This is a genomic window from Aquisalimonas lutea, assembly GCF_030409225.1.
GTDB classification, from domain to species: domain Bacteria; phylum Pseudomonadota; class Gammaproteobacteria; order Nitrococcales; family Aquisalimonadaceae; genus Aquisalimonas; species Aquisalimonas lutea.
The window spans coordinates 55,311-167,355 of record NZ_JAUFPK010000006.1 but is presented as its reverse complement, the minus strand read 5'-3'; the positions used below and the strand labels follow the sequence as shown (position 1 = coordinate 167,355).

Below are 112,045 nucleotides of genomic sequence, written 5' to 3'. Positions count from 1 at the left end.
GCCCCAGCAATGCCTGCAGGTTGCGGCGCACGCCCAGGTCGCCCTCCATGGAGCCGTCCAGCCAGCCGAAGCCGCGCATCAGGGCATAGTTCACGGTCCAGGGCCCGACGCCGCTAATGGCCTGCAGGCCGGCGCGAATGTCTTCGACGTCGGGGCTCCCGTTCCCGGGCTCCAGGGGCAGCTCGCCCGCCTCGATCCTTTCGCTGAGCACGCGCATGGTCCGCGCCTTGGTCCGCGACAGGCCGGCATCCCGCAGCGCCTGCTCGCCCATGGCGACCAGCCGCCGGGCATCGGGATAGCAGTACAGGCCGTCCGGATGGACGATCCCGGCGGCCCGGATCAGCCGGCGCCGAACGGACGTGGCCGCGCTGACGCTGATCTGCTGGCCGATGATCGCCCAGGTTACCGCCTCGAAGGGCGTGGCGGTCTGCGCCACGCGCAAGCCGGGATTGGCCGCGATCAGCGGGCCGAGCCACGGATCCGTTGCGTGGCTGCGCTCGAACGCCTCGACGGGCTGCGTCAGGCCGAGCATCCGCCGGGCCAGGCCTTGCAGGCGCTCCTCGTCGCCCGGCTCGAACGCACCCAGGATATCGACCTCGACGGCAGCGCGCCCCTCGGCGAACGAGACATGGAGACAGGCGGGCTGCCCGCGCCAGGCCAGGCCCTTGGCAAGGGTCGCGCCCTCGACACGCTCGGCCGCTTGTTCCGGGTCGCGGCGATGAAAGCTCATGACATCCGGGTAGCGGTAGCCGGCCGGCAACGCCAGGCCGAAGCGCACGGCGGCCCGGGCGCTCGACGTCATTCAGCCGCCTCCCGGTCCAGCAGGGCGCGCTTGCGCTCCACCCCCCAGCGGTAGCCCGACAAACCGCCGTCGTTGCGAACCACGCGGTGGCACGGTATCGCCACGGCGAGCGGGTTCGCCGCGCAGGCGCCGGCCACGGCACGGGCGCTGCCGGGCGAACCGATATGCTCGGCGATCTGGCGATAGCTGCGCGTCTCGCCGGGGGGAATCTCCTGGAGCGCGGCCCACACCCGGCGCTGGAACGCCGTCCCGCGGATGTCCAGGGGCAGTTCGAGGCCGACTCCCGGAGCCTCGACGAGGCCGACCACCTGCGCCACCTCCTGCTCGAACGCCGCATCGCCGCCGACGAGGGTCGCCGCCGGGAACCGGTCCTGGAGATCCCGCACCAGCCTGTCCGGATCGTCCCCGAGGCTGACGACGCAGATCCCGCGCTCGGTGCGGGCGACCAGGATCGCTCCCAGGGAACACGCACCCACCGCGAAGCGGATCTCCACGCCCCTGCCTCCGGCCCGGTACCGGCCCGGCGTCATGCCGAGGATGCCGTCCGACTCGGCGTAGAACCGCCCGCTGGAGCTGTAGCCCGCCTCGTACATCGCCTCGGTCACGGAACCGTTGCGTACCAGGGCCTGCTGCACCCGTCCGGCACGGTGAGCCGCACCGTAGGCGCGCGGCGTCAACCCGGTAACGGCCTTGAAGGTCCGATGCAGGTGGTGCGGGCTCCAGCCGGCGCGCTCGGCCAGCTCCGCCAGCGTCGGCTGCCGCTCGGCGGTCTCGATGATGCGGCACAGCGCCTCGACAGTGGCCGCGCGCTCCTCCGCCCTGCCGGTCCCGTCCGGACGGCAGCGTCGGCAGGGACGAAACCCGGCCGACGCTGCCTCCCGGGCGGTGTCGTAGAAGCGGATGTTCTCCGGGCGTGCCAGGCGGGAGGGGCACGTGGGGCGGCAGTAGACCCCGGTGGTCACCACGGCGTAGACGAACGCGCCGTCGGCCTCGGGACTGCGGGCGGCCAGCAGCGGCCACCGCGGGTCCGCCAGGGTCGCATGCTGCCGTTGTGTCGTGGACATGATCATCTGCGCTGTCTCCTGCATCCGGGTTCCATGCACCCCCGGATCGTAGCCCCCTGCCCGGCCGTCATCACTCCGCGTCTTGCTCCCGAATTCGCCGTGCCGGCGCGTCGACGCCGCCGGGTCGCGCCGATGTCCGCCATTGAACAGTAGCCTGCGCTCAGAGAACAGTAGCCCGCCTCGCCACTGGTAACAATCATCCGTGTGCAGCGCAGAGACAGGATTCGTTGCCGCCCCGGACGGCTTGTCTGCGCGAGCGCTCGATGACGTGAACCAAACCAGAGAATTGGCGCCGCTGGTGCCAATGGGAGAATCAGGCAATGGCGAAGTTTCCCAGTACCGCGAACGTCGTCGTGATCGGCCAGGGCGGAATCGTCGGTGCCTCCGTGGTCCATCACCTGATCGAGCGGGGGTGGGACGGCATCGTCGGTATCGACAAGTCCATGATCCCGACGGACGTCGGCTCCACGTCGCACGCCTCCGACTTCTGCTTCATGACCTCGCACGATCACATGACGTGCTACACCACCACCTACAGCGCCGAGTTCTACGACAAGCGCGGCCACTACCAGCGCATCGGCGGCATGGAGGTGGCCCGCGTCGGTGACGACGAGCGCATGGAAGAGCTCAAGCGCAAGGTCGGCTCCGGCAAGGCCTTCGGCACCAACGCGCAGCTCATCAGCGCGGGTGAGGCCAAGGAGCGCATGCCGCTGCTCAACGAGGAAATGATCCAGGGCGCCCTGTGGGACCCGGACGCGGGCCTGGTGATTCCCCGCTCCCAGCAGGTCGCCGGCGAGCTCGTCGAAGAGGCCAAGGCCACCGGCCGGCTGCAGGCGTTCGCCAATACCCCGGCCACCGCCATCGATATCCAGAATGGCCGCATCTGCGGCGTGGAGACGCCCCGCGGGTACATCGAGACCTCGCGCGTGGTCGTTTGCTGCGGCATCTGGGGGCGGCTCATCGCCGAGATGGCCCAGCAGGACCTGCCCATGATGCCGGTGGAGCACCCGCTGCTGTGGTTCGGCCCCTACGAGGAGTTCAACGGCACCGGTTACGAGATCGGCTACCCGCTGCTGCGGGATCAGGGCAATTCCGCGTACCTGCGCGACACGGGCGACCCGGTTACCAGCGAGGGCGGCTACATCGAGTGGGGCTACTACGAGGAGAAGGCCCCGCGCCTGATCCATCCGCGCGACATCCTGGAGAAGGAGCAGGCGCGGCTGTCCCCCTCCCAGCACGACCTGGACGTGGAGCAGATCATGGAGCCCCTGGAGCGGGCCATGGAGCTGACACCGATCCTCGGCGAGCTCGGGCTGGACGAGAAGCGCTCGTTCAACGGCCTGCTGTCGGTCACCGCCGACGGCGGCTCGGTCATCGGCGAGTCGCCCCAGACCGAAGGCCTGTGGTTCTGCGAGGCCATCTGGGTGAAGGACGGCCCCGGCGCCGGCAAGGTCCTGGCCGACTGGCTGACCGACGGCCGCACCGAGATCGACCACCACGGCATCGATGTCGCGCGCTTCTACCCGATCCAGAACACGCCTTGCTACGTCCATGATCGCTGCTACGAGACGGCGTTCAAGATCTACAATCCGCCGGTCCATCCGCGTGAGCCCTACGCCATGGCCCGCAACCTGCGCCGCAGCCCGTTCTGGCCGCGGGAGCAGGAGCTGGGCGGCTACTTCATGGAGGCCGCCGGCTGGGAGCGCGCCCACGGCTATGCCGCCAACGAGCACCTGCTGGAGCATTACGGCGACCGCGTCCCCGAGCGCGCCAACGAGTGGGACGGCCGGCACTTCTGGCGGGTGTCCAACGCCGAGCACCTGGCGCTGTCCGAGAACGTGGGCATGATCAACCTCTCCCACTTCGCCATCTTCGACGTCTCCGGGCCCCACGCCGAAGCCCTCATGGAGTACGTCTGCGTGGCCAAGGTCGGCGGCAACACGCCCATCGACAAGGGCGTCTACACCCACTTCCTGGACCACGAGGGCGGTGTCAAGGCGGATCTCACCGTCATCCGGCTGGCCGAGGACCGCTGGCGGGTGATGTGCGGCGGCGATACCGGCCATCGCGACTACGTCTGGATGAAGCGCATGGCCTCGCACCTGGGCCTGCACGCGTACATCGACGACCGCACGGACCACCTGGCCTGCCTGGGCCTGTGGGGCCCCAATGCCCGGACCACGCTGCAGTCGGTGGCGGATCACCCCGAGGGCCTGGACGATGACAAGTTCCCGTTCGCCACGGCCCGGCAGATCACCATCAAGGGCATGCCCGTCTATGCCTTCCGCATCTCCTACGTCGGCGAGCAGGGCTGGGAGCTGCACGTACCCTTCAGCTACGGCCTGTCCCTGTGGGACCTGCTCTTCGTGCAGGGGGTCACGCCGGTGGGCATCGAGACCTACGCCAACAGCCGGCGCCTGGAGAAGAGCCTGCGCCTGCAGAACGTCGACCTGCTCACGGAGTACAACCTCTGCGAGGCCGGCCTGGCGCGGCCCAAGGTGAAGGCGGCGGACTTCCACGGCAAGGAGGCCTACCTCGCCCAGCGGGAGCGCACGGTCCAGCCGGCGTACCTGTGCACCATGACCCTGGTGGACAACGTCGACAGCAGCGGAACCGCCCGCTACCCGGTGGGGCAATGGCCTCTGCTCGACCCGGAGACCGGCAACGTCCTCGTGGACGACCTGGGAAGGCGCTCCTACACCACCAGCGTCGCCTTCGGGCCGTCCGTGGGCAAGACCATCGCCCTGGGCTACCTGCCGCAGAGCTACGCCGAGGAGGGCCGGCAGCTGCTCATGGAGTACTTCCACGAGCACTACCCGGTGCGCATCGAGGCGGTGGGCTACCGAGCGCTGTACGACCCGGACAACGAGCGGCCGAAGACGTAGTCATCGGCGGACCGCGGGGCGCAAGCCGAGGGTTGCGCCCCGCGGAGTCCGGCTTACAGGACGCTAGGCGAAGCCGGGCGGATTCCACTCGTCCATCATCGTGCGCCGGGCGGATTCCAGGCGCTCGGTCATGAGCACGGTAAAGCGCTTGAGCAGCGCATAACCGAATGCCGGATCGTCTTCGCAGCGCGCGAGAATGGCCTCGCCGTCGAACTCCAGCACCGTTGCGTCGGCCTCGGCACGGGCCATGAACGTCCACCGGTACGGCGCGATCATCCACGACCACCCGAGGATCTGTCCCTGCTGCAGGCGCTGGAGCTCCAGGGACGGGCCGGCAATGGCCGGGATCTCCACCAGCACCTCGCCGCCCTGGACCAGGTAGAACGTGGATGCCCGCTCGCCTTCGCGGAAAAGCACTTCCCCCCGCGGATAGGCACGCTCCCGTGCGTGCTCACCGAGGAAACGGATGTACGCCGGATCCAGGCCGGCGAAAAACGACTCCTGCGACAACGCGTTGACCACCGTGGCGTCCGTCATCGGGTCCTCCCTCCGCACATGCAGGACTCCTGCAAGCATGGACCAAACCAGCGCTCATGCCACGGGGGTCGCGACGCCCTTGTCACTCCGCGTCCTGCTGGAGGCCGAACGGTGCCCCGTGCTCCTGCCACTCGGCGTCCGGCACGATGACGATCTTGCCCAGGTAGTTGTTGCCCCTCTCGACGAAGTACCGCTCGGCCTCGTGCAGGCGGGACAGCGGGAAGGCGGCGTGCAGGACCGGCCGCAACTGCCCGGAGCGGATCCAGGCGACGAGCTGCTCCGCCTCCTCCCGGGTACCGTGGGAGACGCCGAAGATCTGCACCTGGTACAGGTAGATGCGCGTCCACATGATCTCGCTGACATTGCCCGCGCTGGCCCCGGCGATGCTCAGCCGCGGGTAGGTGCTGCGGCGCTTCATGTCGAAGATCATGGTGTCGATGAAGCGGTCGGTCATGTCGCCGCCGGCCAGGTCCATCACGGCGTCGATGGGCTGGTCGTTGGTGACCGCCCGCACCTTGTCGGCGAAATCCTGCATGTCCGAGCGATCCAGCACCGCCTCGGCGCCCAGCTCCAGCAGCGCATCGGCCTTGTCGCGCTGGCTGAGCGCGTAGGGGATGGCGCCCATGACCCGGCAGAGCTGGATCATGGCGGTCCCCACGCCGCCGCTGGCCCCTGTCACCAGCACCCGCTCGCCGCTGGTCACGCCGGCGGCATTGAGCATGTGCAGGCCCGTCTGGTACGAGCACATGCCCATGGCGGCGAGCTCGGCATCCGCCAGGCCGGGATTGTCCACGGCGTGGAACTGATCCGACGGCACGGCGATGTACTCCGCGAAGCCGCCATCGGCACCGTGGCCGTAGTAGTCGGGCGTGAGATTGATGTCCCGGCGGTGGTCGGCATAGAGGTTGAAATCCAGCAGGCCGCGCTCGCCGATCCGGGCCGGATCGACGCCCTCGCCCACGGCCGCCACGCGACCGGCCACGTCCGCGCCCTGGATGCGCGGGAAGGTGAACGTCGCCGTCCCGCCGACCTGGAACGACACCGTGTCGCCCTTGTCCTTGACCGGGTAGAGGCCCTCCCGCGCCTTGCGGTCGGTGTTGTTCTTGGCGGTGGCCGTCACCTTCACGAGGACCTCCCCCGGCCCCGGCTGCGGCGTGGGCCAGTCCTCGCGGTACTCCAGCTTGTCGATGCCGCCGTGGCCGGTCAGCACCATCGCCGCCATGGTCTCCGGCACAGTATTGGACGCCATTCGCTGCCTCCTTCCATTACTCGCCTTGCCAGGATCCCGCGACGATAACGCAATTTCGTAGGCTCGGCAGTCGGAGCGCAACCGCCTGCGCAGCCGGCGGGTTTCGCGCGCCGACAAAACGAACGGATAAGGCGATCCGCCGATACCATCACACCGGAGCTTCTCCTGCGCCTGCTAACGTGCGGTTATCGACACGTACGGATTCACCCATGATATCGAAACCGGGGATTGCGGTAACGGCCGCGCTACTGCTTTACGCGGCGGCCGCATCGGCGCAGGGCGCGCCGGAGCTGTCGTTCAACGGCTTCGGCACCCTGGGGGTGGTCCATTCGGACGAGGACCAGGCCGATTTCGTCTCCGACCTGTTCGCCCCGGACGGAGCCGGCTACACCCGCAACTGGAGCCCCGAGGTCGACAGCCGGCTCGGCCTGCAGCTGACCGGCGAGATCACGCCGCAACTGACCGGGGTCGTGCAGGTCATCGCCGAGCAGCGCTACGACGAGACCTACCGGCCAACCGTGGAGTGGGCGAACCTCAGGTACGACGTCACGCCGGACCTGAGCCTGCGCGCCGGGCGCATGGTGCTGCCGAACTTCATGGTCTCCGAGCACCGCAAGGTGGGCTACGCCAACCCGTGGATCCGTCCGCCGCAGGAGCTCTACCGCACGGTGCCGGTGACCAACACCGACGGCATCGGGCTTAGCTATCGCTCCCGCATCGCGGGATTCACCAACACCGTGCAGGCCCGGTACGGCCAAAAGGACGCGGAACTACACGGGGATATCGAGACGGAGGCCCGCAACGGCCTCACGGTGGCGAACACCCTGGAGAGCGGCGCCACCAGCCTGTTTGCCAGCTACAACCGCTCCCGCCTGACCATCGACGCGTTCAACCCGCTGTTCGACGCGTACCGGCAGTTCGGCGCCGAGGGGGAGGCCATCGCCGACCGCTATGACGTCGACGACAAGCGCTTCGAGGTCGTCAGCGTCGGGGCCCGCTACGATCCGGGCGACTGGTTCGTCATGGGCGAGTGGTCCGCGACCGAGAGCCGCACCTTCATCGGCGACAGCCGCAGCTGGTATGTCTCCGCCGGATATCGGTTCGGCGCGATCACACCCTACGCCACCATCGCGCGTACCCGGGCCACCAGCGACACCTCGGACCCCGGCCTGGACAACCCGCAGGCGCAGGAGCTCAATGCCCGGCTGAACGTCTTCCTGGGCTCCGCGGCGGAACAGAAAAGCGTTTCCGTCGGCGCACGCTGGGACTTCGCGCGCAACTTTGCGCTGAAGGTCCAGTACGACCGGCTCGATCTCGACGAGGGCTCCCGCGGCGTGCTGATCAACGAGCAAGCCGGCTTCCGGCGCGGCGGAACCGTGAATCTGTTCAGCGCCGCCCTCGACTTCGTGTTCTGACCATGACAGGTTTGCCGAAACAGTTGCTGACCACCCTCTGCGGCCTCGTCTGCAGCCTGATGATCGGCACCGCCGCCGCCGAGATCGTCGTGGTGGTCTCCAGGGACAATCCCGTGGACAGCCTCAGCCGCACCGAGCTCGCAGACATCTACCTGGGGCGGATGGACCGGTTCCCCAATGGCGATCCGGCGATGCCCATCGACCAGGCGGAACGCTCGCCTGCACACGACGCGTTCTACAATGACTACCTGGGTCGATCCCCGGCCCAGATCAAGGCGCACTGGTCCAGGCTCATCTTCACCGGCCGCGGGCAACCGCCGCGGTCGCTGAAGGATGGCGACACCGTGGCCGAGTTCATCGCGGACAACCCCCGGGCCATCGGCTACGTCGACCGCAGCATGGTGGGCGAGCAGCTGCGGGTGGTGACCATTGAGTAGCGCTCCGGAGCAAGCGAGCCGGGCGACGGTCCAGGGACAGGAGCGTGCCGGCGCACGAGGCTGGCTTTACCGGCTCACCGACCCGCGGGTGCTGTTCACCGGGATCGCGGTCTTTCTCCTGGCCGTGATCTGGGGCACCGCCCTGAACTTCGCCGCCAAGGAACGCACCGCGGCCACGCGTACCGCCGGGACGCTCACGGAGGATGTCGCGAATACGTACGAGGCGCAGGTGGTACGCGCACTGCGCGAGATCGACCACACGCTGAAGCTGGTCCGCTACGAGCTGGAAGACCGGCCGCCGGGGGAGGTCCTGGAGGATCTGGGGGCGAACGGTCTTCTGCTGCCGGGACTGCTGTTCACCGTGAGCATCGTCGACGCCGACGGTGACGTCGTTGCCACCAATGGCGACGCCAGTGGGCGGAACGTGGCGGAGCTCGACTTCTTTCGCGAGGCGCGCCAGGCCGACGGCATGGCCGTCGGCCTGCCGCGGCGCGACGCTGACACCGGCGAGCAGCGACTGCATTTCGCCCGGTCATCCGGATCGGACGGCTCCGGTTTTCCAGGGGTGGTGATGGTATCCGTGCACGCCGGCTACTTCGTCAGCGGTTACGAGCCGAGCCTGCTCGGCGAGCAGGGCGTACTCGGCCTGGTGGGCACCGACGGGGTTTTTCGCGCGCGCCGCACCGGCGACGCCGTGTCCGCGGGAGAGGTCATCGACTACGAATCCCTGGTAGCGGACGATGGCGACGGCTCCGCCCGGGTGCGGGTCAACCCCTGGGACGGCGTACGGCGCTACACCGTGGCCCGGAAACTCTTCGAGTTCCCCGTCGCCATCGTGGTGGGGCTCTCCCGGGCAGAGCAGCTTGCCGCCGCCGACCAGCTGGCGCGCTCCTACATGTGGCGCGCGGGCGCTGCCAGTGTGCTGGCACTCGCCGTCGTGGCCCTGCTGGGCCGACTGACCTGGAAGCTCCAGTGGGCACACGCCCGCGTTACGGAGGAGCGGATCGCGCACGCCCGGCGGGTGGAGTATCTGGCCTACCACGACAATCTCACCGACCTGCCCAATCGCGCGTTCTTCAGCCGCCTGCTGACCGAGAAGATGCAGCATGCGCGCCGCTACAGGAAGAACCTAGCATTGCTGTTCCTGGACCTGGACCGGTTCAAGACCATCAACGACTCCCTCGGCCACGACGCCGGCGACGAGCTGCTCCAGGAGATGGCGCGGCGGCTGCGCAACGCCGTGCGGGACAGCGATACCGTCGCCCGCCTCGGCGGCGACGAGTTCGTCATCCTGCTGCCGGAGGTCACCTCCCCCGCCCAGGTGCCCCCCGTGGCGGAGAAGATCCTGGCCGCTGTCGGCAAGCCGTTCACGCTGGTCGGCCAGGAGTTCCGCGTCACGGTGAGCATCGGCGTCACCCTCTATCCGGACGACGGCGAAGACGAGCAGACGCTCATGAAGAACGCCGATGTGGCCATGTATCACGCCAAGGAGCAGGGCAAGAACAACTTCCAGTTCTATTCCGAGGAGCTCAACGCCGACTCGCTGGAGCGCCTCGCCCTGGAATCCAGCCTGCGCAACGCGCTGGAACGCTGGGAGTTCCGGCTGTTCTACCAGGCCAAGCAGAGCTCGTCGGACGGACGCATCACCGGCATGGAGGCGCTCCTGCGCTGGGAGCATCCGGAGCTCGGCCTGATCCCGCCGCTGCAGTTCATCCCGCTGGCCGAGGAAACGGGGCTCATCGTCCCCATCGGGCGCTGGGTGGTCCGCAGCGCATGTCGGCAGAACGTCGCCTGGCAGAACGAGGGTTTCCCGCCGCTGAGCATGGCCATCAACCTCTCGGCACGGCAGTTCCTCGACGAGAACCTGCTGGACGATATCAGGAGCGCCCTGCGCGAGACCGGCATGGACCCCCGGCTGCTCGAGCTGGAGATCACCGAGAGCATGATCATGCGGGACATGCAGCAGACCATCCATATCCTGAATGATCTCAAGGCGATGGGCGTGCGCGTTGCCATCGATGACTTCGGCACCGGCTATTCGTCGCTGTCGACGCTGAAGGAATTCCCCCTGGACACGATCAAGATCGACCGGTCGTTCACCCATGACATCGTACGCAGCGCCGAGGACAAGGGGCTCACCGACGCCGTCATCGCGGTGGGCAAGAGCCTGAGCCTGACCGTTGTCGCCGAAGGCGTCGAGACCGCGGAGCAGGCCGAGTACCTGCGCTCGCGCTCGTGCGACGAGTTCCAGGGGTTCTATATCAACGAACCCCTGCCGCCCGCGGAGTTCGCGCAGCTGGTCCGCGGCAAGATGCGCTGACGCGCCCGCGCACCGACGAGGGCAGCTTCCCGTTGCGGGCCGGAAGCCGCGTGACGGACTCGCGCCGGACAATTCTGCCGACTATCCTTGGTGGAAGGATTGGCTGGCCTTTTCGTACCGGGGGGCCTGATTGCGATGGATCACCAGTCCAGCCTCGCGGCGTACTTCGTCGAGGGCCCGCAGCGCCGGCATCTTCGCGAATGCCGTCAGGCGGACCACGGCGCGGTGACCATGCTCGATATCAGCCAGCCCGCCGGCGACATGTCAGCCTCCCCCCTGGCGGAGCTCGTCATCAGCCCGTCGCTGGGGCGACCGTTCCCCTTCTGCTGCGATTTCGGCGCGGGTGCGTTCCGCGGCAACGCCCTGCCCATGGATTTCGCGGTCATCCCGCCGGGGGCCGACATCGCAGCGACCATGGGGGCGCCCAGCACCCTCCGCTTCCTGGGGATTCCGCCGGCCACGGCGCGCCAGCACCTGGAGCTGGACGCCGGCGAGCCCATCGACCTCGGTGGCCTGCATGCACGCCTGCACCGGGACCCGCTGATCACCCACGGGCTGGAGCTTCTCTGGCAGGAGCTCGCACGCGGCGACCACACCTCGCGTTTGTTCATCGATACCATGGTCTGCACGCTGCTCACCCGCCTCGCCCGCCTGGCGTCCGACCATCGGGGCGGCGCGTCCCGGCCCCGCGGCGGGATGGCGCAGCACGCTTCCAGGCGGGTGATCGAGTACATGCAGGCTCACCTGGCCGGGCCCGTCAGCCTGCACGAGCTGGCGGAGGTGGCGGGCCTCTCGCCCTATCATTTCGCCCGGGCTTTCCGCGAGACGCACGGCATGCCGCCGCACCGCTACCTGGTGCATATGCGCCTGGAACAGGCCCGCGAGATGCTGTCCCGAACCGGGCTGTCGGTCACCGAAATCGCCGCGGCCTGCGGCTACTCGCCCCAGCACCTGGTCCGCTGCTTCCGCCGCTACACGGGCATGACGCCCAGCGCCTACCGGCACACCGTACGGCGCAGTCACTGACCCACCGCAATCCGTGTTCATCGGCAGCAAGAATGCTGAAGCGGCGAACGGGGCAACCGCCTACAATGCCTGGCGTCGGCCTGCGCCAGGAATCGCCCACCATGACGGACCCGAAGACGACTGACGGCAACGCCCCGTGGCAGCGACGACAATGGTTCGGCGATACCGTCATCCGGCTGCTGGACCGTCTCTACGGCACGGCCCGGCGGCTCACCGGGGACCGGACTCGGGCCGAAGACCTGGTCACCGAGGCCGTCGCCCGGGCCTGGGCCGGGCTGGAGGCCCCGCTGCAGGACACGTCTCGCCTCGAGGACCGGCTGCTCCACGTTCTCAGCAGCACTTTCATTCGCGACCTGCGCCAACGGCGCCGCCATGATGCCGCCGGGGCCGACGGCGAAGCCCGGCCGGGTGACGGTGACGCCCCCGAGCGTTGCCCGCCTCCGCGGCAGCGACACGGGTCCTTCCCAACCGGGTGGGGGGCGCAACGCGACCGGCTTGTCGATTCGTTACACTGGGACGATGTCGCCCGCGCCGTGGACGCACTCCCGGAGGACGAGCGCGTCGTCGTGGTCCTCGTGGAGATGCAGGGATACCGCCGTACAGAGGCGGCGGAGATGCTGCAGGCCCCCGCCGGTGCGGTGCAAGCGCAACTTGACCGCGGCCGGGCAAGACTCCGGGAGGCGCTCCGGCGGCTCGCCGACGATACCGCCGGCCCCGGGCCGGCATCCCCGTGACGACACGGCGTCGCGCGGCCGTGCCCGGTACCCATAATGCCCCGCCCCACTGCCAGCCGCCTCGCCGCGGCGCTCCATGCGCCCTTTGACGCCGGCGGGCCCGAAGCCCTGCAATAACCACCGTCCATCGCCGGGAACCATTTGCCATGGCGCTGCGTCCTTGCCGCAACCGCGGCGGTAATTCCACCGCTGCGGCCCGAGACGACACAACACGGAGAGCGCGCCATGAATCAGACCATCGAGACGACCACCGAGGTGACCCCATACGTCGAGTTCTGGAACGATACGCTGGCCGACAAGTTCGACCGCTTCCGGGAGATCCTCCAGAACGGCCTGAGCTACCACAGCCGCATCCCGCTGGAGAAGCTTGCCGTGACGCCGGGAAGCCGGATCCTGGACGTGGGTTGCGGCTGGGGGGATACGGCCATCGAGCTCGCCCGCAAGACCGGGCCGGACGGCTTCGTGCTCGGCCTCGACTGCGTCGAGCAGTTCCTGGAGCCCGCACGCCGGGATGCCGCCGAGCGCGGCGTCACGAACGTGCGCTTCGAGACGGCGGACGTCGAGCGCTACCCCTTCGAGCCCGTCTACGACCTGTGCTTCTCGCGCTTCGGAATGATGTTCTTCGAGAACCCGGTCACCGCCATGCGCAACATCCTCAGCGGCCTGCGTCCGGGAGGTGAGCTGATGTTCATCGTCTGGCGGACCATCGACGACAATCCGTGGCTCGGCCTGCCCAAACAGGTGGTGCTCGAGTACCTGGACCCGCCCGGCGAGGACGCCCGCACCTGCGGACCCGGCCCCTTCTCCATGGCGGACCCGGAGATGGTCTCGGCCCAGCTCGAGATCGCGGGCTTCGAGGCGATCGACTTCGAGCGCATCGACGGCCCCGTCACCGTGGGCTCCTCGCTGGAGGACGCCGTGCGCTTCCAGCTCGCCATCGGGCCCGCGGGCGAGGTGTTCCGCGAGGCCGGCGAGGAGGCCGAGCGCAAGCGGGAGACCATCGAGCGGGCCATGCGCGAGGCGCTGGCCCCCTACCACCAGGCCGAGGGTGTCGTCATGCCGTCAAGCTCGTGGACGGTAACGGCGAAGCGGCCGCAGACCTGAGTCGCACTGCAACAGGAGGAGATGCATCATGGCAGAATCGAACCGTCAGCTTGTCGTTGTCATCACCCACGGGCCGGACGAGGAGCTGTCCTCGGTCGGCTTCACCATCGCCAACGGCGGCCTTACGGCCGGGCTGGATGTCGCCATCTTCCTGACCAGCTCCGCCGTGGACATCGTGCGCAAGCGCGCCGCAGACCTGACGCACGTGCAGCCGCTGGAGCCGTTGAAGTCCCTGGTGGACGACTTCATGAGCCGCGGCGGCACGCTGTGGGCATGCACGCCGTGCGTGAAGGCACGCGGCTACGAGCAGGAGGACCTGCTGGACGGCGTGATCATCACCGGCGCCAGCCCGATGCACGAGCGCATCCTGGAAGGGGCCGCCACCCTGAGCTTCTGAAGCCTTCCGCCCGGCGGGGCGGCCCCCGCCGGGCATCCGTCATTCCAGGTAGGGCGCGAGAATCGCATAGAGCTCCGGGCGGTTGTCCCGGATCTCCGGCACGCTCAGGCCTTCCAGGGAATGCGGGTATTTCAGCCAGGCTTCGGTCTCGTGCAGGTAGTAGTCCGGCGGCCAGCCCACCTCGTTGCGGCTCGGCTTGTAGTAGGGCACGGCGACGCGAATGTCGTACGGGGTGTTCAGCCGCGCCCGCTGCCGCAGCTCCTCGATGATGGCCACCACCGAGCGCCCGGTATCGAAGACGTCATCGACGATCAGCAGCGCATCGTCGTGGGTGACGTGCTTGACCAGGTAGTTCAGGCCGTGGACGCGCACCGTCCGGCTTTGCTGGTCGATGCCGTGATAGGCCGAGGTGCGCACGGCGATGTGGTCCGTGTGGACGCCGTGGTAGTCCAGGAATTCCTGCACCGCCAGCCCCACGGGGGTACCGCCGCGCCACACAGCGATCATGAACGTGGGCCGGAAGCCCGAGTTCAGCACCTGGACCCCAAGCCGGAAAGAATCCTCGAGCAGGCTTTGCGCGCTGATGTAGAATTTGTCGACCATACCACCATGCCGGTTGAGTAAAGCCGGACATAGTAACCTCTAGCAGGCTGACGAGCCATTGACGACACAACGGACGAAACCGGAAGAGACCGCCCGCCCCCGCCGCTTCATCGAGGAGGCCGAGCTCATCGAGGACGCGTTCCGGCTCGGCGTGCAGATCTTCGACAGCGGGTTCCGCCCCAATTTCATCGTCGGCCTCTGGCGCGGGGGGAGCAGCGTGGGCATCTACGTGCAGGAGTGCCTGCAGACCCTGGGCGTGGCCACCGACCACATCGCCCTGCGCACGTCCTACCAGGGCATGCACGACTACGACGCCATGGTGGCCTCGCCGGATGCCAAGATCCGCGTCCACGGCACCCACTACCTGCTGGACAACCTGAATCACGATGACCGGCTGCTCATCGTGGACGACGTCTTCGGCACCGGCTACAGCGTCGCCGCCGTGCTGCGCCGGCTCAACGAGCAGCTCAAGCGCAACATGCCGCAGGACACCCGCATCGCCGCCCTGTACCAGCGCCCCAGCGCCAACCAGACCGGAACACAGCCCGATTTCTGCCTGCACGCGTCCGAGGAGTGGCTGGTGTTCCCCTACGAGATGAACGGCCTCAGCCGGGCGGACATCGACCGGCACAAGCCGTATCTCGCGCCCATCCTCGACAGCGTCAAGTGACGGTACCGGGCTACCGCTCCCGGTAGTACATCCGCATCGCCAGGGGCGCGAACACCGCCGTCACCAGTACCGACGCGACCAGTACCCAGGCGACGTCCCCGGCCGCCACGCCGCCGTGCATCAGCCCCCGCGAGGCGGTGGTCAGATGGGTCACCGGGTTCAGCGCCACCACCGTCTGCAGCCAGCCCGGCATGGTGGCCGGATCCACGAAGATGTTGCTGACGAAGGTGAGCGGGAACAGCAGCAGGAAGCTCGTGGTCATCACCGACTCCGGCGTGCGCACCAGGAACCCGACGATGATCCAGATCCACGACACCGCCGACGCGAACACCAGCATCAGTGCCACCGCCAGCAGCACGCCGGGCACCCCGGCCCCGGGCCGGAACCCCAGGACCAGGCCGACGACGACCACCACCAGCGCCGCCAGGGAGTAGCGCATCAGGTCCCCCATGAGTGCGCCGACGATGGGTGCCGGCTGCCAGATGGGCAGCGAGCGGAAGCGATCGAACAGGCCGCGCTGGATGTCCGTGTTGAGCCCCACCCCGGTGTAGACGGTCAGGAACATCACCGTCTGCACCACGATGCCCGGCAGCAGGAACTGCAGGTAGTCCGCCGACGAGCCGGCCAGCGCCCCGCCGAAGAGATACGTGAACAGCACGGTCATCATGATGGGGAACACCATGACGTCGAATAGCTGGAACGGCACGTGCTTGATCTTGAGGATCGCCCGCCAGCCCAGGGTCAGCACCGCCGACAGCGCGCTCGGCGGTGCGGGCTGATGGTCGCTGCTCAGGGCGCGATGCAGTCGGGTCGTGCTCATGCCACCTCCTCGCTGGTCTCGTCATCGGCCCCGTGGCCCGTGAGCGCGAAGAACACGTCGTCCAGGCTCGGCTGCGCCAGGGCGAACTCCCGCACCGCGATGCCGTTGGAGGTCAGCGCCGCCAGGGCATCGGGCACCCGCTCTTCCCGCGTCACCCGGGCGAACAGGGTATCCGGCTCGGTCCCGGGATGGAGCTCGTCGCCGAGCAGATGGGCAAGCAGCGCCCACGCCCGGTCCCGCTGCTCCGGGTCCGCCACGCGCACGTGCAGCGCACGCCCGCCCACCGAGGCCTTCAGCTGCCGGCTGGTGCCCTCGGCGATGACCCGGCCCTGGTCGATCACCGCCAGCCGGTCCGCCAGGCGGTCCGCTTCCTCCAGGTACTGCGTCGTCAGCAGCACCGTGGTGCCCTCCGCCGCGATGGCCCGCACGAAGTCCCAAACCTGGTTGCGGCTGCGCGGGTCCAGGCCGGTGGTGGGCTCGTCCAGGAACAGCAGCTGCGGCCGGCTGACCAGGCTCGCCGCGATGTCCAGCCGGCGGCGCATGCCGCCCGAGAAGGTGCGCACCTGCCGCCCGCCGGCCTCGCTGAGCTCGAACGCCTCCAGCAGCTCCCGCGCCCGCACGCGCGCCGCGCCCCAGCCGAAGCCCAGCAGGCGCGCCACCAGCACCAGGTTCTCGCGGCCGGTGAGATCCTCGTCCACGGAGGCGAACTGGCCGGTCAGGCTCACCTTGGCCCGCACCCGGGCCGCCTCCTTCACGACGTCGTGGCCCAGCACCCGGGCGGAACCGCCGGTGGGGCGCAGCAGGGTCGCGAGCATGCGAATGGTGGTGGTCTTGCCCGCCCCGTTCGGGCCCAGCAGCCCGAACACGGCGCCGCGCTCCACCCCCAGGTCGATGCCGCTCACCGCGGCGGTGTCGCCGAAGCGTTTTTCCAGTCCGCGGGTTTCAATCGCCAGTGTCATGTACGTCTCCCTGTAGCTGCGCTGAGCGCCGGAAAGAGTATAGCCGCCGGATGTTACGCCGCGAGGCAATGGACGACATTCTACTGACCTTCGGGATATCGCGCCCGCAGGTAGTTCCATTTGTCTGGGGGTTGCGGACCACGTAGATACCGCGGATAGCGCCGCCCGGTCCCACCTCGATCGCCATGGTCTGGATCGGATCACCGTCGGCGGCCTGAATCAGCCAGCCGCGCAGCCCATTGCAGTCGGCCCGTTACCCTTGCTTGTTGTACCGGACAACAGCCAGGACGATCCCCAGGGTGACCAGACCGGCAAGCAGAATCGTCGCCGGAGACGCGCCCAGATGCTCGAAGTACTGCGTGTAAAAATGGATGGCCGCGAATACCGCCAGCAGGTTCACCACCCAGCGCTTGTTGCCGCGAGCTGCCCAGACCCCGGTGACCACCAGGCCGACGGCCCAGCCGATCGCGAACGCCCAGTCAGGAATCGCTTGCTGTCCGAGCCACAGCGCATCCCCCCACAGGGATCCGACCCAGAACCCGAGATTCACCAGGAACAGGGACGTCCGCGCGGCCACGATGGCGAGACGCTGATAGTCCAGCGGCAGAGTGCCGGACAGCCGGTAGGTGCCCAGGCCCACGATGCTGAACAGCGCGATGGTGAGCGCGGGCTGGGGAACCGCGAGCATGTACATCGCATGCCAGTACGCCGCCACGGCCCCCGTGCTCCCGAACAGCGCCAGTACCGCCATGGCCGCCAGCAGAGCGCTCCCGGAAGCGACGGCAGCAGCCAGGCAAAGGACCGTGACCACGACAAAGCCGGCGACACCGCCCTGGGTGACGAGCAGGATGCCACCGGCGCACATCACGGAACCGACAACCAACAGCATCGAGCCGAGCAGGCCCCACCCCCTGGTATGCTTGCGGACCAGCATCAGCCCGCCTGCGGCCAGGAGCAGGCCCAGGATGATGGCCGTGGCACCATGGGGGAGCAGAGCCAGGGCCCCGCCCGCCGTGGCAACGACGCCGAACCCCGTCAGGATGTTGAATGCCAGCGAGCCGGTATCCTCCACCGCCCACGACTTCAGGCGCGCATGCTCCTCGGTGGTAATGCGCCCCTCGTCGAGGAGCCTGTCAACGTCGATCACGATTTTCATGGCGCACTTCCGTCGGCTCAGCACTGCGAATGCTCGGCGGCACGTTCCGTTTCCGATCGGAACCGCCGTTTTCGTTAATCTTCCTCTGCTCCCAGGACACGACCTGCCACCGCATCCAGTTTCCGCATCAGGTCTGCATCCCGGTGCGTCTGCGCGGTGACGATGGCGCCGTCCAACGCGTGGTCGGCTTCCGGGCAGGCCGGGTGTGTGCGCGGGAAGGTACGCCCCAGTCGCTCGATGAGCCGCCGCGCCTTTTCCGTGTTGTCCTGCATCACTGCCAGGACACCGGCAACATCGACGGCGTCGTGGGCGTCGTGCCAGCAATCGAAATCCGTGACCATGGCCACCGTTGCATAGGCCAGCTCGGCCTCCCGCGCCAGCTTGGCCTCCGGCATGTTCGTCATGCCGATCACGTCGCAGCCCCACGCCCGGTACAGTCGCGCCTCGGCGCGGGAGGAGAACTGCGGCCCGTCGATGACCAGGTACGTCCCGGTGGACGCAGCCTGAATCGCCTCGTCGGCCGCGGCGGTGCGCAGGATCTCCGCCAGTATGGGGCTCACCGGATCGGCCATGGATACGTGGGCGACGCACCCCGCCCCGAAGAAGCTGCTTTGCCGGCCCTGCGTGCGGTCGATGAACTGATCGACCAGGACGAAATGGCCGGGCGGATACTGCTCTGCCAGGGAGCCGCACGCCGAGAACGACACCAGATCCGTGGCGCCGGCGCGCTTCAGCGCATCAATGTTGGCGCGGTAGTTGATGTCACGGGGCCCAAGGCGGTGCCCGCGGCCGTGCCGCGGCAGAAAGCGGATCGGCAAGCCGTGGAGGTCGGCGAACAGGATCGCATCCGACGGCTCGCCCCACGGGCTTTCGACGTACTCCCATCGCGCGTTGTCGAGCCCGGCGAGATCGTAGAGCCCGCTTCCCCCGACGATTCCCAGTACCGAATCCATTACGATGAGACCTTCCCTTCCTTCCGGTTGCCGAACAACAAACGGATAAAGCGTTTCCGTCTAGATGTCCCCGCCATAGAGCAGGGACGCCCACACCCCGCCGGCGCCTCCGCCCACCGCCAGGCCGATTCCGATACCGGTCAGCAGGCTGTCCATCACTACGCCGAGGCCTGCACCAAGACAAAGGCCGGCGGCGATTCCGGCGACGAGCGCCGCCAAGGCGCTTGCCGGCTTGCTCTCCGATGCATTCTCGCCACCGGAGCCTTGGCCCCGCTTCCGTGCCATGCCGTCCTCATCATTCATTCGCGTCGCCCTACGACGCCTCATTCGGACACGAGAGGCTCAATGGATCAGAACGACCTTTCCGGTTACCGATCCCTCCGCGACGCGCCGGTATCCCTCCGCCGCTTCCGCGAGCGGGACACGCGCGCCGATGACCGGCTGCACTTCGCCGGCCTCCAGCATCCGCACTAGCCCGGACAGGGTCTCCCTGTACCATGCATTGTTCTTCCGGACCTCGTCCGGGGTTGCACACAGGGAAACGCGCTTGCCGTCAGGCCAGGCATTGAGCCAGGCCATCCGCAGCAGGCCCTTGATCATCTCCGCGCGGCCCCCGAAGCTGTCGCCGGCGAACCCGTAGCTCACCACCCGTCCGCCCCGCCCGACGACGTCGTACGACCTGCGGAGATTCTCCCCTCCGAACGGATCGAACGCGGCATCGATGCCGTGGGGGTGCTCCCTCCGGATGACTTCGACGAAGTCCTCGCTGCGATAGTCGATGGGAATACCGCCAAGCTCCCGCACCACGTCGTGCTTCGCCCGGCTCGCCGTCCCGTACATGGTCAGGTTCAGGCGGCGTCCCAGCTGGAGCAGTGCGGTGCCGACACCACCTGCCGCGGCGTGGACGAGCACCGTCTCGCCGCCCGTCAGATCCGCCTTCCTGTGCACAAGGCAGTGCGCGGTGAGGTAGTTCAGGACCAAAGCGACGGCCTGTGCCGGATCGGCATCTTCGTTGACCGGCACGACCAGCTCGGCCTTCATGCACACGGCATCCGCCTGGCAGCCGAACTGCGGGTTCAGCGCCACCACCAAGCGGCCTTCCTCCAGGTCCGCAACATCGGCTCCACACGCCTCGACCCGGCCGGCCAGGTCATAGCCCGGAGTGAAGGTTCCCCGGGGTGCGAGCGGATAGCCGCCGTGGGCGGCCATGACGTCGGCGAAACCAATGCCGGAAGCCAGGGTCCGGATCCGCACCTCGTCGGGCTCGGGCGCCCTGGTCTCGGCCTCCACGACCTTGATCGAGCTGATGCCGCCCCGTCCATCGATAAGAACCCGGCGCGCTCCCCCCATGATTTACCCTCCCTGTGCGGTGCTCCAACCGATGCGCCCATCCGACCCGGAAACCCTTACGGGGATCGCCGTACCCATCCCGCTTACGTCGACGGACCCTGGTACCGGGGGAATTCATCCCGGATCTCGTACCAGCGCGCCTTCGAGGCGACGAACGCGTGATACTTCCGTCCGGCCTCCACGGCTGTGTCGAGCGTCCCGACCCGGAGTCGCCTCACCCCCGGCAGGTCATCCCGTGCGCTGTACACGGGGCTGCCGCACTCCGCGCAGAAGGCCCTGACCTTCCCCGGGCTGGACCGGTACTCCTTGAGGAATTCCTGCCCGCGGACGAACGTGAGCTTCTCCGTCGCCACGGGCGCGGCGGCGACGAACGCCGTCCCCTGGCCCTTCTGACACTGCGTACAGTGGCACATGGAGATTTCATCAATGTCTCCGCGGTACTGGTACTGGATTCGCCCGCAAAGGCAGCTGCCGTGAAGCATCCTGTCGCCTCCCTGTCGCCATTGCAACGACCGCCGCATCCGGGCACTCCGGACGGCCGCTACCGGCATTCGCTCTCGATCCTCTCCTGCATTTCCCCGACGCTTCGCTCACCGGCAATGGCGTCAAACGATGCGATTCCCAACCACAGGATGACCACGGCGAGGACCGGGGAGAGAAGCGCCACCACGGACAGAGCCTTGGCCTGGCTTCCGTATCGGATCTTCTTGCGTTCAAGGCCCGGTATACCGGCGGGTGGGAAACGGCCGGCGCGCAACGCGAGAAGACCGACCCAGGCTCCGTATGCCGACGCGACGGCCACGATCGCCGGCAGGACAAAGCAGAACACCGCCAGGCCGAGCAGGGCGACGTTGACGCCGGCAACGCGGCTGCACGCCGGCTCTTCGAGGTACCAGGAATACCCCGCGAAGGTCGCTGCAACGGCGAGAAGAACAAACAGGGGCCAATAGAACGCTAGTATTCTTTTCATCTTCCCTGCATCCCGGCGAGATCGACATGCCCGGATTATGCCCTCCCCGCTCCCGGCGCCCAAGCAGGTATCGTCGAACGCTCGTCGTGTTCCGCACGAGCACCCGTCCATCCTCCATGCCTGCTGCCGCCCCTGTCCGGGCGGCAGCAGGCCGCCGTAAACGGACTCCTACACGTCCACAACCACCTCGAAGCCGCCGTAGATCAGCCGCTTGCCGTCGAAGGGCATGGGATTGACGTCCGGCTGGACGCGCGGATCCGCCATGATCTTCGGCATGGCCTGGTTGCGCACCTCCCGCGATGGCCACAGCACCCAGGAGAACACGGCGGTTTCCTCGGGCTTGCGCTGCACGGCCATGGAGAAGGAGGTGACCTCGCCTTCGGGCACGTCGTCCCCCCAGCATTCCACGACCTGCAGCGCTCCGTAGTCCTTGAAGACCTCGGCGGCCTCGCGGGCGTGCTTGATGAAGCGCTCCCTGTTGTCATTCGGTACGGCGGCAACGAATCCATCCACGTAGCTCATGATCGTTCTCTCCCGGTTCAGTCCTTCGGTGGCAGCTCGCGCGCGGGACGGACCTCGATGCTGCCGAAGCGCGCAGGCGGAATGCGGCCCGCGAGCTGCAGGGCCTCGTTGAGGTCGGTGGCTTCCAGCAGGTAGAAGCCGGCGAGCTGCTCCTTGGTCTCGGCGAACGGCCCGTCGGAGATGATTACCTCGCCGTCGCGCACGCGTACGGTGGTGGCAGTGTCCACGGGCTGCAGGGGCTGGCCGGTGACGAACTTGCCCTGCTCGGTGAGCCGCTCCACCCCGGCGATGCACTCCTGGTTGAGGTCGTGCCACTCCTGCTCGCTCATGGCCTCGATGATGCTTTCCTGGTAGTACACCAGCGCCACGTATTTCATGATGCCTCCTGTTCCATGCTGCGCCCGCACTCTTCGGGCCAGCAGGCGATCATCCAGTGCACGCCGTAGCGGTCGGCCGCCATGCCGAAGCGCCGGGCCCAGAACGTCTCGCCCATGGGCATGCTCACCGTGCCGCCATCGGCCAGCCGCGCGAACACGGCTTCGGCCTGTTCCGGCTCGTCGTAGCTGAGCTGCACGTGGGCTCCCTGGGGCGCCTGGTAGCAGTCGCCGTCCATGTCCGCACCCATCAGGCGGCGGCCGCGCAGATTGAGCGAGGCGTGGACGATGCGGTCGTGCCAGTGGGCCGGCACGTCCGCGGCGGCCGGCGTCTCGCCGTAGGTGAGCATGGCCTCCAGGTGGCCGCCGGTGACCTCGGCATAGAAGGTCATGGCCTCGCGGCAGGTACCGGGGAACGCCAGGTGCACGTTCATGTCGGTCGGCAGCCGCCCGTGCGCCCGGTGGTGCTCGATCGCCGCGCCGGGCGTGAAGTCCTCCAGCGCCATGTAGCGCCGCAGCTCCAGCGTGACGTTGCCGTCCTCCCGCGGCCACTGCTTCGCCCAGGCGACGGCCTCGTCCAGGGACGCCACCTCCAGCACGGTGTAGCCGGCAAGCAGCTCCGTGGTTTCCGCGAACGGGCCGTCGGTGACCACCGGCTCACCGTCCCGGAACGTGATGCGGCTCCCCTCCCGGCTCGGCCGCAGGCCGTCGCCGGTGACGAACACGCCGGCACGGATCAGGCGCTCGTTGTAATCCGCCATGGCCTGCAGCATGCCTTCGGACGGCATGACGCCCTCCTCGGTCTGTGCGTCGGCCTTGCGCATGAGCATGTATCGCACGACAGTCTCCTCCTTCAGTGTCGGGTTGCATCATCAAGTCGTGCGGCTCGGGCCGGGATCGACAGGGCACCGGCGGCTCATGCCGAGCTATCCAGCTCGGCCAGGCGGCGCTCCAGGAAACGCCGCTCCGGGCCCTGCACGGCAAGGGCCAGTGCCCGCTCGTAGGCGTGCCGGGCGGCGTCCCGGTCGCCGGCACGCCGGTGAAGATCGGCGCGGGCGGCGTGGAAGAGATGGTAGTGGACGATCTCCTTCTGCCCGGTCATGGCATCCAGCAGGCGCAGGCCGTCGGCGGGCGTATCGCGCATGGCCACGGCCACGGCCCGATTGAGCGCGATCACCGGCGACGGCTGCTGGCGGTAGAGCGCCTCGTAGAGGCGCACGATGCGGGCCCAGTCGGTATCCTCGTACCGGGCCGCCCGCGCGTGCTCGGCGGCGATGGAGGCCTGCAGGGTATACGGCCCCGCCGGTGTCGCCGCCAGGGCCAGCTCCAGCCACTGCACGCCGACGTCGATCTGCGCCCGATCCCAGCGGCTGCGATCCTGCCGGTCCAGCGTGACCAGATCGCCGCCGGCATCCGCGCGGGCAGCGCGCCGGGCGTCGTGGAGCAGCATCAGCGCCAGCAGGCCGTACACCTCCCCTTCCGGAAGCAGACGCGCAAGGGACTCCGCCATGCGGATGGCCTCCGCCACCAGATTCACGTCCACGACCGCATCGCCGTCGCTGCGGGAGTAGCCCTCGTTGAACACCAGATAGATCACCCGGAGCACGCCCGGCAGGCGCTCGGGCAGCTCATCGGCGCCGGGCACCTCGTACGGGATGCCCGCGTCGCGGATCTTGCGCTTGGCGCGGACAATGCGCTGGGCGACCGTGGTCGGTTTCTGCAGCAGAGCGCTGGCCACCTGCTCGGTGGTGAGCCCGCACATCTCCCGCAGCGTGAGCGCCACCCGCGCGGGCATGGCCAGCCCCGGATGACAGCAGGTGAACAGCAGCCGGAGCTGATCGTCCTCGATGGCCTCGCAGTCCAGCTCCACCGCTTCGGCCTCGTCCGGCACGACCAGGTGCGCATACTGGCGCGCCGTCTGCCGGCGGCGGATCTGGTCGATCCCCCGCCTGTGCCCGGCACGGATCAGCCAGGCAGCCGGGTTGTCCGGTACGCCCTCGCCGGGCCATTGCTGCACGGCCGCGGCAAAGGCCTCCTGCATGGCCTCCTCGGCCAGGGTGAAATCCCCCACCAGACGAATGAGGGTCGCCAGCACGCGGCGGGAGTGCTGGCGGTAGATGCTTTCGATTTGACGGTCAATCGCGGACATCGGGCAGGCATCCGGTTCCTCGGGCCCTCGGTCGCACGGCGCAGGCGCCGGTCGACAGGCGAGCTTATTCCCTTGCTGGATTCAGCATAGCTTGCGTCCGGGGCTGTCTCCACAGAAAGAAGGGCTGGTCATACTGCCGCCCCGCTCTCCAGCCGGGACAGGCTGAACCGGCGCCGGTGCTCGTGGGCGGTGATGCCCACCAGCCGCTTGAACAGCCGCCGAAAGAAGGCGGGATCCTCGTAGCCCACCAGCCAGGCGATCTCGTGGACGGGCTCCCGGGTCCGCTCCAGGAGCTTCTTGGCCTGGTCGATCCGGAGCTCCTGGACATAGCGCAAGGGCGTGAGACCGGTCGCCCGGGTGAAGCGACGCTTGAAGTTGCGCTCGGACAGCCTCGCCTGGATGCTCATGGAATCCACGGGGGCAGCGCAGGCGAGATTCTCGCCGATCCAGTGCTGAGCGCGCTGCACGGCGGCGTCGTCATGATCGAGGCGCGGCAGGAACGCGCGGTAGGGCGCCATTCCCTCGACATGGGCGTTGAGCGCATGGAACCGGGCGCAGGCCTGCGCCACGGCCGTACCCAGGTACCTGGCGATCAGGCACAGCGCCAGATCCTGCCAAGCGGAGGCTGCCCCGGACAACAGGAACTGCTGCCGCTCGCCCGCGACGATGAGCGTCTTGTCGAGATCCAGGGAAACCGCCGGAAAGGTGCGGCGGAACATCTCGGCAATCGCCCAGTGGGTCGTGGCCGTGCGGCCGTCCAGCAGCCCCGTTTCCGCCAGAAGCAGCAGGCCCGTGCACGCGGAGCACAGCTGCGCGCCCGCGTCGTGCATGCGGCGCAACCACGCGACCGTTTCCGGATAGCGCCCGGTCTGCCAGTCCCCGCCGGCAGGCACCATGAGGGGCGGCACGATGACGATGTCCGTGCGTGTCACCTCGTCCACGCGCGACGTGCCGGCGAGGGTCAGGCCGCTGCGGAAGCGCAGCGGCCCGTCGCCGGGGGCGACGATGCCCAGGGAGAACGGGCGGGTATGTCCCAGTGACGGGTCGACCCAGCTCAGCGGGGAGAAGTCCTGCAGTGCCTCGAAGAGCTCGGTCACCGTACCGGCTGACGCCTCCGGGACCGCGACCAGGCACACGTGTCGGGTTGCCCGGCATTCCGCCATGATGCCTCCCCCTGGGCAAGGTCCGGCGGGAGCACGGTCGCGGCGCGCGGGCTCTCCCGCTCCATGGGGGTATTCCTGTCACAAATGCCCCCGTTCGCGCGGATTCGCCTCTCCACGCACTCCGGAGTGTAGCAGGACAATACGGACACGGTTACGCGAAGGAGGAAAGCCGTCATGCACATCGATCCGAGCAAGCAGCAGCAGTTCGTCGATCACGCCATGATGGACATCAAGGGCGGCTTCATGATGCTCATGGCTCACATCGGCGACCGGCTGGGTCTGTTCCGGGCGCTTGCGGAAGGGCCCATGCGCAGTGAAGAGCTCGCCGGGGCCCTGGGTCTCCAGGAGCGCTATGTCCGCGAATGGCTCGCGGCCATGGCCTGCGGCGGCTACCTGGAGTACACCCCGGACACCGGGGCCTTCCACCTGCCGCCGGAGCACGCGCCCGTACTGGTCGATGCGGAAAGCCCGGTATTCTTCGGCGGCATCTACCACCAGCTGCCCGGCCTCTGGCACATCCTCCCGGAGCTCAAGGAGAAGTTCCGCCACGGGGGCGGGATCCCGCTCGACCGCTATACGCGGGACTGGTGGGAGGGCATGGAGCGTGTCACGGCCACCTGGTCCGAGAATTTCCTGATGCAGGAATGGCTCCCGCAAGCGGGCCTGCTGGAGCAGCTGGAGGACGGGGCGCACATCGCCGACGTCGGCTGCGGCAAGGGCCGCGCCCTGATCAAGCTCGCCCAGGACTTCCCGAGGGTCACCGCGGTGGGCTACGAGCTGTCCGATATCAACCTGGAGGGAGCGCGCCGGCTGGCACGGGAGGCGGGCGTGGACAACCGCGTCCGGTTCCACAAGCACGACGTCCACGACGGCCTGTCGGGGCCGTTCGACGTGGTATTCACCTTCGACGCGGCCCACGACTTCCAGGACCCGCAGGAGGCCTTCCGCCTGATTCACGACGCGCTGCGCGACGGCGGCTCCTACCTGCTCGTGGAATACCGGGTGGGCGACCGGCTGGAAGACAACCTGGGCCCGACGGGGGCGCTGTTCTACACCCTGAGCGTCACCTACTGCATGACGACCTCGCTCTGCCTGCACGGCAAGGGGCTGGGCACCTGCGGGCTGCCCGAGGCCGTCGTCCGGGAGATGGCGGAGCGGGCCGGCTTCCGGACCGTCACCGCCCTGCCCTTCGATCACCCATTGAACAAGGTCTATGTGGCGACAAAAGCCGCCTCGTGAGCACGGTCCGTGCGCGTCGCCCGGGCGGCCGGACCGTCCCCGGACCCGCGCTCAAGCGGCGACGGCCCCGGCGGCGCATGCGGCGGACAGCAACGAGGCCGCCGTGCGGACGTGGTTCCAGCGGGTCCACTCGCGCACGTACTCCGGCCAGTACGCCGCCGCCTCCGCCGAATCGATCTCCAGGCGGCGGAGGCGCTCGTTCCGCGGCACGTTGAACACCAGCGTCACGGCGAAGGAGCCGAGCAGATACACGACGCCGGCGACCAGCACAAGCGCGGCGGACGCACCGCCCGCAGTGACGATGGCGAGGGCCGCGCCGACGGCCGCGACCCCCGCCGTGCCCATGAAAACGCCCAGGAAGGCCGGGTTGAGCACGACCACGTTGATGCGCTGCATGGCGTCGACCCCGCCGGCGACCGGCAGCTGTGCTAGAGCCTGCATCACGAAGGTCGAGAAGGCGAAGAACACCCCGCCGACCGTTCCCGCCCCGATGCACAGCACCACGGCCAGCGTGGTCAAGAGCACATCCGTCATGCCCGTCTCCCTCTATCCGCGACCAACCCCTGGAGGCGTCTCATGCCTGCGCCGCTTCCTGTTCCAGCAGGGGCCGCCACTCCGGCTGCACGTCCAGGCCGAACGTCCCGCGCAGCGTCCGCTCCAGGCCGTCGGCGTCCAGCAGATGGCGCTCCGCCGGCGCGTCGTTCGGGCGCACCGTCAGGCGGTTGCCAAGAAGAGTGTAACGCACGCGCTCGCTCGTGCGCGCGACCATCAGCCGCTGCCGGAAGTTCGAGGACGGGTGCGTGGAGGTGTACCAGTTCGGCACCTCGTAGTCGGACACCAGCCACGGCCCCGCCTCCAGCTCGTACATGGACTGCCACCGGCCGTCGATGCGGATCTGTACGAGCCATTGATTGCCGAACGGAATGACCCGGAAGCTCTCGTGGTCGGTCTGCTGCGGAGCGGAGGTATCCATGCGCAGCGGTGCCGTGAGCACGCAGCCGCCGAAGCCGACATCCACCAGCCAGGGGACGCCGTCGAGCGTGACCCGCAGCGCCATGTGCGTCGGCGGCGTCGGGGGATTGCCGGGCGCGGCCCGCCAGCGGACACGGCCCACCAACCCCTCCACCGTGAAGCCCAGCTCCGTCAGCACCCGCCACAGCAGCGTGTTGTGCTCGAAGCAGTAGCCCCCGCGACCGGCATGGATCAGCTTGGCGTCCACCGCCTGCGGTGCGAGATCGACGCCCTTGTCCAGGAGCACATCGATGGCCTCGAACACGATGGCATCCGGATGCCGCCGGTGCAGCGCGCGCAGGGTGTCGAGCGTAGGCACCCGCGACCCCGTGTGGCCGATGCGCGCCAGGTAGGCATCCACGTCGACTTCCGGTGGCGGTATGGTGTCGTCCAGCGCCGTCACGATCTCGCGCACGGCGCGCGGGGCGAACGTGCGCAGGAGCCGCACGCCCGGATTCCGCTGGCGGAACGCGCGTTGCAGACGCTCCGCGGTGGCCGCGGCAACGCCTCCGCCGAACGCGATGAGATCGAATTCGCCGGCGTCGAAGTGCTCGTCCGCACGCTCCGGATCCGTCGTGCCCTGCGCACGGAGACCGACTCCGGAAAGCTCGTCGAGCACGGTCTCCAGCACCTCGGGCGAGCGCCCGATCACCAGTACACGTGCACCGCCCACACTGCTCATGCCGCCTCCTCGTAGTCCCGCGCCGCGCGAGCATCGCGCAGTGCCAGTGTCCACCAGGCCAGGCGCGCCAGCATGGTCCGGGCCGAGTCCTCGGCGCGCTCGCGATGGACCGGCTCGCCGTCGTCATCGAACTGGCTCCACACGCCGGGGAAGATGACGCCGTCGCGGATGCCCACCGCGTGCAGCTCGGTGAAGACCTGGCGCAGGTGCTCCACGGCACGGGTTCCGCCGGCGCCGCCGCCGTAGGAGACGAAGGCCACCGGCTTGGCCTGCCACTCGCGCTTGAAGCTGTCGATGAGCGCCTTCAGCGGGGCCGGATAGGAGTGGTTGTACTCCGGCGTAACCACGATGAAGCCATCCGCCGCGTCCACCTGCTGCTGCACGCTGTCGACGGCGTGCTGCGTCGTCCCGGCGTGCGAGGCGCGGCCGGCGGGGTCGATGACGTCCACCTCGAAATCCGGCCGCGCCAGCGCCTGCCGTACCACCCAGCCCGCGACGGTGTCGCAGAGCCGGCCCTCGCGCGTGCTGCCGTAGATCACGGCGATTCTCGTCCTGTCTTGCATGGGGTTCTCCCTGTTCGTCGTGCATGCGGTAGCGATTTATAAGACCTCAAGTAAAGTTGAGGTCAAGCCTTGTTTGCCCTGTCGATTGCGATGCCCGCCGTCCGACCTCTTCATGAACGGCCCCCGCACCGGGCAGCAGAACGTCCGTGCCGGCCTCGCGGGCCGTCAACGGGCTCCACCCGAAACCGGTTCATTCAGGGAGACCGGCATCATGACCGCAAACGACCACACCCCACCGGCGATCGGCACACGGGAGGAATGGCGCGCCGCACGACTGGCGCTGCTGGAGGAGGAAAAGGCGCACATGCGCCGCTACGACAAGCTCGTGCGCCAGCGGCAACGGCTGCCGTGGGTGCCGGTGGACAAGACCTACCGCTTCGAGACCACGCGCGGCACGCGCTCTCTGGAAGAGCTGTTCGACGGCCGCTCGCAGCTTCTCCTCTATCACTTCATGTTCGGTCCCGACTGGACCCGCGGCTGCATCGGCTGCTCGTTCCTGGCCGACCACATCGACGGCGCCATGCCCCACGTCAATGCACGGGATATCACGCTGGTATGCACGTCGCGGGGGCCGCTGGAGCGGCTGCAGGCCTACAGGCAGCGGATGGGCTGGCAGTTCGAGTGGGTCTCGTCGCTGCACAGCGATTACAACGCCGATTTCGATGACCCGCTGGGCCTGGCGCCGGACGCCGTTGGCGAGACATCGACGCTGAACGTGTTCGTGCGGCACGACGGCACCGTCTACCACACCTACACCGGCGTGAGCCGGGGCCTGGAGGTCCTCGACGGCGCCTACCACTGGATCGATCACGCCCCGCGCGGCCGCGACGAGGACGGGCTCGACTATCCGCAGCAATGGTGGCGGCGCCACGACGAGTACGGCCAGCCCGAGGCGCCGACGGTCATGTCATCCGTCACCGACTAGGCCCGCCGACGGGATGCCCGCACGGCGGGCCGTGCCCTTCCGCTCGGAGCGCCGGTTGCGGGGGCGGCAGGAGCCGCCTGCCCGCGTCGCGCATGTGCGTTGCAATTCCGGCACGCGCTGCTTTATTTACCATGTATGAGGCAGAAGATCAGTTTCTGCACAAGCAACGATGGCGTCCGCCTCGCCTACGCGACGGCGGGGCGGGGGCCCCCGTTACTGCGCGCCGGCGGCTGGATGACCCATCTCGAGCACGACTGGGACAGCCCCATCTGGCGTCACTGGCTGCGCGAGCTCGCCCGGGACCATACGCTTGCGCGCTTTGACATGCGCGGCTCGGGGCTGTCGGACCACGAGGTCGCCGAGCAGGGAATCGAGGCCTGGATCCAGGACCTGGAAGCCGTGGCCAACGCGCTGGGCTGGCGGCGGTTCCCGCTGCTGGGGATGTGCCAGGGCGGCGCCGTGGCGGCGGCCTATGCGGCCCGGCACCCGGAGCGGGTCAGCCGGCTGATCCTGTACAACGCCTATGCCCACGGCGGATATACCAGCGGCATTCCCAAGCAGAAGACGGACGAGGCCCGGGCCCTGGAAGCGATGATCGAGGTCGGCTGGGGCCGGCGCCAGGGGACCTTCCGCGAGGTGTTCGCGCGCCTGATGGCGCCCCGCGAGGCCGGCGAGCAGGTGGCATGGTGGGCGGAGCTGCAGCGCATCACGGCGGAGCCGGACACGGCGGTCCGCCTCTGGCGGGCCTTCCATACGCTGGACATCCGCGGCCAGCTGGAGAAGGTCCGGGCGCCGACACTGGTCGTGCACGTCAAGAGCGACCGGATGGTGCCGTTCGAAATGGGGCGCGCCCTCGCCTCCGGGATCTCCGGCGCGCATTTCGTGCCGCTGGAGGGCAGGAACCACATCCTGCAGCCCGACGACCCCGGCTGGCCCGTGTTTGTCTCGGAGTTCCGCCGTTTTCTCACCAGCCAGGGGGACGACACCCCGGCGCCGCCCCCGGGATTCGAGACGCTCACCGGCCGTGAACGCGTCGTGCTGGAAGCGATTGCCCAGGGGCTGTCGAACCCCGCCATCGCGCAACGCCTGTCCATCGCGCCCAAGACGGCCCGCAACCACGTCAGCAACATCTGCGGCAAGCTGGACATCCCCACCCGCGCCCAGTTGATCGTCACCGCCCGGGAAGCGGGTTTCGGCGAGCACGGTCCGTCCGCGTGATCGCTTGCCGGCCCACCCCCGCGCCGCTCTGCTCCGGCCCGGCCGCGTCGTCGTGAATCCGGGCCCGGGACACTTGTCCCGTCCCCGCTCACTTCGCCCATGAAATCAGGACATCCGCCTCATGACGGCGCGTACCGCCTCCTCGTAGCGTTTCCCTGAGGCCGCTCGCAGTCGGCCGTGCAACCCTTCAGTCGGTAGCCGAGGAGGCGACCATCATGAACACCGAGATCGCCAAGCAACTGAAAGACCTTTTCCGCGGCGAGATCCTGGAACCCGGCGACACCGGTTACGACGGTGTACGCGCGCTCTACAACGCCATGATCGACAAACGTCCCCGACTCATCGCCCGTTGCTGCGATACCGCGGACGTGGCCACGGCCGTGCGCTTCGGTCGCGACCAGGGGCTCGTCGTCGCGCTGCGCGGGGGCGGTCACAACGGGCCTGGCCTGGGCAGCTGCGATGACGGCCTGCTCATCGACCTCTCCGGGATGAAGGGGATCTACGTCGACCCGGACAGTGCCACCGTGCGGGCCCAGCCGGGGTGCACCCAGGGTGACCTGGACCACGCCACCCACGCCTACGGGCTCGCAGTGCCCTCGGGCATCGTCAGCACCACCGGGATCGCGGGCCTGACCCTGGGCGGGGGCCACGGCTACCTGAGCCGGATGCACGGGCTGACCGTCGACAACCTGCTGGAGGCCGAGGTCGTCCTTGCTGACGGGCGCATCGTGACCGCCAACGTCAACCGCAATGAGGACCTGTTCTGGGCCATCCGCGGCGGGGGCGGGAACTTCGGGGTCGTAACCAGCTTTCTCTACCAGGCACACCCGGTGAAGGACGTCTACGCCGGCCCCATGTTCTGGGACCTGGCCCATGCCCGCCAGATCATGGCCTGGTACCGCGACTTCCTGCCGGCCGCGCCCCGGGAGCTGGGCATGTTTCTCGGCCTCAAGCGCGTACCGGCGATGGATCCTTTTCCCGAGTCGCTCTGGAACCGACCCATCGTTGCCCTGATGAGCTGCTACAACGGCACGGAAGCCGAGGGCGTCGAGGCGATGCGGCCGGTTCGCGAGACACTGCCCGAGCCGTTGCTGGACGGCATGATGCAGATGCCCTTTCCGGCATGGCAATCCGCCTTCGACGCGATTCTGCCCCGGGGGCTGCAGTGGTACTGGAAAGGCGACTTCGTCAAGGAGCTGCCCGACGAGGCCATCGAGGCCCACATCGAGCACGCCTCGAGGACGCCGGACGGGTTGTCGCTGATGCACCTGTACCCGATCAACGGCGCAGTGCACGACACCGGCAGCGACGCCATGGCCTGGAGCTGTCGCGACGCGCACTGGTCCATGGTCATCGCCGGCATCGATCCCGACCCCGGGAACGCGGCAACCGTCACCCGGTGGGCCCGGGACTACTGGGATGCCGTCCACCCCTACACTGCCGGTGCGGCCTATATTAACTTCATGATGGAGGAAGGCAGCGAGCGGGTGCAGGCGACGTACGGGCCCAACTACCCGCGTCTGTCGCGGATCAAGGCCAAGTATGATCCGGAGAACTTCTTCCGGGTCAACCAGAACATTCCGCCGGGGTAACGGGCCATGTCGATTCCGCTCTTCGTTCTGCTGGCATTCGCGGGCTGGACCTTGCTGTCGATGGTTCTGACCGTGGGCGTGTACCGTTGGCACCGCATTCTGAGCGGCCGCAACCGCATCGGGGAGTTCAGCGAGTACCGCATCGAGGGACGCGACTGGTACAAGCGCGCCCTGCGGGCGCATGCCAACTGCGTCGAGAACCTCCCCGTCTACGGCGCGGTCGTCGTGGCGATAGCGGTCACGGGCGTCAGCGACCCCTTGCTCGACGGACTCGCCCTGGTCTTCCTGATCGCGCGCATCGCCCAGACCAGCGTCCATGTCGGCCTGCAGCATTCGGACCTCGCCGCCACGGTGCGATTCTCGCTGTTCTTCGTCCAGCTCGTCTGCATGACCTGGATGGGGCTCTACGTGGTGTTCGAGGTCGTCTGACAGGATCGTCCGCCGGGCGTGCCGGGCGGGCGCGGCAACCACACCGGACGGGCCGGGCCACCGCCCCGGCCCGTCCGGTGCCGCCACGGGAGGAAACTGCCATGAACGCCCGAACGCTGCACGCGGACTACCTCGTCATAGGCGGCGGTGCCGCCGCCATGGCATTTACCGACGCGCTGCTCAGCGAAACCGACGACCGCGTCGTCATGGTCGATCGGCGCCATGCGCCCGGGGGACACTGGAACGACGCCTACCCCTTCGTTCACCTGCACCAGCCGTCGCGCTACTACGGCGTCAATTCCATGCCCCTCGGCAACGAGGTCCTGCAGACCAGCGGTCCCGAGGCGGGCATGTACGAGCGCGCCAGTGCCGCCCAGATCTGCGGCTATTACCAGCGGGTGCTGTCCGAGCGCTTTCTCCCCTCTGACCGCGTGCGCTACTTCCCCCAGTGCGAGTACGTCGGCGACGGCACCTTCGTCTCCCGGCTCACCGGCCGCCGCTACGACGTGGAGGTTCGCAAGAAGCGTGTTGACGCCACCCACCTCTCGCCATCCATTCCTGTCGAATCCGGGCCCCGCTTCGAGGTGGACTCCGGCGTGTCCTGCATCCCCCTGAACGACCTGGCCCGTGTCACTGACAGCCCGGACGACGGCTACGTGATCATCGGCGGCGGCAAGACGGCCATCGACGCCTGCCTGTGGCTGCTGGACAACGGCGTCGATCCCGCCGCCATCTGCTGGATCAAGCCCCGGGAGGCGTGGCTGTTCAATCGCACCTACTTCCAGCCGGGCGAGCTGGTCGGCCGTTTTCTCCTCGGGCTCGGGCTGCAGATGGAGGCCGCGGCCAACGCCCGGACCACGGACGATCTCTTCCGCCGCCTGGAGGACGCCGCGCAGCTGCGCCGGGTGGACCGCGGCGTGTGGCCCACCATGCACAAGGCCGCCACCATCAGCGACCGGGAGCTGGAGCAGCTGCGGCGCATCGACAACGTCGTGCGCCTCGGTCACGTCCGCCGCCTCGAACGCAGGCGCATCGTGCTCGACCACGGCAGCATCCCCACCGGCCCCGGCCGGCTCCATGTGTACTGCACCGCGGACGGCCTGCGGCGCCGGCCGCCGATGCCGGTCTTCGACGAGGACCGGATCACGCTGCAGACGATCCGTCCGGGACTGATCCCGTTCAATGCCGCGCTCATCGGCTTCGTCGAGGCCCGCGGCGGCGAGAGCCGGGACAAGAACCGCCTTTGCCCGCCCAATCCGCTACCCGATACGGCGGCGGACTGGATGCGGATGACACTGGTCGGCATGAATGCCGAGCACGCCTGGACGGCGGAGCCCGACATCGCGGAATGGCTCGATCGCTCGCGGCTCAACACCAGCGCCGGCCTGCGCCGGCGTCTGGACGATCCCGAGGTAGCCCGGGCGCGGGAACTGTTCACGGCCAACGTCCGCCGCGGGCTGGAACGGCTCGCGGCTCTCGCCCGAGTCGCGTCGGGGGGCGCGTAGCGCGCCGGCCAGGTGCCTCCCGTGCGGCTGCCAGGCATCGTCAGCCTCCAAAACCGAGATGGCTCCCCCGGACACTGGCTCCGGCCGGGAGCAGCCGGGGCAGTTCAACGCGCTGACATCCGGCGCTCGACCCGGGCATCATTCGTCGCGATGGACGGCCTCCGGGGAGAACGCCGGCAGGCAGACGGCGATGTACTCCGCGCCGTCATCGTAGGGCGTGCTGTAGCGCACCCATTCGCCGGGCTCCGCCACGACGGCCTGCCCGGCAGCAACGTCGCATTCCCCACCCTCGTAGGCGACATGGATCGTGCCCTTCAGGACAACGGTAATCTCCGTGAACTCCGGACGCTGGCCGGGCTCGACCCAGCCGGACGGCGACACCATTCGCGCCACGCTGACCGCGGAATGCCCGGAATTCACACGTCCCACGTACTCCTCGATCTGTTTCGGCTTGTTGCCCGCAGCCTCAACGGTGGTCGGTGCTTCCATGATGCGAGGCATGTCGACACTTTCCCCTTTTGCTTGCCCTGGAGCGAGGCGGCCCGACAAGAGCAGCGCATGGAGTGCTGAAGTGCGAGAACAAACGCCTCCCGACTGCTCACGCCAACCCGCCACCCAGGTGGCATCATACAACGGCAAGCGGTGACGGAACGGGCTGCCCCTGCAGCAGAAAAGAACCTCCGCCGGGGACTCAGCCGCCTTGCACAATCCTCTCGACCGCGGCCACCGCATTCCCGACCCCGTCCTCCTGACCGAGAATTCCGCCCAGCTCGTCGGCCCTGCGTTTCATCGCAGGGTCTGACGTCGCTTCCCTGATGGCCGCCGCCATGGCGGCGACGGTGAGCTTCTTCCAGGGAATCGGGCGGCAGCCCGCACCCAGCGCGTGAACACGATGCCCCCAGTAGAACTGGTCGCCGAAGAACGGCACGGTAACAGCGGGCGTTCCCGCCCGCAGGGCGGCGGCGGTGGTGCCGGCACCGCCGTGATGGACCACCGCCGCCATGCGCGGGAAAAGCCGGTCGTGCGGGACCTGATCGATCAGCAGAACAGTACCCGGGATCGCCTCGCGAGGCGCACCGCCCCGGCCCGTGGCGACGATCCCCCGCACTCCGGCTTCCCGGAGCGCATCGATGATGAACCGCTCTAAGTCCTCCGTGAACCCGCCGGTCATCGAGCCGAAGCCGATATAGGCCGGCGGCGGACCCGCCTCCAGAAACGCCTCGATCGCCGTCGAAACACCCTCGTGCTCGTCCTGCGCGAGGAACCAGTACCCGGTGGTCGTGGCGATTGTCGGCCAGTCCGACGGTACGGGCACCACGTGCCGGCTGAAACCGTGAAGAACGGGGATGGGCGCACCACCGGCCGTGCGAAAGATGTCGAGCCGCCGCTGCGGGGGCAGGTTGTTCGCCGCGCGCCATGCGCGGACGTGCCGCCCGGCGGACAGTGCCATCAAGACCCGGACCGCACGGTACGTGGCGCGGTTGTACCATCCGCCCAGCCTCAGGCGGGGAAACCCGATGTGCGGATGCTCCGCGGTCGGCAGCAGCATCGGCACGACCAGGGCCGCGATGGCCGGCACCCCGAGCTTCTCGGCGAAGTGGGGCCCGCCGTAGGCCTTGGGGTGGAACAGGATCACGTCCGGGTCGGACTTCCGCGCACTCGCCCAGCCCTCCTCCAGCAGCGCCGCCTGCACGGGGGCGAGCTGCTTCCTCGTGGCGAGGGTTCGCCGCACGACGGCGAGCATGCTGTCGGTGTTCTCGAGGATCTCGCGGCCCTGCTCCGTGTCGAGGAGCGCCAGGAGGCCGTCGTTCATGTACCCGTAGGCAAGACCGTGCTCCTCGACGAAGCCGCGGAAGCGCTCACTGGTGGCGAGCGTCACGTGGTGGCCGGCGGCCTGCAGTCCCTGGCCCAGGGCGACGTAGGGCTGGACATCCCCGCGCGTGCCGTACGTGGTGATGAATACGTTCATGGACGCGCCGGCGGTCAGGCAGCCGCCGCAACCGCCGCCATGAAGGTGGCCAGCTTGTGGTCGTCCAGAGACCCGTCCGTACGCACCCCCGTGCACAGATCGACGCCGAACGGCCGGACGGCGCGAATCGCCTCGCCGACGTTGTCGGCATGCAGGCCGCCGGCGAGAAACACGGGGACGTCCACGCCCTGGACGATGCTCCTACTGAGCGACCAGTCGTGGGTTCGCCCGGTGCCGCCGAGCTCCTTCACCGGCAGGGACTGGTTCCCCGAATCCAGCAGGATCGCGTCCACCGCACGGCTGACCTCCAGGGCTTCATCCACCGAGGCGGCGTCCCTGACGTGCACGACCTGCACCAGCGACACCCCGGGCAGCGAGGCCCGCAGCGTCGCGTGCGCGCCGGGCGCCAGGCGGTCGCAGATCTGGATGGTGTTCACGCCGCAGCGCTGCTGCTGCGCGACGATCTCCCCGGGATCCGTCCGGCTGGTAAGGAAAAAGGTGCCCACGGGCGGCGGCACCGAGGCGGCGATCTCCGCGATGGCATCCTCGGTGATCACCCCCGGCCCGCTCGGCATCTCGGAGACCAGCCCCAGCGCGGATGCACCCGCCCTGACCGCGACGCGCGCCTCCGCCACCGAGCTGATACAGCAGATCTTCGCTCGTACCATCCATCACTCCCTGCATCGACGAAACAATCCGCGTACCGGGCGATCCGGCGCTATACCCAGACGTCGTTGTCCGCCTCGAGCTCCCCGCCTGCCTCACCCGTGTTGACCACACCCCGCGGCTCGACCAGGAGCACGTGGCACTCCTCCTCGGCGAACGGCTTGTGCTCCGTGCCCCTGGGGACCACGTACATGTCGCCCTCCGACAGGTGGACCACCCCGTCGCGAAGCGCAATGCCCATTGCCCCCTTGACCACCAGGAAAACCTCGTCGGTGTCCTTGTGGTCATGCCACACGAACTCGCCCTGGAACTTGGCGAGCTTGAACTGGTAGTCGTTCATCTCGGCGACCACGCGCGGCGCCCAGTGGTCGGAAAACTTGCCGAGCTTCTCGGCCAGGTTGACAACATCCCGCTGCATTGATGGATCCCCCGGTATACGGATCGGCTCCGCTGCCCACGTGCGGCCGGCAACCGCCGGATCGACGTCCCCAGGAGCAGATGCCGCCTTTCCCGCTTCTCGATGAGTGCGCAACAGTCAGCGATCAATGACTGAAATCACCCCCCATGAACTAGAACTGCCAGTTGCCTTCCGGCACCCGTTGCACGTGAATGCGGGCCACGAGACGGATCGTTGGCCGGATCAGGAACTGGAAGCTGCCAATGACGAACAGCCAGGCGCCGGCCGTCTCCAGTGACGGATACAGAAAGAAGACGCTCCCCAGGAGGAACCAGATCGCTATGAAAAAGTCATTAAGAATACTGATCACTTCATAACGGCGCCGAATAACCAGCCGCTCGTGGCCGATGGTAAGGGTGATCGGGCTATCGATACGATGCTCGCTACTCATGGTAAAGCTCTTGGTCCGTGCTGGTATCACCGGTGAAGCGTGGCCGCATCAGAACAGGTTATCGCCAGGCAACTGCGATGCTTGCTTGATCCAGTCTGCGAAACGTTCCTCGTCGAACCGCTCTCCTTCATGAATGTGGCAGTAACGCACACGCTCGTGCTTTGACTCGACAGGAGGAAGGGGACGCAGTTCCGCGCCGTTGAGAAAGGTCACCTTCACGTATTTCGTGAAGCAGTGGCAGCTCAGGAACCAGCCCTGCCCGTCAACGCCGTAAAAGGGCGAGTTCCAGCGTACGGCTTTCCGCACCCCGGGGACGGTGCGCACGATGAGCGCGTCGAGACGGCGCCCGACATCCCGCTTCCAGCCCGGCATGGCCGCGATGTAGGCCTGCACGGGAGCGTCGCCGTCGCCTTTCGGAATCTGGGGGTTGCCCCCCGAGAGCAGAGGCGGTCCCTTCCCTTCCGGCTCCTTCATCGTGGTTCCGCTTCCCTGTATCCAAAGAATCCCTGGGCCGCGATGTGCTGCACACCATCCAGTTTAACCCGCCGAACCCGGAGTGCCACAGGAGAAACCCGTCGGAATGGGAGCACTTGCCGGCTCAATCCCCCCTCTCCTTGTTCGCCGTCACAAGGCTCGGGCAGCGATGAAGGGACGGAGATCTCGCTTCTTTGAGCCGTGGCGCTCGTTCTCCAGAATCTCAAAACCGGCCGCGCTGATCGCTTCCGCGAGCGAAGCGGCGGAGAAGGTGGTCACGCCGGGTGCCTTGCCCACGAGGCGCATCAGCGGAATGGCCAGCCGGACGAGCGGGTTCATGTCGCCGACGCAGGGCGTCTTGGAGATAAAGAGCCCGCCCGGCACGAGCAAGCTGCGGATATGGCCGAGCACGGCGGCCAGGTCGCCGGCCAGGTGAAGATAGTTGAAGCCCAGCACGGCATCGTACCGGGCACCTTCATCGGCCAATATGCCGGCGGTCGCCTGGCGGAAGCTGAGCTGGCCGTTGAAGCCCGTCCGGCGGGCGTCTTCAAGCTTCTCTTGCGCAATGGCGATCATGCCCCCGGAGATGTCCGTGGCGAGATAGCTCCCTGCGGCGTCCGCGAGGCGCAGGGCCGCCGTACCCGTGCCGCAGCCCAGCTCCACGGCTCGCGCCCCCGGGATGAGTGCGCGTGTACGTGCCAGCGTCCTCTCGAAGCCGGCCTCATCGCCGATCGGGGAAGCGGCATATTTCCGGGCAGCCCTATCCCAGAACCGCGCATCCTTGTCGCCCATGTGCGTTCCTCGCGCCATCTTCGCGCCTGTGTCATCCATAGAGCGTGCGGGCCCTCGCATCGGGACAGTCCTGTCCGGCTCGTTTCCAGCGACGCCGGTCAGGCGCGCATCCCCTGAAGGCCGGGAGCCTGCCGGCGGACCGCTAGCCCTCTCGCTGCATCTTCTCTCGCCGCGCAACCTCCGCCGGCGTCGGAGGGTCCATGGCGAAGTCGCCGACCTCCACCGCGCCATCACGCACATAATGCGCGATTACGATACCGTTGGGCGACACGCGGCTGGCGGCCAGCTCAAACGCCGCTGCCCTGGCGTCATTGTCGACCAGCCTCTTGCCTCCCCCGAGCACCACCGGGAATGTGAACAGCCTGATCTCGTCGACGAGGTCGCCCGCAAGCAGCGTCCGGATCAGGTCGGTACTGCCTTGCGTAAGGAGTGCGGGGCCGTCTTCCTGCTTCAGTCTGGCGACATCGGACGCGGCATCGCGAAGGGCCACCGAGTTCTTCCAGGTCAGCTCCAGACCCCTGCGGGTCGCCACGTACTTCTTGACCGAGTTGAAGGCTCTGGCGATGGAATCATCGGGCCCGTTCTCGGCATACGGCCAGTGCGCGGCAAAGATCTCGTAGGTCTTCCGTCCCAGCAGCAGGTCGAACGGCTGATCGAACATCTTTCCGATCGCTTCACCGAACACGTCGTCGACCAGCGGCGCCACCCAGCCGCCGTAGCGGAATCCGCCGGTGGTGTCCTCCTGAGGGCCACCCGGAGCCTGCATGACCCCGTCCAGTGAAACCATGGCGCCGACAATGACTTTTCGCACGAGATCATCCTCCTGGTTCGCCTTCTAACGCCCAGTAGTCGGATGAGACACCGCGCAATCGACGGCCGGGTGCGTTCTCGTTGAAGTGGCGCCGTACGTCCACGCTCAGCGGCGGCCTGGCCGACCGCCGCGGCGCGGCGCCAGGCGCTGATCTCTGTTGCGCTGCGAAGCTGAACCCGCGCGAGCCCTCTATCTCCCGCCGGAGATATCAAGCAGGGCTCCGGTCGAGTAGGAGGCCTCTTCCGAGAGCAGCCAGAGAATGCTCCGAGCGACTTCCTCGGCTTCTCCGCCCCGCTGCATGGGCACGGACGCCTTCACCCGTTCCACCCGACCCGGTTCACCGCCCGCCGCATGAATTTCCGTGTCGATCACCCCGGGACGCACGGCGTTGACGCGGATGCCCTCTGCGGCAACTTCTCTGGCGAGTCCAATGGTGAAGGTATCAATTGCCCCTTTCGCCGCGGCGTAGTCGACATACTCATTCGCGGATCCAAGGCGCGAGGCCGCGGAGGACAGGTTCACGATGGCTCCACCCTGCCCACCATGGCGCGTCGACATGCGCCGGATCGCCTCGCGCGCGCATAGAAAGCTGCCGGTCACGTTGGTGGCCAGCACACGGGTGAGACGTTCCGCGTCCATGTGCTCGACGCGCATCTGGCGTTCGAGGACGCCGGCGTTATTGACCAGTGCGGTAACGGGTCCGAGAGCGCGATCGATCTCCTCGAACAATGCCACGACATCGGGTTCGCAGCCGACATCGCCTGCGACGGCGATCGCCTGGCCACCGCCGCTGACGATCTCTTGAACAAGGGAGCGAGCGGCGGCCTCGCTTTGCCGGTAATTGACACACACCGCATAGCCCCGTGCCGCGCCAAGCCGGGCGGTAGCCGCCCCGATCCCCCGGCTCCCGCCGGTAACCACCATCACCTTCTTCAACAGATCCTCCCGGCCCATGGCCATGTGGATTTGGCGCGTAGCGCTCAGCACAAACCGGGGCCGCCAGGCCGTCGGCTCCACCAAGTCGTTGTTGGGCTCTTCGCTGACCGAATCGACGTACACCCCAGCGACCACGCCCGACGGCTCGATGCCAGGCTCTGACATCGGCCTGTCCGCGATCATGCGCCCGTCCACTCCGGCGTGTTCCGACCGGAGCACAACCTCAAGCTCAATGAACTGCCCCAGCCCTGCTACTTCATCCGGACGGATTCTTGCCTGCTCTACAAAAACAGCGTGCAGCCCCGTCACTAGAACTCAGGCAACCCCCATGCTCCTTCAGAGATGGACCAGGTCCATGTGGCGCCACCGTTTTACACCAAATGTACGGAAAACTTCGTGAAGAATCAGTCGGCTTGATTCAGTTTTTACGCGGAATCACTCGAAGTACTCGATGATCGGCTGATCTTTGGCGACCATATGATCGGTTATGTGAAAAACTTCGGAAATCCATGGGTGTGAGACCGCCTCTTCTCGGTCGAGGATTCGCCCCAGAAACTCTACACTGCCCCAAGGAGAGTCATCTCTATCAAGAACCGACACAGCCCACTGGTTGTTGTCGTTCCAGATCCTTATCGCAAACGCCGTACGCTCTGTTGCCGGAGCATCTTCACCCCATTTTCCCAACCCCACCACAGCATGAACGACCTTATCGTAATGATCAGGTGTAAAGGACGCCAGATAAACAGCGTAAGCGAAGCCATCCTTGAAAACATATCGAACCAACTTTGTCGCACAGTTTCCACAACAGTCACACGTTACGGATTGCGGCTTTTCAAACTCGATATCGATCATAGTATTCCATGTAACGGTTAAGCAGATGCGGGCCGCCCGTCGTTCCCGATTACAGGCAGCCACTTATACCGGCGTCACCGCCAGTGACCTGTTTTTGTCATAGTAGTTCCTCTTCACGTGACGGTACAGCCGCGCTGCGTCACAAGAACAACAAGGATAGAAAAAATCCAAGCGTCGGACTATACCCCCTTTGTTCGATTGTTGTGTCAATATGGTTCCTTTCAGCTCAACGCTAAGTAGAGAAATCCAACACGACAGAAACAAGAAACGCTATCCCGACACATGCACCTGATACGTTGGCAATCGATCGCTCCAAAATCGAAAACCACTCTTTCTTTAAATTGGCAAACAATAATAATCCAACCCAGGCGACAGCCCAGTAAAATCCGACCAGGAATATGCCTATAAGGTATTCGTGTCGAACCGGGCTGTCAGGATACGAGAAGAAGTCCCACAGATATGTGAGCTGTAGATACAACCCATACAGACAAAGAGCTATTCCTATGTACAAAAACCCTTTCAGTTTCATGATAGTATAACGCCTGTCATCTCCGGCAGAAAAACCGAAGCGACGCGGAGGTTTTGACATCCGGTTCATGGTGAGCTGGTTGGGCAGAATGAACTCAGAGCTGCCAAAGTCCATGCTGGTTTGAGCCGAGAAAATATATTGCGAATTTGCCCTTCCCGGGAATTTCGGTTGGAGACATAGCAACCTGCGCGCCCTGGGATTCAACTGCGGCCAGGGCCGCGTCTATGTCCTCTACAAGCCAATAGGGCCGGACCACTGGATCTTCATCTTCCCGTAAAGGGCTCCTCACTCCAATGATAGAACCATCAGGCAATTCACAGGTTCTCGCTCCTCCGAGGAGATTTTCCTGATCGCCAAAACGGACGCTGTGTGTCTCTTCGTAACCTCGACATACGGCATCTACGTCATGAGACACAATTTCAAGATAATGAACTTTCATGTCTTCTCCTTAATGCGATGTTCGCCTAACGAGAGGAATACCGGTTGCCAGAACGAAGCGAAGCGCAGTGCAAGCAATCCGTCTCCGTTCCCTTGGTTATGCGCCTGCACGCGCACAGATCATCCAGCAAGCGGCGGTGAACCGGACTTCAACGCCGTGTATGTACGGGTCAAAGGAGGGCCGGACCATTTCAACAACCTTGGCACGGGTCTCATCATCCGCCCCTTGTAGCGCCCGGCCTACTGGTCCTAGCCGACGCAGATATAGTTCCAATTCCGATGCCGGAAACGTGCAGGGTACATCAATCGGCGCAATGCTGATTCCGCGCCATTCGCTCTGCGTCAGAATGTCACGAACCCGATCCTGGTCCGCAAACCCGAACTGCCCGGGCTCATCCGGTACCCGTCGGGAAACGCCTGGCAGAAGCGGTTCAGCAGCCTTCTCAGCAGTCGTCATGAAGAGGTTCTCCTCAGGGCCGCGCCACGCAATGCAGCGGAGTTCGGCACTGGCGGAAGCGGCACTGCGCAAGTTCGAGAAGGCCTGGACTGGATCGTCGAAGAACATGACGCCGAAGCGCGAGATAATCATGTCGACGCTAGCGGGATCGAATACGTACGTCTGCGCATCGGAGCAAATGAACCTCGCAGCCACACAATCCCGCTCAGCACGGGTACGTGCAGCTTCAATCATCGCCTCCGAAATATCGATGCCGAGGGAGCTACTGCCCACACCCAAACGTAGTGCCACAGCGACTGTTGTGGCGCCCGTGCCGCAGCCTACATCCAGAACGCGCCTCGCTGACGCTTCCCAGACTGCATCGACCAACAGGTCTTCTTGTGGCTTGAAGGCATGGTCGAGCAAGGCTTGGGCCTCAACCCAGCCCTGTCCGCCCAACCCATTCCAAACGATGTTCTGATCCGTCGAACCATCTTGGAAAGTATTCACTTGATCTCCATTCATTAGAATCCGTGGCATCGAATATCTGCCGCCTAACGCCAGTGGTAATGAGCGCCGACGGGGCAAGCCGTACCTGGCGTCCTGTTTACCCCACTGTTAACTTCTGTCGGTGCCAGTGAACTGGATGATATTGTTCGGAAATTTTCTCGACTCTACTTCCTCGGAAAAATCCGTTGCAACCTCTAGAACGGTTTTACTGACATAAGCGTACTGCTTTGAAAATGGGGGCCAATAGTCACCGAGTCCGAGTGCGTCGTTGATCACCAGGACTTGCCCATCACAGTCTGGCCCAGCACCGATACCTATGGTTGGAACTGATAAAGCCTTGGTAATTTCGTCCGCAAGTGAATAGGGGATATGCTCAAGCACAACCATGAACGCGCCAGCATTCTGTATCGTTTGCGCTTCATTCATGATTTTACTTGCCTCCTCGCCGGTCCGACCAATCTGCTTGAAGTTCTTGGCTGTCTGAGGAAGCAAACCAGCATGGCCCACTACAGGAATATTGTAATCTACCAGATACCGTATTACCTGGTCGTTAGGTCCTTCCAGTTTCACGCTGTCCGCGCCGGCTCGGATTAGCCGTTGAGCATTTATTAAAGCGGTTTCGGGATCGACATCCGTGCCGTAGGGTAGATCACCAATGATGTGAGTATTTTGTGCTCCACGTCGCACAGCACCTACGTGGTATTCCATGTGCTCGATGGTGACATCACGCGTGCTGTCAAAGCCCATCTCGACCATTCCGACGGTATCACCGACAAGAATCACCGGCACCCCGGCTTCTTCGATACTTCTGGCAACCGGACACGTATATGCGGTCAGCATGGGAATGGGCTTAGAGCCCTTCATGGTGACAAAATCTTGAGAATCCATCTTCATACCCATTTCCTCCTGTAACTGCAATAAAAGTTAACGCTAAAGTAACTGGCATGTTGATCAAGCACGCATCCCGTCGGCCAACTCGAAATGCGCCATCTGATCCGCGTAAGCCTTCCTGAACGCCGGGCGGTCGGTTACACGCGCCACGTAGGCTTCCGTAGCCGTACGGTTGCCGAAAGCACGCACCTTCGGCACGCGCAACACATCAGCCATCAACAGGTCCGCAACCGTGAACCGATCCGCCGCGAGCCAATCCCGCTTGCTGAGAATATCTTCGAGCTGATCGAGGCGCCTGCCCATCCATCCTGCAAGCTCATTGTCGGCATTGCCAGAGATCGTCAGAAACCACCAAGGTACGCTGACAATCTCGATCGAATTGAGCGCGGCAAATACCCATTGCATCGTTTGCGCATTTCCAACGGCATCAGGCGGCATCAGCTTGTCTGTTTTCCGGGCAAGGTGCAGAAGACCTGCACCGCTTTCGAAGATCTCCACTTCTCCATCACTCAAGAACGGAATTTGCCCAAAAGGCTGGCGCGCGAGATGATTGGTCTCGCGGCCATCAAACGGGACCGTTTGCACAGCGTAAGGGAGCTCCGCTTCCTCGCACGCCCATCTCAACCTCAGATCCCGCACAAATCCGCGCGGACCTTCGGGCACCCAGTCATAGGTCCAGATAGTCAACTTGCCCATTCTCCAAATCCTCTCGATGAGCCGCCCAACGCCAAGCGTTAGCCGCAGCTGTTGGCCGTCGGCTCCACGCAATTGTCGGGCTCTTCGTTCGCCAGCAGATCCGCATACGCGCCAGCGACCAAATCCGACGACTCAATGCCCAGCTCTGACATCAACCTGTCCGCAATCACCTGACCCTCCGTCCCGCTATGCTCTGGCCGGAGCACGATCTCAAGCTCGATGAACCAGCCAAACCCGACCACCTCGTCCAGGTGAATTCGTGCTTGACCTGCAACAAACAGGGTACGCCTCTTCTTGACCACCGCACGAACGCCAAGCGCGGCCGCCAACGCCGCCTTGAGGGAATGAGGCTCGCTTGCAGGGCAACGGATATAGGTTGATTGCTTAGGCCCAGCTGAATCCGACCGGTCATACTCGATCAACTCGCCTGTGCCGTCGCCGAACTCGCGGAGCTTAAGCCGTCCATGCGGTACATGGAAAAACGTGTCCTCCTGATCGATCAGCATGGGTGGGCTATCCGCGAGGCGGGCGGCGACGCGCCTCTGCGATTCGATATCCCTGGAGCGCGCTTTGATCTCGATATTACGTGCCACTGATTACCTAACTCCCTCATCCGCCCAATGTGTGTCGCCGCCATTGCGGCGCGCACTCTTCCTCATTATGGGTCCACCACCGGGCGTTTCAGCTTCGACGTTTGGCCAATATAAACTGGGGCCTCAACGCTCCGGGCACGTTTCCTTGGCGTAAATGTAGCTCCCCGGTTTCTCAACAAACCCCGTCCCGATCCGATGGATCCAATAGCCATTTTCACGGCCTGATTGGCCCTTCCAATAGATTTGTTGAAGCCGTCGTTCGGCAAACTCGCCAAGAGCAACCCCTCACTGCAAGGGCTCAAGTTCCTGCCCGAACATGATGCGATGCCCGTCTGGAGTGGTGACCACGAACTCCCGCATTCCCCACGGCTTGCTCTCCGGGTCTGGAAGCTGCCCCACGCCGCGCGCCTTGAACTCCTGGTGGAGGTCATCGATGCCGCTGACCCCGACGTAGGCGAAGTATGAGTGGTCGTTGATCTGGCTGGCCGGCACCTCGTCCGGGCAGTGGCCCAACATCACCCGGAAGTCATCCCGGGAGAGGAAGCACCATCCGTCGACCTCGAAATCGACGGCAAATCCGAGCTTGTCCCGGTAGAAGGCCACCGAGGCCGCCAGATCCTTCACCGCCAGCACACTACGTACCTGCTTAAACTCGGCCATATTTCCTCCTTGCACGGTGTGGTGACGCCGAACGCTTTTGTTTAGCGACCCCCACGCAGCGCAGCGTAATAGGCGTCCGGTGTAGGGCCGTGAGGCCCGGAGCGTAGTACAACCAATAGTTAAATGCGTCCCGCAACAAACTTAATGACCAGGCTTGCCGTAACACTAGGCACAAAGAACATCGATAGCACGATGAAAAGATCCCTTCGAGACCTTGCTCAGCACCTGGTTTTCCTAGCAGTGAAGTCGCAACCGTTACCGACAACGGCATCCCAACGGCTAGTGCGACAGCCGTTCCCCAAAACAGAAACCATGTCAGCACGAATCCAACAACACACAGTAAGCCAATCATCACCCAGAGATCCAAGCTCTGGTGGTGAAGCAACCGGTTCATTATCACCCAAGCCAATGCCACGCCGAAGCAGGCACACAGCACGATCAATAACTGTTTTTTCTGGCCATGTGATTTGCCATTTAACGCTGAAGCTCAGACGCGGCCTGACCGGAGCGAAGCAAAGGGAAGGCCGTCGGCTGCAGCGCCGTGTTAGGGACGAGCCCGATCAATGTGCGTATCTCCATAAATTACGACGGCTATAATAATAATTACCAAACCAACTAGCTGTAGGAAGAACGGTTTTTTCGCTTCTGACCAGTAAACAATCAAAAAAACAAGCTGTAATGGTGGAATTAACAAACAACCGATTCCCCACAAAATTCCGGCTCTGAATGCAGCAACCAGTAAACCAATCCCACCAACGATGAGTAACGTAAATCCGGTCCACGCCAAAATGGGCAATTTATCCTCCATACTTAACCAAAATTAGAAACCGCTAATGGCGTGTAAAACCACGTTAAATATGGGATGTAGTGCTCACCAGATCGCCCTCGAAGAGCAGCACATCTTGCGTCTTGGTGTGACGCACGCCGATAACCACGACGAGCAAAGACATCATGGATCGGGCGCTGCAACCCCGGACCTGAGTTCGGGACCACATTCACTTCACGCACTACAACTTCCGCACGATTCACCCGTCCATTCACCGAACTCGCCGGTTTGTCGTGGTCCGCGGCAAGCGGTGTTCTGCCGGTACGGGCCTCGTCCAAGTTGGAGCGCTGTTCGTGCGCTTGACCGCAGAGAGGAAGATTGCGGGGCTGGTCCAAGATCGAGGAGGCCGCTAGAGTCGCGTCCGGGTGGTCCCGGCGATTGCGACAACACTGGTGGCGCGGATGCTGTGTGAGGGGCATCCACTGCGTGCAACGGGGTGGCGGCGGTTTCCGGGCGGGGTTGTGGTGGCCGTCTTCCATGGGCACGTTCCGGTGATTCTTCTTCCCTAGGATAACGGTAGCGCAGTTTGGTTTCGGGGCCAAGCGGCTGGTTTTGGGGTGTTGTTTGTCGGGGCTGAAGCCCCTCCCACGGCTGTCGTTAGGCCTGTTCTGTAGTTCGTCGTGTGTGGGAGGTCGCGAGTTAACTCGCTCCTACGGCCCTTCGGCGGGTGGATCGGTTCATTATGTCCGTTGATGTGGCGGCGGGCAGACCGGCGGTCAGTTCATGAGCTCGTTGTACGGGTAGACGGTGACGGTGTCGCCCGGTTTGATGCGGGTCTCGGGCGGGATCTCCGCCAGGGCGTTGGCCCAGGTGGTGGAGCTGATGATGCCGGAGCCCTGGTCGTGGTAGAGGGTGACGCGCTGGTGGCTGCCGTCGTTGACCAGGCGGGCGCGGAGATAGCGGGTGCGGCGGTCGGTGGTGTCCAGGGTGAAATCCGCCCGGGCCGGAGTGGTGCGCGGATGCACTTCGGTGGCGCCCTGGCGGCGCAGTACCATGGGCCGGCCGAACAGACAGAAGGTCACGAACAGCGACACCGGGTTGCCCGGCAGGCCCAGGAACGGCGTGCTGCCGATGCGGCCCACCGCCAGGGGCTTGCCGGGCTTGACGGCGACGCGCCACAGGTCCAGCGCGCCCAGCTTCTCCACGGCGGCCTTCACGTAGTCGGCGTCACCCACCGAGACGCCGCCGCTGGTGATGACAAAGTCCGCCTCCGACGCGGCGCTGCGCAGCATGGCGACGGTCTGCTCGAAGTCGTCCGGCACGATCTCCGGGCGGCCCACCTCGCAGCCCAGCCCCTGGAGCAGGCCCAGGAGGGCGTAGCCGTTGGAGTTGTAGATCTGCCCGGGCCCGGCCTCCTGCACGCCGGGCTCGGCCAGCTCGGAACCGGTGACCAGCACGGCGACGCGCAGTGCCGGCCGCACGGGCAGTGCGCCGTGGCCGCCGGTGGCCGCCAGGGCCAGGTGCTGCGGCTGCAGGCGGGTGCCGGCGGTGAACAGCGGCGTGCCGGCGGTGACGTCCTCGCCGGCGCGGCGGATGTGGTCCCCCGCGTTGAGGCCGCCGGGCAGCGCGACCGTATCGCCCTGCCGGTCGCAGCGCTCCTGCATGACCACGGCATCGCCGCCGGCGGGGATCGCGGCCCCGGTGTAGATGCGCATGGCCGCCCCCGGGGGCAGCGTGGCAGGCGGATCGCCGGCGGCCGCAGCGCCGGCGACGGGCAACGTCCCGCCCGCGGCGGGCACGTCGGCGGCCCGGCAGACGTAGCCGTCCATGGCCGCGTTGTCATGGGGCGGCGCCGTAACCAGGGCGGCGACGTCCTGGGCGAGCACGCGCCCCAGTGCCTGGCACAACGGCGCCATGGTGACGCGGTGGCAGGGGGCGATGCCGGCGAGCATGCGTTCGAGCGCCGCGTCCGGGGCATGCAGGTTCTGGTTGGCGGCACAGTCGGTCACCGGCGCTACTCCGTCATGCGGGTCTGCAGCTGCACCGGGCTGCCGGCACGGTCGAACACCGCGTAGCGGGAGAGATCGGCCCCCATCTCCACGGCCTCGGCCATCTGCTTGAGGTACGGCTCCGCCTCCTCGGAGGTGGGCAGGCGGCCGCCGGAGGCGGACAGGCTGGAGACCAGGATGAGATCCCAGCTCAGGCCGGACTGGTCGGCCTCCTCCACCAGGGCGTCCAGGCGCAGGTCCTCGTCCAGCTCGCGGTCGGTGGCCATGACCGGGCGCAGGGTGCCGCCGCCCTCAATGGCCTCGCCGCCGTTGTGGTGCTTCGCCTCGCCCTCCGGTTCGGCCTTGAGCAGAACCAGCAGCAGGCGCTGCGGCTCGCCCTGCTCCAGCCCGGCGCGCTTGAGGTCATCGAAACTGCTGATGCGGATCATGAAACGGGTACTCCTTACTGGATGAGCATGGACTCGGACTGCTCCAGGTCAATGCCGCGGATCTCGGCCTCGCCGGCCAGGAGCTTGATGTACTGGCTGAGCGCCCGCTGGCGCGAGCGCGCCTCCAGGTAGTCCTTGATGCGCTCCCGCACGCTCCCGAACGGCAGCTGCTCGCCGGGCACCCGCTGCAGCACCTCCACCACGTGGAAGCCGTAGCGGGTCTTGACCGGCTGCTCGCCCAGGCCCACGGGCAGGCGCAGTACAGCGTCCTCGAACTCGGGCACTGTCTCGCCCTTGCTCACCTGGCCGAGCAGGCCGCCGTTGTCCGCCGACGGGCAGCGGGAGTGCGCCTTCGCCAGGCGCGGGAACGCCTCCGGATCGGCCTTGAGCTCGGCGATCAGGCCCTCGGCCGTGGTGCGCGCCTGCTCGCGCTCCTTGAGGTCCTCCGGATGGCCGGCGATGAGGATGTGGCGTACCTCGGCCAGGTCCGGCGTACGGAAGTGCTCCGGGTTCTGGTCGTACCAGCGGCGGCAGGTGGTCTCGTCCGCCTCGGGGATGTCCACCTCCTCCTCGATGAGGGCGTCGATGACCGGGTCCAGGGCCTCGTCGTCCTCGGGGACGTCCATGTCCAGCTGTTGGGCGCGCTGCTTGAGCAGCTCGCGGACCGTGAGCGCCACGGCGGCCCGGCGCTGGGCATAGCGCGGGTCGGCGCCGGACTCCTGGTGGTAGGCGGACTCGATGTTGATCGCCCGGCTGGTGATCTCGATGCCATTGACGTGGATGGACATGGTTCGTGCCTCTCTCTCTCGGGCTCCGGAGGTCGGGGCTGAAGCCCCTCCCACAGTGCTCGCTCTGTTGTCTGGTATCCAGGGGCCGGGGCCGTAGGAGCGAGGTGACTCGCGACCTTGCCAGGGTGTGCTCGCGGCGAGCTCTCTGGGAGGGTCGCGACTGAAGTCGCTCCTACACCCTCCTACAACCCCTGCTACTCCCTGCGACTGTTTCTGTGTTATCGCGGCTGAGGTCCTTCCCACCCTTTCCGGTTCCAGCTGGTGGGAGCGGCTTCAGTCGCGATGTTTTCATCGGCGCTGCCTCCCCGGTATTCATACCGCCCGCATGCGGACCACCTGGTAGGCGCGCCAGATGTAGCTGTAGGGCACGCTCCAGATGTGGACCAGGCGCGTGAACGGGAAGACCAGGAACATCACCATCCCCAGGAACATGTGCAGCTTGTAGATCCAGTGGATGTCGTAGATGGTCGCCGCCGCCCCGGTCTGGAACGTCACCAGGCCCTGGGCCCAGGCGGTGATCTGCAGCATGGTGGAGCCGTCCAGGTGGCCCATGGACGCGGGGATGGTGAACAGCCCCGTCACCAGCTGCGCCGTGAGCAGGAACAGGATGAACGAGTCCATGGGATAGCTGGTCTTGCGCACCCGGGGGTCGGTGAGCCGGCGATGGAGCAGGATCACCACACCCACCAGGGTCACCAGGCCGAAGGCGCCGCCGGTGACAATGGCCACCACCTGCTTGGCGCCGGCGGTCAGGCCGACGGCGTGGTAGACGGCGTGGGGCGTGAGCAGCCCCAACAGGTGGCCGAAGAACAGGAAGATGATGCCGACGTGGAACAGGTTGATCCCCCACCGGAAGCGCCGGCCGCCGGACATCAGCTGCGTGGTGTTGCTCTTCCAGGTGTACTGGCTCTTCTCGAAGCGGATCAGGCTCCCCACCAGGAACACCGTCCCGGCGACGTAGGGAAACACCGCGAACGCCAGATCATGAAGATACGTGGAAATCATGATGCGAACTCCTTGAATACGGTTACGCGCTGTTGCGCTTCAGTGCCGACCAGTCCACCGGCACGGCCTGACCCTGGTTGGTCTTCGCCCCGCCGCAGCTGCCGCCCTCGGGGCCGAAGGTCACGGGCTCCTCGGCCCAGACGGCGTCCAGGGCGTCCGGGGTGTCGTCGCGTTCCTCCTCGCGGAGCTGGCGCTGGAGCTGCTCGTCCGCCGTCTCCTGGCCGCTGAGCTCCAGCAGCGCCTTGAACAGCCACTGGTAGTCGCTCTCGCGCTCCGCCAGGCGGCCGTGCAGGAGCTGGAGGAGGTGGCTCACCTCCTCCATCCAGCCCTGGATCTCTTCCGGGGTCAGCCGCGAGCAGAACTCCAGGAACAGCGGCACGTAGTCCGGCAGCTCGTTGGCCACCAGCTCCAGGCCCTGCTCCCGGTAGAGGTTCTGCAGCTCCACCATGGCCTGCCCGCGGTCCCGGGACTCGCCGTGGACGTGCTCGAACAGGTGCAGCGACAGCGACCGGCTGCGGTCGAACAGCCCGACATAGTCCGCCTGGAGCTCGAACAGGTCCTCGGCCTGGCGCCGGCGGACCATGTCCACCAGCGCCTGCCGCGTCTCCGCCTCCAGCCCCTCCTGGGCCGCGAACACCTCGGCCAGCTCGTCGCCGTGCTCCTGGATGGAGGCGTCCGGGTAGTCCATGACAACGGCGATCGCCTTGAGAATGCGCATCACGCCCCCTCCTTCTCCGACTGCCCCTTCTTGAACTCCACGCGCGCCGGGAACGCCCGCTGGCTTGCCCGCCGGCCGCCGAAGATGTCGGTCTTGGTGCGGCCGTTGCTGGAAACGTTGCAGCCGTCGCCGAAGCTGAAGCCGCAGCCGGCCCGCTCGCCGTAGGGGTCCTCGTGGGAGAGCTCCTTGCTGTTGGTGGGAATGTCGAAGCGGTCCTCGTAGTTGGCGATGGCCATGATCTGGTACATGTCCTCGACCATCGCCTCGCTGAGGCCCACCTGCTCCAGCACGTCGTAGTCCGGGGCACCGTCCACCGTCTGGCTGCGCTTGAACTTGCGCATGGCGAGCATGCGCTCCAGCGCCCGGATGACGGGCCGCTCGTCGCCGGCGGTGAGCATGTTGGCGAGGTACTTCACCGGGATGCGCAGCGAGGCCACATCCGGGATCAGGCCCTCGTTGTCCATGTTGCCGGCGTCCGCCGCCGACTGGATCGGCGACAGCGGCGGCACGTACCAGACCATGGGCAGCGTGCGGTACTCCGGATGCAGCGGGAAGGCCACCTTCCAGTCCATGGCCATCTTGTACACCGGCGACCGCTGGGCGGCCTCGATCCACTGCTGCGGGATGCCCTCGGCCTTCGCCGCGGCGATCACCTCCGGGTCGTGCGGATCCAGGAACACCCGCATCTGCTGCTCGTAGAGATCCTGCTCCGACGGGGCCGAGGCCGCCTCCTGGATGCGGTCGGCATCGTAGAGAATGACGCCGAGATACCGGATACGACCCACGCAGGTCTCCGAGCACACGGTGGGCTCGCCCACCTCGATGCGCGGAAAGCAGAAGGTGCACTTCTCGGACTTGCCGCTCTGCCAGTTGTAGTAGATCTTCTTGTACGGGCACCCGCTGATGCACATGCGCCAGCCGCGGCACTTGTCCTGGTCGATGAGCACGATGCCGTCCTCCTCGCGCTTGTAGATCGCGCCCGAGGGGCACGACGCCACGCACGTGGGATTCAGGCAGTGCTCGCACAGCCGGGGCAGGTACATCATGAAGGTGTTCTCGAACTGCCCGTAGATCTCCTTCTGGACGTTCTGGAAATTGTAGTCCTGGGAGCGCTTGGCGAACTCGCCGCCGAGGATCTCCTCCCAGTTCGGGCCCCACTCGATCTTGTCCATGGGCCGGCCGGTGAGCGCCGAGAACGGCTTGGCCACCGGCTGGTGCTTGGAGTCCGGGGCATTCTGCAGCCGCTGGTAGTCGTAGTTGAACGGCTCGTAGTAGTCGTCGATGCTCGGCAGGTCCGGGTTGGCGAAGATGTTCGCCAGGATCCGCCACTTGCCGCCGGCCTTGGGCTGCAGGTGGCCGTTCTTCACGGTCCAGCCGCCGTTCCAGCGGTCCTGGTTCTCCCAGTCCTTGGGATAGCCAACCCCGGGCTTGGTCTCGACGTTGTTGAACCAGGCGTACTCCATGCCCTCGCGGGACGTCCAGACGTTCTTGCACGTCACCGAGCAGGTGTGGCACCCGATGCACTTGTCCAGGTTGAGGACTTTTCCGATCTGCGCGCGGACCTTCATGCTGAGACCTCCGTATAACTACTGCGCTCGGCATCCCGCCCGCCGGCGGTGCTCGGAATGCTCATGTATTGCTGCATACACTGCGCTTCCTGCGCGCCGGCGGCGGACGACCTGACTTCGCTCGTGACGTCATCCAGAGGTCTCATGCCTGCTCCTCCGCTTCGTAAATGCTCTCGTCATCGCCGTCGAGCCAGTCCACCTGGTCCATCTTGCGGACCACCACGAACTCGTCGCGGTTGGAGCCGACGGTGCCGTAGTAGTTGAAGCCGTAGCTCAACTGGGCGTAGCCGCCGATCATGTGGGTGGGCTTGAGCACCGTCCGGGTGACGGAGTTGTGAATGCCGCCCCGCTCGCCGGTGATCTCGGATCCGGGCGTGTTCACCAGCTTCTCCTGGGCGTGGTACATCATCACCATGCCCTCGCGGACGCGCTGGCTGACCACGGCCCGGGCCACCAGGGCGCCGTTCGAGTTGAAGCACTCGATCCAGTCGTTGTCCTCGATGCCGACCTTCTGGGCGTCGGTCTCGCTGATCCACACGCACGGCCCGCCGCGGGACAGGGTGAGCATCAGCAGGTTCTCGCTGTAGGTGCTGTGGATGCCCCACTTCTGGTGCGGGGTGATCCAGTTCAGCGCGATCTCCTCGTTGCCGTTGCCCCGCACGCCCTGGATGGTCTGGGTGGTGCGCATGTTCACCGGCGGCTTGTAGGCCACGAAGCCCTCGCCGAAGGCCCGCATCCAGGGGTGATCCTGGTAGAGCTGCTGGCGCCCGGTGAGCGTGCGCCAGGGGATGAGCTCGTGGACGTTGGTGTAGCCGGCGTTGTAGGAGACGTGCTCCGACTCCAGGCCCGACCACGTGGGCGAGGAGATGATCTTGCGCGGCTGGGCCACCAGGTCGCGGAAGCGGATCTTCTCCTCTTCCTTGTTGACGGCGAGATGGGTGTGCTCGCGGCCGGTCTGCTTGCCCAGGGCCGCCCACGCCTTCACCGCCACCTCGCCGTTGGTCTCCGGCGCCAGGCCGAGGATGATCTCGGCGGCGTCGATGGCCGTGTCGATCTTCGGCATGCCCTGGTTGGCCGCACCCTCGTCGCGGTGGGTGCCGTTGAGCCGGCCCAGGAAATCCACCTCGTGCTCGGTGTTCCAGGCGATGCCCTTGCCGCCGTTGCCGATGCTCTTCATGAGCGGCCCCAGGGCGGTGAAGCGGGCGTAGACGTTGGGATAGTCCCGCTCCACGGCCACCAGCTGCGGCATGGTCTTGCCGGGCACCGGGTCGCACTCGCCCTTCTTCCATTCCTTGACGTCGAAGGCCTGGCCCAGCTCCGCCGGGCTGTCATGCAGCAGCGGCAACGTGACGATATCCGTCTCCTTGCCCAGGTGGCCCCGGCAGACCTCGGAGAACTTCTTCGCCAGCCCCTTGTAGATGTCCCAGTCGGAGCGGGACTCCCAGCAGGGGTTCACCGCCTCACACAGCGGGTGGATGAACGGGTGCATGTCCGAGGTGTTGAGGTCGTTCTTCTCGTACCAGGTGGCCGTGGGCAGGACCACGTCCGAGTACAGGCACGTGGTGGACATGCGGAAGTCCAGCGTGGTGAGCAGGTCGAGCTTGCCGCGCGGCGCCTCCTCGTGCCAGACGATCTCCTGGGGCTTCTCGGCGCCCTCCTCGCCCAGGTCCTTGCCCTGGACGCCGTGGTCGGTGCCCAGCAGGTGCTTGAGGAAGTACTCGTGCCCCTTGCCGCTGGAGCCCAGCAGGTTGGACCGCCAGATGAACATGTTGCGCGGGTAGTTCACCGGATTGTCCGGGTCCTCGCAGGCCATGGCGAGGCTGCCGCCGGCGAGCTGCTCGACCACGTAGTCCTTGGGGTCCTTGCCCGCGGCCGCGGCGTCCTTCGCCACCTGCAGCGGGTTGGCGGCCAGCTGCGGCGCCGAGGGCAGCCAGCCCATGCGCTCGGAGCGGACGTTGAAGTCGATCATGCTGCCCTGGAACTGCTCCTTGTCCGCCAGTGGCGACAGCATGTCCGCCACCTGCAGCTTCTCGTAGCGCCACTGGTCGGTGTGCGCGTAGAAGAACGAGGTGGAGTTCATGTGCCGCGGCGGCCGCGCCCAGTCCAGGGCGAAGGCGAGCGGCTGCCAGCCGGTCTGCGGGCGCAGCTTCTCCTGCCCCACGTAGTGCGCCCAGCCGCCGCCGCTCTGGCCGATGCAGCCGCAGAACACCAGCATGTTGATGATGGTCCGGTACGACATGTCCATGTGGTACCAGTGGTTGAGCCCGGCCCCGAGGATGACCATGGAGCGCCCCCGGGTCTTGTCCGCGTTCTGGGCGAAACGCCGCGCCACCTTGATCACCTTCTGCGGCGACACGCCGGTGATCTGCTCCTGCCACCGGGGCGTGTAGGGCATGTTGTCGTCGTAGCTCGTCGGCGTATTGGGGCAGTCCAGGCCCCGGTCCACGCCGTAGTGCGCGGTGATGAGATCGAACACCGAGGCCACCAGGGCCTCCTCGCCGTCGGCGAGCTTGATCCGGCGCACCGGCACCTTGCGGTAGATGACGTCTTCCTGGGGGTTGGTGGTGAACTGGCCCAGGTCGTGCTCGCGGCCGCCGAAGTACGGGAAGCCGACATGGGCCACGTCGTCACGGACATCCAGGTGGGACAGGCGCAGCTGCGTGTTCTTGCCGCCGGCGTCCTTTTCCTCGAGGTTCCACTTGCCGTCCTCGCCCCAGCGGAAGCCGATGGAGCCCTTGGGCACGACGATCCTGTCGTTCTTCTCGTCCCAGGCCACGGTCTTCCAGTCCGGGTTGTTCTTCTGGTTCAGGGCCTTGTCGAAGTCCGACGCGCGCAGGAAGCGCCCGGCCTGGTAGCCCTTGTCCGTGCGGTCCAGCCGCACCAGGCACGGGAAGTCGGTGTACTGGCGCGCGTAGTCGCGGAAATAGTCGCTGGGGTTGTCCACGTGGAATTCCTTCAGCATCACGTGGCCCAGGGCCATGCCCAGCGCCGAGTCGGTGCCCTGCTTGGGATTCAGCCACAGGTCCGCGAACTTGGACGCCTCGGAGTAGTCCGGGCAGACGGTGACGATCTCCGTGCCCTTGTAGCGCACCTCGGTCATGAAGTGGGCGTCCGGCGTGCGCGTCTGCGGCACGTTGGAGCCCCACATCATGATGAAGCTGGAGTTGTACCAGTCGGCGGACTCGGGCACGTCGGTCTGCTCGCCCCAGGTCTGCGGCGAGCTGGGGGGCAGGTCGCAGTACCAGTCGTAGAAGCTCATGCACACGCCGCCGAGCAGGGACATGTACCGCGAGCCGGCGGCGTAGCTCACCATGGACATGGCCGGGATGGGCGAGAAGCCGATCACCCGGTCGGGGCCGTACTGCTTGATGGTGTAGGCGTTGGCCGAGGCCACCAGCTCGTTCACCTCGTCCCAGGTGCTGCGCACCATGCCGCCCTTGCCGCGGCGGCTCTTGTACTGCTGCGCCTTGGCCGGGTCCTCGACGATGGACGCCCAGGCGGCCACCGGGTCGTCGTGGCTCTGCCGGGCCTCGCGCCACAGCCGCAGCAGGTGGCCGCGCACCATGGGGTGCTTGAGCCGGTTGGCGCTGTAGATATACCAGGAGTAGCTGGCGCCGCGGGCGCAGCCCCGCGGCTCGTGGTTGGGCATGTCCGGCCGCGTGCGCGGGTAGTCCGTCTGCTGGGTCTCCCAGGTCACCAGGCCGTTCTTCACGTAGATCTTCCAGCTGCAGGCGCCGGTGCAGTTCACGCCGTGGGTCGAGCGCACGATCTTGTCGTGCTGCCAGCGGCTGCGGTAGGCGTCCTCCCAGCGGCGGGGCTCGTCGGTGACCACACCGTGGCCGTCGGAGAAAGACTCCCGGGTGCGCTGGAAGAAGGTCAGGCGATCAAGAAAGAAACTCATGGTCTTCTCCTCGCTGTATCAGCAGGCCAAGTGCCGGTATGCGGTACGTCGCGTGTTGTGCGGTTGCTTGTGGATCGGCATAGGGGCAACCTCCTCATGGATTCCTCGCGTAGGCGTTGCGGCGCAGGTAGAACCACTGGTTGATCACCATGCCCACGGCGTAGAAGACGGCGAATCCGTACATGGCCAGCTCGGGGCTGCCCGCCTGAATCTGCTCGCCCATCACCCGCGGCGCGACGAAGGCGCCGTAGGCGGCGACGGCGGAGGTCCAGCCCAGGGCCGGGCCCTTCTGCTGCTGGTCGAACAGCACGCCGATGGTGCGGAAGGTGGAGCCGTTGCCGATGCCGGACGCGGCGAAGATCACCACGAACAGCACCAGGAACATCCAGAAGTAGTCCTGCGGCGCCTCGGTGCCGTAGGCCAGGGCCATGACGTAGCCCACGGCCACGGAGGCGACGACCATGACGCCGGAGATCACCTGGGTGACCAGGGCGCCGCCGACGCGGTCGGCGATCCAGCCGCCCACCGGGCGGATGAGGGCGCCCACGAACGGGCCGATCCAGGCATAGGTGAGCGCGCTGGGACCGTCCGGGTTGTTGACCCGCTCCAGGCCGCCGCCCTCGGCGGGCACCCACATGTTGCCGAAGATCACCTCGATGGACAGCGGCAGCGCCGACGAGAAGCCGATGAACGAGCCGAAGGTGACGATGTACAGCCAGGTCATGGACCAGGTGTGCCTGTTGCGGAAGATGGCGAACTGGTTCGCCATGCCGGCGCCGATGCCCGCGGGCATGACGCGCATGATCAGCAGCGTGGCGATGATGACCAGCAGCAGCGCCACCCAGACGTTGAGCACGCCCAGCCCCACCGGCGCCGGCAGGAAGGCGTAGAGGCCGAGCCCGGAGGTCAGGAAGGCCACCAGGTACAGCCCGCCGATCTTGCCGAAGGCCGCCAGCGGGTTGCCGGGGTTCGGGGTTACCGCAAGGATGTTGTTCATGCCGAACCAGGCGGCGGCCACCAGCGGGATCAGCACCAGGCCCCAGACCAGGCCGGCATTCTGGATCCAGGTATCCGCGCCGGCCTCGATGCGCCCGAGGAGGGTGCCGCTGCTGCTCTGCAGGGGCAGCGGATCGCCTGACAGGGCTCCGAACACCGCCGCGGTCATCACCAGCGGGATGACGATCTGCATGGTGGTCACGCCGAAGTTGCCGAGCCCGGCGTTCAGCCCCAGGGCCAGGCCCTGCTGGCTCTTGGGGAAGAACGTGGAGATGTTGCTCATGGAGCAGGCGAAGTTGCCGCCGCCGATGCCCGACAGGAACGCCAGCACCTGGAACACCCACAGCGGGGTATCCGGGTTCTGCAGCGCGAAGTAGGCGCCGAACGCCGGCAGCATGAGCAGCGCCGTGGTGAAGAAGATGGTGTTGCGCCCGCCGGCGATGCGGATGAAGAACGACGCCGGGATGCGCAGCGTGGCCCCGGTAAAGCCGGCGATGGCGGTGACGGTGAACATCTCCAGCTCGGTGAAGCCGAAGCCGAGGTTCATCATCTGCACCGTGATCATCCCCCACATCAGCCAGACGGCGAAGCCCATCAGCAGGTTGGGGATGGAGATCCACAGGTTGCGGTTGGCGATCCTCCGGCCTTGCCGCTCCCAGAACTCGGCATCTTCCGGATTCCAGTTCTCCAGGTCTTGGTTCAGGGCCACGATTGGTGTCTCCCTCTTTCAGCGTCTCGTTGCCCCCGGGCAGCGCACCGGGGGACTGCTTTGGTTCATGGATCCAGCGCTCAGGCCTGCTGTCCGGCCTCGCGCACCGGTGCCTGGTGATAGGCGTCCCGGGTGAGCAGCGGCTGCCGCCGCTCCGTCCACCACATCCACACCACCGAGACCAGGGTGAAGCCGAAGCACAGCATCCAGATGGTGGTGGTCACGCCGGTGAGGTCGATGAGCGCGCCGAACATGGGCGGCAGCAGGAACCCCCCCACGCCGCCGGCGAGACCGACGATGCCGGAGACCAGCCCGAGGTTCTGGGCGTACTCGTCGGAGAGGTACTTGAACACCGAGGCCTTGCCGATCCCCAGGGCAATGCCCACCACGAACAGGAAGGCGGTGAACAGCCACACGGGCATGGCGAAATGGAACTGGGTCGTCCCTTCCAGTCCGTGAATGGTGTAGTCGGTGGGCGGATAGGACATGAAGAAGAAGCTGATCAGGCTCGCCCACATGCACCACCAGGTCACGGTGTGGGCACCGAACCTGTCCGACAGATAGCCGCCGAAGGCACGGATGACACCGGAGGGCAGCACGAACAGCGTGGCGACCAGGGCCGCGAACTGGATGCCGATGTCGTACTCCATCATGTAGTACTTCGTCAGGTAGAGGGAGATGCCCACGAAGCCGCCGAAGACCACCGAGTAGAACTGGCAGTACTTCCATACCTTCGGGTCGTTGAGAACTCGCGCCTGCTCGCGCAGGGTGATCCTGCTCTTCGCCTTGTGCTCCGGGTTGGTGTAGGTGAAGAACCAGAAGAGGACGGCGGTAATGGCGATGATCGCCGCATAGACGTTCGCCACCGCCTGCCAGCTGAGCACTACGATGATGGTCGGCGCGACGTACTTGGTCACCGCGGCCCCGGCGTTGCCGGCGCCGAAGATGCCCATGGCCGTGCCCTGCTGGTGGCGCGGGAACCATTTGCCGGTGTAGGAGATCCCCACGGAGAAGGAGCCGCCGGCGAGGCCGATGAAGGCACCCAGGACCAGCAGCTGCCAGTACTCCGTGGCGAACTGGACGAGCCACATGGCCGGCAGGACGCACAGCATGAGGATGAAGAACACCGGCCGGCCGCCGAAGCGGTCCGTCCATGCCCCCAGGGGCAGGCGCACCAGCGCACCGGTAAGAATGGGGACCGACGTCAGGATGCCGAACTGGGTATTATTCAGTCCCAGCTCTTGCTGGATGGGTACGCCGATCTCGCCGAACACGGTCCACACCATGAACATCACGGTGAAGGCCAGCGTGTTCATGGTGAGCACGGAATACTGCTTGAACCGTTCCGTTGCCATATTGTGCCCTGCCCTGATCAATTGCATTGCGTCGAGGGCAACGGTAGGAGTGCGGGGATGACGGAGTCTTGATCGCGATCAATTTCGGGGGCAGGCAGAGCTGGACGAGTAATTCAAAATACCACTTTGGAATAGGATTTGACGCACGTAACTCTTCTTTATACAAGCCATCATTACCTCTTAATAGGTAATAATATGGGAAAATTATTGAATGCCTTGATTCATTAGGGGTAGTCCACTCAACGGAGGTCGTTGCAATCCAATGCGCCGCTGGTCACTCCGTCTGCGTCTCGGGCTCGTTCTTCTGGGCATCACGGCCCTCGCCCTTTTCAGTGCGGGCGTGTCCCTCTATGTGGCCGAGACGGCGCACGACGACGCGGCGGCCATTAATAGGGCCGGCTCGCTGCGCATGCAGGCCTACCGCATCGCCGCCCTCCTCCACGAAGGCCCTGCCTCGCGGGAAGTCGTGACCGCGGCGGCGGACGAATTCGAGCGGATCCTTGCCGATCCGGCCCTGCGCGGAACCGTACGCGGCGGCGCCGCGCCGGAACGGCGCTATCGGGGCGTGCGCCGCCAATGGCGAGAATCGCTCCGGCCCGGGCTGACCGCGACCGGAGCGGAGGGAGACGGCGGCAGCGCGTACCTCGACCGGGTGGACGGCTTCGTGGATTCCGTCGACGCCATGGTCGCGGCCCTGCAGCACCAGGCCGAGCGACGCATCCGCTGGCTGCGCGTCACCCAGATCGCGACCATGCTGGCGACGGTGATCCTCGCCCTCGGCGCCATGTACCTCATGCACTCGCGCGTCGTGCGCCCGTTGCGGGACCTCATGGCGGCCGCCGAGCGGATCCGCCACGGCGATTTCGGCGCACGCTCCGCCACCACGGGCCGCGACGAGATCGGCGTGCTGGGCCAGAGCTTCAACACCATGGCCGCCGACCTGGAAACCTTCCACCAGGGGCTGGAGCGCCAGGTCGAGCACAAGACCCGCGAGCTGCGCCGCAGCAACGAGGCCCTGCAGCTGCTCTACGACGCGGCCCGCACCCTTACGCCCGGCAACCTGGACGAGCGCACGGTCCCCCCGATCCTGGAGCGCCTGGAGCGGCTCGTCGACGCCGGCCCGGTGCGCGTCCGCCTGACCGAGCCGAACGGCACTGCAGTCCGTCGCACCTACAGCTCGCGGCCCGATCACGCGCCGGCATCGGACGGTGCCGAGGCCGGGGATGCAGACCCGGACGGGGATTCACCGGCGGTTCGGAACCACTCCGGGCGCGGTGCTATCTCCGTACCCCTGCAGCACCACGGCCACCACCACGGGACGCTCCTGGTGGAGCACCGGGAAGAAGACGTACCCTTGGAATGGCAACGACGCCTGGCGGAGGCCGTTGCGGAGAAGATCGCCGCCACCTGCGACCTGGAACGGGAGGCACGGCACCAGCGCCGACTGGCCCTGATGGAAGAGCGCACCGCCATCGCCCGCGAGCTGCACGACTCCCTGGCGCAATCGCTGTCCTACCTGAAGATCCAGGTAACGCGGCTCGAGGCCGGGCTGCGCCACCATCCGGCCGACGCGGCCACCCACGCCGTCGTCGCCGAGCTGCGCGACGGGCTGAACACGGCGTACGGCCACCTGCGGGAGCTGCTGACGACGTTCCGGTTGAAGATGAACGAGCCGGGCCTGCAGGCGGCGCTGGAGACCGCCGCGGAAGAGTTCCGGCAACGCCCGGAGTCACCGGCAATCCATCTGGCAACCCTGCAGCACGCCTTGCCGCTGGACTCCAACGCGGAAATCCATATCCTGCACATTACGCGGGAAGCGCTGGCGAACGTGGTCAACCACGCTCGCGCCCGGCACTGCTGGATCCACCTGCAGCCGGACGACAACGGAGAGGTCCACTTGCGCATTGAAGACGACGGGGTCGGCATCCCGGAGAACCGGGAACGACCCCACCACTACGGCATCCGCGTCATGGCGGAGCGTGCCCGCAGCCTCGGCGGCGAGATGACCATCGAGCTACGCCCGCAGGGCGGCACCCGGGTCGAGGTGCGGTTCCCGGCACGGGACGGCACCGGCGCGGAGTACCTGGCATGAGTACCAGCGTTGTCATCATCGACGACCATCCCCTGCTGCGGCGGGGCGTCACCCAGCTGCTGGCGCTGGACCCCGACCTCGAGGCCGTGGGCGAGGCCAGCGACGGCGACGAGGGCCTGCGGCTGGCGCAGGAGCTCCGGCCGGACCTCATTCTGCTGGATCTGAACATGCAGGGAATGACCGGCGTGGAGACGCTGAAGGCCATGCGCTCCAGGGGCATCAAGGCGTGCGTGGTCGTGCTCACCGTCTCCGACAGCGACGACGACATCACCGCCTCCCTGCGCGCCGGCGCCAACGGCTACCTGCTCAAGGACATGGAGCCGGAGGCGCTGGTAACGCAGCTGCGCCGGGCCGCGGCCGGAGAAGTCGTCATCAGCGAAGGCCTGACCTCCAGCCTCGCCCGTGCGCTCACCCGGGACCACGGGGCCGCGGCGGCCGGCCTCGACAGCCTGACGGCACGGGAACGCGAGATCCTCCGGCACCTGGCCCGCGGCGAGAGCAACAAGGCCATTGCGCGCAGCCTGGACATCACCGAGGGCACGACCAAGGTGCACGTGAAGAACCTGCTGAAGAAGATGAGCTTCCGCTCCCGGGTCGAGGCCGCCGTCTGGGCCGTTCAGAACGGGCTCGGCTAGGGCCCGTCGACACTCTCCGGCAAGGACGAACCCCATGGCAGAGCACTACCTGCTTCTCAAGCACGTCCACCAGATTTCCGCCGGGCTGAGCCTGGTGCTGTTCATCATCCGCGGCCTGTGGATGATGACCGGCTCCGGCATGCTCCGGCGCACGTGGGTGCGGGTCCTGCCCCACGTGGTCGACACCGTCCTGCTGGCCAGCGCCCTGGCGCTCGCCTGGACCATCGCCCAGTATCCGTTCGTGCACGGCTGGGTCACCGCCAAGGTCCTCGCCCTGGTGGTCTACATCGCCCTGGGGACGGTCGCCCTCAAGCGCGGGCGTACCCTGCGCGTGCGCGTGACCGCGTGGATCGCGGCGCTGGCGGTGTTCGGCTACATCGTCGCGGTGGCGGTCACCAAGGACGTGGTGCCGCTGGTGTAATCCCCGGCACGCCATGCCGGCAGACCCGCCCTGTAGGAGCGACGTGAGTCGCGACCGTTGCAGATGACGATGCGCACTGGCAGGTCGGGGCTAAAGCCCCTCCCACAGAGCCCTGCACCAAGCTTCACCAGAGCCGCGTAGGAGCGGCTTCAGCCGCGACGTCCCAGGGCGCTCGTTTCTCTGGAAAGTCGCGACTCACGTCGCTCCTACATGGCACCTACACAGCTTCGGTGAAGCCCGCTGCAGGACGCTGTGGGAGGGGCTTCAGCCCCGACCGAGGGGACTCAGACGTCTTCGTCCTCGTCATCATCGCCGTCATCGTCATCCCCCTCCTCGTCCAGGATGTCGTCCACCCAGGTCAGGGCGGCAACGGCCGACGGGAAGCCCAGGGTCGGCACGCCGAGAAGGGCCACCTGGCGCACCTCGTCCACGGTGAATCCTTCATCCAGGGCGCGCCGCACGTGGGAGTGCGTGGCGCCCTCGCTGCCGCGGGCGATCGCCATGGCCAGCTTCACCAGGCGGCGGTCGCGCTCGTCCAGCGGCCCCGCTTCGGCACACGCGCGCCCCAGGCGGCTGTAAGCATCCCAGATCTCCGGATAGTCTTCGGCAACCTCGCCGGCACCGGACGGTAGTTCATCGGCCATGGTGATCATCCTCATGCGGGCGCCGCCGACGCGCTGTAGTGCCCGCCAGCAGCATCCGTGTAAAGTATCGCCCACACAGTGTGAGCCAAGCGGACGACCATGACCAGCACGGTTTCCATGCACCCCCGCCATCCCTACGCGGCGCTGTGGCCGGCGACGGCCCGTTGCCCGCTCCTGGGGTTCGCCGCCTGGAGCGGCACCGGCAAGACCACGCTGCTCAAGGCCGTCATCCCGCGCCTGCGCGACGCCGGGCTGCGGCTGGCGCTGGTCAAGCATGCCCATCACGCCTTCGACGTGGATGTCCCCGGCAAGGACAGCCATACCCTGCGCAAGGCCGGCGCCGAGCAGGTGCTGGTCACCTCGGGCAACCGCTGGGCGCTGATGCGGGAGCGGCCGCAGTACCGCGAGCCCGACCTGGCGGAGGAGCTGGCGCGGCTGGATCAGGACGCCGTCGACCTGGTCCTGGTGGAGGGCTTCCGGCACGAGCGCTTCCCCAAGATCGAGCTGCTCCGCGAGGTCGATGACCAGCGCCCGCCCCTGTTCCGGCAGGACGAGGCCGTCATCGCCGTGGCGGCGCCCGACGGCTTGCAGCTCGACACCGCGCTGCCCCGCCTGTGCCTGGATGATGCCGATGCCGTAGCGGCATTCATCCGTGACCAGGTCGTGGCCGCCCGATGACCGCCGACGCCGTCCGTATCACCCTCGAGCGCAGCCCCCTGTTCCGGCACCTGGAGCCGGCCGTGCTGGACCGGCTGGCGCAACGGGCGCGCCGGCAGCACCTCGACCCCGGGGAGATCGCCTTTCACCTGGGCGATCCGGCGTCGCACTTCTTCATCCTGGAAGAAGGCCTGGTCAAGCTGGCCCGCAGCAATCCCGACGGCCAGGAGAAGGTCGTCCACCTGGTGCGCCCGGGCGAGACCTTCGCCGAGGCGGTGATGTTCATGGACGCCCAGCGCTACCCGGTCACGGCCGAGGCCCTGGAGCCCAGCCGCCTGGTCGCCATCCCCAACGAGGCCTACCGCAACGTGCTGCTCGCCAGCCCGGACGCATGCATGCACCTGCTCGCCGATCTCAGCATGCGGCTGCACAGCCGGCTCGAGGACATCGACCAGCTCACCCTGCAGCAGGCCCGGCCGCGGGTCGTGCGCTACCTGCTGACACAGGCCGCCGGCCTGCTGTCGCCGGGGGACACGCTGCAGCTGCCGGCGCCCAAGCACGTGGTGGCGTCGCGGCTGTCCATGACACCGGAGACCCTGTCGCGGATTCTCCACGAGCTCAGCAGCGCCGGCTTCATCCAGGTACGCCAGCGGGACATCATCGTCAACGATCCCGACGGCCTGCGCCGGCACGACTGACGCACTCGCACGGCGAGCCCGACGGCGGCTCCTCGGCCCATCGCGAAGTCCGTTGCTATACTTCGCCGGGGTTACCCGTCCCACACGATGCGCCGGGCACGAAAGGAGGTCCAGCATGGCCCAACAGAGGCGCAGCAGCGTCGAGCTCCGGCAGATCCGTGAAGCCTGCCGCACCTGCAGCCTGAGTGACCTGTGCCTGCCCGTGGCGCTGAACACGGCGGACGTGGATGCGCTGGACAACATCGTCCAGCGTCGGCGCCCGCTGAGCCGGGGGGAGCTGCTGTTCCACGCCGGCAGCACGTTCGGCGCCATCTATGCGGTGCGCACCGGCGCGCTCAAGAGCATGACCGTCTCCGAGGACGGCGAGGAGCAGATCACCGCCTTCCACCTCCCGGGCGAGATCGTGGGCCTGGACGCCATCAGTTTCGGCGAGCACCCGTCCACCGCCTGCGCGCTGGAGACCACCAGCACCTGCGAGATCCCCTTCCAGGACCTGGAGCACCTGGCCGAGGACGTCCCGGGGCTGCAGCGGCAGCTGCTGCGCATCATGAGCAAGGAGATCTTCAGCGAGCAGGAGATGCTCCATGCCCTGGCCCGGCGCACCGCCGAGCAGCGCCTGGCGATCTTCCTGCTCAGCCTGTCGGAGCGCTTCTCGCGCCGCGGCCTGTCGGCCACGCGCCTGCGGCTGCCCATGTCGCGGCACGAGCTCAGCAACTACCTGGGGCTGGCCCCGGAGACCATGAGCCGGCTGTTCCGCCGTTTCGCCGACGCCGGCTGGATCACCGCCGCCGGCAAGGAGATCACCCTGGAGGACATGGATGCCCTGCGCGGCCTGACCGGGAGCAGCGGTAATACCATGCAGAAGGACGTCGGCCGCGCGCGCCATTGAGTTCCCGGGGCGCGGTGCCACCGTGGATCAGGAGCCGCCCCGGCCCCGTAGGAGCGGCGTCAGCCGCGACCATAACAGTGCGTTATTCCGCCGTCGGGGCTAAAGCCCCTCCCACGCTGTCCTTGGGTGGCATGATGTCGGCGAATGTAGGAGCGGCTTCAGCCGCGACTTTCCAGGGCATCATGTTCTCTGGAACGTCGCGGCTGAAGCCGCTCCTACGGGGCCCATTGCGGCGCTCCGGTATTCATCTCCGGGGCAGCGCGATCAGCTCGTCCAGCAGCTCGTTGGGCCGCTCCAGCGGGATCATGTGCCCGCAGCCGCGCAGCACCGTGCGGCTCACCGGCGCGGCCTGCATGGCATCGGCCAGGCCGTTGCCCGCCTTCGGCGGCGTCATCATGTCCTGCTCGCCGATGACGAAGTGCGTCGGCGCCGTGACCTCCGCCGCCCGCGCATGGCCTGCCTGGTACGCGTTGCAGGCGCTCAGGTCGGTGAACAGCGCACCCGGCAGCGACGCCTCCAGCAGCCGCATCCCCTGGCCGTACAGCCACAGCCCCGGCGCCTGGTTGCCGCCCAGGTGCGACTGCGGGCTCAGGCCCCAGTGCATGATCATCTCGCCGGCGCCGGGATCGTCCGCCTGCGCCGCATTGAGCAACGGGTCGGCCACGGGCATGGGGTAGCCGGTGCCGACCATCGCCAGGACGTCCACGCAACGCGGATGCCGGGCGGCAAGATCCAGGGCGGCCAGCCCGCCCATGCTGTGCCCCACCACCCGGGCACTGTCGACGCCGACGGCGTCCAGCACCGCGGCCAGCCAGTCGGCCAGCGCCTCGATGGTCTCCGGCGGCTCGCCGCCGGAACGCCCGTGCCCGGGCAGATCCACGGCGAGCACGTTGCAGCCGTGGAAGGCGAAGTAGCGGCTCTGGAGAATCCAGGCGGAATGGTCCATGCCCGCCCCGTGGACGAACAGCCACGTGGGCCGGCCGGGCTTCACCGGGTGGGTGCCCGTGTACACGTAGGCCGGGGTACCGTTGACCGTGCATTCCATCAGCGCGCCTCCTTCTGACTGGCGCGCAAGGCGCGCTTGAGGTCGCTGATCAGGTCGTCGGGATCCTCGAGCCCCACGGACAGCCGGATCATGCCCTCGGAGATCCCGGCCGCGGCCAGATCCTCCGCGCTCATGCGGTGGTGGGTGGTACTGGCCGGGTGGATCACCAGCGACTTGGCGTCACCGACGTTGGCCAGGTGCGAGAACAGGCTCAGGCTCTCGGTGAAGCGGCGCCCGGCTTCCCGGCCGCCCCTGATGGTGAAGCTGAACACCGCGCCGCAGCCCTTGGGCAGCAGCCGCTGCGCCTGCTCGTGATCGGGATGATCCGGGCGCTCCGGGTAGCCCACGTGCTCCACCGCCTCGTGCTCGACCAGGAACTCCACCAGCCTGCGGGTGTTGTCCACGTGGCGCTGCATGCGCAGCGGCAGGGTCTCCAGCCCCTGCAGCAGGTGAAACGCCGTGGTCGGGCTCATGCACGCGCCGAAATCCCGCAGGCCCTCCTTGCGCGCGCGCAGCAGGAAGGCGCTGGGCCCGTATTCCTCGGTGAAATCCATGTCGTGGAAGCCGGCGTAGGGCTCGGTGAGCTCCGGGAACTTGCCCGAGGCGTCCCAGTCGAAGCGGCCGCTGTCCACCAGCAGTCCGCCTACGGCCACGCCGTGCCCACCCAGGAACTTGGTGGCGGAGTGGTAGACGAGATCGGCACCGTGGTCGAACGGCCGGCACAGGTACGGCGTGGCGAAGGTGGCGTCCACCAGCAGCGGCAGACCGCTGTCGTGGGCCACCTCCGCGACGGCGCCGATGTCCAGCACCTCCAGGCCGGGGTTGCCCAGCACCTCGCCGAAGACCAGCCGGGTCTCCGGGCGGATGGCGGCGCGAAAGGCCTCCGGGTCCCGCGGGTCGACGAAGGTGGTGCGGATGCCGAAGCGCGGCAGCGTGTACGTGAGCAGGTTGTGGGTGCCGCCGTAGAGGGAGTGCGACGCCACGATGTGGCCGCCGGCGCCCATGAGGGTGGCGATGGCCAGGTGCACCGCCGCCTGGCCGCTGGCCGTGGCAATGGCGCCGACGCCGCCCTCCAGCGCGGCGATGCGCTCCTCCAGCACCGCATTGGTGGGGTTGGAGATGCGCGAGTACACGTGCCCGCCGCGCTCGCCGTTGAACAGCGACGCCGCCTGGTCGCTGTCCCGGAAAACGTAGGACGTGGTCTGGTAGATGGGCGTCGCCCGGGCGCCGGTGGCCGGGTCCGGCGGCTGGCCCGCGTGCAGGCTCAGGGTGTCGAACTGGTAGGGTCCCGATGACCGTGCCATGGCTTCTCCTCGATCGGTGCTTGTGCTCTTGTCCGGTTGCCTGATGGTGCACCAGCCGCGCGCGTATTGCATCCGCGGATCGGGGAAGCTCGCGGAACCGGCCGTAGGAGCGAGGTCACTCGCGACCTTCCAGAGAACCAATACGCTGGAAGGTCGCGGCTGAAGCCGCTCCTACACGGCATCGCCTAAGCCTGCTCGAGAATCCCGTGGGAGGGGCTTCAGCCCCGACTCTCCGCGGATCGGTTCTCTGGAAGGTCGCGAGTGACCTCGCTCCTACGGCTCCTACGCCCCTACCGTCCGGCCAGCGCCTCGTACGCCTCGTTGGCCGAGAGGAACACCTCCCCGGTGAGCTTGCGCATCAGCGGGCCGTCCCGGAGGCGGTCCATGACGGGGCCCTTGACCTCGGCGAGGTGGAGGGCGATGCCCTGCTCCGCCAGCCGGCCGCTGAGGTCTTCCAGCATCTCCACGGCCGTGGCATCCACGTGGCTGACCGAGAGCATCACCAGCACCAGGTGCCGCGGCGCCGGGTCGCGGTCCACGCAGGCCTCCAGCCGGCTGCGTACCGCCTCGGCGTTGCCGAAGAACAGGATCTCGTCGATGCGCACCAGGACCACCGCGAGATCCGTTTCCACGTCGTAGCGTTGCACGTTGCGGAAGTGCTCGGTGCCCGGCACGCGCCCGACCACCGCCAGGTGCGGATGGCTGGCGCGCCAGATGAGCGTCGCCAGCGACAGCGCCACGCCGAAGATCACGCCGCCCTCCACGCCCACGGCCAGCACGCCCAGCGCCGTGCCCGCGAACGCCAGGCCCTCGGCCCGGTCGTGCCGCCATACGCGCCGCAGCCCGGCCATATCAACCAGGCCGGCGGCGGCGACGACGATCACCGCCGCCAGCACCGTCATGGGCAGGGCGCGGAACAGGCCGGTCGCCGTCAGCAGCACGGCAGCGACGAGAACGGCCGAGAACACCGAGGCCAGGGGCGTGCGCGCGCCGGCGTCGGCATTCACCGCAGTGCGCGAGAAGCCGCCGGCGACCGGGAAGGCACCGGACAGGGCACTGACCACGTTGGCCGCACCCAGGCCCCGCAGCTCGGCGTCCGGGTTGATGCGCTCGCCGCGCTCGCGGGCGAACGCCTGGGCCACCGCGACACTCTCCACGAAGCCGATCAGGCCGATGACCAGCGCCGGCAGCAGCAGCTCGCCGACAAGCGCCGGGTCCAGGGCCGGCCAGACCGGCTGCGGCAAGCCGGCGGGCAACGGCCCGACCACCGCCAGCTGCTCTTCGAGCCCCAGGCCGGCCACCAGCGCGGCGCTCACCAGGACCGCCGCCATGGGGGCCAACCGCGCCAGCAGGGCCGCGGGCCCGCCGGGCAGCCCGAGGCGCTCCAGCAGCGGGGCCAGCCAGCGGCGCGCCAGCGCCAGAAAGAGCAACACCAGCCCGCCGATCAGGGCCGTGAGGGGGTTCACGGAAACGAGCCCGGCCACCAGGTCACCGGCCACGGCCAGGGCGGTGGACCCGCGGGCCTCGATCCCCAGCAACGGCCCCAGCTGGCCGATGATGATCAGCAGCGCGGCGCCGGAGATGAAGCCGCTGATCACGGGATGGCTCAGGAGCCGGGCCAGGTTACCCAGGCGCAGCAGCCCGAACAGCAGCAGCATGGCCCCGGAGAGAAAGGCCAGCAGGACCGCCCCAGCGACGTGTTCCGGACTGCCCGGCTCCGCCAGCGGCGCCAGGGCCGAGGCGGTCATCAGCGACGCCACGGCCACCGGCCCCACCGACAGCACCATGGACGAGCCCAGCGCGGCATAGGCCACCATGGGCACCAGGCTGGCGTACAGGCCGAGCTGGGGCGGCAGCCCCGCCAGGGCCGCATAGGCTAGGCCCTGGGGCACCAGCAGCAGGGTCACGATCACCGCGGCGACCAGGTCACCGGCCAGGTGCTCACGCCGGTACCCCCGCAGCCAGCGCGGCAGGCCGGCGGCCGTCATGCCGCCCGGTACCGCTGGCTCAGCCGGCGCACCGTGTTCTCGTAGACCGACAGCATCGCCGGAATGAGAAAGAGGACGATCAGCGAGGCTACGGCCAGGCCGAAGGCGATGGCGATGGCCATGGGAATCAGGAACTGCGCCTGCACGGAGGTCTCGAAGATCAGCGGCAGCAGCCCGCCGATGGTGGTCAGCGTGGTCACCAGCACCGGCCGCAGGCGCAGGCGGGAGGCCTCGATGAGGGCGTCCTCCACCGGCTGATCGGGGTTCTCGTCCCGGATCTCGCGGTAGAAGGTCACCAGGATGATACTGTTGTTGACCACGATCCCGGCCAGGCCGAACAGGCCGAACAGCGACAGGATGGTGAGGTCCAGCCCGAACAGGTAGTGCCCGAAGAACGCGCCGACAATGCCGAACGGGATCACCGACATCACCAGCAGGGGCCAGCCGTAGGAGCCGAAGGCGAATGCCAGCACCAGGTAGATCAGCGCCAGCGCCAGCACGAGGCCGGCGCGCATGTCCGCCAGGGTCTCCTCCTGGTCCGCCGCGCGCCCCTCGAAGCTGGTCTGCACGCCGTAACGCTCCCGCAGCTGCGGCAGCAGGTTCTCCTGCATGTCGGCGATGATGCGGTTGGCATTGGCCACGCGCGCGTCCACGTCCGCCGTGGGGCGCACCGCCAGGCGGCCCTCGAAGTGGCGCAGGGAGGCGAACCCGCGCCGCGTCTCCAGCTGCGCCACGTTGCCCAGGGGTACGGTCCCGCCGTCCGGGGTGCGCACGCGGAAGTCCTCCAGGCTCGCCAGGCGGTCCCGCTGCTCCTCGTCCAGCCGCAGCCAGACCTCGACCTCGTCGCGCCCCTGCTGGAACAGCTGCACCAGCACGCCCTGGTAGGCATCCCGCAGCTGGTTGCTGAGATCGGCGGACGTCAGCCCCAGGGCCCGGCCCTGGTCATTCAGCCGGTAGATCCATTGCTCCGGCCCGTAGGGCAGGTCGTCGCTGATACCGGACACGCCCGGGCGCTGGCGGAGATCGGCCTGCACGGCCATGGACGCCGCCTTGAGCTGCTCCGCCGGCGCGCCGGTGATGCGCACGTCGATATCCGAGCCCGGCGGGCCCTGCTCGCGCTCGCGGATCACCAGGTCCTCCAGCCCCGGCGCCGCCGGGGCGTTGTCCTGCCAGGCCCGGATGAAGGCGCTGTTGCGCACCGCGCGCGTGTCCGGCGGCGTGAGCTGCACGAAGATGCCGCCGTAGTTCTCGCCGACCCGCGTGTCCGAGGGGTCGGCGGCGATGGTGTTGCCGGTGCGAAGCACGTGGGTGCGCAGCACGTCCCCCTCCACCTCGTCGGCGGTGGCCACCAGGGCGTCCTCCAGGCGATCCAGGTAGGCCTCCACGCGCGCACGGGGCGTGCCGGCGGCGAAGCTCACGTTGGCGTAGATGGTCTCGCCCTCGACGCTGGGAAAGAACGTGAACGCCAGACGGCCGCCCGGCACCAGGGCGAAGGCGACGATCAGCAGGGCCACCGGCGCGGCGATGGTGGCCCAGCGGTAGCGGATGGCCACGGCCACGCCGCGCCGGAAGACGCCGTCGCGAAAGCGATTGAAGGCATTGTCCACGGCCCGGCGATACCGGTTCTCGCGGCCGTGCCGGCGGCTGCGCTCGAACGAGCGCCGCAGGTGGCCCGGAAGGATGAGAAATGCCTGGATCACGGCGGCGACGATGACGCACACCACCACCAGGGGAATGTCGAAGAGGATGTTGCCGATGGGCCCGCTGATGATCATCAGCGGCAGGAAGGCGGCGATAGTGGTCAGCGACGCGGCCATCACCGGGCCGAACATCCGCCGGGCGCCGTTGACCGCCGCATCCGCCGGCGCATCCCCGGCCTGGAAGCGGCTGTAGGCGTTCTCGCCCACCACCACGGCGTTGTCCACGATGATGCCCAGCGCCATGATGAACGCGAACAGGCTGATCATGTTGATGCTGCCCCCCACCAGGTGCAGCACGGTGAGCGCCGCCAGGAACGACGTGGGAATGCCCAGCGTCACCCAGAAGGCCATGCGCGCCGAGAGAAAGGCCAGCAGGACGCCGACCACAAGCAGCAGCCCGCCGGCGCCGTTTTTCAGCAGCAGCCCGATGCGCTCGCTGAGGAACTGCCAGAACTCGTCGAAGACCTCCAGGCGCGCCGTGTCCGGCAGCGCGGAACGATGTTCCCGGAGGTACGACTCCAGGGCGCGGGCCGCGGCAAGGGCGTCCTCGCTGTCGGCGCGCTCGACGAGAATCTCCACGGCGTCCTCGCCGCCGGCGCGCAGCTGCACCTCGCCCTCCCGGGGCTGCTGCCGGATATCGGCAAGCGCTCCCAGCGGCACCGAGCGGCCGCCGTCCAGCGGAATGGGCAGCACCTCGAAAGCGCGCACGGAGCGGGCCTGATCGACCCCGCGCAGCTGCCGGGCGACATCGTCCTCGCCGGCCTCGCCCGCCGGGATGTCCTGGCTCTGGGCGTTGATACGGGCGGCCAGATCGCTGAACGACAGCCCCAGGTCCGTCAGCGTGCCCTGGGGGATGCCGATGCTGATCTCCTGCTCCGCCATGCCGGTGAGCTCCACCCGCGTGACCCCGGACTGCAGCAACTCCTCTTCCAGGCGCCGGGCCAGGGCCCGTACCTCGCGGGTGTCGAGCTGGCCGCTGACCAGCAGGCGCGCCACCGGGTCGTAGCGCAACACGCGGCTGATGGTGGGCTCCCGGGCGGCCTCGGGCAGGTTGCGGACGCGGGCGACGCGGTCCTTGACCGATTCCGTCGCCCGGGCGATGTCGGTGCCTTCGCGGAACTCCAGAACGATGACGGCATTGCCCTCGGCGGAGGTGGACGTGAGCTCGCGCAGGCCGTCCACGTCCCGGAGCTCCTCCTCCAGGGGCGAGGTCACGGAGTCGGCCACGTCCTCCGCCGTCGCCCCGCGCCACTGGACCTCGACGGTGACGATGTCCAGCTCGAAGGAGGGGAAGAACTGCGTGTTGAGCTGCTGCAGCGCCCACAGCCCGGAGACCATCATCAACAGCATGAGCAGGTTGGCCGCCACGGGATCCCGGGCCACCCAGGCCAGCCAGGATTGTCGCCCCGCGTCATTCATGCGGCGTTGCCTGCTCCGTCACCCGGACACGCAGTCCGTCCATGGCCTGGGGAATCTGGGTGCTCACCACCCGCTCGCCGGAGGTGAGCTCCGGAGCGCGCACCAGGACCCCGCGCTCGCCGTTGGCCCGGCGCACCTGGCCGATGCGCTCCACGGCCACCGGCTGCATCCGCCCGTCACGGATGCGGTAGACACGGCCCGCGTCATAGAGCGCCTCGAACGGCAGCACCACGGTATCCGGCTCCGGGGGCAGCCGTACCTCCAGGCTGGCGAACCGTCCCAGGACCAGCTCGTGGTCATCGCCGGTGATCCGGAACAGCGCATCGACCCCGCCCTGGCCGGGTTCCGCCCGGCCGCCGAAGCGCGACAGGCGAACCGGCACCCGCTGGCCGTCGACCTCGGCGAACGCCTCGACGCCGGGACCGCGACGGGCCCGCCGCAGTGCACCCAGCGCATGCCGCGGGACCGTGGCGCGAATCTCCAGGGCCTGGCGATCGTACAGCGTCAGCAACGGCTCGCCGGGGGCCACCCGGTCACCGGGGGCGACGGCCACGCTGGCGATGCGGCCGTCATAGGGGGCATCGACGCGGGCACGGGCCAGGTCCAGTTCCGCCTGGTCCCGGGCCGCCCGCGCCCGCTGCAGGCGTGCGTCGATCTGCGCCAGCCGGTCCTCGGCGGTCTCCACGGCGAACCGGCGCTCCGCAACGGAGAGGCGCTGCCGCGTTCGCTCCTGCTGGGCGCGCTCCAGATCCGCCGACGACGCGAACTGCTCCCGGGAGAGATCCTCCAGGCGCGCGACCTCCCGCTCCAGGAGGCCGAGGAGCTCCTCCTCCCACGCCAGCTCCTGGCGGTCCGCCTCCGCGCGCCGCTGCTCCACTCGGCGCTGGGCGGCCAGCTCGGCCACCTCCGCGCGGCGCTGGTCCAGGGCCAGATGCAGCTCCCGCTCGTCCAGGCGCACCAGGGGATCGCCCGCGGCCACCGTGTTGCCCTCCCGCGCCGTCACCGCGGCGACATCGGCGCTCACCGCCGCGGTCAGCGTCGCCGTGCGGGGGGATTCCAGGAAGCCCTGCAGGCGCAGCAGCGGCCGGTGGCTGCCCTGGTCCACCGTCACCGCCGCCACCGGCCAGCTACGCTCCTCAGCCGGCTCCGCGGGCACCTCCGGCCGCGTCGCCCAGAGAAGCCAGGCGATCCCCGCGGCCAGGACCAGGATCACGACCGGAATGAAGCCGCGCAGCAACCAGCGCAGTGCAGAACCCATGCGTTTCCCCCCAGTGCAGCCCGCAGGACCCGCCGGCATCGCCGCCTACCTGAATACCACCGTTTTCGCCCCGTTGAGGAACACCCGCTGCTCCAGGTGCCAGCGCACGGCCCGTGCCAGTGCGCGGGCCTCCAGGTGGCGTCCGATCGAGGCCAGCTCTTCCGGCGTGTCCGCGTGGGTCACCCGCTCGACGTCCTGCTCGATGATCGGCCCTTCGTCCAGATCGGCGGTGACGTAATGGGCCGTTGCGCCGATCAGCTTGACGCCGCGCGCATGGGCCTGGTGATAGGGGCGTGCTCCCTTGAACCCCGGCAGGAACGAGTGGTGGATATTGATGGCCCGGCCGAACAGCGCGTCCGCCGTGGCCACAGAGAGGATCTGCATGTAGCGCGCCAGAACCACGAGCTCCGTCTCCGTACGCTCGATCACGTCCAGTAGCCGGGCCTCCTGCTCCGGTCGGGCTTCCGGCGTCACCGGAAGGTAGTGGAAAGGCAGCCCGGATGCTTCGACCAGCCCCCGCAGGTCGTCGTGATTCGAGACCACGCCCGCGAGATCCATGGCAATGGTGCCCGTACGCCACTGGTAGAGCAAATCCACCAGGCAGTGATCCAGCCGCGAGACCAGCAGCAGCACCCGGCCGGCCCGGGCCTCGTCCCGGACGCTCCACTCCATCTCCAGCCGCTGCCCCACGGGCCGGAAGAGCGCCCGGAAGCGCGCCGGGTCGGGGAAGCTGAAACGCACGCGCATGAAAAAGCGCCCGGTCCGGAGGTCATTGAACTGGGAGCTTTCCAGAATATTGCCGCCCTGCTCGGCGATGACCGTGGAAACGGCGGCGACAATTCCGGGGCGGTCGGTACACGTTACCTTGAGAACAAGGACAGGATCGTTAGAGGCTGTCACGATGAGATCTCCGAAAGGGCCTGGGAACCGGCCTCTGCCGGGCATACCCGGTTTGACCATGCCCGAACGATGAACCAAAGTAATAAAGGGTGTCGAGAAGCAATCAAGAGAAGCCTCCAAAGAGAATCTTCGACGTGCACGGTTCCGGTCGGTTCATCGGCCATGAGGGAGAGAACCTGCACCCAAACCACTGGGGAGTGAGTCGTGACTGATCAGAATCAGAACCCGGACGACTATAACCCGGTTGTGGAAACCGACTACGAGGTGGGCCAGGACAACGTCCGCCCTCTCGGCCTCGAGCTCCACAATCCGGTGTTCTTCATAACCGCGCTTGGTACCGTCCTCGCCGTTCTGTTCACCGCCATCTTTCCGGACGCTGCCTTTAGCGTCATGGACAGCACGCGCAAATGGCTTGAGTCGACCTTCGATTGGGTCTATATGGGGGCGGCCAACATCTTCGTGATCGTTTGCCTGATCCTCATGCTGGGCCCCACCGGCCGGATCCGGCTGGGCGGTCCGAGTGCCAGGCCGGAGTTCAGCTATGCCTCCTGGTTCGGCATGCTGTTCGCCGCCGGGATGGGCATCGGGCTGATGTTCTTCGGCGTGCTGGAGCCCTTCTATCACTACTTCAACCCGCCGTTCGGGATGGAGGCTGAAGGTGAAGCGGCCCGCAACATGGCCATGGCCGCAACCATCTTCCACTGGGGCCTGCACCCCTGGGCCATCTACGCCGTGGTGGCCGGCTGCCTGGCGTTCTTCAGTTTCAACTACGGGCTGCCGCTGACCGTTCGCTCGGCATTCTTCCCGATTCTCGGGGACCGCGTCTGGGGCTGGTTCGGCCATATCATCGACGTGCTGGCCGTATTCGCCACTATGTTCGGCCTCACCACGTCCCTCGGGCTGGGTGCCCAGCAGGCGGCGGCCGGGCTGAACCACGTCTTCGGCGTGTTCCCCGAGGGCCTGTGGACGACGGTGCCGTTGATTGCGGTTATCACCTGCATCGCCCTGGGATCGGTCGTACTCGGCGTGCAGGCGGGCGTCCGCCGGTTGAGTAATCTGAACATGGTGCTCTTCGCGATCCTGGGCGTGTTCGTCCTGTTCGCCGGCTACACGGTCGATATCCTGATTAACAGCGTCACCAGTATCGGCCACTACCTGGCCAACGTGGTTCCGTTGAGCAACCCGGTGGGCCGCGAAGATACCGGCTTCATGCACGGCTGGACGGTCTTCTACTGGGCCTGGTGGATCTCCTGGGCGCCCTTCGTGGGCATGTTCATCGCCCGCGTGTCCTACGGCCGCACGGTGCGCGAGTTCATGATCAGCGTGCTGATCGTGCCTGTACTGGCGACCGTCGTGTGGATGAACATCATGGGCGGCTTCGCCATCGACCAGTACGTGAGCACCGGTGCCACCGGCGTCTACCAGCACGTGGTGGAAAGCTACGACAGCACCATGCCGCTGTTCGGACTGCTGGAGTCTATGCCGCTGCCGCTCGTTGCCTCGACGCTGGCGATCTTCCTGGTGATCGTGTTCTTCGTCACGTCGTCGGATTCCGGCTCGCTGGTCATCGATACCATCAGCGCCGGCGGCAAGACGGATGCTCCGGTGGCCCAGCGCGTCTTCTGGGCAACGTTCGAGGGCCTGGTGGCCATCGTGCTACTGCTCAGTGGCGGCACCGCCGCACTACAGGCGGTCGCCATCACCCTGGGCTTTCCGTTTGCACTCGTGCTCCTGTCCATGGCGGCCTGCATGATCTATGCGATGTTCAAGGAGGCGCCGAACTACAAGCCCGCCACAGCCTGATACGACACGCATGATCGACCGTAAAAAGCCCCGCACCCGCGGGGCTTTTTTTGTGTTAGTTTCCCGGCGAACAGATCACCACTCGGCCGCGGGAACAGGGATGGACAACGCTCCGGAAGCAGCCTCGGATCATCAGCGCATCGCCGAATCCCGGATGTGGCACTCGCTGGATCCGGAGACCATCGACGCCATGCTGGCAAGCGGCGAGGAGCTGCGCCTGGAAGCCGGCGGCTACCTCTTCCGCGCCGGCGACGCCTACCGCAAGTGCATCTACATCCACATGGAGGGTGCCCTGGAGCAGACCGCGGCCAGCGGGGATCGCCGGGAAGCCGAACCCGGCGACGTCATCGGCCTGGCCAGCTATCTGGACGGGGACAACTATCGCTCCACGGCCCAGGCATTGACGGAATGCCGGCTGCTGGCCCTGCCCGGGGCCACCGTGCAACGCCTGGAGCAGGAGTCCACCACCTTTTTCGAGGCCATCAACCGGGCGCTGGCCGCGCGGATGCGCAAGGCCCGGCAGGTGCGCGAGACGGTCCGGGGCACGCTGGCGCGGCCGGTCCGGCAGTACATGATCAGCGGGCTGCCGGCCTGCCAGCCGGATGACACGGTGGCCGACGCGTCGCGCATGCTGGCGGAACGCGACATCGGCAGCCTGGCCGTGGTGGACGACGGCGGGCGCCTCATCGGCCTGATCACGCCCATGAACCTGCTCCTGGCCCTTGCCAACGACGCTGCGGCGCCCGGGGACAAGGTGGACTCCGTGCCCCCGGACGACCCCGTCTCGGTGACGCCCGACACCCCGCTGTGGCAGGTGGAGGAGCTCCTGCGCCGCCACCGGATCAAGGACGTGGCCGTCGTCGATCAGAACGAGGCACCCATCGGCATCATGTCGGAGACGGCCATGATCCAGGCGCTGGCGAAGCCGCCCCAGACCCTGGATGCCGAGATCCGGGACGCGGCGGATGTCGACGCCCTGGTCCGCCTGCGGCGCAAGATCCCGGTGGCCGCGGCGGCCGTGCACGAGAGCCATCGCAGCGCCGGCACCGCGGTGAGGGCGCTCACCGAGATGCACCTGGCCCTGCAGCACCGCCTGGTGGAGCTCATTCTCGACGACATGTACCGGGAAGGCCTGGGGCGCCCGCCGGCCCGATTCGCGGTCGTCGTCATGGGCTCGGGCGGCCGCGGCGAGATGCTGCTGCGCCCCGATCAGGACAACGGCCTGATCATCGACGACCGGGTCGACGCCGCCGGCCACGAGTGGTTCCGCGACTTCGCCGAACGCCTCAATCCGGCGCTGGACGAGATCGGCTACCGGCTGTGCCCGGGCAACGTCATGGCGCGTAATCCGGAGTACCGGCACACGCTGACCGACTGGAAGGCCAAGCTGTCCCGGCTGGTGGCCAACCCGGGCCGGCAGGAGGCCCGTGCGGCCAATATCGTGCTGGATTTCTCCACGCTCTACGGCGACGACAGCCTCACGGCCCGCCTGCGGGCGCACCTGAACCAGGAGCTGCAGGGCGGGCGCGGCAAGATGCTGTTCCGGATGATGGTCAGCGACGATGCCAAGATCGCCCAGCCGCTGGGCCTGTTCAACCGGCTGGTCACCACCAGCCACCAGGGAAGCCAGGTCATTGACCTCAAGCGCACGGGGCTGCGCATCATCGTCGATGCCATGCGGGTATTCGCCCTGCGCGAGGGCATCAGCCGCTGCAAGACCATCGAGCGCATCGCGTCGCTGCGCCGGCTGGGCGTGTTCGACGCCGATTTCGCAGAGACCATGCGGATCGCCTTCGAGGAGCTCCAGGATCTGTTGTTCACCCATCAGCTCGACCAGGTGGAGCGCGGCGAGATCCCGGACCCTCTCGTGCGCATGGAGCGGCTGTCCAGCCACGACCGGGAGCGACTGCGGGTCTCCCTGCGGGCCAGCCGCCGCATGCGCGAGCGACTACAGTACAACTTCGGCGTGGTCATGCATTGAGTTTTCGACGCCTGGGCCGTGAACTGGTGGAACTGCGGGAATGGCTCGGTGCCGCCCTGTACCGGCACGCGGGGCGTCCGCTGCCGCCGCGCCGGGACCGGCTGGCGCGGTCCTGGCGGGCGTTCGATCGCGACACCCTGCTGGCCACCCCTGTGAACGATGCGCGGATCGTCGTCCTGGACACCGAGACCACAGGGATGCAGCCCTTCGGCGGCGACACCCTGGTGGAGATCGCGCTGGTGGAGTACACGGGGCTGCGCCCGACCGGGCGGGAGCTGACCTCGCTGATCCACCCGGGGCGGCACATTCCGTCGGAGAGTACGGCGATCCACGGCCTGGCCGATGCGGATGTCGTGGACGCGCCGTCGCTGGAGCGCATTCTGGACGACATCCTGGAATTCCTGGACGGCGCCCTGATCGTCGGCCACCACGTGGGTTTCGATCTCCGCTTCCTCAACCGCGCCGCCCTGCGCCACGTCCACCACCGTCTACCGAACCCGGCGCTCAACACCATGGTCCTGTTCCAGGCCTGGAGCGGCAAACGGGGCCTGTTCGGGCTGGATGAAGTCGCCGATGCCTGCGGCATCCCCGTGAGCGAGCGGCACAATGCCCGGGGGGATGCCCTGGTCTGCGGCGAGATCTTCGCCTGGCTCGCAACCCACCTGACGGAGGGAACGGCGACCGTCGGCGACCTGCTGGCCATCAGCCCCCCCGACCCCCGGTACGGGCCGCACTACAGCCGCCCCCTGGCCGGCACCCGGCACGTCCCGGACGCGGACGGCCACCACGTCGACACAAGGGATACCAACGGAGACTGACACGTGCGACGGACACTCCTCATCGCGGAAGGCACGTTCCACCGCCCCGTCCGGGAGACGCTGACGACGGTTGTCGGGCTCAGCGTGACCTTGCTCCTGGGCATCGCGGTACTCCGCATGCAGCTGCCCGGCTGGCTGACCCTGGCCCTGATCGCGGCGCTGCTGGTCGGCGTTGCCGTGCTCAAGGCGCGTTTCGGCGGCCCCCGGGAGTTCCGTATCGAGCGGCCGACCGAAGGCGATGTCCTGCGGCTCACCGGGCGTTTCGACAACGGCGAGGTCCCGGTGAAGGCCCCGCGCACGCTGTCCGGCGTCCGCCGCGAGGGCGACACCCTCGTGCTCGAAGTCAACGACGACGGCGACCCGGCCGGCTACCGCCTGTCCTCCCCGGCATTCTCCACCGCCTCCCAGGACCGGCTTGCGGCACTCATACGGGAGTTGCCCGAGACCGGGGAGCAGACGCTGCTGGAGCGCTACCGCAGGAAGCAGGACGGCATCCGCGCCTACGACGCCAGAAGCCTCCTGCTGGTGCGCTTCACCCAGGCGCCGGGGTTCATGCTTCTCACCTGGGCCGTCGCGGCAGCCACCGTCGCCCTCTGGCTGCTCGTGCTGACGCTGTTCATCGGGTGATGGCGGCACGGACTGCTATCCTTTGGCCATGGTGGATTGCTACGAACGAAAGGAGACGAACCCCATGATCCAGAAGATCCTTGTCGCCGTGGACGGCTCTTCCCACGCAGATCACGCCCTGGCCATGGCCGCGGAGATCGCACGCCGGTTCGACGCGGACCTGGCGGTGAACCATTGCCTGATACACGGGCATCTGCCGGACGAGCTGCGCGCCCTGTCCGACGTGGAGATCCCGGAGATGCCGCCGATGAGCCTGGGGGGCGCGTCGGTGGACTACCAGGTGCCCCGGCAGGCCCTGGAGAGCATCGCCAACAAGCTCCTCGAGAACGCCGCCGACAAGGCCCGCAAGGCCGGGGTCAACAACGTCACCACCTCGTGGGGCGCAGGTGATCCGGCACAGGTCATTCTGGAGAGCGCCCGCAACGCGCAGGCCGACCTCATCGTCATGGGCTCCCGGGGGCTGGGCGACCTCAAGGGGTTGCTGCTCGGCAGCGTCTCCCACAAGGTGCAGCAGCTGTTCGAGGGCAGCGTGCTCACGGTCCGGTAATCCGAGCAGCCCCGGTGGCGACGGTCATGCCGCCGTCACCGGGCGCCGTCAGCGTCCCGCAGCCGGATTCCCCCAGCCGCGCTCGCGCAGCAGGGTGAGCGGGCCGCCGGTGTACGCCGGGAATCCCGCGCCGAACAATGCGGCCACGTCGATGAGATCGTCATCGGCGACAATACCCTCATCCCGGCACCGCACCGCCTCCCGGATCATCGGATCCACCAGCTCGCGGGCGATCGCGCCGAGCTCGTGCTCCCCGGGTGGCACGCTGGCGGTCACGCGCCGGCCGTGCTTCCAGTCGTGGAACCCCTGGCCGCTCCACTGGCCGAGCCGGCCGGCATCCACGGCCTCCTGGAGCTGCGCCGGGACGGTGTACCCCAGGCGCTCGGCCAGGTTCTTGCAGACATCCAGGCCCAGGGAATCCGCCAGCTCCAGGGGACCGATGGGCATGCCGAAGCGCAGGGCCGCCGTGTCGATGATCTCCCGCCGCGCGCGCTCGTACTTCTCCGCCCCCTTGAGGATGTAGGGGAGCTGAAGACGGTTGACCAGGAACCCCGGTCCGCTGCGCACCTGCAGCGGCAGCTTGTCCATGGCGGCCACCAGCGCATGCCCCAGCTGCAGCGCTGCCGTACTGGTGCGGTCGCCGGCGACCACCTCCACCAGCGGCATCCGCTCCACGGTGTGGAAGAAATGCAGGCCGATGAGCTGCTCGGGCCGTACGAGCCCCTCCGCCAGTACCTCGACGGGCAGTGTCGCCGTGGTGGATGCGATGACGCTCTCCGCCGGCAGCGCCTGTTCCAGCCGCTGGTACAGCGATCGCTTGGCCGATACATCCTCGGGGATGGCTTCGATGACGAACGCCGCATCAGCGGGCATGTCGTCCGCCCCGGCAAATGTCAGCCGCTGCTGCGCGGCATCGGCCGGCTCGCCCTCGCCCAGCCGCTGGCCGAACAGCCGCCCGGCCCGCTGCCGGGCCGCGTCCGCGGCGTTCGCGTCGGGCTCGTGGACCACCACCTCGCGGCCGTGGAGGGTCAGGAGCGCCGCGACGCCGGCGCCGATGGTGCCGGCGCCGAACACGTGCACCCGTTGTGGAACCGTGACGTCCAGCGCCCGGGCTTCGCGCTTGAGACGGTCCTGCAGCAGGAACGTGCGCACCAGGTTGAGGGCACTGGGCTTGCTGATCAGCCGCAGGAGGGACTCCCGCTCCGCCCGCAGGCGGCCGTCCATGCGCCGGCCGGCGGCATTCCGCCACAGGCGCAGGATGGCGTAGGTCGCCGGGAAGTTCTCGGGCCGGGCCTCCCGCTGCAGGCGGCTGTTGTGGATCTGGTAGATCAGCCAGCGCACCGGTGCCAGGCGCAGCAGCCGGGTGGCAATGCTCGGCCGGTGGCGGCCCGGATCCCACCAGATCACGTCCCGTGCCGCTTCCTCCAGATCCGCGCGCGGCGCGGTCCGGTCCACCAGGCCGATGCGCGCGGCGCCCTCGGCGTCGATGGAACGCCCGCTCATGAGCAGATCCAGGGCGCGCCACGCGCCGATGACCGACGGCAGTCGCGCCGTGGCGCCGTGGCAGGGATGCAGCCCCAGGCGCACATCCGGCAGCCCCAGCGACGTGCCCACCGCCCGGTCCGCCACGCGATAGCGGCAGGCCAGGGCCAGCTCCAGGCCGCTGCCGAGACAGTGGCCGTGGATCATGGCCACCGAGGGCACGGGCAGGCGGGCAATGCGCTGCGTGAGGGCGTGGCCGCGCTCCATGAGCCGCTCGACATGGTCGAGATCGTGCATCCGCGCCAGCTCCTGGTTGCTGGCGCCGGAGACGAAACCGGCATTCTTCGCGGAGCCGATCACCAGCCCGTGCAATCCCGCATGGCCCTCCACCTGGTCCATGACGCGATGCAGGTCATCCAGTACCGACATGGGAAGCGTATTGGTGGGCCCGTCCGGGCAATCGAGCCACATCCAGGCAATCCCGTTGTAGTCGAACTCCACGCGGCAACTGGCTTCTGCATGCTGCGTCACTGGCTTCTCCCGTCCCGTCCGAAGCAGGCAATCATCGTCATCCTACCTGCCAGGCGGGGCCACGGGCGAACAGCCCGCCGCGGGTTCAGGAATACCTTTGCCGCAGCGCCCGCGTCCGGCACACTGGCACTGTCGCAACCGGGGCCTGCGCCATGCGTCGATTCGTACTGGATACCAGTGTCTTCACCAACCCCCACGTGGCGAGCCAGTTCGGCGAGTCCGCCGGCGAGACCCTGCAGACGTTCCTGCAGCTGGCGCGCCGGTGCCCGGCGGAGTTCTACATGCCGCTGTCCGTCTACGAGGAGTTCCGCACCCTCCGGGATATCGAGCCCGAGCTGGCCGGGGACCTGGAGACGGAGATCTGGATCCGCTCGCCGCGGCGCTTCTCGCTGACCATTCCCAGCGACGTGCTCTACGAGTTCATCGACGAGGTACGCAGCCGGATCGACCGGGGGCTGCGCATCGCCGAGGAGCACACCAAGCGCGCCGGCGCCTCCTCGGACATGCCGCCGGAGCTGATCACCCATCTGCGCGAGCGCTACCGGGAGGCCATGCGCAAGGGCCTGGTGGACTCCCGGGAGGATGTGGATGCGGTGCTCCTGGCCATGGAGCTGGACGCCGAGCTGGCCAGCGCCGACGAGGGCATGCGCAAGCTGGGCACGCGCATGGGGGTGAAGCTGGTCACCGCGGCCTACCTGCGGCGGGTCATGGAGAATCTCGCCGGCGACCGGGACGACTGAGCCGCCCGCTCAGTCGTACTGCGAGGCCCCCGACAGGGCGTTGGCCAGGGTTCCCGTCATGCGCTCCAGGATGCGCTCGAACTCCAGCACCCAGAACGCCCCCTCCCGGCGCGGCATCTCCGGGTCGATGCGCACGCGCTGGCCGCCCGTGGCCTTGATGTGCGCCATGAACGCCTCGGCGTTGCGCCGCTGCCGGAACCGGCAGCGGAACCGCCGGCCGACGCGGCCGATGGTACGGCTGCGATCCACCGCCGCCGTGACGCCGTTGATCAGGGCCCGGCCGAGCCGCCGCTCCAGATCGGCATCGCCGGCTTGCGCGTGCTCGTTGACGAACAGCCCCAGCCGCAGCAACCGGTTGGTGAAGTACTCCGGGGGCAGGTCCAGGAGCTGGTCGCCGCACAGCTCGATATCGGCGACGTTGGAGCGCCCGGTGACGTACTTGGCGCGCCCCTCGCCGGGCTGTTCGCCCTTGAGCACCACGCCCTCGCTGCCCTCGGCGTCGAGCCGCAGGACAAGCGCCTGCAGGGCGTCCAGGTCCGCCGGCAGGAAGCGCCCGAAGATGGGGGCCGACGGCAGCCCGTGGTCGCGCAACCGGGCCATCTTCTCGCCCTGCGCCAGGAAGCCGGTGCGGCCCGTGCGCATCATGTCGAACACGAACGCCGCCACGTCCTCGGCAACCCCCGGGGGCGCCCCCTCCAGGTAGGGATTCTCCGGCCCGGCGATCTCGGCACACAGGACCAGATCCGGCTCGTCGTCCAGGATGGCGCTGTCGAGCAGGTCCGGGAGGCGGTCCGTGCTGAAGGCGCAGATGTAGCCGCCCCGGGTGGCGGCGTAGGTCCTGCCCTGCCAGCGGAAGATGCGCACATTGAAGCCGTCGATCTTCTCTTCCACCCAGAAGGCGCCGCTGTAGTGGCGCCGGAGCCCGGCGCCCAGGGACTGCACCCGCCCGATGGACGGATAGCCGGGAATCACCGAGCCGTCGGGCAGGACCAGGCTGCCGCGGCGATAGCCGGCCACCGTATCCCGCAGCCGCGCATACTCGAGCCCCTGGAAGCGCTCCCGCGAGGCCCTGTTGCGCCCGATCGCATCGGCGAGGGTCCGTTCGTCCATGGCCGTCGATTCCGGAGAATGCGCCATGTCGCCAACCTCTGCAGCGTGTGGACGGGACGCCGCCCCTGGACGTGGTCGTTGCGACCCGCCCTATTCAAGATACCGCAGAAGCCGCACCTCGCCGAGGAACGGCAGATGCGCCGCCGCGCGCCGCAGCGCGCGGCTGCCCGGCAGGGGGACATCGGGGGCCGTCGACGGCGGCAGGATCACGTCCACGTGCAGCGCGCCGTCACGGTAGTGGAGCACCATTTCCAGGCGCTCGGTATCCGGCAGCAGCCCCTGCCATGCCTGCCGCAGTGCCGCTTCGGCCTCCGGGCGCAGGGGCAGGTCGGCGCTGCGCTGCTGGGCGTCGGGGTCCTCGTGGTCGACGTGCACGAATACGTCGGCCACATGGTCGAGCTGCCCGCGGACGCGCTCGAGAACGGCATCGCCGATGCGATGGCCCTCGGAGATGGTGATATCCGGCGACACCTGCACGCGCACGTCGACGAGGGTGTCATTGCCCATCTGCCGGGTGCGCAGATCATCGTGACGCTCGACACCCTCGACCTCGTCGATCAGCCGGCCGATGGATTCCACCTCCTGCGGGTCCAGCCCCGTATCCACCAGCTCGCGGGCGGACTGCCAGCCCAGGCGCCAGCCCACGGCGCCGATCATGAGGGCCACCACCAGTGCCGCGACGGCGTCGAGCCAGGGCAATCCGGCCATGGCACCGAGGACGCCGCCGATGACGACCACCGACGACAGGGCGTCGGAGCGATGGTGCCAGGCGTTGGCGCGCAGCAGCTCCGACCGGCAGGTGTGTGCCACGCGGGCGGTATAGTGATACAGCGCCTCCTTGAACGCCACCGACGTCACGGCGGCCGCCAGGGCCAGCCAGCCGGGCCGGCCCAACAGCTCCGGGCGGAGCAGCCGGACCACGGCGTCGTAGGCGAAGGCACCCGCCACCAGCAGCAGCAGCGCGCCGACGGCCACGGTGGCCGCGGTCTCGAAGCGACCGTGCCCGTAGGGATGGTTATGGTCGGGATCCAGCGAGGCCATACGCGCCGCCCAGACCACCAGGGCGTCGCTGACCAGGTCCGACAGGGAGTGCACGCCGTCGACAATGAGCGCCTGGGACTGGCCCAGCAGTCCCGCCAGGATCTTGCCGGCGGACAGCAGCACGTTGACCACCGCCCCCACCACGGTCACGCGACGCTTGGCGGCGTACGTGCCGCGGGCGCCGCCGTCGGGCTGTGCCGGCCTGCTCATGCCCCGCCGCTCCTTGCCATGCCCTACGCGGACAGCCCGGGCACCACGTGGGCGTCAAGAACGGCGCGGCGGTCGTCGGGAATGACCATGGCCCGCCGCGTGTCCATGTCCATCATCACGGCCACGGCCTCGGCGGTGGCCACGGCCTCGCCGCTCACAGTGTCGAACAGCCAGTGGCCGAACTGGTAGGTCTTGCTGGAAACGGCCTTGATGCCGCTGTAGAGGGTCAGCAGGTCGCCGCCGCGGCTCCGCCGCCGATAGACGAAGCGATACTCCAGCGCGGCGCCGCCGACACCGCTCTCGGCGCGATCCTCGCGGGTCAGGTGGACGAGCAGGTTGGGTATGGCGTCGGAGACGATGCCCATGTGCGCGTGGGTCGCCATGAACCCGTGCTCGTCCACCATGCGGGCAAGCACGGGCCCCCGCCATGTCGCCAGCATACCGCCGGACTCCGCCTCTTCCATGGTGGGCGCCGGCCGCGGCGGGTCCAGCACCAGCCCCCGGGGCGCACCGTACTCGGGAACCGCAACCTGCAGTGCGGAGGCGCGCTCCAGCGCTTCGGCGGGCAGCGGCCGCGTCTCGGCGCTGCGCGTTCCACGCAATGCAGCGGTGACCAGGAAGGTGGCGACCACCTGATCGCTGGCGGCATTCACCAGCTCCTGGTAGATCCGCAGCATGTGCCCACCGGAATCGACGATGCCGCCCCGGAGCGCGATCGGCGCCCCCGGGCGCTGCTCCCGGAGGAAGCGCACATGGTGCTCCACGGGGGCGAGCACGGCCTCCTCCTGCCGGCAGAATGCCGGTCCCATGCCCAGGTGGTGGGCGAGCACCGACAGCCCGGCAGTGGACTTCTCCACATAGAACTGCACGTTCATGTGGCCCATCATGTCGATTTCCCACTGCTGGACGCTGTTGCGATAGAGTTCGAGCAATTCGGTCATGGACTGCAGCCCTGTTCCGTCGGAAGAGTGCCGCCGGCACCGGCCTCGGCGGGCTCGTCAGGGTACCTGCACCCGGGTATGCTGGGAAGGAGTTGACAGGTAAGGCCGTATCCGCCACGGCACGAGGCAGCGCTATGTGGTCACCGTCCCGCTACGCATCCATTCTGCTTGCCGCCATGCTCGGCGTCGCCGGCGCGTTCACGGCCGTGAGCGCGGAGGTGCCGCAGGCCTACCCCGCCGTCTACGAGCTGACGCGCATCACCGACGATCAGTCCCGGGTCCTGGCCAGCGGCGAGGTCCTGCTCATGGAGGGGCGCCCCGCGGAAGAACGCACGGAAGGCGGCGACCGTGCCGCGAGCGTGACCCTGCGCTTCCAGGTCGAGCACGCCGGCGGCGGCCGCCAGCGGCTCTCCGTGGACAGCCGCGTGGATATCCGGCTGCGTCGGGGGGAACGGCGGCTGGCGGCCGAGGGCGACTCGGACAGCTTCATCGCCGGCCCCGAGGTACAGCGGGTGACCTTCGAGAACCGCAGCTGGCAGAACCTCACGGATCCCACGCCGATCCGGTTCCGCCACACGGAGGAGGACGCCCGCTACGAGGTCACCCTCATGTTCGAGGAGCAGGCGTTCCGCTGACGCTCGTCGTCACCCGCGCAGCTGCGGCAGCGCCTCCCCGGCCGCGACGAACCGCAGGGCCAGGCCGTTGTTGCACCAGCGCTGGCCGGTGGGATCCGGTCCGTCGTCGAAGACGTGGCCCTGATGACCGCCGCAACGGATGCAGTGGTATTCCGTGCGCGGCCAGACCAGCTTCAGATCCAGCCTGGTGTCCACGTGCGCCTCGATGGGCGCATAGAAGCTCGGCCAGCCGGTGCCGCTCTCGAACTTGGTGGCGGAGCTGAACAGGGGCAGGAAGCAGGCGGCGCAGATGTACGTGCCGTCGCGCGTCTCCTCGTTCAGCGGGCTGGAGAAGGGCTGCTCGGTGCCCTCGCGGAACAGGATCCGCCAGGCGTCCTCGTCCAGCACCCGTCGCCACGCCTCCGCGGTACGGTCGAGCCGCTCCAGCGCGCCGTCATCGACGCGCACGGCGTGGAACCGCCGCCAGCCGTTCGCCGCGACAGCCGTGACCGGCAGGAGGCTCACGGCCGCCAGCGCCAGGGCGCCGTGCATCAGGTACCGCCGCTTCATGGTCTTTCTCCGGATCGTGGCTTGTCCCGACTATTGGACAGCCGGCCCGGGGTTCCATTGCATACGGACATTCCCGCATTGACAGGCAGCGTGTCGCGCCGGCGGGTGGCTATCGCCGTCCCCGGAACAGCCGGACATGGCGCTTCCTGAACGGCACGACCAGGACCATGCCGGCAATGAAGCCGCCGACATGCGCGAGAAAGGCCACACCCGGCTCGTCCGGGTCCACGCCTGCGCTGCTGAGCAACTGCAGCCCGAACCATACCACCAGGACGAGGCCGGCCGGCAGCCGCGCGGGATACAGGAGAATGCCCAGGGGAATCACCACGGTAATCCGGGACCAGGGGTGCAGCAGGAGGTAGGCCCCGAGCACCCCGGAGATCGCGCCGCTGGCCCCGATCATGGGGATCTGCGAGCCCGGGGCGGCGAGCCCGTGAGCCAGCGCCGCGATCACGCCGCAGAGCAGGTAGAACGCCAGGAAGCGGCCGTGCCCCATGGCGTCCTCAACGTTGTTGGCGAACACCCACAGGTACAGCATGTTGCTGATCAGGTGCATCCAGCCGCCGTGGAGGAACATGGAGGTCACCAGGGTCACCGGTGCAGGCACCACGGAGAGACCGGGCGCCAGCTCGGCGTGCCCGAACACGACCGCCGGTATGAACCCGAAGGCGTGGATCACCGCGCTGTGGGTGCGCGGATCCAGCCCGAGCTGCCAGACGAACGCGGCCACGCATGCCGCCAGCAGGGCCCAGGTCACCAGCGGCAGTATGCGGGTGGGCGTGTCATCCGCGACGGGGATCATGGGTCGGAATCCGCTCCGGGTTGCCGAACGGCTCGTGGCTCCGCGGCGGGCAGCGCGCAAGGCCGTATGCAGGAGACACCATCCGCGTGCGCGACGCAACCGGAAACCGGCGGCGCACGTCCGCGAATGCCGGTGCTGCGCATTTGCGGGCGGTGCCGTCCGGGCCCGTCGGTGTCCTGCGTCACTGTGGCAAGCCACGAGCACACGGGTGTAGCATCCTTATCCATGAGCGGCGGTGCCCCGTGGCCCGCCGCAGGCCAGTCACGCAGGAGATCCGTCCATGTCGCGATTCCGCCGACCGCCCAACGACGTGTTCGTGTCCACGGATATCGAGGCCGACGGCCCGGTGCCCGGCCTGAACTCCATGCTCTCCCTGGGCTCGGCCGCCTATGCCGTGGACGGCGAGCTGCTGGACACGTTCAGCATCAACCTGGAGACGCTGCCCGGCGCCACGGCCCATCCGGCCACGGAGGAGTGGTGGAAGCAGTGGCCGGAGGCATGGGAGCAGGCGCGCCGCGACGCGCAGCCGCCGGAGGTGGCCATGGGCTCGTACCGGGACTGGCTGGCGTCACTGGACGGCCGTCCGGTGTTCGTCGCCTGGCCAGCCGGATTCGATTTCGCCTTCGTGAACTACTACCTGCTGCGCTTCACCGGTGAGGCGCCCTTCGGCTTCTCCGCCCTGGACATCAAGAGCTACGCCATGGCCCTGCTCCAGCGGAGCTCCTACCTGCGCACGACCAAGGACCGCATCCCGGCCCGGTGGGTGGAGCCCGGCCTTCGGCACAACCACGTGGCCCTGGACGACGCCCTGGAGCAGGGAGCGCTGTTCATGAACATGTTCCGCGAGGTCCAGGCGAGCGCCAACGAAGGGGTCAATCTCGCGGACTACACGGAATACCCGCAGTGGTGAAGCGCGGCCCGCCCGGCGGAGCGGCTCATCACCCGCCGCCGGAACGCGAGAGCTCCCACTCCTGGCCGTCCTGGAACCGCAGGACCAGCGTGTCGTCGGTGCGCGACCACTGCATGGTGCGGGTCAGATCGTTGATGTAGCGCTGCTCGAACGCCCGCGCGTCACCCCGCAGGCCGCATTCCGCCCGGGTCAGGCCGATGGCCCCGAAGCGCAGCCGGCGATCGTCGGCACCGGCCACGCTGGCGTTCCAGGAGTTGCATGCCGCCTGCCCGGCCGCGTTGCCCTCAGCGTCGATTTCCATGGTGAACGCGCTGCCCTCGGGCTCGAGAATGGCGCCCTCCGGGCCGATGGCCCGCTGCACCCGCCACACCCCGACGAGGGCATCCGGGGGCGTCTCATCCGCGGAAGGCGCGCGAATGCCGCGGGGTTCCGACGACTCCGTGGCACATCCCGACAGGCCCAATACCGTGACGGCGACCACCGTGACCACCGCCCGCAGATTCATCCGTATTCCATGTGAACAGTGCATCGCTCTCCCTTCCCGAGTCTCCGTGAACCGCCGCCAGGAAAGCAGGAGCCATTCGCGTGCGCTCGATAACCCCGTGCTTACCGCTTCCCGCGGGCATTCTTCTTGACGTGGCGCTCGAGCCGCTTGCGCCGCTTCCGTTGCCGGGGGGTCAGCGTATTCTGACGCCCCTCGTAGGGGTTGTCCGTGGTCCGGAACTCCAGCCGCACGGGCGTGCCCTGCAGCTCGAGCACGGACCGGAACGTGTTCGCCAGGTAGCGGCGATAATCCCTGGGGGTGCGCTCCGCCTGGTTGCCATGGATGACGATCACCGGCGGGTTGCGCCCACCCTGGTGGGCATAGCGTAGCTTGATCCGGCGGCCGCGCACCAGCGGGGGCGGATGGCGCTCCACCGCCCCTTCCAGGACCTCGGTGAGCCGCCGCGTCGACAGATCCCGGCTCGCCGCGGCGTGGGCCTGGTCCGCCGCCTCCAGGAGCAGGCCCACGCCAGTACCGTGGAGCGCGGAGATGAAGTGGATCTCGGCGAAATCCAGGAACCCCAGCTTGACCCGCAGCGTACGGCGGACCTCGTCGCGCTCGTGGGGGCTGAGCCCGTCCCACTTGTTCACGGCGACCACCAGCCCGCGCCCGGCCTCGACGGCATGGCCGACGATATGGGCATCCTGCTCGGTGACCCACTCGCGGGCGTCCAGCACGACGATCACCACGTGGGCCGCGTCGATGGCCGCCAGCGTCTTGATCACGCTGAACTTCTCCACGGTCTCGTGGACCCGGCTGCGGCGCCGGACGCCGGCGGTGTCGATCAGGGTGTACGCCTTGCCGTCGCGCTGGAACGGCACCGAAATGCTGTCCCGCGTCGTCCCCGGCTGGTCGTACACCAGGACCCGGTCCTCGCCCAGCAGCCGGTTCACCAGGGTCGACTTGCCGACATTCGGGCGCCCGATGATGGCGACCCGGGTGCCGTCGGCGGCATGCCCGTCCGCAGCCGCAGGGTCCATCTCCGCGGCAGGCGGCAGCTCGGCGAACACCTGTTCCAGCAACGGGGTAATCCCCTGGCCGTGGGCCGCAGCGATCGCCCAGGGCGCACCAAGGCCAAGGCTGTGGAACTCCGAGCCGACGACGCCGGCGTCCAGCCCTTCCGTCTTGTTCACGGCCACGACCAGCGGCTTGCCGCAGCGGCGCAACTGGTTCGCCACTTCCTGATCCGCTGCGGTCATGCCGGCGCGTCCGTCCACCAGCAGCACGACGGCATCCGCCTCGTCGATGGCCTGCAGGGCCTGCTCGTGCATGCCCGCCTCCACCCCCTCGCGGTCATCGGACAGCCCGCCCGTATCCACCACGATGAACGAACGGCCGGCGAGACGGGCGCGCCCGTACTGCCGATCCCGGGTCAGCCCAGGGAAATCGGCAACCAGGGCGTCGCGGCTGCGTGTCAGGTGATTGAACAGAGTGGACTTGCCCACGTTCGGCCGGCCCACCAGGGCAACTACGGGATCCATTGACTTTTACTAACCTTCCCAGAAGTGTCTCGGGTAGCGGCGCGGCGGCACGGGCGCACCCGACGACGAGCGCGGCAGCCGGCGATGCGGCGGAATCGGCGAGCAGGATAGCAGAACTGCCGGGAGCGCACCGAAACAACGCCGACGGAGGGCGTGGCAATACCTGTTGAAAGACTAGTAGTATAGGCCGCCGCCGAAGCATGGCACCCGGGCAGCAGGGTCCGGCGTGCGGCCCAGTAGTTACGAGGAGAAAACGTCATGGGGTTTCTGTCCGGAAAGAAAGCGCTCATCACCGGCGTCGCCGGCAATCGCTCGATTGCCTACGGGGTGGCCAAGTCCATGCGCCGGGAGGGCGCCGAGCTGGCGTTCACCTATCTGGGTGACAAGCTCAAGCCGCGGGTGGAGAAAGTGGCCGAGGAGATGGGCAGCGGCATCGTATTGCCCCTGGACGTCTCCCGGGACGAGGACTTCGACGCCCTGGCCCCCGCGCTGCGCCAGCACTGGGACAGCGTCGACATCGTCGTGCATTCCATCGGCTTCGCGCCCCAGGACCAGCTGAAGGGCTCGTTCGTGGACAACACCACCCGCGAAGGCTACCGCGTCGCCCACGACATCAGCGCCTACAGCTTTGTTGCCCTGGCACGTGCCCTGCGCGGCATGATGAAAGAGGATACCTCGCTGTTGACGCTGACCTACCTCGGCTCGGAGCGCGCGCTGCCCAGCTACAACGTCATGGGCGCCGCCAAGGCGAGTCTCGAGGCCAATGTACGGTACATGGCCTATGACCTCGGTCCGGAGGGCATCCGCGTCAACGGCCTGTCCGCCGGCCCCATCAAGACCCTGGCGGCAGCCGGCATCGGCAGCTTCCGCAAGATGCTGGAGTTCAACGCCCGCTCGGCGCCGCTGCAGCGCAACGTCACCACCGACGAGGTGGGCGACGCCGCCGCCTTCCTGTGCTCGGACCTGGCGCGCGGCGTCACCGGCGAGGTCCTGCACGTGGACAGCGGCTTCCATATCGTCGGCCTGCCGGGCCTCGAAGGCCTGGAAATGGAAGAGGACTGATTCAGCGGCACGGCGCCCCGGCCACCTGGCCGGGGAGGCCGCTACCGGTACTCCTCGTCGAGGATCTCCACGTCCGCGTCCGCTCGTAGCTGCTGGATGAAACGCGTCAGCGCCTCGTCGCCGTGGGCCTGCCGCAGCCGGTCGGCGAGCTGCTGCCGACGCTCGGCATCCAGCTCCTCCGGATCACCGTCGCGCACATCCCGCAGCATCAGGACCAGCGGGTCGCCCGACCCGGCGACGACCGCCGTCTCCGGCCCGTCTTCCCCGGGACGCGGCATACGGAAGGCGCGCTCCCGGACGGCACCCGGGGCATCCCCGGCACTGCGGCCGATCCAGCCCGCGTCCTCGAAGGCCAGCCGCTGCGCGCTGCCTTCCAGGAGCGCTTCCGGAGCCGCGCCCTCGTCGAGCCGGGTCTGCAGCTCCTCGGCGTAGGCCCGGGCCTGCTCGCGGGCGCGCCGGGTTCGCAGGCGCTCCTCGATGTCGTCGCGCACCTCCTCCAGCGGCCGGCGCTGCTGCGGCTCGTGCTCGGCCACGCGGACGACCACGGCGCGCTGGTCCGTGATCTCGATGGCCGGGCTGTTCATGCGCTCTTCCAGCACCTCGGGATCGAAGGCCGCCTCCACCACTTCCGGGTGGGAGCCGATGCCTTCATCCGTGCCCTGCCGGGTCATCCAGTCGCTGGTCTGCACCTCCAGGTCCAGCGCCTCCGCCGCACCCTGCAGGCTGTCCGGCATGTCGTAGGCGAGCTGGTCGAGTCGGTTGACGGCCTCGACGTACTCGGTGCTCACCCGCTCCCGGGCGATCTCCCGGCGCAGCTCGTCACGGACTTCCTCGAGGGGCGTCGGCTCGGACCGCTCCATGGTGGTCGCCTGGATGATGTGGAAACCGAAGTCGGTACGCACGGGCTCCGAGATCTCGCCTTCATCCAGGGAGAACAGCGCATCCTCGAACGGCTCGACCATGTCGCCGCGCCGCACCCGGCCCAGATCGCCGCCCTGCGACGCTGAGCCGATGTCGTCGGAGTACTCCTCCGCCAGCTCGGCGAACGATTCCCCGTCCCGGAGCCGCTGCCGGATCTCCCGCGCGCGCTCCCGCGCCTGCTGGACCTGCTCCTCGGAGGCATCCGGCTCCACGCTGATCAGGATGTGCCGGGCCTCCACCCGGCCTTGCTCGGTATAGCGCTGGTCCCGCACCTGCTCGTAGCGCTCCCGGAGCTCGGAGGCGCTGACGTCCACCGCCTCCAGCATGTCGTCCCGGGCGAGCTCCACGTAGGCCAGCCGCACCCGCTCGGGGACGGTGAACGCCGAGGGATTGTCCTCGTAGTAGGCCGTCACCGCCTCGTCGTCCACGCTCACTTCGTCGCGCCAGGCCTCGGCGCGGACCCGGAACCAGGCGACATTGCGCTCCTGGGCCTGCAGCCGCTGCAGCTCGTTGAGCTCCCGATCGGTCACCAGCCCGGTGTCTGCAACCGCGCTGCGGAGCTGATCGGCCACCGCCCGGCGACGCACCTGCTCCTCGTACTGGGCCGTGCTCATCTGATTGGCCTGGAGTAGCTGCTCGTAGCGCTGGCGGGAGAAGCGACCGTCTTCCTGGAACATGTCCTGGGAGCGGATGATCGCGGCGAGGTCCTCGTCGCTGACGGTCATGTTGCGCTCTTCCAGGTACTCGCTGAGCAGCCGCTGGTTGATCAGCTGGCGCAGGGCCTCGCGACGCAGCTCCTGGTCGATGCGCTCGGTGATCTCCAGGTCGTCGCCGTACATCTGCTCGATCTGCTGGCGCTGGTTGCGGTAGACGCGGCTGACCTGGTCGCGTCCGATTTCCTGGCCGTTGACGGTCGCGACGGCCCGATTGGCGCCACCCGGACTCATGTAGTTCGACAGGCCGAAGAGCGCGAACGCCGCGGCGATGAGGATGATGACCACCCATGCGATCCACCCCGACGCTCGATCCCGGATTTGTTGCAGCATGTACTGTTCGACCCCTCTGCGGCGGTAGCTTCCATAACCGTCGGACCCGGCGGTGCGCCGGGTCTTCAGTCGATTGACCGGAACTGCCCTTGCGGGTTCCGCGAACCGCGGCGCCGGCCCTTGAGCGCGACGATACGCGAAACGGGGGCCCCGGAACACGAAAGGCGCCTCGAAGGGCGCCTTTCGTCTCGAATATGGCGGAGCGGACGGGACTTGAACCCGCGACCTCCGGCGTGACAGGCCGGCATTCTAACCAGCTGAACTACCGCTCCGGATTGTATTCATGCACCACTTGGTGGGTGGTGAGGGGATCGAACCCCCGACATTCGCCTTGTAAGGGCGACGCTCTACCGACTGAGCTAACCACCCCGAAAACGCGGCCGCTAGTTTACAGCATCCTTCAGGGCTTTGCCAGCCTTGAAGCTCGGGACCTTGGTTGCCGGGATGTTGATCGTGGCGCCGGTACGGGGGTTACGGCCGGAGCGCGCCGCGCGCTCGCGAACCGAGAACGTGCCGAAGCCGACCAGGCTGACCGAATCGTTCTCCTTCAGCGCATTGGTAACTGCTTCCACCATGGCATCAACCGCTCGACCAGCGGCCGCCTTGGACAGGTCAGCATTCTGGGCGACAGCTTCAATAAGTTCCGATTTGTTCATCCTGTATTCCCCTTGGTGTTGTTCTACGTGGACAACGTCGCTTCCATTTCTTATCGCGCAGACAACTGTACAGAGTCCGTTGTGCTGCGGGAAGGCTCGGTCTGCTTCCTCGGCCGGCACCCGCTTCCGCGAGGACACTTTATCGCATCTGAGAGCGGGCCTGTCCAGCCCTGTACGCCGCGGGAGCCGGCCAAATGCGAAGGGAGGCGCCGAGCCATGGGCGCGGCACCTCCCGAAGCTTTATAGCAACCGGCCAGAAGCAGTGTCAATGCGCCCTGACGCCGCCCTGCTTCTTCTTGCTGCGTGTGCGCTTCTTGCCTTCGGCATCGTCTTCCGCACCCGCCTCTTCTTCGGGCAGCGGCTGCGGCGTTCGCACCAGGGCCAGCTCCAGGACCTCGTCGATCCAGCGCACCGGCCGCACATCCAGCTTGCCGATCACGTCCTTGGGAATCTCCTGGAGGTCCTTGCGGTTCTCCTCCGGGATGACCACCGTGGTGATACCGCCGCGGTGAGCCGCCAGGAGCTTCTCCTTCAGGCCGCCGATCGGCAGCACTTCGCCCCGGAGCGTGATCTCGCCGGTCATGGCGACGGAGGATTTCACCGGGATCCCCGTCAGCGCCGAGACGATGGCGGTGCACATGCCGATGCCCGCGCTGGGACCGTCCTTGGGGATCGCTCCCTCGGGCACGTGGATGTGCACATCGTGGTTCTGGTGGAAGTCCGGCTGGATCCCCAGCATCGCGGCGCGGCTGCGGACCACGGTCATGGCCGCGTGAATGGACTCCTTCATCACCTCGCCCAGCTGTCCCGTGGGCGTCATCTTGCCCTTGCCGGGAACCATCGCGGACTCGATGTTGAGCAGCTCGCCGCCGACCTCGGTCCACGCCAGCCCCGTGACGTGGCCGATCTGGTCCTTCTCCTCGGCCACGCCGTAGCGGTAGCGGCGCACACCCAGGTACTTGTCCAGGTTCTGGGTGTTGACCACCAGCTTCTTGTCGCGCGGCTTCTGCACCAGCTCCTTGACCACCTTGCGGCAGATCTTCGCCACCTCCCGCTCCAGGTTGCGGACACCCGCCTCGCGGGTGTAGTGGCGCACGATGTCCCGGAGCGCGTTCTCGCTGATCTCCAGCTCACCGTCCTTGAGCCCGTTCGCCTTCATCTGCTTGGGCAGCAGGTACCGCTGCACGATGTTGATCTTCTCGTGCTCGGTATAGCCCGCGAGCCGGATGACCTCCATGCGGTCCAGCAGCGGCGCGGGGATGTTCATGGTGTTCGCCGTGCAGATGAACAGCGTCTCGGACAGATCCACGTCCACTTCCAGGTAGTGGTCCTGGAAGGTGCTGTTCTGCTCGGGATCGAGCACTTCCAGCAGCGCCGACGCCGGGTCGCCGCGGAAATCCATGGCCATCTTGTCCACCTCGTCCAGCAGGAACAGCGGATTGCGCGTCCCCGCCTTGGAGAGGTTCTGGACGATCTTGCCCGGCAGCGAGCCGATGTAGGTCCGCCGGTGGCCGCGGATCTCCGCCTCGTCGCGCACGCCGCCCAGGGACATGCGCACGAACTTGCGGTTGGTGGCACGGGCGATGGACTGCCCCAGCGAGGTCTTGCCGACACCGGGCGGGCCCACCAGGCACAGGATCGGGCCCTTGATCTTCTTCACCCGCTTCTGCACGGCCAGGTACTCGAGGATGCGCTCCTTGACCTTCTCCAGGCCATAGTGGTCGGCATCCAGCACGCCCTGGGCCTTCTCCAGGTCGTGCTTGACCCGGGTGCGCTTCTTCCACGGCACCGCCACCAGCCACTCGATGTAGTTGCGGACCACCGTGGCCTCGGCGGACATGGGCTGCATCATGCGCAGCTTGTTGAGCTCGGCCTTGGCCTTGCTCATGACCTCCTTGGGCATGCCCGAGTTGTCGATCTTCTGCTCGAGATCGTCGGTATCGTTGGGCGCGTCCTCGAGCTCGCCCAGCTCCTTCTGGATGGCCTTGGCCTGCTCGTTGAGGTAGTACTCCCGCTGGCTCTTCTCCATCTGCTGCTTGACGCGGCCGCGGATGCGCTTCTCGATCTGCAGCACGTCGATCTCGCCCTCGATGAGCCCCAGCAGGTGCTCCAGGCGCTCGCGCACGTCCTCGATCTCGAGGATCTGCTGCTTGCCCTCGACCTTGAGCGCCATGTGGGCGGCGATGGTGTCCGCCAGCCGGCCCGGGTCCTCGATGCCCTGCAGAGAGGACAGGATCTCCGGCGGCACCTTCTTGTTCAGCTTCACGTACTGGTCGAACTGGCTCATGATCGAGCGCGCCAGCACGTCCACCTCGCGGTCGTCGGAGTAGTCCTTCTGCTCCGGCACCACCGCCTGGGCGGTGAAGTACTCGCCCTCACCCTGGATGCTGGCCACGCGGGCACGATCCAGCCCCTCGACAAGCACCTTCACGGTGCCGTCGGGCAGCTTCAGCATCTGCAGGATGGTGGCGATGGTGCCCTGCTCGTAGAGATCCGAGGGCCCGGGCTCGTCCACGTCGGCACTCTTCTGCGCCAGCAGGAAGATGCGCTTGTCCTCCTCCATGGCCGCTTCCAGTGCCTTGATGGACTTGTCGCGGCCCACGAACAGCGGAATCACCATGTGGGGATACACCACCACATCGCGCAGCGGCAGCACCGGCGCGGCATTCAGGGATTCCTTGACGACTTCGGAACTCTCGTCACTGCGGGTCATGTAGGGTCAACCTCGCTTGCACTGGATTGGGTTCGGGGCAGTCAATGCACCCAGCTGATCTGTCCGTAGGCTTGATATGCGGGCGCGCCGGGCCGGTTTCAATGAACATGGGAAACGCGCGGCGCCACCATTGCGTTGCCGGAGACCGATCCGAACGCGGGAGGGGATTGCTGCCGGGGACCGGCGGACCGGCCCCCGGGGGAGATGATTACTGATCCGACGCCGCCCGGGACTGCTCCGGGGACTCGTAGATGAGATAGGGCTTGGTCTCGCCCCGGATGACCGCATCGTCGACCACCACCTTGCTGATCCCCTCCAGCGAGGGAATATCGTACATCGTGTCCAGCAGCACGCTCTCGATGATGGTCCGCAGCCCCCGGGCACCGGTGCCGCGGTCCATGGCCTTGCGCGCCACGGCCCGAAGCGCCTCCTCCCGGAACTCCAGCTCGACGCCTTCCATCTCGAAGAGCTTGACGTACTGCTTGGTCACCGCATTCTTGGGCTCGCTGAGGATCTGCACCAGGGCGTCCTCGTCCAGCTCGTCCAGGGTCGCGATCACCGGCAGACGACCCACGAACTCGGGGATCAGCCCGTACTTGATGAGATCCTGCGGCTCCACGTCGTGGAGCGTCTCGCCCATGCTCTTGCGCTCGCTCTCGGCCTTGATCTCTGCCGAGAAGCCGATGCCGCCGCTCTCCGAGCGATCCCGGATGATCTTGTCCAGGCCGGCGAACGCGCCGCCGACGATGAACAGGATGCCGCCGGTGTGCACCTGCAGGAACTCCTGCTGCGGATGCTTGCGCCCGCCCTGGGGCGGCACCGACGCCGTGGTGCCCTCGATGAGCTTGAGCAGCGCCTGCTGGACGCCCTCACCCGACACGTCACGGGTGATGGACGGGTTGTCGGCCTTGCGCGAGATCTTGTCGATCTCGTCGATGTAGACGATCCCCGTCTGGGCCTTCTCCACATCGTAATCGCACTTCTGCAGCAGCTTCTGGATGATGTTCTCCACATCCTCGCCGACATACCCCGCCTCGGTCAGCGTGGTCGCATCGGCGATGGTGAACGGCACATCCAGCAGCCGCGCCAGGGTCTCGGCCAGAAGCGTCTTGCCCGAGCCGGTGGGACCGATGAGCAGGATATTGCTCTTGGTCAGCTCCACCTCGTCCTTCTTGCCCTGGACCGCCTCGAGCCGCTTGTAGTGGTTGTAAACCGCCACCGACAGGACTCGCTTGGCCAGGTCCTGGCCAATCACGTATTCGTCCAGGACTTCGGCGATCTCGTGAGGCTTCGGCAGTTTCGAGCCGCCGGTGGCGCTCTTCTCCTGCATCTCCTCACGGATAATGTCGTTGCAGAGCTCGACACACTCGTCGCAGACGAACACGGAAGGACCGGCGATCAGCTTGCGAACCTCGTGCTGGCTCTTGCCGCAGAAAGAGCAGTAGAGCAGCTTGCCGCTGTCATCGCCGCGTGTCTTGTCTCTGTCGCTCATGACCGATCCTCGGTTGATTCCAGGACTTGCATGGCATCCAGCCGTCGTCACCGACGGATGCCATCACTTCAAACCATGCCTGCTTTTACGGGGTCACGCAAGGGCGAAAACCGCGACTCGCGCCGCATTCCGCGCAATTCGTCACGTTCCCGGCAGGAGGCTTCCGGCCCCGGTGACCCACCCCTGCGGGAGGGGTACAGGCAGGGGAGATCACCGGGTATGGAGTCCAGATGGGGGCTCCGGAGGGAGGATTCAATCGTTCTCGCCCATGCCGCTGCGATCCTGGAGCACGCGGTCGACGAGACCGTATTCCATGGCCGACTCCGGCGACATGAAGTTGTCACGCTCGGTATCCTGCTGCACCTGCTCCAGCGGCTTGCCGGTATGGTGGGCGAGGATCCGGTTGAGGCGGTCGCGGATGCTCAGGATCTCGCGCGCATGGATGTCGATATCCGTTGCCTGCCCCTGATAGCCGCCCAGGGGCTGGTGGATCATCATGCGCGAGTTCGGCAGCGTGAAACGCTTGCCGGGCGCCCCGCCGGCGAGCAGCAATGCCCCCATGCTGGCCGCCTGGCCCACGCACATGGTGGACACGTCCGGCTTGATGAACTGCATGGTGTCGTACAGCGACAGGCCGGCGGACACCGAGCCGCCCGGGGAGTTGATGTACAGGTGGATGTCCTTGTCCGGATTCTCCGACTCCAGGAACAGCAGCTGGGCCACGATCAGGTTGGCCATGTGATCCTCCACCGGTCCGGTGAGGAAGATCACCCGCTCCTTGAGGAGCCGGGAGAAGATGTCGTACGCACGCTCCCCCCGTGAGGTCTGCTCCACCACCATGGGCACCAGGTTGGCCTGGATCTCGGACGGGTTCATCGGCGTGTCGTCGTTCGCGGCCATGATCAGCCCTCTTTGTTCGCTTCGTCGGTGGATGCGTCGCCCTCGGCATCGGCGGCTTGATCCGCCTCACCCTGGGCCTGCTGCGGATTGAGCAGGGTCTCGAGGTCCGTGGGCTTGTCTTCGACCTGCGCCTGCTCCACCACCCAGTCGATGACCTGGTCCTCGAGGACGTTGACCTCGAGGCTCTGCATCATCTCGCGGTTCTGGGCATACTGCTGGATCAGCTCCTGCGGGTTGTGGTGACCGGACGCCATTTCCTGGAGCCGCTCCCGCACCCGGTCCTGGTCCACCTGGATGTTGTTGTCGGCGATGAGCCTGTTCATCACCAGCCCCAGGGTGACGCGGCGCCGGGCCTGCTCCTCGAAGATATCCGCCGGCAGGTCCATGCCTTCCGCCTGGTCGCCCATCTGCTGCTGCAGGCGCTGGCGCATCTGCTGCTGCAGCGCCTCGATCTCGCCGTCCACCAGGGCCCGGGGCAGCTCGATGTCGTTGGCCTTGGCCAGGCCGTCGGTGACCTGCTCCTTGAGCCGGGCATGCTGCGCCCGCCCCACCTCGCGCTCGAGATTGGTCCGGATCAGGTTGCGAAGGGCCTCGAGCCCGCCTTCCTGGACGCCCACCGCTTCCGCCAGACTGTCGTCCAGCGGCGGATACTCCGGCTCCTGGACGCTCTTGACGGTCGTCCGGAACACCGCGGTCTTGCCGGCGATGGATTCCGTGGGGAAGTTCTCCGGGAAGGTGTACTCGATATCCCTGGTCTCGCCGGCGCGCAGGCCCTTGAGCCCTTCCTCGAACTCCGGCGGCATCTGGTTGCCGCCGATGGTCACCGGGGTGTCCTCGCCCTGGTTGCCCTCGAACGCCTCGCCGTCGACCGTGCCGTGGAAGTCGATCACCACCTGATCGCCCTCCTCCGCGGCCTTGTCCGCCTCGTTGTAAGTGGCGCGCTGCTTGCGGAGGTCTTCCAGGACGTTGTCGATATCGGCATCCGTCACCTCGGCCGTCGGGCGCTCCAGCTTCATGCCGGTCACCTCGGCGACCTGGAACTCCGGCATGACCTCGAAGCTCGCCTCGAACTCGACATCGCCCTCGCTCATGCCCTGAACCAGGTTGAGGCTGGGCGCACCGGCGGGCTGCAGCTCTTCCTGCTGCAGCGCCTCGCCGTACGACTGCTGCACCACCTCGTTGAGGACTTCCTGGCGCACCTGACCGCCGTAGCGCTGCTCGACGACCTTCATGGGCACCTTGCCAGGCCGGAAACCATCGAGCCGAATGTTGCCGGCCATCTGCTTGAGGCGTTTCTGGACCTCATCGTCCACCCGCGCCGCCGGCACCTGGACTCGGATCTTGCGCTCCAGGCCTTCGGCCGTTTCCACTGTTACCTGCATCAATGCCACCTCAGTTGCACAAGGCTGTACGTTCGAACGGTCCCGGCGTCGACGGCCGGGTCGTGGCGCCCCGCGTCAACGGGGCGCCTGTCATCTGGTGCGAGTGGCAGGACTTGAACCTGCACGGGTTACCCCAACGGCACCTAAAGCCGTCGCGTCTACCAATTCCGCCACACTCGCAGGGAATGCACACCACGCCGGCGGGAGCACCGCGGCACCACCACGCGCCCGACTCCCTGATCATCAAGGGCGCAGATTATCGAACTCCCGGAGTGTAAAACGCAAGAAAAGCCGCCCGCATCCGCAACAGAACCACGGCGAGGAGTGGCCGGATCCGCGCCGGCCCTGCCGCAGGCGGGCGCGGATCGGTCGGACTGTATGGTGGGCCGTGTAGGACTCGAACCTACAACCAATTGATTAAGAGTCAACTGCTCTACCAGTTGAGCTAACGGCCCTTGGTCACTGCTCGATGCCGGTGGCGCGCGTGCAGCAGCGCCACGGCTCGACTCACGATCTGGTGGGGTGGACGATGGGACTCGAACCCACGACAACTGGAATCACAATCCAGGGCTCTACCAACTGAGCTACGTCCACCACTGTCTTTCGCCCGAACCCCCGGCGGGCCCTGACTGGCGCGCCCGGCAGGACTTGAACCTGCAACCCTCGGCTTAGAAGGCCGATGCTCTATCCGGTTGAGCTACGGGCGCTTCCGCCGCACCCGACGACCTGCCGCCTGGTGTTGGTCGGGGTGGAGGGATTTGAACCCCCGACTTCCTGCTCCCAAAGCAGGCGCGCTACCAGGCTGCGCCACACCCCGTCAGCCGCCGCTAGCGAGCCGTGAACGGCCACCCGGTTACGGACCGGAGAATGATACGCAGCGGGCACAGGCGCCGTCAATTCTCGCCGCCGGGTTCGCGGGAGATCGCCTGCGCCAGCGCCTCCAGGTCGCCGGGGGTGTCCACGTCCGCGAGCACGCCCGCGTCGTCGGTGTCCAGCAGCTCCATCCGGGCAGCGTACTGTTGAAGAATCCCTCGTGCGCCGGTGTCTCCCGCCAGCACCGCGAGCTCGGCACCGTAGCGGCGGGCGAACCCCACCGGATGGCCGCGACGCCCCCGGCAGGCCGGGGCGACGAGATCCGCCCCCCGCCGCAGCGCGGCCACCACCCGGGCGACCGTCGCCGTGCCGATGCCGGGCATGTCCGCCAGGCCCACGACCCAGCCCTGCGCATCCGCGGCCGCCCGCACCCCGCACGCCAGGCTCGACCCCATGCCGTCGGCCGCATGCTTGCAGTGCACGATCCGGCAGCCCGACGCCGCGAGGATGGCCTCCAGGCGCGCGTCTCCCGGGCGCACCACTGCGACCACCTCGTCCGCGGCGGCCACCAGCGGCTCTGCGGACGCCTGCGCCAGGACACGGCCGTCCCCCAGCTCCGCCAGCAGCTTGGCGCCGCCGAAGCGCGATCCGGCCCCTGCAGCGAGGAGAATGCCCGCAATCATGCGCTGGCCGCCCGTCCGCGGGCCGGCGGGCCGTCGCTGAGGGCGTCCGCCAGCTCCCGCAGGCTGCGCAGGTTGTGGACCGGCCGGAACTCGTCCACGTACGGCAGCATGGCGCGGATGCCCGCCGGGCGCGCCTCGAAGCCGTGGTAGCGCAGCAGGGGATTGAGCCAGATGAGCCGGCGCGCCGAGCGCTGCAGGCGGTCCATCTCCGCGGCGACACCGCTGCCGGCCTCGCGGTCCAGGCCGTCGGTGACCAGCAACACGGTGGCACCCTGGCCGAGCACGCGGCGGGACCAGTCCCGGTTGAAGGCGCGCAGGCACTCGCCGATCCGCGTGCCGCCCGCCCAGTCCGCCACCGCGGCACCGGTCTTCTCCAGGGCGCGGTCCACGTCGTTGCCACGCAGATACCGCGTGACGTTGGTCAGGCGGGTCCCGAACAGGAACGTATGCACCCGGTCCCGGTCGTTGGTCAGCGTGTGCAGGAAGTGCAGGAGCATGCGGGAGTACTGGCTCATGGACCCGGAGATGTCGCACAGGACCACCAGGGGCGGATGCCGTCGCACCGCCTCCGATCGCCGCAGCGCGATGACCGCGCCGCCGGAGCGCATGCTCGCACGCATGCTCGCCCGCGGGTCGAGGCGCCGCCCGCGGCTGCTGGCCGTGTACCGCCGGGTCGTGACGGGCCGCACGGGGAGGTGCAGCCGGGCGATGGCCTCGCGCGCCCGGGCCAGCTCGGCCGCGGACATGCTGGCGAAATCCATGGTCTGCAGACGCTCTTCCGCGGAATACGTCAGTGTCCCCCGGACCTCGACCTCCTCGTCCTCCGGAGGCTGACGCTCGCTCGCGCTCGGCTGCTCGGCGGCCAGCGCCTCGGCCAGGCGCTGGCTCACGGCATCCTCGCCGGACGCCGTGCCACCCTGGACCGACGGCAGCATCAGCTGCATGACCTGGTCCAGCAGGCGCGGGTCGCGCCAGAACACGTGGAAGGCCTGATCGAACAGGTGCTGCTGATCGTGACGATCGAGAAACACGGCGTTGAGGGTCCAGTAGACATCGTCCCGCCGCTGCACGCCGGCCACCTGCAGCGCCGCCACCGCGTCCAGGACCTTGTCCGGCCCCACGGGGATGCCGGCGGCGCGCAGCACGCGGGCGAAGTGCATGACGTTCTCCGCCAGCCGGCCGCCCCCGGCCGGCAGGGGCAGCTCAGTCATGGCGTCCCCCGGCGATCTCGGCGTTGATGCGGCGCAGGATCTCGTTGACCTCGCCGTACTCCAGCCGGGCGATGTCGTCCTGGTACTTGAGCAGGGCGCCGAGGGTGTCGTTGACCACCGCCGGATCCAGGGACATCTGATCGAGCTGGACCAGGGCGTTGGTCCAGTCGATGGTCTCGGCGATCCCCGGCACCTTGAACAGGTCCATGCCCCGCAGCTCCTGGACGAAGGCCGTGACCTGGCGGGTGAGCGCCTCCGGGGCCCGCGGCGCCTTGATGCGCAGGATGGCCAGCTCGCGCTCGGCGTCCGGGTAGTCCACCCAGTGGTAGAGGCAGCGCCGCTTCACCGCGTCGTGGATCTCGCGGGTACGATTGGAGGTGATGACCACCAGGGGCGGCTCCGGGGCGGCGATGGTTCCGAGCTCGGGAATGGTCACCTGGTAATCCGACAGCACCTCCAGGAGGTAGGCCTCGAACGGCTCGTCGGTCCGGTCCAGCTCGTCGATGAGGAGCACCGGCGGCCCCTCCGGGTGCGGCTCCAGCGCCTGGAGCAGCGGCCGCCGCGTGAGAAAGCGGCGGTCGAAGACATCCCGGGCGAGGCTGTCCCGATCCACCTGCCCCTCGGCCTCGGCCAGCCGGATCTCCACCATCTGACGCTGGTAGTTCCACTCGTAGACCGCCGAGGCAATATCCAGCCCCTCGTAGCACTGCAGCCGGATCAGCGACCGGTCCAGCGCCCCGGCGAGCACCTTGGCGATCTCGGTCTTGCCGACGCCGGCAGCCCCTTCCAGGAACAGCGGGCGGCCCATCCGGACGCTCAGGTAGACCGCCGTGGCCAGCCGGCGGCTGGCCACGTAGTCGCCCCGGGCCAGGAGGTCCACGGTGGCGTCGATGGAAGCGGGCAGCGGCGTGGGATGGGTCGCGTTCGCGCTCATGAGTCCCCGGTACGGCGGGCCGCGCCGGCGGCGCGGCCCGGACAGGCAGTCACCCAAGCGTCAGCCGGCATTCAGGGCGGCCTCCACCGCGCGGCGGGCGAGTACCGTCACCAGATGGGCGCGATACTCCGGCGTGCCATGGATGTCGTCGTTGAGCTCATCCGCCGGCACGCGGATATCGCGTATGGCATCCGCCGAGAAATCCAGGGCCAGGGCCTGCTCCATGTCGGGCACCCGGAACACCGCCGGCCCCGCACCGGTCACGGCCACGCGCACCCCGCCGGCGCCCTGGCTGACCATGACACCCACCAGGGCGAAGCGGGACGCCGGCTGGGCGAACTTGATGTAGCTGGCCCGCTGCGGGATCGGGAAGTCCACGGAGCGCACGATCTCGCCCGGCTCCAGGGCGGTCTCGAACATGTCCACGAAGAACTCGTCGGCGGGGATCGTACGCTGGCTGGTGTGCACCGTGGCCCCCAGCCCCAGCAGGCCGGCGGGATAATCCGCCGCGGGATCGTTGTTGGCGATGGAGCCGCCCAGGGTGCCCATGTTGCGCACCTGGGCATCGCCGATGCCGCCGGCGAGACCGGCCAGCGCCGGAATGGCCTGCTCCACCTCGCGGGAGCGGGCGACCTCGTTGTGCCGGACCATGGCGCCGATGCGGAGGCTGTCCCCCTCCCGGGTGATGCCGTACAGATCGGGGATGCCCCGCAGATCCACCAGGTCGCTGGGCTCCGCCAGGCGCTGGCGCAGCGTCTGCAGCAGGGTCTGGCCGCCGGCCACGGGGCTGGCATCCTCGGCCCGCGCCAGCACGGCGGCGGCCTCGTCCAGGGTCTTCGGGCGGTGGTACTCGAACGCATGCATGGCGATTCACCTCGGTTATGCGGCACGCGAGCCCTGGGCGTCCTGGATGGCCTGCCAGACGCGCACCGGCGTGGCGGGCATGTCCAGGTGCCGGACTCCCAGCGGGGACAGGGCGTCGATGATGGCGTCGATCACCGCCGGCGGCGAGCCGATGGTTCCCGCCTCGCCGCAGCCTTTCACGCCCAGGGGGTTGTGGGTGCAGGGGGTATTCTGCGTGCCCACCCGGAAGCTCGGCAGGTCGTCCGCCCGGGGCATGATGTAGTCCATGTACGTGCCCGTGACCAGCTGCCCGCTGTCCGGGTCGTAGATGCACTGCTCCAGCAGCGCCTGGCCGATCCCCTGGGCCAGCCCGCCGTGGACCTGCCCCTCGACGATCATGGGGTTGATGACGTTGCCGAAATCGTCCACCGCGGTGAAGTTCACCACCTCCACCTTGCCGGTGTCCGGGTCCACTTCCACCTCGCAGATGTGGCTGCCCGCCGGATAGGTGAAGTTGGTGGGGTCGTAGAACGCGTTCTCGTCGAGCCCCGGCTCCAGCTGCTCCAGCGGGTAGTTGTGAGGCACGTAGGCGGAGAAGGCGATCTCGCCCATGGAGATCTCCTTGTCGGTGCCGGCGACGCGGTAGGTGCCGTCGTCATACTCGATGTCCTGCTCCGCCGCCTCCAGCATGTGCGCAGCGATCTTGCGGCCCTTGTCGATGACCTTGTCCAGGGCCTTCATGATCGCCGAGCCGCCCACGGCCAGGGACCGCGAGCCGTAGGTGCCCATGCCGAAGGCGATGCGGTCGGTATCGCCGTGCACCACGTCCACGTCCTCGTAGGGGACGCCGAGGCGGCTGGCGACGATCTGCGCGAACGTGGTCTCGTGCCCCTGCCCGTGGCTGTGGGAGCCGGTGAACACCGTCACCTTGCCGGTGGGGTGCAGGCGCACCTCGCCGGCCTCGAACAGGCCGGCGCGGGCCCCCAGGGCCCCGGCGATGTTCGACGGCGCCAGCCCGCAGGCCTCGATATAGGTGGAATACCCGATCCCCCGGTACTTGCCGCGGGCCTGGGCCTCCTTGCGCCGGGCCTCGAAGCCGTCCACGTCGGCCATGCGCATGGCCTCCGTGAGGGTGGCGTCGTAGTCGCCGACATCGTAGGTCAGCGCCACCGGCGTCTGGTACGGGAAGGCATCCCTGGGGATGAAATTGCGGCGGCGGATCTCCGCCTGGTCCATGCCCATCTCCCGGGCCGCGGCGCTCACCAGCCGCTCCACCACGTAGGTGGCCTCCGGCCGGCCGGCACCCCGGTAGGCGTCCACCGGCGCCGTGTTGGTGAACACGCCGGTCACGCGGCAGTGGATCGCCGGCGTGGTGTACTGCCCGGCCAGCAGCGTGCCGTACAGGATGGTGGGCACCGACGGCGCGAAGGTGGACAGGTACGCGCCCAGGTTGGCCTTGGTGTTCACCCGCATGCCCAGGAACTTGCCACTGTCGTCCATGGCCAGCTCGGCGTGGGTGACGTGGTCGCGGCCGTGGGCATCGGACATGAACGACTCCACCCGCTCGGCCGTCCACTTGATGGGCCGGCCCACCTTGCGCGACGCCCAGGTGAGCACGGCCTCCTCGGCGTAGTGGAAGATCTTGGAGCCGAAGCCGCCGCCCACGTCCGGCGCCACCACCCGCACCTTGTGCTCGGGCAGGTTGAGCACGAAGGCGCTCATCAGCAGGCGCGTGACGTGCGGGTTCTGCGAGGTGGTGTACAGGGTGTACTGATCCTCGCCCCGGGAATAGCTCGCCACCGCCGCCCGCGGCTCGATGGCGTTGGGCGCCAGGCGCTGGTTCACCAGGTCCAGCCGCGTCACGTGGGCGGCGCGGTTGAAGGCGTCGTCGACGGCGTCGCCATCGCCGAGCTCCCAGACATAGCACTGGTTCCCCGGTGCCTCGTCATGCACCTGCGGGCGTCCCTCCTCCAGGGCCTCCGCCGGTGACACCACCGCGTCGAGGATGTCGTAGTCCACGTCGATGCGCTCGGCGGCGTCCTTGGCCTGGTGGTAGCTCTCGGCGATCACCACCGCCACCTGGTCGCCCACGTAGCGCACCTTGCCCTGCGCCAGCGCCGGGTGGGCCGGCTCCTTCATGGGCTGGCCGTCGACGTCGGTGATCTGCCAGCCGCAGGGGATGCCGCCGACGCCGTCGGCCGCCAGGTCGTCGCCGGTGTATACGGCCACCACGCCGGGCGCCTCCCGGGCCGGGCCGGTATCGATGCGGTTGATGCGCGCGTGGGCGTGGGGCGAGCGCAGGAAGCAGGCGTACACCTGCCCCGGCAGATCGATGTCGTCGGTATAGCGCCCCTCGCCGGTGAGGAAGCGCCGGTCTTCCTTGCGTTTCGCCGCCTTGCCGATGCCTGTCTCTGCCGTAGCCATGTCACTGCGCCTCCATGTTCGCGGCACCGGTGCGCACCGCGCGCACGATGTTCTCGTAGCCGGTGCACCGGCACAGGTTGCCTTCCAGCTGGGCCCGGATGGTCGTATCCGAGGCGCCGGGGTAGCTGCGCACCAGGTCGATGGCGGCCATGACCATGCCGGGCGTGCAGAAGCCGCACTGCAGCCCGTGCTGCTCGTGGAAGGCCGCCTGCATGGGGTGCAGCGAGCCGTCCTCGCCGGCGAGCCCCTCGATGGTCAGGACCTCGGCGCCGTCCGCCTGGCCGACGAGCACGGAGCAGGCCTTGACCGCCCGGCCGTCCAGGTGGACGGTGCAGGCGCCGCACTGCCCCGTGTCACAGCCCACGTGGGTGCCGGTCAAGCCCAGCTCGTCGCGCAGGAATTCCACCAGCAGCGTCCGCGGCTCCACCTCTGCGGACACCGCCTTGCCGTTGACGGTGAGAGATACGTTCATGACAGCTTCTCCTCGCGGGGTTCTTGCTTGTTCTGGACGATCCGCCTGCCTTGAGCGTAGCCCCGCATGCGCACACTGCAAGGGCGCTACAGCAGCAGGATGATGATGACCAGCACCACCACCGCACCGCCGGCCACCCAGGGCCAATAGCCGGTGCGGGGAGAGTCGCCGCCGCCTTCAGCCTGCGCGGCCTGGCCGCTTCCGGCGGCCGCTTCTTCCGCGGCTCCCTCGGGCTCACCGCCGAGATGGCGGGTGAAATTGCCGAAGAACTCGCTGGCGTTCTTCTCCGCCGCCCCCTTGACCAGGCGGCTGCCGAGCTGGGCGAGCTTGCCGCCCACCGTCGCCGAGACGTCGTAGCGCACCCGGCAGCCGCCGTCCGGCTCCTCGTCCAGGTACACGTCGGCGCTGCCCCGGGCGAAACCGGCCTGGCCGCTGTTGCCCTCGAAGCTCAGGGTATACGACTCCGGCGGCTGCAGGTTCTCCAGGGTGACCCGGCCGGTGAAGCGCGCCTTCACCGGGCCCACCTTGGTATTCACCGTGGCGTCGTAGTTGTGATCGTCCACCCGCTCCAGGGACTCGCAGCCCGGAATGCAGGCGGCGAGGACGTCCGGGTCGTTCAGCGCCTCCCAGGCCTTCTGGCGGGAAACCGGGAGTCTTTGTTCGTTCTTCAGCTCCATGGACATTCTCCTCCTCGGTATTCCGGGTGAGGGGCCGGCAGCGGCCCCGCCGTTGGCGTCACCGGTAAGCGTAGACGAATCGCGGGGGATGCGTATGCGGACGCCGCCGCCGGGACCGCGGGCCCGCGCAGCCCCGCCCCGGGGAATGCCGACCCCCCTTGCGCGGTCGGAGCGGTGGGCACAGGCTGGAGGTGGGCATGCTGCGGTAGCATGACAGGCCTGGTGTCTCGGAACGTCGGAGGAGGCG

Annotated in this window: 104 protein-coding genes and 7 tRNA genes (1 of these 111 running past the window's edge); 30 read left to right on the top strand and 81 right to left on the bottom strand. The window is 67.6% G+C overall.

Features of this window, described 5'->3' with window-relative positions; translation table 11 throughout:
- Positions 1 to 802: the 5' portion of a DNA-3-methyladenine glycosylase family protein gene (locus tag QWY84_RS17600; RefSeq protein ID WP_290204217.1), read on the bottom strand. 101 nt of this gene lie to the left of the window's left edge; only the first 802 of its 903 coding nucleotides appear in the window; it begins with the start codon at positions 800 to 802; its stop codon lies beyond the left edge, outside the window.
- On the bottom strand, positions 799 to 1,866 hold the full coding sequence (gene ada / locus QWY84_RS17595) for a bifunctional DNA-binding transcriptional regulator/O6-methylguanine-DNA methyltransferase Ada (protein WP_290204216.1): 1,068 nt from the start codon (positions 1,864 to 1,866) through the stop codon (positions 799 to 801). Before ada ends, QWY84_RS17600 begins: the two co-directional genes overlap by 4 nt.
- Before the next feature lie 320 nt (positions 1,867 to 2,186).
- Here ada and QWY84_RS17590 point away from each other — a divergent pair, with 320 nt between their 5' ends.
- On the top strand, positions 2,187 to 4,751 hold the full coding sequence (locus QWY84_RS17590; protein WP_290204215.1) for a GcvT family protein: 2,565 nt from the start codon (positions 2,187 to 2,189) through the stop codon (positions 4,749 to 4,751).
- Positions 4,752 to 4,814: 63 nt separating this feature from the next.
- Here QWY84_RS17590 and QWY84_RS17585 read toward each other — a convergent pair whose 3' ends face one another.
- Both QWY84_RS17585 and QWY84_RS17580 read right to left on the bottom strand, forming a co-directional pair.
- Entirely contained in the window at positions 4,815 to 5,288 is a 474-nt protein-coding gene (locus QWY84_RS17585; RefSeq protein WP_290204214.1) for a Crp/Fnr family transcriptional regulator, read from the bottom strand.
- A gap of 82 nt (positions 5,289 to 5,370) precedes the next feature.
- Positions 5,371 to 6,537 carry a zinc-binding dehydrogenase gene (locus tag QWY84_RS17580; RefSeq protein WP_290204213.1) on the bottom strand — a complete coding sequence of 389 codons (1,167 nt, stop codon included), beginning with the start codon at positions 6,535 to 6,537 and terminating at the stop codon, positions 5,371 to 5,373.
- A gap of 209 nt (positions 6,538 to 6,746) precedes the next feature.
- Here QWY84_RS17580 and QWY84_RS17575 point away from each other — a divergent pair, with 209 nt between their 5' ends.
- The 7 genes from QWY84_RS17575 to QWY84_RS17545 all read left to right on the top strand — a co-directional run bounded on the left by QWY84_RS17575 (position 6,747) and on the right by QWY84_RS17545 (position 13,970).
- Entirely contained in the window at positions 6,747 to 7,952 is a 1,206-nt protein-coding gene (locus QWY84_RS17575; RefSeq protein ID WP_290204212.1) for a porin, read from the top strand.
- A 2-nt stretch (positions 7,953 to 7,954) separates the two neighbouring features.
- The gene (locus QWY84_RS17570; RefSeq protein WP_290204211.1) at positions 7,955 to 8,389 is read left to right on the top strand and encodes a type 2 periplasmic-binding domain-containing protein; all 435 of its coding nucleotides are present in this window, start codon (positions 7,955 to 7,957) and stop codon (positions 8,387 to 8,389) included.
- A complete protein-coding gene (locus QWY84_RS17565; RefSeq protein ID WP_290204210.1) occupies positions 8,382 to 10,709 on the top strand; it encodes a putative bifunctional diguanylate cyclase/phosphodiesterase in 2,328 nt (775 codons plus the stop codon). The genes QWY84_RS17570 and QWY84_RS17565 overlap by 8 nt, the downstream gene beginning before the upstream one ends.
- A 135-nt stretch (positions 10,710 to 10,844) precedes the next feature.
- Positions 10,845 to 11,735, top strand: a complete 891-nt coding sequence (locus tag QWY84_RS17560; RefSeq protein WP_290204209.1) for an AraC family transcriptional regulator — start codon at positions 10,845 to 10,847, stop codon at positions 11,733 to 11,735.
- Between the two features lie 101 nt (positions 11,736 to 11,836).
- Positions 11,837 to 12,469 carry an RNA polymerase sigma factor gene (locus QWY84_RS17555; RefSeq protein ID WP_290204208.1) on the top strand — a complete coding sequence of 211 codons (633 nt, stop codon included), beginning with the start codon at positions 11,837 to 11,839 and terminating at the stop codon, positions 12,467 to 12,469.
- 225 nt (positions 12,470 to 12,694) lie between these two features.
- On the top strand, positions 12,695 to 13,573 hold the full coding sequence (locus QWY84_RS17550) for a class I SAM-dependent methyltransferase (RefSeq protein WP_290204207.1): 879 nt from the start codon (positions 12,695 to 12,697) through the stop codon (positions 13,571 to 13,573).
- Positions 13,574 to 13,601: 28 nt separating this feature from the next.
- Complete coding sequence (locus tag QWY84_RS17545) at positions 13,602 to 13,970, top strand: DsrE family protein (protein WP_290204206.1); 369 nt, start codon at positions 13,602 to 13,604, stop codon at positions 13,968 to 13,970.
- A 39-nt stretch (positions 13,971 to 14,009) separates the two neighbouring features.
- Here QWY84_RS17545 and QWY84_RS17540 read toward each other — a convergent pair whose 3' ends face one another.
- A complete protein-coding gene (locus QWY84_RS17540; RefSeq protein WP_290204205.1) occupies positions 14,010 to 14,573 on the bottom strand; it encodes a phosphoribosyltransferase in 564 nt (187 codons plus the stop codon).
- A gap of 58 nt (positions 14,574 to 14,631) precedes the next feature.
- Here QWY84_RS17540 and QWY84_RS17535 point away from each other — a divergent pair, with 58 nt between their 5' ends.
- On the top strand, positions 14,632 to 15,243 hold the full coding sequence (locus QWY84_RS17535) for a phosphoribosyltransferase (protein WP_290204204.1): 612 nt from the start codon (positions 14,632 to 14,634) through the stop codon (positions 15,241 to 15,243).
- Positions 15,244 to 15,253: 10 nt separating this feature from the next.
- On the opposite strand, the gene QWY84_RS17530 is transcribed toward QWY84_RS17535, so the two are convergent.
- From QWY84_RS17530 to QWY84_RS17470, 13 genes are all read right to left on the bottom strand, one after another.
- Positions 15,254 to 16,063: an ABC transporter permease gene (locus QWY84_RS17530; RefSeq protein WP_290204203.1), complete on the bottom strand. Its 810-nt coding sequence runs from the start codon at positions 16,061 to 16,063 to the stop codon at positions 15,254 to 15,256.
- A complete protein-coding gene (locus QWY84_RS17525; protein ID WP_290204202.1) occupies positions 16,060 to 17,022 on the bottom strand; it encodes an ATP-binding cassette domain-containing protein in 963 nt (320 codons plus the stop codon). The genes QWY84_RS17530 and QWY84_RS17525 overlap by 4 nt, the downstream gene beginning before the upstream one ends.
- A 253-nt stretch (positions 17,023 to 17,275) precedes the next feature.
- Complete coding sequence (locus QWY84_RS17520) at positions 17,276 to 18,178, bottom strand: hypothetical protein (RefSeq protein ID WP_290204201.1); 903 nt, start codon at positions 18,176 to 18,178, stop codon at positions 17,276 to 17,278.
- A 74-nt stretch (positions 18,179 to 18,252) separates the two neighbouring features.
- Positions 18,253 to 19,131, bottom strand: a complete 879-nt coding sequence (locus QWY84_RS17515; RefSeq protein WP_290204200.1) for an S-methyl-5'-thioadenosine phosphorylase — start codon at positions 19,129 to 19,131, stop codon at positions 18,253 to 18,255.
- A gap of 60 nt (positions 19,132 to 19,191) precedes the next feature.
- Positions 19,192 to 19,434 carry a hypothetical protein gene (locus QWY84_RS17510; RefSeq protein WP_290204199.1) on the bottom strand — a complete coding sequence of 81 codons (243 nt, stop codon included), beginning with the start codon at positions 19,432 to 19,434 and terminating at the stop codon, positions 19,192 to 19,194.
- Between the two features lie 39 nt (positions 19,435 to 19,473).
- Entirely contained in the window at positions 19,474 to 20,481 is a 1,008-nt protein-coding gene (locus tag QWY84_RS17505; RefSeq protein WP_290204198.1) for a zinc-binding dehydrogenase, read from the bottom strand.
- 83 nt (positions 20,482 to 20,564) lie between these two features.
- A complete protein-coding gene (locus QWY84_RS17500) occupies positions 20,565 to 20,963 on the bottom strand; it encodes a GFA family protein (RefSeq protein ID WP_435373002.1) in 399 nt (132 codons plus the stop codon).
- A gap of 59 nt (positions 20,964 to 21,022) precedes the next feature.
- Entirely contained in the window at positions 21,023 to 21,451 is a 429-nt protein-coding gene (locus QWY84_RS17495) for a hypothetical protein (RefSeq protein WP_290204196.1), read from the bottom strand.
- 168 nt (positions 21,452 to 21,619) lie between these two features.
- On the bottom strand, positions 21,620 to 21,973 hold the full coding sequence (locus QWY84_RS17490; RefSeq protein ID WP_290204195.1) for a DUF1428 domain-containing protein: 354 nt from the start codon (positions 21,971 to 21,973) through the stop codon (positions 21,620 to 21,622).
- A 17-nt stretch (positions 21,974 to 21,990) separates the two neighbouring features.
- Positions 21,991 to 22,350: a YciI family protein gene (locus tag QWY84_RS17485; protein ID WP_290204194.1), complete on the bottom strand. Its 360-nt coding sequence runs from the start codon at positions 22,348 to 22,350 to the stop codon at positions 21,991 to 21,993.
- Entirely contained in the window at positions 22,347 to 23,177 is an 831-nt protein-coding gene (locus tag QWY84_RS17480) for a YciI family protein (protein ID WP_290204249.1), read from the bottom strand. Before QWY84_RS17480 ends, QWY84_RS17485 begins: the two co-directional genes overlap by 4 nt.
- 86 nt (positions 23,178 to 23,263) lie before the next feature.
- Entirely contained in the window at positions 23,264 to 24,496 is a 1,233-nt protein-coding gene (locus QWY84_RS17475; protein ID WP_290204193.1) for an RNA polymerase sigma factor, read from the bottom strand.
- Positions 24,497 to 24,624: 128 nt separating this feature from the next.
- Positions 24,625 to 25,659 carry a GlxA family transcriptional regulator gene (locus QWY84_RS17470; RefSeq protein ID WP_290204192.1) on the bottom strand — a complete coding sequence of 345 codons (1,035 nt, stop codon included), beginning with the start codon at positions 25,657 to 25,659 and terminating at the stop codon, positions 24,625 to 24,627.
- A gap of 174 nt (positions 25,660 to 25,833) precedes the next feature.
- Between QWY84_RS17470 and QWY84_RS17465 the strand changes: the two genes are divergently transcribed.
- Positions 25,834 to 26,898, top strand: a complete 1,065-nt coding sequence (locus QWY84_RS17465; RefSeq protein ID WP_290204191.1) for a class I SAM-dependent methyltransferase — start codon at positions 25,834 to 25,836, stop codon at positions 26,896 to 26,898.
- Between the two features lie 51 nt (positions 26,899 to 26,949).
- Here QWY84_RS17465 and QWY84_RS17460 read toward each other — a convergent pair whose 3' ends face one another.
- Genes QWY84_RS17460 through QWY84_RS17450 form a run of 3 tightly spaced genes read right to left on the bottom strand, consistent with a single transcriptional unit; the run spans position 26,950 to position 29,154 of the window.
- Positions 26,950 to 27,432, bottom strand: coding sequence for an anthrone oxygenase family protein (locus tag QWY84_RS17460; protein WP_290204190.1), 483 nt, complete (start codon positions 27,430 to 27,432; stop codon positions 26,950 to 26,952).
- Between the two features lie 40 nt (positions 27,433 to 27,472).
- Entirely contained in the window at positions 27,473 to 28,591 is a 1,119-nt protein-coding gene (locus QWY84_RS17455; protein WP_290204189.1) for an arylamine N-acetyltransferase family protein, read from the bottom strand.
- Positions 28,588 to 29,154 carry an NADPH-dependent FMN reductase gene (locus QWY84_RS17450; protein ID WP_290204188.1) on the bottom strand — a complete coding sequence of 189 codons (567 nt, stop codon included), beginning with the start codon at positions 29,152 to 29,154 and terminating at the stop codon, positions 28,588 to 28,590. The genes QWY84_RS17455 and QWY84_RS17450 overlap by 4 nt, the downstream gene beginning before the upstream one ends.
- Positions 29,155 to 29,365: 211 nt before the next feature.
- On the opposite strand from QWY84_RS17450, the gene QWY84_RS17445 reads away from it, so the two are divergent.
- From QWY84_RS17445 to QWY84_RS17425, 5 genes are all read left to right on the top strand, one after another.
- Positions 29,366 to 30,079: a DUF899 domain-containing protein gene (locus QWY84_RS17445; RefSeq protein ID WP_290204187.1), complete on the top strand. Its 714-nt coding sequence runs from the start codon at positions 29,366 to 29,368 to the stop codon at positions 30,077 to 30,079.
- A 234-nt stretch (positions 30,080 to 30,313) separates the two neighbouring features.
- A complete protein-coding gene (locus tag QWY84_RS17440; protein WP_290204186.1) occupies positions 30,314 to 31,297 on the top strand; it encodes an alpha/beta fold hydrolase in 984 nt (327 codons plus the stop codon).
- Between the two features lie 215 nt (positions 31,298 to 31,512).
- The gene (locus QWY84_RS17435; protein ID WP_290204185.1) at positions 31,513 to 32,889 is read left to right on the top strand and encodes an FAD-binding oxidoreductase; all 1,377 of its coding nucleotides are present in this window, start codon (positions 31,513 to 31,515) and stop codon (positions 32,887 to 32,889) included.
- Positions 32,890 to 32,895: 6 nt separating this feature from the next.
- A complete protein-coding gene (locus QWY84_RS17430) occupies positions 32,896 to 33,318 on the top strand; it encodes an MAPEG family protein (protein ID WP_290204184.1) in 423 nt (140 codons plus the stop codon).
- A gap of 101 nt (positions 33,319 to 33,419) precedes the next feature.
- Complete coding sequence (locus tag QWY84_RS17425) at positions 33,420 to 34,823, top strand: NAD(P)/FAD-dependent oxidoreductase (RefSeq protein WP_290204183.1); 1,404 nt, start codon at positions 33,420 to 33,422, stop codon at positions 34,821 to 34,823.
- A gap of 138 nt (positions 34,824 to 34,961) precedes the next feature.
- Here QWY84_RS17425 and QWY84_RS17420 read toward each other — a convergent pair whose 3' ends face one another.
- From QWY84_RS17420 to QWY84_RS17300, 25 genes are all read right to left on the bottom strand, one after another.
- Positions 34,962 to 35,324: a cupin domain-containing protein gene (locus tag QWY84_RS17420; RefSeq protein ID WP_290204182.1), complete on the bottom strand. Its 363-nt coding sequence runs from the start codon at positions 35,322 to 35,324 to the stop codon at positions 34,962 to 34,964.
- Positions 35,325 to 35,514: 190 nt separating this feature from the next.
- Positions 35,515 to 36,792, bottom strand: coding sequence for a glycosyltransferase (locus QWY84_RS17415; RefSeq protein WP_290204181.1), 1,278 nt, complete (start codon positions 36,790 to 36,792; stop codon positions 35,515 to 35,517).
- A 14-nt stretch (positions 36,793 to 36,806) separates the two neighbouring features.
- Positions 36,807 to 37,460, bottom strand: a complete 654-nt coding sequence (locus tag QWY84_RS17410; protein WP_290204180.1) for a phosphoribosylanthranilate isomerase — start codon at positions 37,458 to 37,460, stop codon at positions 36,807 to 36,809.
- A 50-nt stretch (positions 37,461 to 37,510) separates the two neighbouring features.
- Positions 37,511 to 37,876, bottom strand: coding sequence for a cupin domain-containing protein (locus tag QWY84_RS17405; RefSeq protein ID WP_290204179.1), 366 nt, complete (start codon positions 37,874 to 37,876; stop codon positions 37,511 to 37,513).
- Between the two features lie 151 nt (positions 37,877 to 38,027).
- Positions 38,028 to 38,306 carry a YrhK family protein gene (locus QWY84_RS17400; protein ID WP_290204178.1) on the bottom strand — a complete coding sequence of 93 codons (279 nt, stop codon included), beginning with the start codon at positions 38,304 to 38,306 and terminating at the stop codon, positions 38,028 to 38,030.
- A gap of 48 nt (positions 38,307 to 38,354) precedes the next feature.
- Positions 38,355 to 38,780 (bottom strand): DUF1801 domain-containing protein, encoded by a 426-nt coding sequence (locus QWY84_RS17395; protein WP_290204177.1) that lies wholly within the window; start codon positions 38,778 to 38,780, stop codon positions 38,355 to 38,357.
- Positions 38,781 to 38,930: 150 nt separating this feature from the next.
- A complete protein-coding gene (locus QWY84_RS17390) occupies positions 38,931 to 39,572 on the bottom strand; it encodes a class I SAM-dependent methyltransferase (RefSeq protein WP_290204176.1) in 642 nt (213 codons plus the stop codon).
- 142 nt (positions 39,573 to 39,714) lie between these two features.
- Positions 39,715 to 40,383 (bottom strand): dihydrofolate reductase family protein, encoded by a 669-nt coding sequence (locus QWY84_RS17385; RefSeq protein WP_290204175.1) that lies wholly within the window; start codon positions 40,381 to 40,383, stop codon positions 39,715 to 39,717.
- Between the two features lie 189 nt (positions 40,384 to 40,572).
- On the bottom strand, positions 40,573 to 41,502 hold the full coding sequence (locus QWY84_RS17380; protein WP_290204174.1) for an SDR family oxidoreductase: 930 nt from the start codon (positions 41,500 to 41,502) through the stop codon (positions 40,573 to 40,575).
- A 252-nt stretch (positions 41,503 to 41,754) separates the two neighbouring features.
- Entirely contained in the window at positions 41,755 to 42,171 is a 417-nt protein-coding gene (locus tag QWY84_RS17375; RefSeq protein ID WP_290204173.1) for a hypothetical protein, read from the bottom strand.
- Between the two features lie 623 nt (positions 42,172 to 42,794).
- A complete protein-coding gene (locus tag QWY84_RS17370) occupies positions 42,795 to 43,139 on the bottom strand; it encodes a VOC family protein (protein WP_290204172.1) in 345 nt (114 codons plus the stop codon).
- 96 nt (positions 43,140 to 43,235) lie between these two features.
- Positions 43,236 to 44,084, bottom strand: coding sequence for a class I SAM-dependent methyltransferase (locus QWY84_RS17365; protein WP_290204171.1), 849 nt, complete (start codon positions 44,082 to 44,084; stop codon positions 43,236 to 43,238).
- 108 nt (positions 44,085 to 44,192) lie between these two features.
- Positions 44,193 to 44,978, bottom strand: a complete 786-nt coding sequence (panB, locus tag QWY84_RS17360) for a 3-methyl-2-oxobutanoate hydroxymethyltransferase (protein ID WP_290204170.1) — start codon at positions 44,976 to 44,978, stop codon at positions 44,193 to 44,195.
- A gap of 57 nt (positions 44,979 to 45,035) precedes the next feature.
- Entirely contained in the window at positions 45,036 to 45,671 is a 636-nt protein-coding gene (locus QWY84_RS17355) for a glutathione S-transferase family protein (RefSeq protein ID WP_290204169.1), read from the bottom strand.
- A gap of 38 nt (positions 45,672 to 45,709) precedes the next feature.
- Positions 45,710 to 46,264 carry a class IV adenylate cyclase gene (locus tag QWY84_RS17350; protein ID WP_290204168.1) on the bottom strand — a complete coding sequence of 185 codons (555 nt, stop codon included), beginning with the start codon at positions 46,262 to 46,264 and terminating at the stop codon, positions 45,710 to 45,712.
- A 285-nt stretch (positions 46,265 to 46,549) separates the two neighbouring features.
- Positions 46,550 to 46,924, bottom strand: coding sequence for a bleomycin resistance protein (locus QWY84_RS17345; protein ID WP_290204167.1), 375 nt, complete (start codon positions 46,922 to 46,924; stop codon positions 46,550 to 46,552).
- A 1,542-nt stretch (positions 46,925 to 48,466) separates the two neighbouring features.
- Positions 48,467 to 49,699, bottom strand: coding sequence for a molybdopterin molybdotransferase MoeA (locus tag QWY84_RS17340; RefSeq protein ID WP_290204166.1), 1,233 nt, complete (start codon positions 49,697 to 49,699; stop codon positions 48,467 to 48,469).
- Between the two features lie 5 nt (positions 49,700 to 49,704).
- Entirely contained in the window at positions 49,705 to 50,127 is a 423-nt protein-coding gene (locus tag QWY84_RS17335) for a hypothetical protein (protein WP_290204165.1), read from the bottom strand.
- Between the two features lie 14 nt (positions 50,128 to 50,141).
- The gene (locus QWY84_RS17330; protein ID WP_290204164.1) at positions 50,142 to 50,915 is read right to left on the bottom strand and encodes a peptidylprolyl isomerase; all 774 of its coding nucleotides are present in this window, start codon (positions 50,913 to 50,915) and stop codon (positions 50,142 to 50,144) included.
- Positions 50,916 to 51,227: 312 nt separating this feature from the next.
- Positions 51,228 to 51,920 carry a respiratory nitrate reductase subunit gamma gene (gene narI, locus QWY84_RS17325; RefSeq protein WP_290204163.1) on the bottom strand — a complete coding sequence of 231 codons (693 nt, stop codon included), beginning with the start codon at positions 51,918 to 51,920 and terminating at the stop codon, positions 51,228 to 51,230.
- Between the two features lie 22 nt (positions 51,921 to 51,942).
- Complete coding sequence (gene narJ, locus QWY84_RS17320) at positions 51,943 to 52,638, bottom strand: nitrate reductase molybdenum cofactor assembly chaperone (RefSeq protein ID WP_290204162.1); 696 nt, start codon at positions 52,636 to 52,638, stop codon at positions 51,943 to 51,945.
- Positions 52,638 to 54,206 (bottom strand): nitrate reductase subunit beta, encoded by a 1,569-nt coding sequence (narH, locus tag QWY84_RS17315; RefSeq protein WP_290204161.1) that lies wholly within the window; start codon positions 54,204 to 54,206, stop codon positions 52,638 to 52,640. Before narH ends, narJ begins: the two co-directional genes overlap by 1 nt.
- A 142-nt stretch (positions 54,207 to 54,348) precedes the next feature.
- The gene (locus QWY84_RS17310) at positions 54,349 to 58,107 is read right to left on the bottom strand and encodes a nitrate reductase subunit alpha (RefSeq protein ID WP_290204160.1); all 3,759 of its coding nucleotides are present in this window, start codon (positions 58,105 to 58,107) and stop codon (positions 54,349 to 54,351) included.
- A 94-nt stretch (positions 58,108 to 58,201) separates the two neighbouring features.
- The gene (locus tag QWY84_RS17305; RefSeq protein ID WP_290204159.1) at positions 58,202 to 59,812 is read right to left on the bottom strand and encodes an MFS transporter; all 1,611 of its coding nucleotides are present in this window, start codon (positions 59,810 to 59,812) and stop codon (positions 58,202 to 58,204) included.
- An 80-nt stretch (positions 59,813 to 59,892) separates the two neighbouring features.
- Positions 59,893 to 61,167 carry an MFS transporter gene (locus QWY84_RS17300; RefSeq protein WP_290204158.1) on the bottom strand — a complete coding sequence of 425 codons (1,275 nt, stop codon included), beginning with the start codon at positions 61,165 to 61,167 and terminating at the stop codon, positions 59,893 to 59,895.
- Between the two features lie 262 nt (positions 61,168 to 61,429).
- Here QWY84_RS17300 and QWY84_RS17295 point away from each other — a divergent pair, with 262 nt between their 5' ends.
- The 3 genes from QWY84_RS17295 to QWY84_RS17285 are packed head-to-tail and all read left to right on the top strand — an operon-like array spanning position 61,430 to position 64,315.
- A complete protein-coding gene (locus QWY84_RS17295; RefSeq protein WP_290204157.1) occupies positions 61,430 to 63,259 on the top strand; it encodes a HAMP domain-containing protein in 1,830 nt (609 codons plus the stop codon).
- Entirely contained in the window at positions 63,256 to 63,894 is a 639-nt protein-coding gene (gene narL / locus QWY84_RS17290; protein ID WP_290204156.1) for a two-component system response regulator NarL, read from the top strand. Before QWY84_RS17295 ends, narL begins: the two co-directional genes overlap by 4 nt.
- Positions 63,895 to 63,928: 34 nt before the next feature.
- The gene (locus tag QWY84_RS17285; RefSeq protein ID WP_290204155.1) at positions 63,929 to 64,315 is read left to right on the top strand and encodes a SirB2 family protein; all 387 of its coding nucleotides are present in this window, start codon (positions 63,929 to 63,931) and stop codon (positions 64,313 to 64,315) included.
- 284 nt (positions 64,316 to 64,599) lie between these two features.
- Here the strand turns inward: QWY84_RS17285 and QWY84_RS17280 are convergent, their stop codons facing one another.
- The gene (locus QWY84_RS17280) at positions 64,600 to 64,959 is read right to left on the bottom strand and encodes a carboxymuconolactone decarboxylase family protein (protein WP_290204154.1); all 360 of its coding nucleotides are present in this window, start codon (positions 64,957 to 64,959) and stop codon (positions 64,600 to 64,602) included.
- Between the two features lie 144 nt (positions 64,960 to 65,103).
- Between QWY84_RS17280 and mobB the strand changes: the two genes are divergently transcribed.
- From mobB to fnr, 3 genes are all read left to right on the top strand, one after another.
- Positions 65,104 to 65,637, top strand: coding sequence for a molybdopterin-guanine dinucleotide biosynthesis protein B (gene mobB / locus QWY84_RS17275; protein ID WP_435373003.1), 534 nt, complete (start codon positions 65,104 to 65,106; stop codon positions 65,635 to 65,637).
- Positions 65,634 to 66,314: a Crp/Fnr family transcriptional regulator gene (locus QWY84_RS17270; RefSeq protein WP_290204153.1), complete on the top strand. Its 681-nt coding sequence runs from the start codon at positions 65,634 to 65,636 to the stop codon at positions 66,312 to 66,314. The genes mobB and QWY84_RS17270 overlap by 4 nt, the downstream gene beginning before the upstream one ends.
- 115 nt (positions 66,315 to 66,429) lie before the next feature.
- Positions 66,430 to 67,203 carry a fumarate/nitrate reduction transcriptional regulator Fnr gene (gene fnr / locus QWY84_RS17265; RefSeq protein ID WP_290204152.1) on the top strand — a complete coding sequence of 258 codons (774 nt, stop codon included), beginning with the start codon at positions 66,430 to 66,432 and terminating at the stop codon, positions 67,201 to 67,203.
- 244 nt (positions 67,204 to 67,447) lie between these two features.
- On the opposite strand, the gene QWY84_RS17260 is transcribed toward fnr, so the two are convergent.
- From QWY84_RS17260 to purU, 6 genes are all read right to left on the bottom strand, one after another.
- On the bottom strand, positions 67,448 to 68,248 hold the full coding sequence (locus tag QWY84_RS17260) for an alpha/beta fold hydrolase (RefSeq protein WP_290204151.1): 801 nt from the start codon (positions 68,246 to 68,248) through the stop codon (positions 67,448 to 67,450).
- Positions 68,248 to 69,552 (bottom strand): O-acetylhomoserine aminocarboxypropyltransferase, encoded by a 1,305-nt coding sequence (locus QWY84_RS17255; protein WP_290204150.1) that lies wholly within the window; start codon positions 69,550 to 69,552, stop codon positions 68,248 to 68,250. The genes QWY84_RS17260 and QWY84_RS17255 overlap by 1 nt, the downstream gene beginning before the upstream one ends.
- Before the next feature lie 290 nt (positions 69,553 to 69,842).
- The gene (locus tag QWY84_RS17250) at positions 69,843 to 71,540 is read right to left on the bottom strand and encodes a SulP family inorganic anion transporter (protein WP_290204149.1); all 1,698 of its coding nucleotides are present in this window, start codon (positions 71,538 to 71,540) and stop codon (positions 69,843 to 69,845) included.
- The gene (locus tag QWY84_RS17245; protein WP_290204148.1) at positions 71,537 to 74,659 is read right to left on the bottom strand and encodes an efflux RND transporter permease subunit; all 3,123 of its coding nucleotides are present in this window, start codon (positions 74,657 to 74,659) and stop codon (positions 71,537 to 71,539) included. Before QWY84_RS17245 ends, QWY84_RS17250 begins: the two co-directional genes overlap by 4 nt.
- Positions 74,652 to 75,917 (bottom strand): efflux RND transporter periplasmic adaptor subunit, encoded by a 1,266-nt coding sequence (locus QWY84_RS17240; RefSeq protein WP_290204147.1) that lies wholly within the window; start codon positions 75,915 to 75,917, stop codon positions 74,652 to 74,654. Before QWY84_RS17240 ends, QWY84_RS17245 begins: the two co-directional genes overlap by 8 nt.
- Before the next feature lie 45 nt (positions 75,918 to 75,962).
- Positions 75,963 to 76,817: a formyltetrahydrofolate deformylase gene (gene purU, locus QWY84_RS17235; RefSeq protein ID WP_290204146.1), complete on the bottom strand. Its 855-nt coding sequence runs from the start codon at positions 76,815 to 76,817 to the stop codon at positions 75,963 to 75,965.
- Positions 76,818 to 77,021: 204 nt separating this feature from the next.
- Between purU and QWY84_RS17230 the strand changes: the two genes are divergently transcribed.
- The 5 genes from QWY84_RS17230 (at position 77,022) to QWY84_RS17210 (ending at position 82,593) form a co-directional block, all read left to right on the top strand.
- Complete coding sequence (locus tag QWY84_RS17230; RefSeq protein WP_290204145.1) at positions 77,022 to 78,620, top strand: BCCT family transporter; 1,599 nt, start codon at positions 77,022 to 77,024, stop codon at positions 78,618 to 78,620.
- 100 nt (positions 78,621 to 78,720) lie between these two features.
- Positions 78,721 to 80,601 carry a DUF294 nucleotidyltransferase-like domain-containing protein gene (locus QWY84_RS17225; protein WP_290204144.1) on the top strand — a complete coding sequence of 627 codons (1,881 nt, stop codon included), beginning with the start codon at positions 78,721 to 78,723 and terminating at the stop codon, positions 80,599 to 80,601.
- Positions 80,598 to 81,419 carry a 3'-5' exonuclease gene (locus QWY84_RS17220; protein ID WP_290204143.1) on the top strand — a complete coding sequence of 274 codons (822 nt, stop codon included), beginning with the start codon at positions 80,598 to 80,600 and terminating at the stop codon, positions 81,417 to 81,419. The genes QWY84_RS17225 and QWY84_RS17220 overlap by 4 nt, the downstream gene beginning before the upstream one ends.
- Before the next feature lie 3 nt (positions 81,420 to 81,422).
- A complete protein-coding gene (locus tag QWY84_RS17215; protein WP_290204142.1) occupies positions 81,423 to 82,046 on the top strand; it encodes a hypothetical protein in 624 nt (207 codons plus the stop codon).
- Positions 82,047 to 82,110: 64 nt separating this feature from the next.
- On the top strand, positions 82,111 to 82,593 hold the full coding sequence (locus QWY84_RS17210) for a universal stress protein (protein WP_290204141.1): 483 nt from the start codon (positions 82,111 to 82,113) through the stop codon (positions 82,591 to 82,593).
- A gap of 48 nt (positions 82,594 to 82,641) precedes the next feature.
- Here the strand turns inward: QWY84_RS17210 and QWY84_RS17205 are convergent, their stop codons facing one another.
- Positions 82,642 to 84,606 carry a 3-hydroxyacyl-CoA dehydrogenase NAD-binding domain-containing protein gene (locus QWY84_RS17205; RefSeq protein WP_290204140.1) on the bottom strand — a complete coding sequence of 655 codons (1,965 nt, stop codon included), beginning with the start codon at positions 84,604 to 84,606 and terminating at the stop codon, positions 82,642 to 82,644.
- A 152-nt stretch (positions 84,607 to 84,758) separates the two neighbouring features.
- Between QWY84_RS17205 and QWY84_RS17200 the strand changes: the two genes are divergently transcribed.
- Complete coding sequence (locus tag QWY84_RS17200) at positions 84,759 to 85,346, top strand: RNA ligase partner protein (protein ID WP_290204139.1); 588 nt, start codon at positions 84,759 to 84,761, stop codon at positions 85,344 to 85,346.
- Between the two features lie 9 nt (positions 85,347 to 85,355).
- Here the strand turns inward: QWY84_RS17200 and QWY84_RS17195 are convergent, their stop codons facing one another.
- The 3 genes from QWY84_RS17195 to QWY84_RS17185 all read right to left on the bottom strand — a co-directional run bounded on the left by QWY84_RS17195 (position 85,356) and on the right by QWY84_RS17185 (position 88,648).
- The gene (locus QWY84_RS17195) at positions 85,356 to 86,456 is read right to left on the bottom strand and encodes an RNA ligase (RefSeq protein WP_290204138.1); all 1,101 of its coding nucleotides are present in this window, start codon (positions 86,454 to 86,456) and stop codon (positions 85,356 to 85,358) included.
- A gap of 90 nt (positions 86,457 to 86,546) precedes the next feature.
- Positions 86,547 to 87,707, bottom strand: coding sequence for a cation diffusion facilitator family transporter (locus QWY84_RS17190; RefSeq protein ID WP_290204137.1), 1,161 nt, complete (start codon positions 87,705 to 87,707; stop codon positions 86,547 to 86,549).
- A gap of 23 nt (positions 87,708 to 87,730) precedes the next feature.
- On the bottom strand, positions 87,731 to 88,648 hold the full coding sequence (locus tag QWY84_RS17185; RefSeq protein WP_290204136.1) for an acyl-CoA thioesterase: 918 nt from the start codon (positions 88,646 to 88,648) through the stop codon (positions 87,731 to 87,733).
- A 134-nt stretch (positions 88,649 to 88,782) separates the two neighbouring features.
- On the opposite strand from QWY84_RS17185, the gene QWY84_RS17180 reads away from it, so the two are divergent.
- Complete coding sequence (locus QWY84_RS17180) at positions 88,783 to 89,283, top strand: hypothetical protein (RefSeq protein WP_290204135.1); 501 nt, start codon at positions 88,783 to 88,785, stop codon at positions 89,281 to 89,283.
- A 9-nt stretch (positions 89,284 to 89,292) separates the two neighbouring features.
- Here QWY84_RS17180 and msrB read toward each other — a convergent pair whose 3' ends face one another.
- A complete protein-coding gene (msrB, locus tag QWY84_RS17175) occupies positions 89,293 to 89,832 on the bottom strand; it encodes a peptide-methionine (R)-S-oxide reductase MsrB (protein WP_290204134.1) in 540 nt (179 codons plus the stop codon).
- 109 nt (positions 89,833 to 89,941) lie between these two features.
- Positions 89,942 to 90,634, bottom strand: a complete 693-nt coding sequence (locus QWY84_RS17170) for a rhomboid family intramembrane serine protease (RefSeq protein WP_290204133.1) — start codon at positions 90,632 to 90,634, stop codon at positions 89,942 to 89,944.
- A gap of 280 nt (positions 90,635 to 90,914) precedes the next feature.
- On the opposite strand from QWY84_RS17170, the gene QWY84_RS17165 reads away from it, so the two are divergent.
- A complete protein-coding gene (locus tag QWY84_RS17165; protein WP_290204132.1) occupies positions 90,915 to 91,544 on the top strand; it encodes a 3'-5' exonuclease family protein in 630 nt (209 codons plus the stop codon).
- A 28-nt stretch (positions 91,545 to 91,572) separates the two neighbouring features.
- On the opposite strand, the gene QWY84_RS17160 is transcribed toward QWY84_RS17165, so the two are convergent.
- Together QWY84_RS17160 and der are read right to left on the bottom strand one after the other, a co-directional pair.
- Complete coding sequence (locus QWY84_RS17160) at positions 91,573 to 92,049, bottom strand: META domain-containing protein (protein WP_290204131.1); 477 nt, start codon at positions 92,047 to 92,049, stop codon at positions 91,573 to 91,575.
- Between the two features lie 101 nt (positions 92,050 to 92,150).
- Positions 92,151 to 93,569, bottom strand: coding sequence for a ribosome biogenesis GTPase Der (gene der, locus QWY84_RS17155; protein ID WP_290204130.1), 1,419 nt, complete (start codon positions 93,567 to 93,569; stop codon positions 92,151 to 92,153).
- Positions 93,570 to 93,827: 258 nt separating this feature from the next.
- Here der and QWY84_RS17150 point away from each other — a divergent pair, with 258 nt between their 5' ends.
- Positions 93,828 to 94,631, top strand: a complete 804-nt coding sequence (locus QWY84_RS17150) for an enoyl-ACP reductase FabI (RefSeq protein WP_290204129.1) — start codon at positions 93,828 to 93,830, stop codon at positions 94,629 to 94,631.
- A 41-nt stretch (positions 94,632 to 94,672) separates the two neighbouring features.
- On the opposite strand, the gene QWY84_RS17145 is transcribed toward QWY84_RS17150, so the two are convergent.
- The 20 genes from QWY84_RS17145 to QWY84_RS17050 form a co-directional block, all read right to left on the bottom strand.
- On the bottom strand, positions 94,673 to 96,598 hold the full coding sequence (locus QWY84_RS17145; RefSeq protein WP_290204128.1) for a SurA N-terminal domain-containing protein: 1,926 nt from the start codon (positions 96,596 to 96,598) through the stop codon (positions 94,673 to 94,675).
- A 195-nt stretch (positions 96,599 to 96,793) separates the two neighbouring features.
- Positions 96,794 to 96,870: transfer RNA gene (locus QWY84_RS17140), tRNA-Asp, on the bottom strand.
- Positions 96,871 to 96,891: 21 nt separating this feature from the next.
- Positions 96,892 to 96,967, bottom strand: a tRNA-Val gene (locus QWY84_RS17135).
- A gap of 14 nt (positions 96,968 to 96,981) precedes the next feature.
- A complete protein-coding gene (locus tag QWY84_RS17130) occupies positions 96,982 to 97,254 on the bottom strand; it encodes an HU family DNA-binding protein (RefSeq protein WP_290204127.1) in 273 nt (90 codons plus the stop codon).
- Between the two features lie 265 nt (positions 97,255 to 97,519).
- Positions 97,520 to 99,967 carry an endopeptidase La gene (gene lon, locus QWY84_RS17125; RefSeq protein ID WP_290204126.1) on the bottom strand — a complete coding sequence of 816 codons (2,448 nt, stop codon included), beginning with the start codon at positions 99,965 to 99,967 and terminating at the stop codon, positions 97,520 to 97,522.
- A gap of 208 nt (positions 99,968 to 100,175) precedes the next feature.
- Positions 100,176 to 101,459 carry an ATP-dependent Clp protease ATP-binding subunit ClpX gene (gene clpX / locus QWY84_RS17120; RefSeq protein WP_290204125.1) on the bottom strand — a complete coding sequence of 428 codons (1,284 nt, stop codon included), beginning with the start codon at positions 101,457 to 101,459 and terminating at the stop codon, positions 100,176 to 100,178.
- A 252-nt stretch (positions 101,460 to 101,711) separates the two neighbouring features.
- Positions 101,712 to 102,359, bottom strand: coding sequence for an ATP-dependent Clp endopeptidase proteolytic subunit ClpP (clpP, locus tag QWY84_RS17115; RefSeq protein ID WP_290204124.1), 648 nt, complete (start codon positions 102,357 to 102,359; stop codon positions 101,712 to 101,714).
- A 2-nt stretch (positions 102,360 to 102,361) separates the two neighbouring features.
- Positions 102,362 to 103,741 (bottom strand): trigger factor, encoded by a 1,380-nt coding sequence (tig, locus tag QWY84_RS17110; protein ID WP_290204123.1) that lies wholly within the window; start codon positions 103,739 to 103,741, stop codon positions 102,362 to 102,364.
- A 95-nt stretch (positions 103,742 to 103,836) separates the two neighbouring features.
- A tRNA-Leu gene (locus tag QWY84_RS17105) sits at positions 103,837 to 103,921 on the bottom strand.
- Positions 103,922 to 104,120: 199 nt separating this feature from the next.
- Positions 104,121 to 104,196: transfer RNA gene (locus QWY84_RS17100), tRNA-Lys, on the bottom strand.
- A gap of 63 nt (positions 104,197 to 104,259) precedes the next feature.
- A tRNA-His gene (locus QWY84_RS17095) sits at positions 104,260 to 104,335 on the bottom strand.
- Positions 104,336 to 104,371: 36 nt separating this feature from the next.
- Positions 104,372 to 104,448, bottom strand: a tRNA-Arg gene (locus QWY84_RS17090).
- Positions 104,449 to 104,481: 33 nt separating this feature from the next.
- Positions 104,482 to 104,558 (bottom strand) — tRNA-Pro (locus QWY84_RS17085).
- Between the two features lie 76 nt (positions 104,559 to 104,634).
- Entirely contained in the window at positions 104,635 to 105,237 is a 603-nt protein-coding gene (locus QWY84_RS17080) for a nucleotidyltransferase family protein (RefSeq protein ID WP_290204122.1), read from the bottom strand.
- On the bottom strand, positions 105,234 to 106,448 hold the full coding sequence (locus tag QWY84_RS17075; RefSeq protein ID WP_290204121.1) for a vWA domain-containing protein: 1,215 nt from the start codon (positions 106,446 to 106,448) through the stop codon (positions 105,234 to 105,236). Before QWY84_RS17075 ends, QWY84_RS17080 begins: the two co-directional genes overlap by 4 nt.
- Positions 106,441 to 107,382, bottom strand: coding sequence for an AAA family ATPase (locus QWY84_RS17070; RefSeq protein WP_290204120.1), 942 nt, complete (start codon positions 107,380 to 107,382; stop codon positions 106,441 to 106,443). Before QWY84_RS17070 ends, QWY84_RS17075 begins: the two co-directional genes overlap by 8 nt.
- A gap of 60 nt (positions 107,383 to 107,442) precedes the next feature.
- Positions 107,443 to 108,246: an FAD binding domain-containing protein gene (locus tag QWY84_RS17065; RefSeq protein WP_290204119.1), complete on the bottom strand. Its 804-nt coding sequence runs from the start codon at positions 108,244 to 108,246 to the stop codon at positions 107,443 to 107,445.
- Positions 108,247 to 108,261: 15 nt separating this feature from the next.
- Positions 108,262 to 110,649 (bottom strand): xanthine dehydrogenase family protein molybdopterin-binding subunit, encoded by a 2,388-nt coding sequence (locus QWY84_RS17060; protein ID WP_290204118.1) that lies wholly within the window; start codon positions 110,647 to 110,649, stop codon positions 108,262 to 108,264.
- Position 110,650: 1 nt separating this feature from the next.
- The gene (locus QWY84_RS17055; RefSeq protein ID WP_290204117.1) at positions 110,651 to 111,121 is read right to left on the bottom strand and encodes a (2Fe-2S)-binding protein; all 471 of its coding nucleotides are present in this window, start codon (positions 111,119 to 111,121) and stop codon (positions 110,651 to 110,653) included.
- An 86-nt stretch (positions 111,122 to 111,207) separates the two neighbouring features.
- A complete protein-coding gene (locus tag QWY84_RS17050; protein ID WP_290204116.1) occupies positions 111,208 to 111,798 on the bottom strand; it encodes an SRPBCC family protein in 591 nt (196 codons plus the stop codon).
- Between the last annotated feature and the right edge of the window lie 247 nt (positions 111,799 to 112,045).

What these genes read in the sequence shown, in the direction of transcription:
- ada (WP_290204216.1), bottom strand. Translation starts at nt 1,866, where the DNA reads ATGTCCACGACACAACGGCAGCATGCGACCCTGGCGGACCCGCGGTGG.
- QWY84_RS17590 (WP_290204215.1), top strand. Translation starts at nt 2,187, where the DNA reads ATGGCGAAGTTTCCCAGTACCGCGAACGTCGTCGTGATCGGCCAGGGC.
- QWY84_RS17585 (WP_290204214.1), bottom strand. Translation starts at nt 5,288, where the DNA reads ATGACGGACGCCACGGTGGTCAACGCGTTGTCGCAGGAGTCGTTTTTC.
- QWY84_RS17580 (WP_290204213.1), bottom strand. Translation starts at nt 6,537, where the DNA reads ATGGCGTCCAATACTGTGCCGGAGACCATGGCGGCGATGGTGCTGACC.
- QWY84_RS17575 (WP_290204212.1), top strand. Translation starts at nt 6,747, where the DNA reads ATGATATCGAAACCGGGGATTGCGGTAACGGCCGCGCTACTGCTTTAC.
- QWY84_RS17570 (WP_290204211.1), top strand. Translation starts at nt 7,955, where the DNA reads ATGACAGGTTTGCCGAAACAGTTGCTGACCACCCTCTGCGGCCTCGTC.
- QWY84_RS17560 (WP_290204209.1), top strand. Translation starts at nt 10,845, where the DNA reads ATGGATCACCAGTCCAGCCTCGCGGCGTACTTCGTCGAGGGCCCGCAG.
- QWY84_RS17555 (WP_290204208.1), top strand. Translation starts at nt 11,837, where the DNA reads ATGACGGACCCGAAGACGACTGACGGCAACGCCCCGTGGCAGCGACGA.
- QWY84_RS17550 (WP_290204207.1), top strand. Translation starts at nt 12,695, where the DNA reads ATGAATCAGACCATCGAGACGACCACCGAGGTGACCCCATACGTCGAG.
- QWY84_RS17545 (WP_290204206.1), top strand. Translation starts at nt 13,602, where the DNA reads ATGGCAGAATCGAACCGTCAGCTTGTCGTTGTCATCACCCACGGGCCG.
- QWY84_RS17540 (WP_290204205.1), bottom strand. Translation starts at nt 14,573, where the DNA reads ATGGTCGACAAATTCTACATCAGCGCGCAAAGCCTGCTCGAGGATTCT.
- QWY84_RS17530 (WP_290204203.1), bottom strand. Translation starts at nt 16,063, where the DNA reads ATGAGCACGACCCGACTGCATCGCGCCCTGAGCAGCGACCATCAGCCC.
- QWY84_RS17525 (WP_290204202.1), bottom strand. Translation starts at nt 17,022, where the DNA reads ATGACACTGGCGATTGAAACCCGCGGACTGGAAAAACGCTTCGGCGAC.
- QWY84_RS17520 (WP_290204201.1), bottom strand. Translation starts at nt 18,178, where the DNA reads ATGAAAATCGTGATCGACGTTGACAGGCTCCTCGACGAGGGGCGCATT.
- QWY84_RS17515 (WP_290204200.1), bottom strand. Translation starts at nt 19,131, where the DNA reads ATGGATTCGGTACTGGGAATCGTCGGGGGAAGCGGGCTCTACGATCTC.
- QWY84_RS17510 (WP_290204199.1), bottom strand. Translation starts at nt 19,434, where the DNA reads ATGAATGATGAGGACGGCATGGCACGGAAGCGGGGCCAAGGCTCCGGT.
- QWY84_RS17505 (WP_290204198.1), bottom strand. Translation starts at nt 20,481, where the DNA reads ATGGGGGGAGCGCGCCGGGTTCTTATCGATGGACGGGGCGGCATCAGC.
- QWY84_RS17500 (WP_435373002.1), bottom strand. Translation starts at nt 20,963, where the DNA reads ATGCTTCACGGCAGCTGCCTTTGCGGGCGAATCCAGTACCAGTACCGC.
- QWY84_RS17495 (WP_290204196.1), bottom strand. Translation starts at nt 21,451, where the DNA reads ATGAAAAGAATACTAGCGTTCTATTGGCCCCTGTTTGTTCTTCTCGCC.
- QWY84_RS17490 (WP_290204195.1), bottom strand. Translation starts at nt 21,973, where the DNA reads ATGAGCTACGTGGATGGATTCGTTGCCGCCGTACCGAATGACAACAGG.
- QWY84_RS17485 (WP_290204194.1), bottom strand. Translation starts at nt 22,350, where the DNA reads ATGAAATACGTGGCGCTGGTGTACTACCAGGAAAGCATCATCGAGGCC.
- QWY84_RS17480 (WP_290204249.1), bottom strand. Translation starts at nt 23,177, where the DNA reads ATGCTCATGCGCAAGGCCGACGCACAGACCGAGGAGGGCGTCATGCCG.
- QWY84_RS17475 (WP_290204193.1), bottom strand. Translation starts at nt 24,496, where the DNA reads ATGTCCGCGATTGACCGTCAAATCGAAAGCATCTACCGCCAGCACTCC.
- QWY84_RS17470 (WP_290204192.1), bottom strand. Translation starts at nt 25,659, where the DNA reads ATGGCGGAATGCCGGGCAACCCGACACGTGTGCCTGGTCGCGGTCCCG.
- QWY84_RS17465 (WP_290204191.1), top strand. Translation starts at nt 25,834, where the DNA reads ATGCACATCGATCCGAGCAAGCAGCAGCAGTTCGTCGATCACGCCATG.
- QWY84_RS17460 (WP_290204190.1), bottom strand. Translation starts at nt 27,432, where the DNA reads ATGACGGATGTGCTCTTGACCACGCTGGCCGTGGTGCTGTGCATCGGG.
- QWY84_RS17455 (WP_290204189.1), bottom strand. Translation starts at nt 28,591, where the DNA reads ATGAGCAGTGTGGGCGGTGCACGTGTACTGGTGATCGGGCGCTCGCCC.
- QWY84_RS17450 (WP_290204188.1), bottom strand. Translation starts at nt 29,154, where the DNA reads ATGCAAGACAGGACGAGAATCGCCGTGATCTACGGCAGCACGCGCGAG.
- QWY84_RS17445 (WP_290204187.1), top strand. Translation starts at nt 29,366, where the DNA reads ATGACCGCAAACGACCACACCCCACCGGCGATCGGCACACGGGAGGAA.
- QWY84_RS17440 (WP_290204186.1), top strand. Translation starts at nt 30,314, where the DNA reads ATGACCCATCTCGAGCACGACTGGGACAGCCCCATCTGGCGTCACTGG.
- QWY84_RS17435 (WP_290204185.1), top strand. Translation starts at nt 31,513, where the DNA reads ATGAACACCGAGATCGCCAAGCAACTGAAAGACCTTTTCCGCGGCGAG.
- QWY84_RS17430 (WP_290204184.1), top strand. Translation starts at nt 32,896, where the DNA reads ATGTCGATTCCGCTCTTCGTTCTGCTGGCATTCGCGGGCTGGACCTTG.
- QWY84_RS17425 (WP_290204183.1), top strand. Translation starts at nt 33,420, where the DNA reads ATGAACGCCCGAACGCTGCACGCGGACTACCTCGTCATAGGCGGCGGT.
- QWY84_RS17420 (WP_290204182.1), bottom strand. Translation starts at nt 35,324, where the DNA reads ATGCCTCGCATCATGGAAGCACCGACCACCGTTGAGGCTGCGGGCAAC.
- QWY84_RS17415 (WP_290204181.1), bottom strand. Translation starts at nt 36,792, where the DNA reads ATGAACGTATTCATCACCACGTACGGCACGCGCGGGGATGTCCAGCCC.
- QWY84_RS17410 (WP_290204180.1), bottom strand. Translation starts at nt 37,460, where the DNA reads ATGGTACGAGCGAAGATCTGCTGTATCAGCTCGGTGGCGGAGGCGCGC.
- QWY84_RS17405 (WP_290204179.1), bottom strand. Translation starts at nt 37,876, where the DNA reads ATGCAGCGGGATGTTGTCAACCTGGCCGAGAAGCTCGGCAAGTTTTCC.
- QWY84_RS17400 (WP_290204178.1), bottom strand. Translation starts at nt 38,306, where the DNA reads ATGAGTAGCGAGCATCGTATCGATAGCCCGATCACCCTTACCATCGGC.
- QWY84_RS17395 (WP_290204177.1), bottom strand. Translation starts at nt 38,780, where the DNA reads ATGAAGGAGCCGGAAGGGAAGGGACCGCCTCTGCTCTCGGGGGGCAAC.
- QWY84_RS17390 (WP_290204176.1), bottom strand. Translation starts at nt 39,572, where the DNA reads ATGGGCGACAAGGATGCGCGGTTCTGGGATAGGGCTGCCCGGAAATAT.
- QWY84_RS17380 (WP_290204174.1), bottom strand. Translation starts at nt 41,502, where the DNA reads ATGATCGCGGACAGGCCGATGTCAGAGCCTGGCATCGAGCCGTCGGGC.
- QWY84_RS17375 (WP_290204173.1), bottom strand. Translation starts at nt 42,171, where the DNA reads ATGATCGATATCGAGTTTGAAAAGCCGCAATCCGTAACGTGTGACTGT.
- QWY84_RS17370 (WP_290204172.1), bottom strand. Translation starts at nt 43,139, where the DNA reads ATGAAAGTTCATTATCTTGAAATTGTGTCTCATGACGTAGATGCCGTA.
- panB (WP_290204170.1), bottom strand. Translation starts at nt 44,978, where the DNA reads ATGAAGATGGATTCTCAAGATTTTGTCACCATGAAGGGCTCTAAGCCC.
- QWY84_RS17355 (WP_290204169.1), bottom strand. Translation starts at nt 45,671, where the DNA reads ATGGGCAAGTTGACTATCTGGACCTATGACTGGGTGCCCGAAGGTCCG.
- QWY84_RS17345 (WP_290204167.1), bottom strand. Translation starts at nt 46,924, where the DNA reads ATGGCCGAGTTTAAGCAGGTACGTAGTGTGCTGGCGGTGAAGGATCTG.
- QWY84_RS17335 (WP_290204165.1), bottom strand. Translation starts at nt 50,127, where the DNA reads ATGATCCGCATCAGCAGTTTCGATGACCTCAAGCGCGCCGGGCTGGAG.
- QWY84_RS17330 (WP_290204164.1), bottom strand. Translation starts at nt 50,915, where the DNA reads ATGTCCATCCACGTCAATGGCATCGAGATCACCAGCCGGGCGATCAAC.
- narI (WP_290204163.1), bottom strand. Translation starts at nt 51,920, where the DNA reads ATGATTTCCACGTATCTTCATGATCTGGCGTTCGCGGTGTTTCCCTAC.
- narJ (WP_290204162.1), bottom strand. Translation starts at nt 52,638, where the DNA reads ATGCGCATTCTCAAGGCGATCGCCGTTGTCATGGACTACCCGGACGCC.
- narH (WP_290204161.1), bottom strand. Translation starts at nt 54,206, where the DNA reads ATGAAGGTCCGCGCGCAGATCGGAAAAGTCCTCAACCTGGACAAGTGC.
- QWY84_RS17310 (WP_290204160.1), bottom strand. Translation starts at nt 58,107, where the DNA reads ATGAGTTTCTTTCTTGATCGCCTGACCTTCTTCCAGCGCACCCGGGAG.
- QWY84_RS17300 (WP_290204158.1), bottom strand. Translation starts at nt 61,167, where the DNA reads ATGGCAACGGAACGGTTCAAGCAGTATTCCGTGCTCACCATGAACACG.
- QWY84_RS17295 (WP_290204157.1), top strand. Translation starts at nt 61,430, where the DNA reads ATGCGCCGCTGGTCACTCCGTCTGCGTCTCGGGCTCGTTCTTCTGGGC.
- narL (WP_290204156.1), top strand. Translation starts at nt 63,256, where the DNA reads ATGAGTACCAGCGTTGTCATCATCGACGACCATCCCCTGCTGCGGCGG.
- QWY84_RS17285 (WP_290204155.1), top strand. Translation starts at nt 63,929, where the DNA reads ATGGCAGAGCACTACCTGCTTCTCAAGCACGTCCACCAGATTTCCGCC.
- QWY84_RS17280 (WP_290204154.1), bottom strand. Translation starts at nt 64,959, where the DNA reads ATGGCCGATGAACTACCGTCCGGTGCCGGCGAGGTTGCCGAAGACTAT.
- QWY84_RS17270 (WP_290204153.1), top strand. Translation starts at nt 65,634, where the DNA reads ATGACCGCCGACGCCGTCCGTATCACCCTCGAGCGCAGCCCCCTGTTC.
- fnr (WP_290204152.1), top strand. Translation starts at nt 66,430, where the DNA reads ATGGCCCAACAGAGGCGCAGCAGCGTCGAGCTCCGGCAGATCCGTGAA.
- QWY84_RS17260 (WP_290204151.1), bottom strand. Translation starts at nt 68,248, where the DNA reads ATGGAATGCACGGTCAACGGTACCCCGGCCTACGTGTACACGGGCACC.
- QWY84_RS17255 (WP_290204150.1), bottom strand. Translation starts at nt 69,552, where the DNA reads ATGGCACGGTCATCGGGACCCTACCAGTTCGACACCCTGAGCCTGCAC.
- QWY84_RS17250 (WP_290204149.1), bottom strand. Translation starts at nt 71,540, where the DNA reads ATGACGGCCGCCGGCCTGCCGCGCTGGCTGCGGGGGTACCGGCGTGAG.
- QWY84_RS17245 (WP_290204148.1), bottom strand. Translation starts at nt 74,659, where the DNA reads ATGAATGACGCGGGGCGACAATCCTGGCTGGCCTGGGTGGCCCGGGAT.
- QWY84_RS17240 (WP_290204147.1), bottom strand. Translation starts at nt 75,917, where the DNA reads ATGGGTTCTGCACTGCGCTGGTTGCTGCGCGGCTTCATTCCGGTCGTG.
- QWY84_RS17225 (WP_290204144.1), top strand. Translation starts at nt 78,721, where the DNA reads ATGGACAACGCTCCGGAAGCAGCCTCGGATCATCAGCGCATCGCCGAA.
- QWY84_RS17210 (WP_290204141.1), top strand. Translation starts at nt 82,111, where the DNA reads ATGATCCAGAAGATCCTTGTCGCCGTGGACGGCTCTTCCCACGCAGAT.
- QWY84_RS17200 (WP_290204139.1), top strand. Translation starts at nt 84,759, where the DNA reads ATGCGTCGATTCGTACTGGATACCAGTGTCTTCACCAACCCCCACGTG.
- QWY84_RS17195 (WP_290204138.1), bottom strand. Translation starts at nt 86,456, where the DNA reads ATGGACGAACGGACCCTCGCCGATGCGATCGGGCGCAACAGGGCCTCG.
- QWY84_RS17190 (WP_290204137.1), bottom strand. Translation starts at nt 87,707, where the DNA reads ATGAGCAGGCCGGCACAGCCCGACGGCGGCGCCCGCGGCACGTACGCC.
- QWY84_RS17185 (WP_290204136.1), bottom strand. Translation starts at nt 88,648, where the DNA reads ATGACCGAATTGCTCGAACTCTATCGCAACAGCGTCCAGCAGTGGGAA.
- QWY84_RS17180 (WP_290204135.1), top strand. Translation starts at nt 88,783, where the DNA reads ATGTGGTCACCGTCCCGCTACGCATCCATTCTGCTTGCCGCCATGCTC.
- msrB (WP_290204134.1), bottom strand. Translation starts at nt 89,832, where the DNA reads ATGAAGCGGCGGTACCTGATGCACGGCGCCCTGGCGCTGGCGGCCGTG.
- QWY84_RS17170 (WP_290204133.1), bottom strand. Translation starts at nt 90,634, where the DNA reads ATGATCCCCGTCGCGGATGACACGCCCACCCGCATACTGCCGCTGGTG.
- QWY84_RS17165 (WP_290204132.1), top strand. Translation starts at nt 90,915, where the DNA reads ATGTCGCGATTCCGCCGACCGCCCAACGACGTGTTCGTGTCCACGGAT.
- QWY84_RS17160 (WP_290204131.1), bottom strand. Translation starts at nt 92,049, where the DNA reads ATGAATCTGCGGGCGGTGGTCACGGTGGTCGCCGTCACGGTATTGGGC.
- der (WP_290204130.1), bottom strand. Translation starts at nt 93,569, where the DNA reads ATGGATCCCGTAGTTGCCCTGGTGGGCCGGCCGAACGTGGGCAAGTCC.
- QWY84_RS17150 (WP_290204129.1), top strand. Translation starts at nt 93,828, where the DNA reads ATGGGGTTTCTGTCCGGAAAGAAAGCGCTCATCACCGGCGTCGCCGGC.
- QWY84_RS17145 (WP_290204128.1), bottom strand. Translation starts at nt 96,598, where the DNA reads ATGCTGCAACAAATCCGGGATCGAGCGTCGGGGTGGATCGCATGGGTG.
- QWY84_RS17130 (WP_290204127.1), bottom strand. Translation starts at nt 97,254, where the DNA reads ATGAACAAATCGGAACTTATTGAAGCTGTCGCCCAGAATGCTGACCTG.
- lon (WP_290204126.1), bottom strand. Translation starts at nt 99,967, where the DNA reads ATGACCCGCAGTGACGAGAGTTCCGAAGTCGTCAAGGAATCCCTGAAT.
- clpX (WP_290204125.1), bottom strand. Translation starts at nt 101,459, where the DNA reads ATGAGCGACAGAGACAAGACACGCGGCGATGACAGCGGCAAGCTGCTC.
- clpP (WP_290204124.1), bottom strand. Translation starts at nt 102,359, where the DNA reads ATGGCCGCGAACGACGACACGCCGATGAACCCGTCCGAGATCCAGGCC.
- tig (WP_290204123.1), bottom strand. Translation starts at nt 103,741, where the DNA reads ATGCAGGTAACAGTGGAAACGGCCGAAGGCCTGGAGCGCAAGATCCGA.
- QWY84_RS17080 (WP_290204122.1), bottom strand. Translation starts at nt 105,237, where the DNA reads ATGATTGCGGGCATTCTCCTCGCTGCAGGGGCCGGATCGCGCTTCGGC.
- QWY84_RS17075 (WP_290204121.1), bottom strand. Translation starts at nt 106,448, where the DNA reads ATGACTGAGCTGCCCCTGCCGGCCGGGGGCGGCCGGCTGGCGGAGAAC.
- QWY84_RS17070 (WP_290204120.1), bottom strand. Translation starts at nt 107,382, where the DNA reads ATGAGCGCGAACGCGACCCATCCCACGCCGCTGCCCGCTTCCATCGAC.
- QWY84_RS17065 (WP_290204119.1), bottom strand. Translation starts at nt 108,246, where the DNA reads ATGCATGCGTTCGAGTACCACCGCCCGAAGACCCTGGACGAGGCCGCC.
- QWY84_RS17060 (WP_290204118.1), bottom strand. Translation starts at nt 110,649, where the DNA reads ATGGCTACGGCAGAGACAGGCATCGGCAAGGCGGCGAAACGCAAGGAA.
- QWY84_RS17055 (WP_290204117.1), bottom strand. Translation starts at nt 111,121, where the DNA reads ATGAACGTATCTCTCACCGTCAACGGCAAGGCGGTGTCCGCAGAGGTG.
- QWY84_RS17050 (WP_290204116.1), bottom strand. Translation starts at nt 111,798, where the DNA reads ATGGAGCTGAAGAACGAACAAAGACTCCCGGTTTCCCGCCAGAAGGCC.